Source organism: Geomonas terrae (assembly GCF_004791675.1).
In the GTDB taxonomy this organism is placed as follows: Bacteria; Desulfobacterota; Desulfuromonadia; order Geobacterales; family Geobacteraceae; genus Geomonas; species Geomonas edaphica.
On sequence record NZ_SRSC01000003.1, the window covers coordinates 344,916 to 457,496 of the forward strand.

Sequence of the window (112,581 nt, forward strand, 5' to 3'; positions counted from 1 at the left end):
AGGGATATGACCCCCATCAATGGTGTTACCTACTATCGCCCCCCCTCCGGGAGCGAGGTGAGCGGCCTGGACGGCAAGGTGGTGTTTTCGCTCGGCCCAGAGCCGGTCCCGCTTCTGGACGAGGACTACCGCGCCCTGGGGGGACAGGTGCCCGGGTACGACGCGGTGGGACGCGGCGTCTACCATGCCCTGCGCCAGGATCCCGGGTGCCGCTACTGCGAGCGTTACGCAGAGATGCTGAAGGGGTACCCCCATTACGTCTCCGAGCTCGCGAGCTACATCCTGATGCTCGGCGAGAAGGACGTCGAGGTCCCCTACCTTGAGCGCAGGGTGAAGCTTTTGCGCATCTTCTCGCTCCTCGAGCCGGAAAACGCCCACTTCCCGCTGGAGATCGGCGTCACCCTTCTGGATCAGGCGTGCCGTTTCTCGGCGCTGCACCTTTCCACCGCGGCCCTTTTCAGGGCGGAACAGTACCTGGACCGTGCCCGCGAGCTGGCCGGGGATCAGCCGCGCTGCCTGACCACCCTTGCGGAAGTCTCCTTCCTGCTCGGGAAATACGACAAGGCGGCCTCCTTGTGGCGCGCACTGCTTCCGGAGGTCGAGGAGAAGGCGAAGGCCGAGCTGAAAGCCCGGTTGGAGCGGATCGACCGGGGAGAAGTGCCGCGTGTGCCTGCCGTAGATTACCTGGAGGCGATCGCGGGCGCCATGGCGCTCAGGGAAGAGGGGGGGTACCAGGAGGCGACGGCGATCCTGAACGACGTGATGGCGGACGCCTGGTTCGCGCTGGAGTTCCCCATGGCGGAGATCCCCTACCTCCTCGCGCTTTGCTGCAAGGACCTGGGGGCCGCAGCGGACGCGCGCTTCTACCTGCGTCAGGCGCTCAGGATCAACCCGGAATTCTCCGAGGCGCAGACCGCGCTGGAACAGTTGGAACAGTAGAGACAGCCAAGGAGGCATTATGTTCGGATTCAGCGCGGCAGACTGGATATTCATCGCCGGCGTCATGGGGGTGATCTTCTTCTTCGTCGCCGTGAGCGGGATGCGTAAGCGGTAAAAATACAGCTCTAAGGGAGGTGCTCATGCAGGTTCCTGACATCAAAGAGATCTTGACCAAGTACCGCACCATCGCCGTCGTCGGGCTTTCCCCCGATAGCGGCAAGCCAAGTCACGAGGTGGCCGCCTACCTCAAACGGGCCGGCTATCGTATCATCCCGGTGAACCCCGCGGTCCCCGAGGTGTTCGGTGAGAAGAGCTATGCGAGCGTCACCGAGATCCCGGAAGCGGTGGAGATCGTCGACGTCTTCCGCCGTTCCGAGTTCGTCCCCGAGATCGTCGAGCAGGCGATTGCCAAGGGGGCGAAGGTGCTCTGGCTGCAGGAAGGGGTGGTCCATGAGGAGGCCGCCAAGCGCGCCCGCGAGGCGGGGCTCCTCGTGGTGATGGACCGCTGCATGCTGAAGGAACACGTAAAGACGATGAAACGCTGAAAACCGCGGCGGGCGGGGGGCGTCGCCTCCTGCCCGCCGCCATGCATGTCGCTCAACGACCTGCCCGTCCGCTTCGTATTTCCTGACGTCACTGCCCCCGCCTTCACCGAGCCGGAACAGGGGCTCGGACCTTGTGTAAACGTTAAGTGTGTTCAAATATTCCCCCTTGCCAGCACAGTCACATCTCTGGTAGTATGTGCGCGCTTCTTCGCGACGGCAGATGACAGAATTTACTGGCAAAGCCGGTGTTCTGTGCGGCGCCTCAATCACGCAGAATCGCTCTCAAAAGGATACGGATGTTCGAGAAGCTAAAACACGGCCTGCCCGGCTCCTTCTTTCACCCTGAAAACGGCAATCGCCCCGTCGATTTGCAGGACACCAGGGGCGTCGGGATCAGGATCGACCAACTGAACAAGTCGTTCGGCCCGAATCACGTGCTAAAGGACGTGAACCTGGAAATCCGCGCCGGCGAAACCTTCTGCATCATAGGACCTTCCGGTACCGGAAAGAGCGTCCTTTTAAAGCACATCGTCAAGCTGGAGACCCCGGACAGCGGCGAGATCTACATAGACGACCTGCCCCTGTTCGGCCCGAAGCCCGACTCGGCCGCCAGAGACTACCGCTACAGCATGGTGTTCCAGTCCTCGGCCCTCTTCAACTCCCTGACCGTAGGGGAGAACGTGGGGCTGTGGCTTAGGGAGAAGCGTGTCTGCAAGGAACAGCAGATCCGCGAGATCATCAAGCAGAAACTGGAGATGGTGGGGCTCGTCGGCAAGGAGGAGCTGCGCACCTCGGAGCTTTCCGGCGGGATGAAAAAACGCGTGGCGATCGCCCGGTCCCTCGCCATGAACCCGGACCTGATCCTCTACGACGAGCCGACCGCCGAGCTAGACCCGGTCACCACGGACGAACTCGCCAACACGATCCTGAAGCTCAAGGAAAGCACCAAGAACACCACGGTGATCGTGACGCACGACCTGAACTTCGCGCTCTACATCTCGGACCGGATCGCCATGATGCACGGCGGCTCCGTGGTCGAGATCGGCACGCCGCGCGAGATCAAGAATAGCGAAAACCCGATCGTCCGCGGTTTCATCTACACGACAACGAAGGGGATAAGGGGGGAATAGATGAACGTTCATCCGTTGCGCCGCATGAAAGTCGCGATCCTCTTGGCGCTCGTTCCCCTTCTTTCCGTTTCCTGTGCCGAACTAAAGCAAAGTAAGCCCATCCTCCCCACCCGCGAATACGAGAAGATGATCGTCGGGCGCCTGGACGCCGAGTACGTCGGTACCAGTAACTGCGTCTCCAAGTGTCACGCCCACGACAAGATCAGCGACGACTTCAGCCACAGCCTCCACGGAGAACAGATCAAGCCGGAAACCGGGCTCCCCCTGGTGAACTGCGAGTCCTGCCACGGACCGGGAAGCCTTGCCATCGCGCACCTAAGCGACGACCGCGAGGAGAACACCCGGGAAAAGAGGAAGTGCGACACCTCGAAGTTCCTCGACATCAACCATCTTCCCGCCCAGGCCCAGTCCCTCATCTGCCTCAAATGCCACGCCGCTGCCTCGATCCCCGTGCTGAGCCACTGGAAGGCGAGCGCGCACGCGCTGCACGACGTGAGCTGTTTCGACTGCCACAAGCTGCACCAGGGACCCCAGCAGAAGGTGAGCCCGCAGCAGATGTCCGAGATGTGCTTCACCTGCCATCCCGAGGTCCAGGCGGAGAACTCGCTCTTCTCGCACCACCCCATCCGCGAGAAGAAGATGTTCTGCGTCGACTGTCACGAGGTGCACGGCTCCACGCAGGACCGCCTGCTCAAGGGGAACACCCCGAAGGAGACCTGCACCAGGTGCCACATGGAGAAGCAGGGGCCCTTCGCCTTCGAGCATGGTGACGTGACCGAGAACTGCATGAACTGCCACACCCCGCACGGCTCGGTGAACAACAACCTCCTGAATGCCGCGATGCCGTTTCTCTGCCTGCAGTGCCACTCCGGGCATCTCGCTACGGATACCCCCGGCGGCGGGCTCAAAAAGCTTTACACGAACCGTTGCACCGACTGCCATTCGCAGATACACGGCAGCGACATCCCTTCCCAGGCCGTGACGGGCCGGGGCACCCTGCGGCAGTAAGCGCGAAAGGAGCCGATGGTGAAAACACCGCTTGATCTCGCATCAACCGTACTATCACCGCTGCTTTTGCTGCTCGTGGCAGCGGGGGGCGTCTCCGCGGCGGAACTGGACGCGTTGCCGTCGGGCGACCTCGAGAAGGCAGCCGTATCGGCGAAAGGGACGGAGCCTGCGAAGTCGGTGACTGCGCCCGACGCCGTCGAGCCGGCGCAAAACCCTGCGGCGGAGGAGCCGGGGGGGGATGTGACGGGAAGTACGCCGGAGGGGGCAGGCGTCTCGGCAGCCGAGCCGGCGGACGAAGCGGTTTCCCAGGCGGCCGAGGAACCGGCGTACGTGCCGGAGGACGAGCGCCAGGTGGAAGTGCTGGAAAGAAAGGGGGGCTCGCTCGGCTACAACTTCGTCTTCGGCGAGGACAACCGCGGGCGCGCCCTCGAGTACGGCTTCCTTAAATCCAGCAGAAGCGGGGGACTCTTCTACCGTCACATGGAGAAGGACACGAACCTCGAGCTGGAAGGGTTCTACCTGAACGAGAACGACTACCACGGCGATCTGCTGATGGATTACCGAGGTGACTACCGGCTGCACCTGAGGACGGAGTCGCTCTACCACAACCTGGACCGCGACATCCTCTTCTCTCCCAGCTTCCAGGGGCCCAGGACCGACGCCCCCGGGTCCGCCACCTACAGCGCCGAGCAGCAGGACCCGCAGGCGCACTACGGGGTGAGCGTGGTCCAGGACCGGGCCGACTTCCGCTACCGTCTGCACAACTTCCCGCTGCACCTGAACCTGGGCTACTGGCGCTACACGAAGGAAGGGACCATCCAGCAGCGTTTCGCCGACGCTTCCTTTGAGGGGGAGGCCAACACGGTCTACGCCCGCCCGCGCAGCATCGATCAGCAGATCCAGGAGGGGCGCCTAGGTCTCGACGCCCATCTGGGCCCGGTCGACCTCGTCTACGACTTCAAGATCCGGTACTTCGAGGACCGCCTTCCTACGCCGGTCGCCACCTACACCGCGCGTAACGACATCCACGGGAACCTCGAGCGGCTGGGCGGGGAGCAGCAGCACAACGAGAACCCCGACAGCCGTTTCTTCTCCCACACCCTGAAGCTGCACACCTCCTTGTCCGGCGGTCTTGTCGGCTCCGCTTCCTACAGCGTGGACCAGCGTGAGAACCTCTCCGACCTATCCGACGTGACCGGCGCGCGCCACATGAAGGTGTACCTGCAAAACGCGGCCGGGGACGTCACCTATACGCCGAACCGCGAGTACACCTTCGCCTTGAAGTACCGTCGCCAGGAGCTCGACAACGGCAACCGCGGCGCGCTTTTGAGCGTGAACTTCGCCGATCCGCTCCAGCAAGTCAAAGCTCCCCTTGAGACCACCCGCAATCTCGTCACCGGCACCGTCTGGTACCGGCCGCGGCACGACCTCTCCTTCGTCGGGGAATACCGCGGCGACTTCGTGAACCGTGACAACGTGAGCGATCTCCCTTCGCCTGCCACCTGGGCCCTGCCGGACCACTCCGCGACCCATACCGGCTCGCTCGCCGTCTACTACCGCCCCTTCAAGGGGCTGCGCAGCAGCGCCCAATACAGCTACGCCTCCACCGACAACCCGGCGTACGGCGCGTCGTTCAAAGAGCGCCAGGAGGGGAAGCTCCTTTTGACCTACACCGGCGGCCGTTGGGGAGTCTCCACCCACGCCCTCATCCGCCACGACCGCAACGACGAGGTGGTCCACTTCGTGCTGAATACCCTGGATCCGCTGGACTACAGCGTAATGCCGCTCACCTCGCGCCACGGCAGCAGCGAGAACGCGAACGTGGGCGCATGGTGGATGCCGCTGCCGAAACTGACCGTGGGGCTCAACTACTCCTACCTGCACAGCGAGGTGGAGCAGCCGGTGTTCTTCACCACCGTCGGCGTGGGCAGCGAGGCCGACAGCCAGTTTTCCAGCAGTTCTCACGTCTACACGGTGAACGTCTCCTACGCGCTGGGCGAGCAGTGCGATCTGTCGCTCATGGCCCAGCAGATACGCTCGAGGGCCTCCTTCTCGCCGGCCGGCTTCAGTTCCGCTGCGTACTCGGGCAGCAGCACCGCGGGGATCGGCGGGATAACGGCACAGGACACGGTGATCAGCGCACTTTCCGCCCGTGGGGAGTACCGCTTCTCGCGCGTACTGTCGACGACCCTCGAGTACACGCTCAGGGATTACGACGAGAAGAACAGCCAGAATATCAACTACCAGACGTACAACGGGATGGTGCATGCCATCGTGGCCGGCCTGGCGGCCAAGTGGTGATCGAGGGGTAGCGTATCAAAACTGTCATCCGATCCATACTCCTGCTTTTGCTGTTCTGCTCGGTTCTCCCCGCGTCTGACTCCCGCGCGGCCGGAAAACTGGTGGCGGCGCTCTTGACGTGCGACCTGCCGCGCTACCGTGATGCCCACCGGGCCTTCATGAAGGCGCTGGTGCTGAAGGGGTACGACCAGAGCAACGTGGAGGTCATCACGCAGACACCCAACCCCGATCTCATCTCCTGGTCCAACAGCATCCGCAAGTTCAACGCCATCGGAGCCGACGTCATCGTCGCCTACGGCACCTCGGCCACCCTGGCCGCCCTCAGAGAATCGCAGGACATCCCGATCGTGTACGCCGACGTGTACGGTCCGGTGGAAACCGGCGTTGCCAAAAGCATGGCCTCCAGCGGCCGCAACATCGCCGGGGTGAGCTCCAAGGTCCCGCTCGTCACTTTGATTAGGACCGCCATGGAGGTGAAGCCGATCAGGACCTTGGGGGTCATCTGCGCAAGCCGTGAAGAGGGTGCGATGGCCCAGCTGAAGGAGGCCCGCAAGATCGCCGCCCAGGCCGGCGTGGTGCTGGTAGAAACCAACGTCGCTTCTCCGGCCGGGCTCGACGCCGCGCTCGCCACGCTTTTGGCCACGAGGGTCGACTGCATCTACGTAACGGAATGCACTGCGGGGGGGCGCTTCTTCGAGAAGATCGTGCACCGCGCCCACGAGGTGAAGATCCCGGTGATATCGCAGATGCCGGGGGCAGCCCACAAAGGGGCCCTCATCTCCCTGGAGGCGGATCCCGCGGAACAGGGGCAGGTCGCGGCCGACTACGTGGCGCGCATCCTGAGCGGGAAGAAGGCGTTGCATCTCCCCGTCGTCACGCCGAAGCGGGTCGATCTCATCGTGAACCTGAAGGCCGCCCGACTGCTCGACCTGAACGTTCCCTTCCCGGTGCTCACCGCCGCGACCCGGGTGCTTAAATAGATACATAGAGGTATTGATGGGAAAGATTGTAATCGTGGATGACGATGCGGCATTCGTGGGGACGCTTAAGGACAAGATCCATGCGCTCTACCCGCTGCTCGAAGTGATAACGTGTACCGACCCCTTGCAGGCCCTGGCTGTGCTCAAGAAAGAGCAGGTGGATCTTTTGCTAGTGGATTTGGAGATGCCGACCCTGGACGGGTCAAAGATCTTCAAGTACGCCGTCTCCATCGGCATGGACAAGAACAGGATCGTCATCCTGTCCGGGCGCGACTCGGACTACCTGCACGAGCAGTTCCCCATGGGGACCTGCCTCGCGGTCCTCAACAAGTACGAGGCGAAGCAGAAGGCGGTGCTCGACATGATCTTCAGCTCGATGCACAGAAAGGCCGCGGCCAATTAGAAGAACCTTTCAGGAGCTACACAGCATGGCAAAACAGATGAGACTTACTTGTTACGGAAGGGCAAAGAGTAAACCAGAGTGGGAAGCCCCGCTTTCGGGGGTGACCTTCGACATATTTTTCGCGGAACTGGCCCAGGAACTGGAGCGCTTCGGCATAGCACTGGAGCTTGGGGACGATCCCGGGCAGGTGATCGAGGTGAACGGCTACGGCGACCTGTTGAACTCGGTGCGCATCGCCTCGCCTTCCGACGGTATCAGCAACGTTTGCGTAGGGCACGTCATCGGCCAAAGCCCGCGCCTTGACCTCCATGAGGACATAAAGCGCGCCGTGAACCGCATCGCCTTCGCGCCTGAGACCGTGCCTCCCGATGACGAGAACCGCAAGGTCTGCCACAACTGCGGCTGCGGCTGCTAAAGAGGGAAAATCTCGGCGTGCGCCGTGGCGCCATCGACCGTGACGATGGCGTAGCTGCCGGGGAGGCCCTCCTTCAGAGCCCCGGGGTTGACCAGGAGCATCCCCTGCGCCGACTCGACCGCCGCCTGGTGCGTGTGGCCGTAGAGCACGACCGAGGCACCCACCTTCGTCCCCTGGTCGATCAGCTGCTTCAGGCCGCTTTTCACCTGCTGCCGGTATCCGTGCGTCACCAGGATGCGGCACGCCCCGAATTCCAGGGTGAGCTCGGCGGGGACGCGCCGGTCCATGTCGCAGTTACCCGCCACGCGGTGCACCGGCACCGCAAGCACTTCCTCCATGAGGCGTGCGTCTTCGCATCCGTCCCCCAGATGAACGATATGATCCACCGGACCCGCCTGCTGGTGCGCCTTGAAGGCGTGGGCGTAGTTGCCGTGACTGTCTGAAATCACCAGTACTCTCATAATTCCTCTTACATCTATCGCGTCAGAGACATCGGCGCCGGCCGAGCCGCTCGACAATAAGTTTTTGCGCCGCATCCCGCTTGGTGTACAGTTGTTGGCGTTGATCGGGCCATGTCTTTGTTCTTCCTTGTTCAGATATAGGACATTGTCCCGTCAAATGACAAGCAAAATAAGCTGTAAACAGTTGACTTGATAAGGGTGATCGAGTATTGCCGATACTAACGGAGGCGTCATGAGGAAGTTGTTGTTATGGATACTCGCCCTGGTTCTTGGCTTGTCTTTGCTTTTCGCGGCCTGTGTCGCGGTGGTCAGCGCCCTCATAGGCGATGACGACACGCTGGCCGGCGGCGATGGGATCGGCGTCGTGGAGCTCAAGGGGGCCATCATCGACGGCCAGGAGGTAATACGGCAGCTGCGCAGCATGAAAAAGGACGAACACGTGAAGGCGGTGGTCTTCCGTGTCGATTCCCCGGGAGGCGTGGTCGGTCCCTCCCAGGAGATCTACGCGGCGGTGAAGGACCTCGCCAAAACGAAGAAGGTGGTGGTCTCCATGGGGAGCGTCGCCGCCTCGGGCGGGTACTACGTCTCCGCTCCCGCCACCCTCATCTATGCGAACCCGGGCACCATCACCGGTAGCATCGGCGTCTTGATGAAGTTCTCCAACATCGAGGGGCTCATGGACAAGGTCGGCATGAAGGCCTACACCATCAAGACCGGCAAGTTCAAGGATACCGGCTCCCCCGCCCGCGCCATGACCGACGAGGAGAGGGCCATGCTGCAGGGGGTGATCGACTCGACGCACGGCCAGTTCGTGAAGGCGGTGGCGCAGGGGAGAAAGCTTCCAGAGGAGACGGTGCGCGCCATCGCCGACGGCAGGATCTTCTCCGGCGAACAGGCGCTCGCCCTGAAGCTTGTGGACCGCATCGGCTCCATGCAGGACGCCATCGACGAGGCGGCGCGCTTAGGCGGCATCAAGGGAGAGCCGAGGCTCATCCGGACCCCGAAGAAGAAGGGTAAGCTTGTGGACATGCTGGTTGAAGGAGCCGCTGGCAGGCTTGGTGTCCTCACAGGCGCAGACAGCGGCGTCAGTGTGGACTACAGGATGGGGTGGTAACTAGATTTACCTTGACAAAAAAACCACCATCTCTATACTGAGAAACTTTGAAAATGAGGGAGAGCTTCCTTTGAAGATTGAGATAGAGAAGGTGAAAAAGAAGCAGCTCGACCTCTCGGAGGTGGAGCCGGCTTCGCACTTCCCGGTCCTGGTGGCAATGGAAGCGGCCGGCGAGTGTACCTTCACCGCACCGGTCAGCGCCAAGGTCACCGCGGTATGGGAATACGACCATGTGCGGGCGACCGGGCACGTTGAGAGTGCAGCACGCCTCACCTGCTCCCGCTGCCTCGCCGAGTATGACTTACCGCTCACCTCTGACTTCACCATCTTCTACACCGAGGGTGAGGATGAAGGTTCCGAGGATGAAGTAGAGCTCTCCGACGAGGAGCTGATCTCCGCCACCTATACCGGTGACGAGATCGACATGGCCCCCGAGATCGCCGAACAGGTGATGCTGGAGGTGCCGTACAAGCCACTATGCAGCGAATCGTGCAAAGGGCTCTGCCCCGAGTGCGGTGCTGACCTGAACGCCGGAGAATGCGGCTGCGATCGCGGCGGGATAAACCTGAAGATGGCCGCCCTGAAGAAGATCAAGATAGAAAAGTAAAAAGGAGAACATCATGGCTGTACCTAAGAAGAAAACCTCCAAGTCGCGCAAGAACATGAGGCGTGCACACGACTTCCTGACCGCTCCCACCGTCTCGACCTGCCCCCAGTGCAAGGCTCCGAAGCTGCCGCATTGCGTCTGCCCGTCCTGCGGTACTTACAAGGGACGCCAGGTGCTGAAGGCTGAAGAGCTCTAGGATTTCGATTTCACAGCCGTGACTGTTCGAAATCCGCTCCCTAGGGGAAATATGAGAGTTGCTGTCGATGTAATGGGGGGCGACAACGCCCCTCATGTTGAAGTTGAAGGTGCAGTAGCTGCTGCCAGAGAGTTTGGCATCCCGGTCACTCTGGTCGGTGATGTCGAAAAGGTGCAGGCCGAGCTGGCCCGCCATGACTGCAAAGGGCTGGATATCGAAGTGTGGCATGCCTCGGAAGTAGTGGGCATGCACGACTCCGCTTCCGACGCGGTACGCAAGAAGAAGGATTCCTCCATCCGCGTCGCCTTCGAGCTCGTAAAAGGTGGCGAGGCGGTGGCCGTCGTCAGCGCCGGCAACTCCGGTGCCACCATGGCGGCCGGCATGTTCGTGCTGAAGCGGATGAAGGGGATCGATCGCGCCGCGATCGCCCAGCTCTTCCCCACCGTAACCGGTAAAACCCTCGTTCTCGACGTCGGCGGCAACGTCGACTGCAAGCCGATCCATCTGGTTCAGTTCGCCGTCATGGGCGAGGTGTACGCCAGATTCGTCATGGGCGTCGACAAACCCCGCGTCGGCCTTCTCTCCAACGGTGAGGAGGACAGCAAGGGGAACGAGCTCACCCGCGAAACCAGCGCACTTCTGCGCGAAAAGCCCATCAACTACATAGGTTACGTGGAAGGCCGGGACATCTTCAACGGCTCCGTCGACGTCGTGGTCTGCGACGGCTTCGTCGGCAACGTGGCTTTGAAGCTTTCCGAGGGGTTGGCCGAGGCCGTGGGCAAGATGCTTAGGGCCGAGATCAAGGCGAGCCTTCTGTCCCAGATCGGCTACTTCCTTAGCCGTAAGGCGTTCAAGAACTTCAAGAAAACCGTAGACTATGCCGAGTACGGCGGAGCGCCTCTGCTTGGGATCAACGGCGTGGGGATGATCTGCCACGGCGGTTCGAATACCAAGGCGATCAAGAACGCGATCCGCTTTGCCCATGAATACGCGCTCAAAGGGGTCAACAGCCGCATGGCGGAAAAGCTCAACGAGAGCTTCCCCGGTGAGCCGCGCGAGCGAGCCGGCGCCCAGAACCCGGACGCCGCAACAGAAAGGGTAGCTTCATGATTAGAGCAAGAATCACCGGAACCGGCTCCGCCGTTCCGGAGAAAGTGCTGACCAACTTCGATCTTGAAAAAATGATGGACACCAGCGACGAGTGGATCGTCACGAGGACCGGTATCCGGGAACGCCGCATAGCCGCGGAGGGGGAGTACACCTCGACCTTCGCCATCGCTGCCGCGGAGAAGGCGCTTGCCGCCGCCGGGGTTAAGGCCGAGGAGATCGACCTCATCGTCGTGGGTACCCTGACCCCCGACTTCCCGTTCCCCGCCACCGCCTGCATCGTGCAACAAGCCCTCAAGGCCACCAACGCCTTCTGCTTCGATCTCTCCGCTGCCTGCTCCGGTTTCATCTACGCCCTCTCCACCGCCGACAAGTTCATCCGCTCCGGACAGGTGAAAAAGGCGCTCGTGATCGGTGCCGAGGTGCTTTCCCGCATCGTCGACTGGTCCGACCGCAACACCTGCCTGCTCTTTGGCGACGGTGCCGGCGCGGTGGTGCTCGAGGCGCAGGAGGGGGACCACGGTGTCCTCTCCACGCACATGCACTCCGACGGCAACTACTGGGAGATCCTGTACCAGAAGGGCCCGGGCAACCGCAAACCCGCCACGCACCAGAACGTGGACGACAAGCTGGTCTACCTGACCATGCAGGGTAACGAGGTGTTCAAGCTTGCGGTTCGCGCCATGGGCGAGGTCGCCCAGGAGGCCCTGGAGGCCAACGGCTTCACCCCCGACGACGTAACGCTCTTCATCCCGCACCAGGCGAACCAGAGGATCGTCGACTCCGTCGGCAAGCGTCTCGGCATCACCGGCGAGCGCGTCTTCGTGAACCTGGACCGTTACGGCAACACCTCCGCGGCGTCGATACCCATCGCGCTGGACGAGGCGGTGCGTGCTGGTCGACTCAAAGAAGGGGACTTGCTGCTGCTTGACGCCTTCGGCGGCGGTCTCACCTGGGGCTCCGCGCTGATCCGCTGGTAGGCCTGGGACCGTAGGCCACAGGCCGTGTCCACCGTAGCCTTGGCGGAGGTGCTGTCGGACTTGTCCGCCGTAGCCTTGGCGAAGGTGGATCGCCACCTTGGCCAGACGCCTGGCTCCCACTAAAAAGAAAAGAGGTCATCTATGCAATCCTATGCATTCATCTTCCCGGGACAGGGCTCCCAGCACGCCGGGATGGGGAAGGACCTGGCCGATAACTTCAAGACCGCCCGGGTCACCTTCGAGGAGGCCGACGACGCGCTCGGCTTCTCCCTCTCCAAGCTCTGCTTCGAAGGGCCCGAGGATGAGCTGAAGCTTACCGCCAACACCCAGCCCGCCATCCTGGCGGCGAGCGTCGCGGCGCTCAGGGTGCTGAGGGAGGAATCCTCGCTTGTGCCTTCCTTCCTGGCCGGTCACTCACTTGGCGAGTACTCCGCACTGGTCGCTTCCGGCGCGCTCGACTTTGCCGATGCGCTGAGGACCGTGCGTGCCCGCGGCAGCTACATGCAGGACGCAGTACCCATCGGCGTTGGCGCCATGGCTGCGATCCTCGGTGCCGAGGCCGAGGTCCTCAAGGAAATCTGCGCCGAGGCGGCGCAGGGCGAGGTCGTTTCCCCTGCCAACTTCAACTCCCCCGGCCAGATCGTGGTCGCAGGGCACACCGGTGCCGTGAACCGCGCCATCGACATCGCGAAGGCGAGGGGGTTCAGGAAGGCCATGCTTCTCCCGGTATCCGCCCCCTTCCACTGCGCCCTGATGAAGCCCGCCGCGGACCGTCTGGCCCAGACCCTCGAGGCGGTCGCCGTAGGCGCCATGACCGCCCCGGTGGTGAGCAACGTCGAGGCGAAGCCCAATGCCGACGCGGGACGCGTGAAGCAGCTTCTCGTCGAGCAGGTCTGCGCGCCGGTCCTTTGGGAGCAGATCATCCAGAATATCGTCGCCGCCGGCGTCACCAACTTCGTCGAGATCGGCCCGGGCAAAGTGCTCGCAGGTCTCGTGAAGAGGATCGACAAGGAAACCTCCTGCGCCAACGTGCAGGACGCAGCCGGGGTAAAAGCGTTGACGGAGGTGGCACAATGAGTCTTAACGGACAGGTAGCAGTGATAACCGGCGCCTCCCGCGGCATCGGTCGCGCCATCGCGATGAAACTTGCCGCAGAAGGGGCCGCAGTGGTCGTCACCGCGACCAGCGAAGCGGGCGCCGCCAAGACCGCCGAAGAGATCGTCGCCGCAGGTGGCAAGGCGCTCGCCGTCAAGGTGGACGTCTCCGTGGTCGCCGAGGTAGAGGGGCTCTTCAAGCAGGCCGTCGAGGCCTTCGGCAAGGTCGATATCCTGGTCAACAACGCAGGCATCACCAAGGACGGGCTGCTCCTCAGGATGAAGGAAGAGGACTGGGATGCGGTCCTCGACGTGAACCTGAAGGGTTGCTTCAACTGCACCCGCGAGGCCGCGAAGCTCATGTCCAAGGCGCGCTACGGCAGGATCGTCAACGTCTCCTCCGTGGTCGGCGAGATGGGTAACCCCGGCCAGGCCAACTACTGCGCCTCCAAGGCGGGCATGATCGGCCTCACCAAGTCGGTGGCGAAAGAGCTCGCAAGGAGAAACGTCACCGTCAACGCGGTCACCCCTGGTTTCATCGAGACCGACATGACCGCGGAGCTCTCCGAGAAGACCAGAGAAGCGCTCCAGGAGCAGATCCCGATGGGAAGGCTTGGCAGCTCCGATGACATAGCGGGGGCTGTACTGTTCCTCGTTTCCGACGCCGCGGCATACGTCACCGGACACGTACTTTCGGTGAACGGCGGCATGTACATGTGATGTCGCAAACGGCGTTCTTTTTTACTTTCAGCGCCAAAAATACCTTTTGCAAATTCTGCTTTTCATGCTATGAAATAGCAGTCTTTCGGCAAAGCAAAACTAAAAACGTCTGACGTTACAATCAAATGGAGGTAATTGAATGGCTTCGATCGAGAAACGCATTAAAGAGATAGTCGCTGAGCAGCTTGGTGTTGACGAGGCTCAGGTGACCAACGAGTCCTCCTTCATGGACGACCTGGGCGCCGACTCCCTGGATACCGTGGAACTGGTGATGGCACTTGAGGAAGAGTTCGAAATCGAGATCTCCGACGAGGATGCCGAGAAGATCCAGTCGGTACAGGACGCAATCGACTACATCACTGATCACACCTAGTAGAGAGGGGGGAGTTATGCTTCCCCTTTTTCATGTCGCCTTCGGGCGTGCGTGAGTCAAAAGCAACCAAGGAGAGTTCAGAGTATGAGAAGAGTTGTTGTCACGGGGGTAGGCGTGGTCTCCCCGCTGGGGACCGGTAACGGAAAGAACTGGGATGCCCTCGTGGCCGGTACGTCCGGCATTGCTCCCATCACCCGTTTTGATGCCTCCGACCTGCCGGTGAGAATCGCTGGCGAGGTCAAGGACTTCGTCGCCGAGGATTTCATCGACAAGAAAGAGATCAAGAAGATGGATCTCTTCATCCAGTACGCCCTCGCTGCGGCCCACTTCGCGATGGAAGACTCCGGTCTGCAGATCACCGAGGAGAACGCCGAGCGTGTCGGCGTCCTTGTGGGTGCGGGCCTTGGCGGTCTTCCCGCCATCGAGCGTTACCACAGCGCGCTGCTGGAAGGCGGGTACAAGAAGGTTTCCCCCTTCTTCATCCCGATGCTGATCATCAACCTGGCTCCGGGGCACATCTCCATCAAGTACGGGGCAAAAGGCCCGAACGTTTCCTCCGTTTCCGCCTGTGCGACCGGCACCCATTCCATCGGTGACGCGTACCACATGATCCAGCGCGGCGATGCCGACGCCATGATCGCGGGCGGCACCGAATCGACGGTGACACCGCTGGGTATCGGCGGGTTCTCCGTGATGAAGGCGCTCTCCACCAACAACGAGAACCCGGCCGGTGCGTCGCGTCCGTTCGACAAGGGGAGGGACGGCTTCGTCCTGTCCGAGGGCTCCGGTATCGTGGTGCTCGAGGAGTACGAGGCGGCCAAGGCGCGCGGCGCCAAGATCTACGGCGAAATCGTGGGCTATGGCCTTTCCGGCGATGCCTATCACCTGACTTCTCCCGCCCCGGGCGGTGAGGGGGCGGCGCGCTGCATGAAGATGGCGCTGCGTACTGCGGGCATCAACCCGGAGCAGGTCGACTACATCAACGCCCACGGCACCTCGACTCCCTACGGCGACCTCGGCGAGACTACGGCGATCCACACCGTTTTCGGCGATCACGCAACCAAACTGATGGTCTCTTCCACCAAATCGATGACCGGTCACCTGCTCGGTGCTGCCGGCGGCGTCGAGGCGGTCTTCTCGCTCTTGGCGATGAAGAACTCCGTCGTCCCGCCGACCATCAACTACAACGAGCCGGACCCCGAGTGCGATCTCGACTACGTGCCGAACACCGCACGCGAGGCGAAGGTGGAGTACGCGATGAGCAACTCCTTCGGCTTCGGCGGCACCAACGCCTCGCTTCTTTTCAAGAGGGTCTAACGGATGATAGTTCTTGGAAGCGATCACGGCGGCCTCGATCTGAAGAACGAGATAAAGAAACTCCTCGAAGAGCGCGGGCTTCCCTGCGAAGACCTCGGTACACATAACGGCGACTCGGTCGACTACCCCGATTTCGGGGAGGCCGTGGCGCGCCGCGTCTCCGAGGGGAGTGCCGAGAAGGGTATCCTCGTCTGCGGTACCGGCATCGGGATGTCCATCGTCGCCAACAAGTTCCCCGGCATCCGCGCGGCACTTGCCACCGACGTCTTCATGGCCACCATGGCCAAGGAGCATAACAACGCCAACATCCTGGTGCTGGGCGGCCGCGTTTTGGAAGTCGAGAAGGCGCGCGAGATGGTGGTGGCCTGGCTCGACACCGAGTACGCCGCGGGCAGGCACCAGAACCGTCTGGACAAGATCACCGCCCTGGAACGCGAACTTAAGGGATAACCGTCGGGCTCCGATAAAGGTTTTTCGGTAGGGCGGCACTGGAAAGACAAACGATTCTGAAGCAAAGAACGGGACTCCCAGAGTCCCGTTTTCCTATTTCACCAGCATTTTTTAGGAGAGATCAGACATGTCAGTACTGGAAACATTCGACCCGGCAGTGGCGGAAGTCATCAAGCACGAGACGGAGCGCCAGGAGTACAACCTCGAACTGATCGCCTCGGAGAACTTCGTTTCCCAGGCGGTGCTTGAGGCGCAGGGCTCGGTCCTCACCAACAAGTACGCCGAAGGGTATCCCGGCAAGCGTTACTACGGCGGCTGCCACGAAGTGGACAAGGTCGAGAACCTCGCCATCGAGCGCGCCAAGGAGCTCTTCGGCGCGGACCACGTCAACGTCCAGCCGCACTCCGGTTCCCAGGCCAACATGGCGGTCTACTTCTCCGTGCTGAAGCCGGGCGACACCGTGCTCGGCATGAACCTGGCCCACGGCGGGCACCTGACCCACGGCTCCCCGGTCAACTTCTCCGGCAAGCTCTTCAACATCGTCCCCTACGGCGTCTCCCAGGAGACCCAGACCATCGATTATGAAGAGTGCGAGCGTCTCGCCATTGAGCACAAGCCGAAGATGATCGTGGTCGGCGCATCCGCCTACCCGCGCATCATCGACTTCGAGGCCTTCCGTCGTATCGCCGACAAGGTGGGCGCCGTGGTCATGGTAGACATGGCCCACATCGCGGGTCTCGTTGCCGCCGGCATCCACCCGAGCCCGGTTCCCTACGCCGAGTTCGTGACCACCACCACCCACAAGACGCTGCGCGGACCGCGCGGCGGCATGATCATGTGCCGCGAGGACTGGGCGAAGACCCTGAACTCCAACATCTTCCCCGGCATCCAGGGCGGCCCGCTCATGCACGTGATCGCCGCCAAGGCGGTCGCCTTCAAAGAGGCGCTTGCCCCCGAGTTCAAGCAGTACCAGCAGCAGATCGTGAAGAACGCCCAGGCGCTCGCCGCAGGCCTCATGAGCCGCGGCTTCAAGCTCACCTCCGGCGGCACCGACAACCACCTGATGCTGGTCGACCTCTCCCAGACCGAGCTGACCGGCAAGGTTGCCGAGGAGGCGCTCGACCGCGCAGGCATCACCGTGAACAAGAACGGCATCCCCTTCGACACCCGCTCGCCGTTCATCACCTCCGGCATCCGTATCGGCACCCCGGCGGCCACGAGCCACGGTCTGAAAGAAGCCGAGATGGAGCAGGTGGCAGGGTTCATCGCCGAAGTGCTCGGCAACGTGGGTGACGAGGCGAAGCTCGCCGCTGTGAAGACCCAGGTGAACGCGCTGATGAAGCGCTTCCCGATGTACGCCGACCGTCTCGCCTAACAAGGGGCGGTATCGATAGCAGGAAAAAGGGAAGGGGGGCGACGCAAGTCGCCCCCCTTTTTTCGCAGGTTGTCGAAGAGTTTCGGGTAGGCAGGTATAGGCCTACAGCGCTCCGCCGATGAACTCACGCTCCCCCCTTTGCGAAGGGGGGACGGGGGGACGGGGGGATTTGCTTTTTGTCCGGTTCCGGCCGGTTGAATGGACTCCATAAATTTTTTATAGAATCAGCCCGCCGTTATCCGTTAAAGTGTCACGCGACCGGTAGGTTTCGGGAACCTCATCTTTCAGGCGGAGCTGCCATGTACTTCTTCCACTACGACGAGCCCCTCTTTCGGCCACCCTCCGAGGCGGGAAGCCTCATCTTCCAGATCACCATCGGCTGCTCCCAGAACCGTTGCAAGTTCTGCGGCATGTACAAGATGAAGCGCTTCCGGGTGCGTCCTCTCGACGAGATCGTGGCGGAGGTCCGCTCGATACCGCCGCGCTACCGTGACGCGGTCCGGCGCGTATTCCTCGCCGACGGCGACGCCCTCATCTACCCGCAGGAGGGGCTCGCGCTGATCCTGGAGGAGCTGAACGAGGTCTTTCCGTCCCTCACCCGTGTCGGCGCCTACGCCTCACCCAACAGCCTGAACGGCAAGAGCAAGGAAGACCTGCAGGTGCTCCGCGCGAAGAAGCTCCGCATCCTCTACTTCGGTCTGGAAAGCGGCGACCCCGAAACGCTGCACCTGGTGGACAAGGGGTTCACGCCGCAAGAGATGCTGGAGCAGTGCCGCAAGGCCATGGCCGCCGGGATGAAACTGTCGGTGACCGCGATCCTCGGGCTTGCCGGTAAGAAGCGAAGCGCGGAACACGCGGCGGCGACGGCACGATGGATCACCGCACTTTCGCCCGAGTACTTTTCCCTTCTCACCATGTTCCAGCGTCACAACGACGACTTCCTCAGACTGATCGAGCCTCTGAGTCACGGCGAGATTTTGCTCGAAACCCGGGCTCTTCTCGAGCGCCTTGAGCCGCAGGGGACCATCCTGCGCTCGAACCACGTCTCCAATTTTCTGGAGCTTGCCGGTAGCTACCCGAAAGACCGGCAGCGCCTCATCGACACAGTCGACGCCGCCCTCGCAAAAGCAAAAAGGGACCCCCGCTGGTGTGCGGAGATCCCTTCGTATCAGGAGGAGTACTACTAGAGATTATCTATCTGGCGGGGACGCCGCACAGTTTCAGCTCGCTCTCAAGCTTCTCCTGGGAGATGCCGAGCACCCTGCATGCCTTGTCGCGGTCGCTCTGGTAGCGCTCCATCACCATGAGCAAAAGGGCCTTCTTCAGCGAGATGGAGAGCTTGTCCATCACCCCTTGTCCCTGGTTCGCCGTCAGGGTGGAGACGAGCGGTTCGAGGTTCTTCTGGAACAGCGCCGCGCTTTCATTCATGCCCTGTTCGCGCTTCGTTTCGGTCCGCTTGAGGCGCACCACGTTGCCAACACACTGATCCATGTTGTCCTGCACGAAGCGTAGCGTGTCCCAGTGGCTGTCCACGGTCATGAGGCGAATGTCGTCCTCGGTCCCTTCCGGAGCACCCTTCTTCCTCAAACGAACTTCCATGATGGTATATGCGTAGGAGCCGGACCTCTCGCTTGCGCTGCGATCTCTGTATGCCATGATGTCCCCCCTTGTTGCCGTTTTCTCCTTACTTTTCAACTGGCGTACCAAAATCGCACATTCTTCCGTCTGTGTCGTAAGTGACTGTTATCCAACGGTTTTGTAGGCCTTGTTGCGGGCGCCTACGGCAATGACAAAACCGGGCCGTCTGTACTAAAGCTGCACAAGGTTTTACTGTCGGAGGGTATAAGGCATGTAATTTCAGTTGCTTATGCGGATGTCGAACTGTGAACAGCTTGAACTTGCTGAGCAGATGCCGTTGTGCAGGGGAGGGGGGATGCTATAACATTCGTTGAATTTAATCATTCCTGGGGCGCCGCGTTTATGCCCCCCAAGGGGGTGTCACCTGGAGAAACCGCTTTTGGTGCCTCTTAGCTCATTGGTGGCCGGGCTTGTTCTGGCTGACCTGCTCGACATCGCCATCCCGTCCTGGCCTGCCGTAGCCCTGCTCGCCTTAACCTTAGCCGCCTGCTTCGTCAGATCCCGTTTCCCTTTCACACTATCCATTGCCGCCTTCTTCATGGTCTGGGGTGTACTGTCCATGAAGCCCTTCCTGCGACCGGTCGACGCGCTCGCCGCCTTCATCCGGGATCGACCGGTTGTGGTGGAAGGGTACGTAGATGCGCGCGTCGAGGGAGCGGCTCATGGTGGAAGCAGGATCTACCTGAGCGTGGATAAGATCGCGGAAGACGACCGCAAGTACGCTGCGAGGGGACGACTGCTGGTTTACGTGAAATCGGGACGACCGAAACTCTTTACCGGAGACCGGGTCTGCCTTTCCACCCGCCTCAGGAAGCCGCGCAGCCTAGGGGTGCCCGGCGAGATCGACTACGCGCGGCGGCTCGCCTACCTGGGCGTCTTCGAAACCGGTTTCGTACCGGAAGCCGATGACATGGTGCTCCTGCACGCGGGAACCGGGTGGCGGTACGGCATCGACCTCCTTGCCGACAGGTTGGGGGACTTCATCATGTCGGTGGAACCTGGGACCGAGGGGGGCGTCCTGAAGGCGCTGCTGCTCGGCGACCGGGGGGATCTGTCGGAGCCGTTGCAGGAATCGTTTTCCCGCAGCGGCGTGAACCACATCCTCTCCATATCCGGCTTCCACGTCGGGGTCCTGTTTCTTACCCTGTTCAACGGACTCTACTTCCTGGCGCGTCGTTCCGAGTGGCTCGCCCTGCACGTGAGGTTGCGCCAGACCGTCCTGTTCACGTCGCTTCCCGTGGTGCTCTTTTACCTCTTTCTCTCCGGCGCCGCCCCCGCCACGCAGCGCAGCGTGCTGATGATCTTCGCCGCGGTTGCCGCACTGTACCTGAAGCGCGAACTGGACCCGGTGAACACCATCATGCTCGCTGCCTGCGCCATCCTTTTCACCGCTCCCGAGACCCTCTTCGACGTATCATTTCAGCTCTCCTTTCTGGCCATCTGGGGACTGGCAGTCCTGGCCCCGCCACTTTCCAGGTTCGTCGCCGCGAAGGGGAGGGCGCTGCGTTGGACGCTGCTTCTTTTTACCGCGTCTGCGGCCGCCATTCTCGCGACCTTCGTTCACGTGGCGTACTACTTCCGGCGCGTGTCCGTCATTGGTCTTGTAGCGAACCTTCTCGTGGTGCCGCTCATGGGGTACGGTGCCGTAGTCTTCGGTCTGTTGGGCCTTGCCGCGAGCGGGGTGGGGGAGGCGCCGGCCCGCCTGTTGCTGCACCTTGCCGCGCTGCACGTGCGCTGGGCGGACCAGATCGTTGTATATCTTTCCCGGGCACCGGTTCTGGAGGGATATGCCCCCGGGCGGCTCGACCTGCTCCTTGCGTGCCTCGCGCTCTTCGTGATCACCTTTGTCTCCTCCCTTCCGCAGCGTGTGGCCGCCGCAAGCCTCTTGCTCTTTGCACTGATCCTGCGCGCAGTGCCCGCGTCGAGCGCACCGGAGAGCGCCATGCGCATCTACTTCCTGAGCGTCGGGCAAGGGGATGCTGCGCTGGTGCATCTCCCCGCGGGGAAGTGGATGCTTGTTGACGGCGGCGGCAACGCGACGGACACCGAGGCGCGCGTCGGCCCGCGGGTACTCGTGCCGGCCCTGAGGGCACTTTCCGTGCGGCGCATCGACTACCTGGTGCTCTCACACGAGCATCCGGACCACCTGCAGGGCGTGGTGCACCTCGCCGCGTACTTCGAGATCGGTCAGTTCCTTGCGAGCCCGCTATTCTTCAGGTCACCGGATACGCAGCAACTGAAATGGATCCTGACCGCCCGTGGCGTTCCGGTCAAGCCTCTGGACCCGGAAGGAGGTCCGCTTCAGCTCGGCGGCGCCTTGCTGCGTCCTCTTTGGCCCCTCGCCGATAGCCGCGAAAGCTACACCGACGCGAACGAAGCATCCCTTGTCTTTCGCCTCTCTTATGGCCGGAGTGCCGTCCTTTTTACCGGTGACATCGGAGCCGACGCGGAGCGCGGACTCCTGGCGCGCCAAGCGGTCGAGCCCTGTTCCCTGCTTAAGGTTGCGCACCACGGCAGCAGATATTCTTCGACCGATTCCTTTCTAGCCGCAGTGCGACCCGCCGCAGCGGTCATCTCCGCCGGATACCGCAATACCTTCAGGCTCCCGGCACCGGCGACCCTACTCAGGCTGCAGCGGCAGGGTATCCGCACCTACCGCACCGATCAGGACGGCACGATAATCGCGATCTGCACGGCTGACGGCACACTTACAATTACGACCCCTTTGGGGCATTTTAATTGACACTCTAGAGCGCTATCTGCTAGTTTAGGCGGGCATTCTCACGTATACCCCGACGATCCAGGAGATCCGTAGCATGCAAAGGATTCTTTTAGTCGAAGACGATAGCTTTTTCCGAGAGGTCTATACCGACCTTCTTAAGGAGGACGGCTATAACGTCGATGTGGCCGCCTCAGGTGAAGAGGCGCTGGATATGATCGGGAGAGGCGGCTATCACCTCGTTGTCACCGACCTGGTGATGCGCGACGTGAGCGGCCTCGATATCCTCTCCGAAGTGAAACGGCTCGACCCCGCAACCGCAGTGATCATGGTCACCGGCCATGCCAACGTCGAGACCGCCATCTACGCCCTGAAAAACGGCGCCACCGATTACCTCATAAAGCCCATCAACCAGGACGAATTCCGCCACATCGTCAGCCACTGCATGGAACAGCGCAGGCTGCTCGACGAGAATCTCGAGCTTAAAGGGCTGGTTAACCTTTTCCAGGTGAGTCAGAACATCTCCAACTGTCTGGAACTGGAGCGCCTATACCAGATGCTCACCGACGCTCTGATGAAGGAAGTCGGCGTGAACCGGGCCATTGGTTATTTTGCCGAGAATGGGCAGCTGAAGCTGTGCGAGCTGAAGGGGATCGACGAGCTGAACGCGCATCTCCTGGGCCAGGCGGTCATCAGTGAAAGCGACCTGAGGGACGACGGCACCTCGCATCTGATCTACCTGCGGAACTTCCTGCCGGACGGTGCCGAATACGCGAGCGAGATCACCGAGGCGATGTGCCTCTACCTGCGCTACAAGTCGGACCTCCAGGGCGTGGTCATCCTGTTCAACGATCCCGGCGCCATGCTCCCGAGGGACATAAACCGCAAGCACATCTCCTTCCTGCTCGACCAGGGGCTGCTTGCCCTCGACAACGCCGTCCGCTACAACATCGCGAAAGACCTCCTCTACATCGACGAGCTGACCGGCCTGTACAACTACCGCTACCTCGACGTCGTACTGGAGCGCGAGCTGAAGCGCTGCGAGCGTTACGGCTCCAACCTCGGCGTGCTCTTCCTCGACATCGACCTCTTCAAATCGGTGAACGACAACTTCGGCCACCTGATCGGCAGCCGCGTACTGCGCGAGGTCGGCGCACTGGTGCGAAAGAGCGTGCGTGACGTCGATGCGGTGATCCGTTACGGCGGCGACGAGTACACTATCGTTCTCGTGGAGACCGGGATGGAAGGCGCGGCCATCGTCGCCGAACGTATCCGGAAGACCATCGAGTCGCACACCTTCGCGAAGGCCGACGGGCTCGCCATCAAGCTCACCGTGAGCCTTGGTTACGCGTGCGCGCCGGACGATGCCGGCACCAAGGCGGAGCTTCTGGAGATGGCGGACCAAGCGATGTACCGCGGCAAGAGCGCCGGGAAGAACAGGGCGTTCCACGCGGAAAGGCTGATCACGCCTCCCTGACGAAAGCGGTAGGGCGAATGGACGTGCAGCGGACCGGACAGCAGTCTATGCCGGTTTTTTTATTTTTAAGGCCTCAACGCAAAGGCGCGGAGGCGCGAAGGCGCAAAGGTAAAATCAAGGTAAAAGGTTTGCCGTTCCCCTATTTAGGTTTCTCTTAGCGGCTTTGCGGCTTTGCGTTAAAGTCTTCGTCTTAAATTTTGTGTGAGCAAGGAGAGCATCACCGTGGCAATCACCGGCATCAAGGGTTTCAATGACATCCTCCCGGGCGAGGTCGAGAAGTGGCAGCACATCGAGGCGACCGCGCGCCGGGTTTTCGAACTGTACGGACTTTCCGAGATCAGGATACCGATCATGGAGAAGACCGAGCTTTTCTGCCGCTCCATCGGCGACGCCACCGACATCGTGGAGAAGGAGATGTACTCCTTCGAGGACAAGGGCGGCAACAAGGTGACCCTGCGCCCGGAGGGGACAGCGTCGGTGATGCGCGCCTACGTGGAGCACAAGATGCACGCCCTCGACCCGGTTGCGCGCCTTTACTACATGGGGCCGATGTTCCGCTATGAGCGTCCGCAGAAAGGGCGTTACCGCCAGTTCCACCAGATCGGCGCCGAGATCACCGGTGTTGCGGCACCTACCGTCGACGCCCAGGTGCTCACCATGCTGACCCATTTCTTCCAGGAACTGGGGCTCACCGAGCCTAGCCTGCAGATCAACTCCCTTGGTTGCCCCTGCTGCCGTCCTGCCTACCGCGAGGCGCTCAAGAAGTTCCTGCTCGACCGCATCGACAAGCTCTGCGACGACTGCAAGCGCCGCTACGACACGAACCCGCTGCGCGCGCTCGACTGCAAGTCCGCCGGCTGCCAGGAGGCAACGAAGGGCGCACCCTCCATGCTCGACCACCTCTGCCCCGAGTGCGGCGACCACTTCGACAAGACGAGGAAATACCTTGAACTGGTCGGCACCCCGTACAGCATAAACCCGAGGATGGTGCGCGGCCTCGACTACTACACGAGGACCACCTTCGAGATGGTTACCACCATGCTCGGTTCCCAGAGCGCCGTTGCAGCTGGCGGCCGCTACGACGGGCTCATCTCCGAGATTGGCGGGCCGCAGATCCCCGGCATCGGCTTCGCCATGGGCGTCGAGCGCGTGGCGCTTTTGCTGGCCGAGAAGGATTTCTCGCGCCGTCCCGACCTCTTCATCGCGGCGCTTGGTGATGAGGCGCACTCCGAAGCCTTCCGCCTGATGAGCGCCTTGCAGCGCCTGGGGCTTGCGGTCGAGATCGACTACGAAGGGAAGAGCCTGAAGAGCCAGATGAGGCGCGCCGACAAGTTCAGCTCCCGCTTCACGCTGATCATCGGCGGCGACGAACTCGCCCGCGGCACCGCCCCCCTCAAGAACATGGACGTCGGCAACCAGGCCGAAGTTGCGCTGGACGCGGCCAGCATCCATGCCGCCATGAACGCCGGGGCCTAGCCTTTCCGGTCAAACACAACAGAAAAGGGGACAGGTTACTTTTTCAGGTAAAGTAGCCTGTCCCCTTTTGTCTCTGCCGCGATTGTTGTCACATCAATACTACTGTCGCTTACGGCAGTTCGAAAAGCAGTACCTCGCTTGCTTCCTTCCCGGTCAGACGCAGCACATCCTCGCTGCTGACCGCCGCCCCGTCGCCTGCTTCCAGGACATGACCGTTCACGAGCACCTTGCCGCGCGCCACCTGTACCCAGGCATGATGCTCCGCCGGAAGATGGTGGATGATCTCTTCGCCGGCTTTCAGAAGCGTCGCGTACAGCTTCGCATCCTGGTTGATGACAACCGAGCCGTTCTCCCCGTCCGGCGAGGCGATCAGGCGCAGGGCTCCCCGTTTCTCATCATCCGGAAAGAACTTCTGCTCGTAACTAGGCGTTAACCCTTCCCGCTCCGGCAGGATCCAGATCTGGAAGAAGTGCAGCGGGTCGGACTTGCTGTTGTTGAACTCGCTGTGGGTGATCCCGGTACCAGCGCTCATGCGCTGCAGCTCGCCGGGACGTATCACGGACCCGTTCCCCATGCTGTCGCGATGGGCCAGTTCCCCCTCAAGCACATACGAGATGATCTCCATGTCCCGGTGCGGGTGCGTAGGGAAGCCTATGCCCGGCTTGACCCGGTCCTCGTTGATGACCCGCAGGTTTCTGAAACCCATGTGGTGCGGGTCGTAGTAGTTTGCGAAGGAAAAGGTGTGATGGGTGTCGAGCCAGCCGTGGTCGGCGTGCCCCCTGTCTTCCGATCGTCTTACCGTGATCATGGCTTTTCTCCTCTCAGGTGATCACTCGTTTGATTTGATATGATTTGATATTGAATTATTCTGGCGATACTGTCAACGATTTATTCGCCGTCGTATGTAACCCGGCTTCAGTCGCCGCTCCTCTCAAATTATGTGAGCGCGAGGGCTACTGTGCATTGACACAGACTCCCGGTTAGTGCAGAATGTGGCGGCTATTTTCTCATCCGAACAGTGACTGGAGCCAGCAGAGCCAAGGGCTCCTTTTGTTGTTTTAATTCAGTCTTTTGTCTGTTTTTTGGTTAGGGCTTTCCTGTTATGGATTCAGCAAACTTCGTCCATCTCCATCTGCACTCCCAGTACTCCCTCCTGGACGGCGCCATCCGCATCGGCGATCTCGTCAAGAAGGCGAAGGAGTACCACATGCCTGCCGTGGCGGTCACCGACCACGGCAACATGTTCGGCTCCCTCGAGTTCTACCTCAAGGCGAAGGACAAGGGGATCAAGCCGATCCTCGGGAGCGAGGTGTACATCGCACCGGGCTCCCGCCTGGAAAAGAAGGCGCCGACCGGCGCCGAACCGGTCACGAGCTACCACCTAATCCTGCTGGCCGAGAACATGGTCGGCTTCAAGAACCTCTGCTACCTCACCTCCGCAGGCTACAAGGACGGCTTCTACCGTCGCCCCCGCATCGACAAGGAACTGCTGGAGAAACACAGGGAAGGGCTCATCTGCCTCTCCGCCTGCCTGCAGGGCGAGATCGCCTATCTCGCCGGCAGGAACAAGATGGAGGAGGCGAGAAACGCCGCGAAGTGGTACGCCGAGATGTTCCCGGGCTCCTACTACCTGGAGATCCAGGAGAACGGGCTCCCCGAGCAGACCATCGCGAACCAGAGGGTGATGGAAATCGCGCGCGAGCTGGATCTTCCGCTTGTCGCCACCAACGACTGCCATTACCTGAACAAAGAGGACGCGAAGGCGCACGAGATCCTTTTGTGCATCCAGACCGGGAAGACCATGAGCGACCCGAGCAGGATGCGCTTCACTACCGAGGCCTTCTACGTGAAGAGCCCGGAGGAGATGGCGAAGGATTTCCACTACTGCCCGGAGGCGCTCACCAACACCGTCAAGATCGCCGAGCGCTGCAACTACGAGTTCGACTTCAAGACTTATCACTTCCCGGCCTACGAGGCACCGCCGGGTGAGACCCTCGATGACCAGTTGGAGCGCGAGTCCATCGAAGGCCTCAAGCTGCGCCTCCAGAAGATCAAGATCAAGTACCCGAACCTGACCCCGGAGCAGGAGCAGTCCTACCACGACCGACTGCGCATCGAGCTTGACTGCATCAGGCAGATGGGGTTCCCGGGCTACTTCCTCATCGTTGCGGACTTCATCAACTGGGCCAAGGACCACGGCATCCCGGTCGGACCGGGCAGGGGCTCGGCGGCGGGTAGCCTCGTCGCCTTCTGCATCAGGATCACCGACATCGATCCCATGCCGTACAACCTGCTGTTCGAGCGATTCCTCAACCCGGAACGTATCTCCATGCCGGATATCGACGTCGACTTCTGCCAAGACCGCCGCGAAGAGGTGATCCAGTACATGGTCGACCGCTACGGTAGGGAGAAGGTGTGCCAGATCGCCGCCTTCGGTACCATGGCCGCCCGGGGCGTCATCCGCGACGTCGGGCGCGCGCTCGATCTAACCTTCGCCGACGTCGACAAGATCGCGAAGCTGGTTCCCGAGGTCCTCGGCATCACGCTCGAAAAGGCGCTCGAGCAGGAGCCCAAAATCAAGGAGCTGATGGCCGCCGACCCGAAGGTGAACGAGGTCATGACGGTCGCCCTGCGCCTTGAGGGGCTCGCGCGCCACATCTCGACCCACGCCGCAGGCCTCGTGGTCGCACCGAGGCAGATGGAGGATTTCTGCCCGGTCTACAAGGACCAGAAGACCGGCTCGCTGACCACGCAGTACTCGATGAAGTACGTCGAGAAGGTCGGCCTTGTGAAGTTCGACTTCCTGGGCCTCAAGAACCTCACCGTCATCGACAACGCCTGCAAGCACATCCGTAACGGCAAGGATCCGAACTTCGACATCACGCTCCTTACCGACGACGATCCCGAAACTTACAAGCTTTTGCAGGCCGGCAACACGACCGGCGTCTTCCAGCTCGAGTCGAGCGGCATGAAGGAGCTCCTGGTCAAGCTGAAGCCCTCCTGCTTCGAGGACATCATCGCGGTCTGCGCCCTCTACCGTCCGGGTCCGCTCGGCTCCGGCATGGTCGACGACTTCATCGAGCGAAAGCACGGCCGCAAGCAGACCGTCTACGATCTGCCACAGCTCGAGCCGGTCCTCAAGGACACCTACGGCGTCATCGTCTACCAGGAACAGGTCATGCAGATCTCCCGTTCCCTGGCCGGCTACTCGCTCGGCGGCGCGGACCTCCTGCGTCGCGCCATGGGTAAGAAGGACGCCGAGCAGATGGCGAAGGAGCGCCTGAAGTTCATGGAGGGGTCCGAAAAGCTCGGGCTCGATTCCAAGAAGTGCGCCGCCATCTTCGACCTCATGGCGAAGTTCGCCGAGTACGGCTTCAACAAGTCGCACTCCGCCGCCTACGCGCTCGTCGCCTACCAGACCGCGTACCTGAAGGCCCATTACCCGGTCGAGTTCATGGCCGCTCTCCTCACCGAGGACATGAGCAACACCGACAAGGTGATCAAGAGCATCGGCGACTGCCGCGAGATGGGCATCGAGGTGCTCCCGCCGGACATCAACGAGTCGCTGCGCTCTTTCCGCGTGTTGGAGAACGCCATGCGCTTCGGCCTTGGTGCCGTGAAGAACGTGGGGGAGGGGGCCATCGAGGCGATCCTCGAGGCGCGCGGGGACGAGCCGTTCAAGGACATCTTCGACTTCTGCGAACGCGTCGACCTGCGTCGCTGCAACAAGAGGGTGATCGAGGCACTGATAAAAAGCGGCGCCTTCGACTGCACCGGCGCGAAACGCGCGCAGCTGATGGCGGGACTCGACGACGCCGCCGCCCAGGGACAGCGCGTGCAGCAGGAGCGCGAGAGCGCGCAGGTCTCCTTATTCGGCATAGCCGAGATCCAGCGCGGCGCGAACGGCTCGGGGAACCGCCTTCCGGACATCCCGGAGTGGGACGAGAAATACCGGCTCGGGTGCGAGAAGGAGGCGATCGGCTTCTTCATCACCGGGCACCCCCTGGACCGCTACGTGGCTGACATGCGCCGCTTCTCTAATGTCGACTGTTCCTCGATCAACGAGGCAAAGGATAAGAGCGAGGTGAAGATCTGCGGCGTCCCCGCAAGTCTCAAGGAGATCATGACCAAGAAGGGGGACCGGATGGGGTTCATCACCCTCGAGGACCTGGTCGGCTCCCTGGAGGTCGTCGTCTTCTCCGATGTCTACGCCCGCTGCTCAGAGCACCTGAAGGGGGACGACCCCATTCACATCACCGGCACGGTCGAGCAAGGCGAGAAGGGGGCCAAGATCATGGCGAGCGACATCATGCTGTTGCGCGACCTGGTCGAGCGTGATACGCGCAGGGTGAACTTCACCATAGACGCGAAGGAAGCCGATACGGGCAAGCTCGACAGGCTGAAGGACATCATCTCGCGCTACCAGGGGATCTGTCGCAGCTTTCTGCACCTGGACATAGAGAACAGCTCGCGCGTAACCATCAAACTTTCCGACGTATACAAAGTGGCCGCTAGTGAAGAATTAACAGTGGAAGTGAGTAACCTCTTCGGCTATAATGCCGTGTCCTTCGAGTAGACTCAGGACGCATGCGGTTATTTTATTTGAGAACAAGGAGATAGAGATATATGGCATTGCAGCAGAGCTATCTGGATTTTGAGAAGCCGCTGGCGGAACTGGACAAGAAGATCCAGGAACTGCTGGCATTTTCCACTGAGGGGGTCGATCTCTCCGCGGAGGTCGCCAAACTTGAGGAGAAGGCAGAGAAGATGCGCGAAGACATGTTTGCAAATCTTTCCCGCTGGCAGACGGCCCAGGTTGCCCGCCATATCAATCGTCCTTTCACCCTCGATTATCTGAGCCTGATCTTCACCGAGTTCGTGGAACTGCACGGTGACCGCAACTTCGGCGACGACCACGCCATCGTCGGCGGCCTTGCCCGTCTTGACGGCGAGCCGGTCATGGTGATCGGTCACCAGAAGGGGCGTGACACCAAGGAGAAGGTGTTCCGCAACTTCGGCATGCCGAACCCGGAAGGGTACCGGAAGGCGCTGCGCCTGATGGAGATGGCCGAGCGCTTCAAGCTCCCCATCATCACCTTCGTCGACACCCCGGGCGCATTCCCCGGCATCGGCGCCGAGGAGCGCGGCCAGGCCGAGGCGATCGCGAGGAACCTGCGCGAGATGAGCCGTCTCACCGTCCCCATCATCGTCGTCATCACCGGCGAGGGTGGCTCCGGCGGTGCGCTTGCCATCGCCGTTGGTGACCGCGTCCTGATGCTGCAGCACTCCGTCTATGCCGTCATCTCCCCCGAGGGTTGCGCCGCGATCCTCTGGTCCGACGGCACCAAGGGAGCCCAGGCCGCCGAGGCGTTGAAGCTCACCGCCAAAGACATCAAGGATCTCGAGGTCATCGACGAGATCGTTCCCGAGCCCGCCGGCGGTGCGCACCGTGACCACGAGGCCATGGCGAAGAACCTGCACGAGGCGCTTTCCAGGAACCTGAAGGAGCTGAAGGCGATTCCGGCCGACGAGCTGATCGAGCAGCGCTACCAGAAGTTCCGCAAGATGAGCCGCTTCGCCGAGTAGTCCGCGGTGGATTCAACAGCAATAAAAAGAAGGGGGCATGGCCGCAAAGCCATGCCCCCTTCTTCTTTGGATCGTTGTGGGTGTGCATCAAGCACAACCTCCCCACGAAGCACTGCATGTGACCTGACGTCTCCCCCTTTGCGAAGGGGGGACAGGGGGGATTTGCCTTTATTGGGCCATGCAACCACGCCCGCCTGCAAACTGCGCAAGCAGATGACAGATGCTGATTAACCGTTGTGGTCTCGTTTAGAAAGAGAATTCCCGGGATTCGGTTCAATCTAGGGAACCGGCCAACAAAAAGCAAATCCCCCCCGTCCCCCCTTCGCAAAGGGGGGAGCGCCGGGGTCACGTGCGGTGTTTGGTCGGTCTGTATCCACCTTCGCGGCGGTGTCTACCCGATGACAAGCGATGCCGCGTGCAGCAAAATGCCGATCATGCCGCCGACCAAGGTTCCGTTCATCCTGATGAACTGCAGGTCCGAACCGATGCTCAGCTCGATCTCCGTGATGAACTCCTCGTTGTCCCACTCCTTCACCGTCCCGGATATGTGCTTCGCGAACCCCGTCCTCAGCCCGTCGGCGTACCTGCGCACCACCCCTTCCAGATGCTCGTTGATGGAGTCGGAAAGCTCATCGCTCTTCGAAAGGGTGCGGCCTAGCGCTACGGCGGCGTCCGCAACCTTGTGCCTGATCGCGGAATGCTCCCGCTCGAGGTCCTGCACCACCCAGGCCTTCAGGTCGCCGACCAGCCCACGGGCGTAATGCCCGAGTTGCTCGTTACTCACCAGTTCCTGCTTCAACTCCTCGACCCTTGCCCGCATCGCCGTGTCGTGCTTCAGCTTCACGATGAAATCCCCGACGGCGCTGTCGAACTCGTGGCGCAGCTCGTGGCTCGGATCGGCGTTCACCGCGTCGAGGAAGCCGCTTACCTTCCTCACGATCTTCTCCCCGGCGTTTCTGGCGAACTGGGGACGGTTCGGGATGAACTTGCTGAGCAGCGGATACTCGGCGTCCACCCAGTTGTCGAGGGCGATCGCCACCTTCTCCTGCGCTTCCGGTTTCGCGAGCCATCCCCCGAGGCGGCGCAGCAACTCGTCCAGCACCACCTGGTGCCGGCTCTCACTCCTGAGGCTTTCCAGCAGCACCCCCGCGGAAGAGGCGGCATCGAACTTCTCCACCCGGTCGCTGAGCGCCGCACTCACCACCTTGCTGACCCGCTCGTCTTCGAGGAAGTCGATCGACTCGGAGATGATCCGGGTGATCCCGGTGGCAAGCCCCTCGGCGTTTTGCCGGGAGACGAGGTAATCGCACAGGCGCCGTGCCGGGTCGAAGGCCCGCATCCTCTCGACCAGCACCTCGGTGGCCAGGAACTTCTCCTGGATGAACTGGCCTAGGTTGTCGGCGATGGTCTCCTTCTTCTCCGCAACGATGGCGGTGTGGGGGATGGGAAGCCCCATCGGATGCCTGAAGAGGGCGACTACCGCAAACCAGTCCGCGAGAGCGCCCACCATGGCGGCCTCGGCGAAGGCGGCAACCCATCCCCAGGCCCCGCTAGCGTGCTGCAGGCGTGCGACGATAAAGAGCAGGGCGGCTCCGACAAGGAGCGCACCGGCTACGGTCTTGTTCTTTTTCAAAGCTGCGGTTCTTACATCCGTCATCTGCATGTACATCTACTCCTTGCGAACATATCTCTTTACTGCGCCTGAAGCGCAGCCTGTCTTTTTAGCAGGTTCCGCACATCAAGGCAACAGCTTCGCTGATAGGTCGCACTGTTTACCGCATAACTGGTTGCTACCTGCACGGCTGCTGTGATATGACTTGATCCGCGTAAATTCACCGGCGAGAGCCCAGGTAAGGAGAGACATATGCAGGAGCGTTTGCAAAAGATACTGTCGCAGGCGGGCATCGCCTCACGACGCGAGTCCGAAACCATCATCACCTCGGGGCGAGTGGCCGTGAACGGCACGGTGGTCACCGAGCTCGGCACCAAGGCCGATCCGGAAACCGACACCATCACGGTGGACGGCAAGCCGATCGCCGTTGAGGAAAAGCGGGTCTACCTGCTCCTGTACAAGCCGGTAGGGTACATGACCACGATGAAGGACCCCGAAGGGCGCCCCATCGTCACCGATCTCCTCAAAGAGGTGAAGGAGCGGGTGTATCCCGTCGGTCGTCTGGACTACAACACGGAAGGGCTCCTGCTGCTCACCAACGACGGTGCCTTCGCCAACATGCTGATGCACCCAAGCCACGAAGTGGACAAGGGATACCTGGTCCGGGTTAGCGGACACGTCAGTACGGTCCAGATAAAGAAGCTCTCCGAGGGGGTGAAGCTGGAGGACGGCATGACCGCTCCGGCCAAGGTCGCGCAGGTAAGCGAGAGCGAGAACAACGCCTGGATCTCCATCACCATCCACGAAGGGCGCTACCGGCAGGTGCGGCGCATGTGCGAGGCGGTGGGGCTGAACGTCGTGCGCCTGAAGCGCGCGCGCTACGACTTCCTGGAGATCGGCGAGATGAAGCCGGGCGAGTTCAGGGAGTTGACCTCCGAAGAGGTGACCAAGCTGAAAAGGAAGATCGTTGCGGTCGGTACCGGTCGGGGTCCGAAAAAGACCGGTGTGGTGGCGAGAAGAAAGATCGCGCCGCTTCGTTAGCTTGTAGCGCTGCAGGAAGTGGTGCGGCCGAAGCCGGGTTTGCATGAACAACAAAAGCCGCCCCTTACAGGGCGGCTTTTTCATTTATATTGAAAGGCTGCAAAGAGGATCACATTAGGATTCAGGCGCTCATCTGCTGCTTTTGCTTCGAGCCGCGAGGCTGTTTCACCGGCTTCTTTTCCGCGCCCCCCTTGGCGGCGAGCTTCGCCGCGCGGACGGCGCGCGCCTTGGCAAGGTTGTCGGCAAGCCCCTTCTCCTGGGCCATCCGCCTGCGCGCCTCGGAGAAGTTCTTGGCGGTCAGCGCCTGATTGCTCGGGATGCCGAACTGTTTTCTGTACTCTCCGGGTTTTACTCCATGGACCTGGGCAAGGTGGCGCGCGAGGGTCTTCATGCCGGTCTTGCCGCACAACATGCAGCTTATCTGGTCCGGTTGGAACGCCTTCTTCAGGGTAAGCGACGGTCCCCTTTCGCCGCCCACCTCCATTCCCTCGCCTGTTTCCACTTCGAGTTTCTGCAGTGCGCCATGCACCTTCTGCAGTTCAAGAAGCAGATCGTCGCCTGACATCTCTGTAACCGAGGCATGTGAAGAGACAATACTGGCCGTCAACTCGAGCAGTGATGATGCCATCGTTTCGCTCCTCCTTTTAAATTCTTAGTTGTGGTACATGAGTCGCTTATTATTAAACTACACACTTGTTTAAAAGCAAGCGATAAATCACTCGTGTAAACAAAAAAGTTGACTGGCCTGACAGATTTCTGCTAGGTTTTTGCGCTGATTGCATGCCGGGTAACGGCAGCAAGACAATGAGGGATACTTAGTATGGGAAGAATTGTAATAGACGAGTTGCGCTGCAAGGGTTGCGGTATCTGCACGATTGCTTGCCCGAAGAAGCTGATCAGGCTCTGCGAGAAGGTCAATATCCAGGGGTACGCACCTGCCGAAGCTCCCAATCTGGAGCAGTGTACGGGGTGCGCTCTCTGCGCCGAAATCTGTCCTGACGTTGCCATAACCGTCTTCAAGTAAATCCTTTCGTTCAGCACTGAGAGATGTCGCAGCGGATCGACCGGTCCGTGTCGATATCGGTGTCTCTAAGTACATCCGAACGAGCAGGAACCGTGGGAGGGTCAATTGTCTAAACGGCTGTTTGTTAAAGGAAATGAAGCCGCGGCCATGGGGGCTGTAGAAGCCGGCTGCCGCTACTACTTCGGCTATCCGATCACCCCGCAAAGTGACATTCCGGAATATCTGTCGCGTGAGCTTCCGAAGCTGAACGGCGAGTTCATTCAGGCGGAGAGCGAGATCGGTGCGATCAACATGCTCCTGGGCGCCTCCGCATGCGGCGTGCGCGCCATGACCTCCTCCTCGAGCCCGGGTATTTCGCTCAAGCAGGAAGGGATCTCCTACATGGCCGGCGCGGAACTCCCCGGCGTGATCATCAACATCTCACGTTCCGGACCGGGCCTTGGCGGCATCGACGCCTCCCAGTCCGATTATTTCCAGTCCGTGAAGGGTGGCGGGCACGGTGGCTACCACATCCCCGTCCTCGCCCCGAACTCGGTGCAGGAGATGTACGACCTCACCATGCACGCCTTCGATCTCGCCGATCTGTACCGCACCCCGGTCATGCTCCTGGGGGACTCGGTGATCGGGCAGATGAAGGAGGCGCTCGTCCCGAACGCGCGTCCGGTGCGTGAGCTCCCGGAGAAGGAGTGGGCTGTGCGCGGCAAAAGCGGCGCCGAGCAGCGCGTGGTTAAATCGCTGTTCCTGGGTGACGGCGAGCTCGAGGCGCACAACTGGCGTCTGCACGCGAAGTACCAGGTGATGAAGGAGAAGGAGTGCATCAGCGAGGAGTACGAGACCGCCGACGCCCGTCTCATCGTCGCCGGCTTCGGCTCCGTCGCCAGGATCGCCCACACCGCGGTCGCCATGGCCCGTGAAGAGGGGATGAAGGTCGGTCTTTTCCGTCCGGTCACCCTGTTCCCGTTCCCGGAGAAGGCCCTCGCCGAGGCCGCCGGCCGTGCCGGCAAGGTGCTGGTCGTGGAACTCAACACCGGACAGATGGTCGAGGACGTGCGCCTCTCCGTCGGCGCCGCGGCACAGGTCTCCTTCTACGGCAGGCCGCCGGGAGCCGGTTCGCTGCCCTCACCTGAGGAACTTCTCGAGGTGATCAGGAAGCAGTACGACGACACGGCGCGCTAGGCAGGGGGGGAGATATGCAGCAGGTTTTCAAAAGACCGCAAAGTTTGAAGGACGTTCAGACCCATTTCTGTCCCGGCTGCCATCACGGCACCATCCACCGCCTGGTGGCCGACGCGATGGATCTGTACGGCGTTCAGGATAGGACCATCGGTGTGGCCTCGGTCGGCTGCTCCGTGTTCCTTTACGGCTATTTCGACATCGACGTAGTGGAGGCCCCGCACGGCAGGGCGCCCGCGGTCGCCACCGGTGTGAAGCGCGCGAAGCCCGACAACTTCGTTTTCACCTACCAGGGGGACGGCGACCTTGCCGCCATCGGCACCGCGGAGATCATCCATGCCGCGAACCGCGGCGAGGACATCACCGTCGTCTTCGTGAACAACACCACCTACGGCATGACCGGTGGCCAGATGGCCCCCACCACCCTGGTGGGCCAGAAGACCTCCACCTCGCCGTACGGCAGGGACAAGTCGAAAGACGGTTCCCCGATCCGGATGGCGGAGCTGATGGCGCAGTTGGGCGGCGTCGCCTACTCGGCGCGCGTCGCCGTCGACTCGCCCAAGCATGTTCTCGAGGCCAAGAAGGTGATGCGCGAGGCGTTCGGGTACCAGGCAGAGGGGAAAGGCTTCTCCTTCGTCGAGGTGCTTTCCTCCTGTCCGACCAACTGGGGGATGAACCCCCTCAAGGCGAACGCGAGGATAGGTGAGGAGATGATTCCGTATTTCCCGCTCGGCATCTTCAAGAAAGAAGAGGCCTAGGGAAGGCCCTTTTAACGTAGAACCTAGAACGTGGAACGTAGAACGTGTTCTGCAGTTTGAGGAGGGACGATGCGTACAGAAGTTTTGATAGCCGGGTTTGGCGGGCAGGGCGTGCTCCTGGCCGGGAACCTGCTTTCCTATGCGGCTATAGATGAAGGCAAGAACGTGAGCTACTTCCCCGCCTACGGCGTGGAAAAGCGTGGCGGCTCCGCCACCTGCACCGTCGTGATCGCTGACGGCACGGTCGGCTCCCCCGTGCTCGGGCAACCGGCGGTGCTCGTGGTCCTGAACCAGGCGTCGCTCGAGCGCTTCGGCGCCAAGGTGCGCCCCGGCGGCCTTTTGATCGTCAACTCGTCGCTCGTCGACATCACCGAGCTGAACCGCAGCGACATCACCATCATCCCGGTCCCCATGAACGATATTGCCACCGATCTGGGCGACCTGAGGATGGTGAATATGGTTGCGGTGGGTGCCTACGTCGCACTCACCGGAGCGGTGCAGATGGAGTCGCTCTCGACCGCCCTGTCCCAGGCGCTGCCGGAGCGCAACCACCGGTTCATCCCCGCCAACGTGAAGGCGATAGAAACCGGGGCGCAGGTGGCAAAGTCTAAAAAAGAAGCTTGACTTTGGTTCCACGATTCTGGTATTAATCTGGTCTCTCAACGATGGGGTATCGCCAAGCGGTAAGGCAACGGACTCTGACTCCGTCATCCAAGGTTCGAATCCTTGTACCCCAGCCATAGCTAATCCAGCTTCATTGCAAGCTGCTACATAGTCAGGTCCCATCGTCTAGTGGTTAGGACACCGGCCTTTCACGTCGGTAACAGGGGTTCAAGTCCCCTTGGGATCACCACCTTAAAAACAGCGCCAGAAGCAGGGCGCTGTTTTTTTTTGTCCAACCCCGGAATACCAGGGAGCCAGGGTTATGTCCTCTCCAAGAACCACGCGAGACTGTTGCATCCCCACTTTTGCTGATGTTTCTTCGCGAAATCCGGGGCGTGGGATTGATCTATCCACGAAGCGCTGCACGGGAACTCGCGTCCCCCCCTTTGAGAAGGGGGGACAGAGGGGATTTGCCGTTGACTTGAAATCCCCCCTTCGCAACGAAGCTACGGGGGGCAGGCTCCCCCTTCGCGAAGGGGGGGGCGTTGTGAGCTCGACCCTCCCTTTGAGGCAACATACCCCTGGGCCCCGACCGTCCCGTATCCCGTCCCTCATCGGTTTCCTGAGCCTCCTCTTCCTTCTTCTCACCACGCCGCTCCACGCTGCGGAAAACGTCTTCACCAGCGGCAAGGCCGTCGCCGAAGAGGCCGGGCGCCTTGCCGGCGAGACGAAGCTCTTCCTCAAGGGACCGGTCGATCCCTATCTCACCGAGACAGCAGTGGCCGCGACTCTCTTCGGAGTTGCCTACGTCTTCGATGAAAAGATCCGCGACGAGTTCGCCGGCCCCCACCACGGCGTGATGAAAGGGATCACCAACGTGGGGAACGCTGTAAGCGATCCGCTGCTGCACCTGGGCGTCGCCGCCGTGTTCTACGGCGCCGGGGCCGCGACCGATAATACGAAGGTGATGGGCTTGGGTGAGGAGATGGGGGAGGCGCTTTTATTGGCCGACGGTACCGTCTTCGTGCTTAAAGGCGTCATCGGGCGCGGGCGCCCGTACCAGGTAGAGAGCAGCACGAGCTACCGCCCGTTGCAGTACAAGGGGGGCTACGACTCGCTCCCCTCGATGCACACGGCGAGTACCTTCGCGCTTGCCCACGTCCTTTCTTCCAGGACCGACAGCATCGCCGGCAAACTCGCCTGGTACGGCGGAGCAGGGCTGGTCGCCTTCTCGCGCGTGTACCAGACCAAACACTGGGCGAGCGACGTGGTCCTTGCCGCGGCCATCGGCGAGCTGGCCGGTGCCACCGTCGGCAGATACCGCTCCCTCGCTCCCGGCGGCGTCACCATCGCCCCGCTCTCCATCGAGGGGACCCCGGCCGTCGCAGTTGTAGGCAAATTCTGAAAACAGCCAACTTATCTATGAGGAGCTTCCCATGCTGAACGCAGTCATCTTCGATTTCGATGGCATCATCGTGGATACCGAACCGCTGCACTACAAGGCCTTCCAGGAGCTGCTGGTCCCCCTGGGCCTTGGCTACTCCTGGGAGGAGTACATGGAGCTCTACATCGGCTTCGACGATCGCGATGCCTTTCGCGAGGCCTTCCGCGTGCACGGGCGCGCGCTCTCGGAAGACGAGCTGAAGGAGCTGATCCGCGGCAAGGCGGCGGCCTTCCTCGACATCGTTTCCGGTGGCGTGGCGGCTTACCCCGGCGTCGTCGAGCTGATCCGTTCCATCTCCGGCACCCTCCCGCTCGCCCTGTGCAGCGGCGCCCTCAAAAGCGATATCGAGCCGATCCTCAAGCAGCTGGGCCTTACCGACGCCTTCGACGTCAAGGTGACCGCGGACGAGGTAGCCACCTCCAAGCCCGATCCCGAGAGCTACCGTCTCGCGGTGCAGCGTCTGCAGGAGCGCTTTCCCGGCAAGGTCGACGCGGCGGCCTCCATCGCCGTCGAGGACACCCCGGCGGGGATCACCTCCGCCACCGGTGCGGGGCTCAAGGTCCTTGCCGTCACCAACAGCTACCCGCGGGAGAAGCTCTCCGGCGCAAGCCGCGTGGTCAACTCCTTGGTCGGGGTCGATATCGAGGGGCTGAGCCTCCTCGTATAGCGCGATGCAAAGCCGGAACGCCACCACCATCGACGGGGTCCTCCCCGAGCTGATCGCGGCCCTCACGCAAAGGAACGTTGCCGTGCTGCAGGCGCCACCCGGCGCCGGCAAGACCACCCGCGTCCCTCTTGCCCTCCTCGACGCCCCTTTCCTCGGTGACGGGAAAATCATCATGCTCGAGCCGCGCCGGCTTGCCGCGGTCAACGCCGCCCGTTACATGGCGCAGTGTCTCGGCGAGGAGGTGGGACAGCGGGTAGGCTACGCCATCCGTTTCGAACGCAAGGTCTCCCGGGCGACCCGGATCGAGGTGGTTACCGAGGGGATCCTCGCGCGCCGTCTGCAAAGCGACCCGCTCCTCGAAGGGGTCTCGGCGGTGATCTTCGACGAGTTCCACGAGCGGAGCCTCACCTGCGATCTCTCCCTTGCCTTGTGCCGCGACGTGCAGCTCGGGCTGCGCGAGGACCTGCGCCTGCTGGTCATGTCGGCGACGCTCGATGCGGAGCCGGTAGCGAAACTCCTTGGCGGTGCGCCCCTCGTCACCAGCGAAGGGCGCCAGTTCCCGGTCGACGTCCGTTATCTCAAGACCGAGCCTGCGACTAGGCTCGCCGAAACCGCCTGCGCCGGGGTCATGAAGGCGCTTGCCGAGACCGAAGGGGACGTCCTCGTCTTCCTGCCGGGCGCTGGCGACATAAGGCGCTGCGAGAACATCCTGCAGGGACAGGTAGGCTCCCGGGTGATGATCGCCGTCCTCTACGGGGACCTTCCCTTTGCGGCACAGGAACGGGCCATCCTCCCGGGGGAACGCCGCAAGGTGGTGCTCGCCACCAACATCGCCGAAACGAGCCTCACCATCGAGGGGGTGCGGGTGGTGGTGGATACCGGCTATTCCCGCCAGCTCCGTTACGATCCCTCGACCGGCCTGAACCGCCTCGACACCATGCGCATTTCGGCCGCCTCCGCGCAGCAGCGCGCCGGCCGCGCCGGCCGCGTAGCCCCCGGCGCCTGCTACCGCCTCTGGACCGAGCACACCCAGAGCGCTCTGCTTCCCTTCACTCCCCCCGAGATCAAGGTTTCCGACCTCGCTCCGCTGGCGCTGGACCTGGCGCAGTGGGGCGTGGCCGATCCCGCTTCTCTGAGCTTTCTTGACGCACCCCCGGCCGCCCATCTCGCCGAAGGTCGGGCGCTCTTGCGCGCCTTGGGCGCTCTAGATGCGCGCGGCACCCTCACCGACCTGGGGGCGAGGATGGCGGCGCTTCCCATGCACCCGCGCCTTGCCGCCATGCTGGTGGGTTCGCTCGCCGCTGGACACGCACCGCTTGCCTGTAAACTCGCCGCCATCCTCTCGGAACGTGACCTCATGCCGCGTGGCAGCGGTAGCATTTCCGATAGCGATCTGCTGGACCGTCTGGATGCGTTGGGCGAACGCCGCGACCCGCAGGGGGCGCGCACGGTTGAACGGCTCGCCGCCTACTTCCGCGGCGCCCTCGGGGTGCCGGACGCTTCCACGCATGCCGATGCGGCTACCGTGGGGCGGCTCCTCCTTATGGCCTATCCAGACCGCGTCGCGCGCGAGAGGAATCCCGGCTCCGGGCGCTACCTGATGGCCAACGGCACCGGGGCCAAACTCTCCCCGCGCAGTAACCTGAGGGCGCAGCCCTTCATCGTCGCCGTTGAGGTCGAGGGTGGGGGTGGCGAGGCGGACATACACATGGCGAGCGCTGTTTCCCTGGAGGCGGTCCGCTCCGGATGCGCGGGCGCCATCACGCGCGAGCGCAGGGTGTTCTGGGACGAGCGCGAGGGAAGGGTGGTGGCCCGGGATGAAGAGCGGCTTGGCACTGTGGTGCTTTCCGAGCGGGCCGCGGTCCCCGAGAAGGGTGAGGTGGCTGCTGCGCTTCTGCAGGGGATACTGTCGGGGGCTGGCATCGGCGGGCTCAACTGGAGCGAGCAGGCCGCGCAGTACCGGAACCGGGTGCGCTTCCTGGCACGGGTGCTCCCCGAGGAGGAACTTCCCGACCTCTCCGACCAGGCGCTTACCGAGAGCGTCGGGCAGTGGCTGCTCCCGTATCTGCAGGGGGTGCGGAGCCAGGCCCAGCTTGCCAAGGTGGATCTGCTGCAGCCTTTGAAGGCCCTTCTTGACTATCGGAAGCAGCAGTTAGTGGAGCGGGAGGCGCCCACGCACCTGCAGGTCCCCAGCGGGTCCCGCGTTTCGCTTGAGTATCCGGCAGAGGGGGAGCCGTTTCTGGCGGTGAAGCTTCAGGAGATGTTCGGCCTGGCGGAAACGCCGAGGCTCGCGCGGGGGAGGGTGCCGGTGCTGATCCACCTGTTGTCGCCTGCACGGCGTCCCATCCAGGTGACTGCCGACCTGAAGAGCTTCTGGAACGGTGCCTACCGCGAGGTGTGCAAGGAATTGAAAGGTCGCTACCCCAGGCATCCCTGGCCTGACGACCCGTGGAACGCTCCGGCAACAAGGCATGTGAAGAAGAGAATGTAATTGTGGTGCTGTGCGGCGACCCGGAGGGAGAGGGGATGAAGATTACGTTGATTGCCGGTTCAGTTGATGTTGGTAAAGACCAGTGACCCGTCCTTGTGTACGTAGCTCCTGATGCTGTCGGCAACTTCAGGAATACCTGCGCCTGTCTCCAGATAGTTACGCGTCACGTTCACGCCGTTCCTCCAGAGTTCGAAGTGCACATGCGGGCCGGTCGATCTCCCGGTCGAGCCTGACAGCGCCACGGTCTGCCCCGCCGCCACCTGGTCCCCGACCTTGACCTCCAACTGCGCGTTGTGCCCGTACATAGAGACCATGCCGTCGGCATGCCGGATGGTCACCAGGTTGCCGTACCCCCCATGCATGCCGCTTTCGACCACCGTTCCCGCCGCAATCGCCTTCACCTTAGTGCCGGTCGGCACCGCAATGTCCAGGCCGTTATGATGCCGCAGACCTCCGTCGATTGGGTCATGGCGCATGCCGTATCCGGAGGTGATTACCCCCTGGACCGGGAGGAGTCCTTCCGTGCCGGCAGGCTCGGACGATGCGGACGCCGTCTTGGCTGTGGTTCTCGCCGGCAGGTTCGGCTGTTTTGGTTTCCGCGCTTCGCGGATGATACGGACCGCGCTTTTGTTGGAAGGGGTGTTGGTGAAGACCTCGACGCCGTTTTCGTCGGTGTATCGGTAGAAGTCAGCGTAGGCACTCTGCTTCGATATTAGGCAGAATAAGGCGGGTAGCAGTGCAAGCGCTAGCCGTGAAGTTCCGTTCCACCGTCGTGTGATTGCCTGTTTCTTCACTGTTGATCCTTGGTCCGGACTTCGGGGAGCGTCTCACTCTGCTTGAGGCAGTCGTACTATATTAGTATTGTCGGCGCTTTGCAAGTGGCAGCTACTTGTATCTACGGACCGGGCGGCGCTTGTGCCAGTGACGGAGCCGATGGGTGTACGAATATTAATCATTGGGTTGCCTGGCTGGGCACTTCTCTTGCTTAATAACCGTGACTCAGGCGTGATCGACTGTAAATGCCTGGAACTCTGAAATCTTCGATAAGCATTCTGCTTATTTTTTAGACACCGCTGCATAAAAAGGAGGCTGCACCGTGGAGATGTTTGGGCAAAATGTGTTTAACCAGTCCGTAATGAGAGATAGGCTGCCGAAAAGTGTTTTCAAGAACCTCAAGAAAACCATAGACGAAGGTCTGCCGCTGGATCCCTCCATCGCAGATGTTGTCGCTTCGGCAATGAAAGAGTGGGCAGTTGAAAGAGGTGCAACACATTTTACCCATTGGTTCCAGCCGATGACCGGCATCACCGCGGAGAAGCATGACTCCTTCATTTCGCCGGCGGATGGCGGCGCTCTGCTTGAGTTCTCCGGTAAAGAGCTGGTCAAGGGCGAGCCGGATGCCTCCTCTTTCCCGAGCGGCGGCCTGAGGGCGACCTTCGAAGCGAGGGGTTATACCGCCTGGGACTGCACCTCGCCTGCCTTCCTGAGGGAAGAGGCCGACGTCGTCACCCTCTGCATCCCCACCGCCTTCTGCTCCTACACCGGTGAGGCATTGGACAAGAAGGTTCCTCTGCTTCGTTCCATTGAAGCGCTTTCCACGCAGGCCGTGCGTGTTCTTAAACTGTTCGGAAACGCCAGTGTCACCAGGGTTACCTCGACCGTCGGAGCAGAGCAGGAATACTTCCTGGTCGACAAGTCCTTCTACCTGCAAAGGCCCGACCTGATGATGGCCGGTAGAACCCTCTTCGGCGCCATGTCCTCGAAAGGGCAGGAGATGGAAGACCACTACTTCGGCAGCATCAAGGAAAGAGTGCTGGCGTACATGAAGGAAGTGAATGAAGAGCTGTGGAAGCTCGGTGTGTCCGCCAAAACCCAGCACAACGAGGTGGCACCGGGACAGTTCGAAATAGCCCCGATTTTCGAGAACACCAACATCGCCACCGACCACAACCAGATGGTCATGGAGGTTCTCAAACGTGTTGCCCTCAGGCACGACATGGTCTGCCTGCTGCACGAAAAACCGTTTGCAGGTGTCAACGGTTCCGGCAAGCACAACAACTGGTCCATGAGCTCGAACGACGGGCAGAACCTGCTCGAGCCGGGCCGCACCCCCCATGAAAATGCCCAGTTCCTCACCTTCCTCATGGCAACCATCAAGGCTGTGGACACCTTTGCCGGGCTCCTGCGCTGCTCCTGCGCCAACGCCGGCAACGAGTATCGCCTGGGCGCCAACGAAGCACCTCCGGCTATCATTTCGGTCTTCCTCGGCGAGCAGCTTGCCGACATCATCGACCAGATCGTAGCGGGCAAGACGAAATCCTCCGAGATGAGCGGTCACATGGACATCGGTGTAAGCACCCTTCCTTCGCTGCCCAAAGACGCCACCGACAGGAACAGGACCTCGCCGTTCGCCTTTACCGGCAACAAGTTCGAATTCAGGATGCTCGGTTCCTCCTTCTCCATCTCGGGCCCGAACATCATCATCAACACCATCATCGCCCAGGCCCTGAAGGAATTCGCCGACGTGCTGGAGAAATCCACCAACTTCGACGCCGACCTCGACAAACTGCTGCAGGATACCGCGAAGAAACACCAGCGCGTCATCTTCAACGGCAACAACTACTCCGACGAGTGGGTCCAGGAAGCTGCCAAGCGCGGGCTGCCGAACATCCCGAGCACTCCCGACGCGCTCAAGGAGCTGATCTCCAAGGAAGCGCAGGAGGTGTTCGCCGCTCACAGTGTCTTCAGCGACAAGGAACTGCATGCCCGTTACGAAATCATGGTCGAGCAGTACGTTAAGACCCTGAACATCGAAGCGCTGACCATGATCGACATGGCCAACCACAGCATCATCCCCACCGCCATCGAGTATGCGACCACGGTTGCAGCGTCCGTCAATGCGGTTACCGCGGTATCCAGCAAGCTGGACGTCTCCACCCAGAAGGAACTGCTGGAAGAGCTCAGCGACAAGCTTGCCGCGATGAGCGCCAACACCAAGGCGCTTGAGAAGGCCCTTGAAGAGGCGAACGGCATCGCCGATGCCGATAAGCAGGCCGCCGCATTCAGGGCAAACGTCTTCACCATGATGCTTGAACTGCGCTCCACCGGTGATGCGCTGGAGAAAATCATCGCTGCCAAGTACTGGCCGCTGCCGACCTACAGGGAAATGCTTTTCGTTCTGTAATCCCTGAATCTATTACTTGCCTGACAATAGGAGCCTCTTGACGGGGCTCCTATTTCAGCTTTGCCGCTAGGACGTGTTAATAAATAACTGGTTAATCAAGCCGTGTTCTGGCTGGCCATATTGCAGACAATAGCCTGCGTAAGTTTTAGGCAACAGTCTTGTTGCCTTGCTTGCCGGAGGCTGGACCGCCCCGGCTAAGTTCCCGGAATCAGGAAGGGGTGTTTACCTTCCAGACGATTGGCTAAAGTCTTGCAGCGGGGTCACCAAGCACCAGCCAGCGGTTTATTAAACCTTGCAATTCAATGGCAAGGTATCTATAATTCGCGGCGCACTGAACAACAAGCGGAGGATAACTGCCTTGAAAAAAGTCGAAGCAATCATAAAACCTTTTAAGCTTGATGAAGTGAAAGAAGCACTCAATGAGATCGGTATCCAGGGTATCACCATCGGTGAGGTCAAGGGTTTCGGTCGTCAAAAAGGGCACACCGAGCTTTACCGCGGCGCCGAGTACGTGGTCGATTTCATCCCCAAGATCAAGATGGAAATCATCGTGTCGGACGAAGTGGTAAGCAAGGTCGTCGATGCCATCGAGCAGGCAGCGAAAACAGGTCGCATCGGCGACGGCAAGATCTTTGTCACCCCCGTAGAAGAAGTAGTCCGGATCAGGACCGGTGAGAGGGGCGAGGACGCTCTCTAGTCGGCTGATTCTTTACTTAATTTGAAAGGAGACAGTAGATGACACCAAAACAAGTAGTGGAGTTTGCCAAAGAAAACGGCGTGCTGATGGTCGATTTCAAATTCATGGACTTCGTCGGCATCTGGCAGCACTTCACCGTGCCGATGAGCGAGTTCGGCGAGGACACCTTCGAGGAAGGGCAGGGCTTCGACGGCTCCTCCATCCGTGGGTGGCAGCCGATTCACGCTTCCGATATGATCATCCTCCCGGATCCGACCACCGCAAAGATGGACCCGTTCACCGCGGTGCCGACCCTTTCCCTGATCTGTGACATCTTCGATCCGATCACCAAAGAGAGCTACACCCGCGACCCGCGTAACATCGCGAAGAAGGCTGAGAGCTACCTGAAGTCCACAGGCCTCGCCGACACCGCTTACTTCGGACCGGAAGCCGAATTCTTCATCTTCGACGACGTCCGTTACGACTCCACCGCCAACTCCTCCTTCTACGCTGTCGACTCCGTCGAAGGCGCATGGAACTCCGGCCGCGAAGAGTTCCCGAACCTCGGCTACAAGCCGCGCCACAAGGAAGGCTACTTCCCGGTAGCGCCGACCGACTCCCAGAACGACCTCCGTAACGAGATGGTGATGGAGCTCCAGAAGGTCGGCATCCGCGTTGAGTGTCAGCACCACGAGGTCGCCACCGGCGGCCAGGCCGAGATCGACATGCGCTTCTCCTCGCTGGTCGACATGGCTGACCAGCTCCAGTGGTTCAAGTACGTCATCAAGAACGTCGCGAACCGCAACGGCAAGACGGTCACCTTCATGCCGAAGCCGCTCTACGGCGACAACGGCTCCGGTATGCACTGCCACATGTCCCTCTGGAAAGACAGCACCAACCTTTTCGCCGGCGACAAATACGGCGGGCTTTCCCCGATGGCTCTGTACTATATCGGCGGCATCATCAAGCACGCCCGTGCCCTCTGCGCCTTCACCAACCCGACCACCAACTCCTACAAGCGTCTGGTGCCGGGCTTCGAGGCTCCGGTGAACATGGCTTACTCCAGCCGTAACCGTTCCGCTTCGCTGCGCATCCCGATGTTCTCCTCCAACCCGAAGGCGAAGAGGATCGAGTACCGTACTCCAGACCCGTCCTGCAACGGCTACCTTGCCTTTGCCGCACTGCTGATGGCGGGTCTTGATGGCATCGAGAACAAGATCGATCCGGGCCAGCCGCTGGACAAGGACATCTACGGTCTTTCCCCGGAAGAGCTCTCCACCATCCCGTCCGCTCCGGGCAGCCTGGAGGAGGCGCTGAACGCCCTCAAGGAAGACAACGAGTTCCTCTACAAAGGCGACGTCTTCACCCCGGACGTCATCGACAAGTGGATCGAGTACAAAACCGAAGCCGAAGTCAACCCGGTCCGTATGCGTCCGGTACCGCTCGAGTTCGCACTGTACTTCGACATCTAGGCAGATCTGCTCATACGGGCAGCAAAAAGGCGGGGGATTATTTCCCCGCCTTTTTCGCGTCATGGGAGGAGGCCTTTCTCCTTGATGCCATTCGGAAAAACTGCTAACTTCACGCACTGCCGATTTGCCGCTGCGGCGGCAGAGTGCCGTGGCGCTAGGGGGAAGTTTGCAGCAGCATGAGAAGGTGCAAAAGCTGGTCGAGTGGTTCGTGAAGGGGGCGTTGCGGCATGCCGCGGCCATGGAGGCCATGGACGATGATGCGGCTGCCACTGAAGTCGCGGACCTGAACCGCTACTATGCGGCACTCAAGCGCGAGGGAGGAGTGGATGAACTTCTGCTTCGACTCGGCCATCCCGACCCGGCCGTTGCCGGGATGGTAGCCGTCTATGCCATGCGCGAGGCTCCAGGACGTTGCGTGGTGGCCCTTACCGCTATCGCGGCGCTGCCCGGGTTGATCGGTTTCAGGGCACAGGCCGCTCTTGAGCGCTGGGAAAACGGCGACTGGGAGAAATAGCCCCGGCTGGTCCCGATGGACTGCCGTCACTAAATGGAATCAACATAACTAAACTGGAGGTTCTTCGTGTCTGAGTTCAACAATGTAACCGTCGTCAAAGAGGCCAACATCTATTTCAACGGGGCGGTCACCAGCCGTACCGTATTCTTCCAAGACGGGTCCCGCAAGACCCTGGGCATCATGATGCCTGGCGAGTACAGCTTCAACACCGGCTCCGCCGAGGTGATGGAGATCCTGTCGGGTGAGCTGACCGTGCTGCTCCCGGGTTCCCCTGACTGGGCCACCATCAGGGGGGGGGAGGCCTTCGAGGTCCCCGAGAACGCGAGCTTCGAGCTCAAGGTGACCGCCGTCACCGACTACTGCTGCTCCTACCTCTAACATGACGCCCCTTGCCGAGGTTGCTTCTCGGCAAGGGGCACGAGCGTGACCTTGATTTCCCACTCCGAGACAAAAAGCATCGTAGGCCGTTTCGCCCCTTCCCCTACCGGACCGCTGCACGTCGGTTCACTGGTGGCGGCGCTGGGGAGTTACCTGATCGCGAAACGCGCTGGAGGCCTCTGGCTTTTGCGCATGGAGGATCTGGATCTACCGCGCGTGGTCCCGGGTATCGCCGACGACATGATGGCGACGCTTGAGAAGCTGGGCTTTAAGTGGGACGGCGAGGTGCTCTACCAGAGCCGACGCACCGAGCAGTACCGCGCCGCAGCCCGGGAGCTGCAGCAAAAGGGCCTTGCCTACGCCTGCGGCTGTACCAGAAAGGAAATCGCCGAGATCGCCTCCGCACCCCATGAAGGGGAGCTGGTCTATCCTGGGGTGTGCAGGGAAGGATTACCGCCGGAAAAGGTGGAAAGGGCGTTGCGGGTTAAGGTCTACGATGAGGTGATTTCCTTCGAGGACGGTATCGTGGGGCGCTACAGCCAGCATCTCTCCGCGTCCTGCGGCGATTTTGTCATCCATCGGGCCGATGGGCCTTATGCCTACCATCTTGCCGTGGTGGTCGACGACGCCGCCTCCGGGGTGAATCAGGTGGTGCGCGGCTGCGATCTGCTTGCCTCCACGCCGCGCCAGATCTACCTGCAGCGCATCTTCGGATTCCCGACGCCGGATTACTACCATCTGCCGCTGGTGACCGGGCCCGATGGTTCGAAACTAAGCAAGCGCGACAACGCCGTTTCCCTGGCTGCCGGTCGCGATCTCGACCGCGACGGCGGCAGCCTCCTCTGTGCCGCGCTTCGTTTTCTGGGGCAGGCCCCGCCGCCTGAACTGCAGGATGCCCCTCCCGCGGAAGTGCTCGCCTGGGGTGTCGCCCATCTCAATCTAGGTGCCGTTCCCCGCACCCCGGCCCCATTTCTTTAAAGCACTGAGAAGAATTCCGTACAGCTCTCCACGAAGCGCTGCAAGAGCCCTGACGTTCCCCCCTTTGCGAAGGGGGAGCTTGCCCCCCGTAGCGCGTCTTTGCGAAGGGGGGACAGGGGGGATTTGCCTTTGAACCCATGCGACCACATTTACCCCTGATCGAGAAACGGTGAAGCCGGCAGCGATTCCCTCTTCGCCGGAGGACCCTGTTCTCGTCTCTGCAACCCTTCCCTGATCTGGTCCAGCATCTCTCCGCTCATCCCCGGTTCCTTCATCATGTGCCGCACCATCGCCTCGTTCAGCGTCTCGCATCCCGAGAGAAAGAGAAAGCCGAGCAGCAGGAAACTTGAAGGCCTCACGCTTCCTTTCTCCTCTTCTCCACCGCGCGCCACTTCTCAAGCTCCGCCTCCGTTACCGGCTGCCACTGCGGGACCGGAGAGGGATGCCAGTTCTCGTCCACCGCCACCATGGTGAATATGCCGCTCGCCGCGAGACGCTTCTCGCCGTCGGTGACGTTCTCCGCCTCGACCTCGACCTCGACCTCCATCGACGAGCGCCCGACGTGGATGATGGTGGCCCGCGAGTAGATCACCTCGCCCACGTTGATGGGGGTGAGGAAGCTGATGCGCTGCGCGCAAGCGGTCACGACCCTCTTGCGCGCGTATCTCCAGCAGACCACACCGGCCGTCTTGTCCATGATACTCATGATGACCCCGCCGAAGATGTTGCCGTAAGAGTTCGTATCCTTCGGGAGGAGGGTCTCGATCAGTTCCGCCTTCCTGTTATCCATGAAAGCTCCTTTTCATTGCGTCCTGATACCGGCCGCGATGATTCTTTTCAGTTGTGCCGCGTTGGCGCGCTCCATCGCTTTACCCGTAATGCTGCTTATGGTGCGGTTGCGCCTCTCCTCGGTCGGGTAGACGGAGCATTCGATCTCGACGCCGTCGTCCTCGAGGTAGATGTGGGTGTAGTCCCTGATCACGCCCCCCTTCCTGATGGGGACCGTCTCGGTCTGGAAGGCCATCCCGTGCTCCGCAAGCATCTTCTCCACATCCTCGACAGCATCGGCAAAGAGGTGGATGTCGATGTCGCTGCGCTCGGTGACCGCCCCGGAGAGGACCGAGCCTACCAGGTACGGCGAAAAGGGGGCGAAGAACTCCAGGTAGGAGAGGGCGGTGAGCCTCAGGCGCAAAAGCCGTTCCGGAAGCACTTTCTCTTCCCTGGTCGCGATCAAACGGGCGAGTTCGTCGTGAATCTCCGCGTTGGTTGGGAGGTGGGAGCCGAGCGACAGTGCCTTTTCGGGGCCGAACCGTTTCGCCGCCTTGCGTTTCGCGTCGCGATACTCACGGACGCCGTCCTCGTACATGAGCCGCGCCGCCTCGCTGGCGATCATGCTGCGTATCTTGTCGTCCTTTCTCATGATGAGAGTATAGCGGATGACCCGCGATATGATACGACATTTGCGAAGGAGGGGGTATCGGATTTTTTCGTGTCATTAAAAAAAGGGGTTGACTGGGAGTCCTCGGTTTGCTATAAACAGGATCTCTTCTGAGCGGGAATAACTCAGTGGTAGAGTGCAACCTTGCCAAGGTTGAAGTCGCGGGTTCGAACCCCGTTTCCCGCTCCATTTACCTACAAGGAATCCTTACGGATTCTTCTCTTTAAGCCCCGGCTTTCGCATGAACTTTCGCATGCGGCCGGGGCTTTCGCTTATCTGCCGTTTTTGAAGTCCCTCCCGAAGTAGGCGAGGATCTTCAGACGGTCCTGCTCCAACGCTGAACTCTACCTTTTGAGATTCCAGCCCTTCGTCCGGACCGGCGCTAGCAGGACGGGACGCAGATTAGTACGCGCGATTAGCCGCGATCAATGTAAATATACTGTCCTTCACGATTAGCAGTACACGCCGGGCGGCAGTGTCTTGTCAGCGGTAAAGCAACTCTTTCAGCGATGGCAAAGGAGACCGCTTTTTACAGCATATGAGAGAAGAGGTGCGAAAACCACTCCCTTATCCTTGAGCTCCATGGCCTCTTTTCCCATTCTTCATTCTTTATTGGATCGGATTCGGCGAGGTCTTTAGTGAACATATTCTCCATTTTGGCGCCGAAATCTCCGCCTAAAATGACCGTATTTATCTCGAAATTTTGGGAAAAGCTTAAAAAGTCAAGGTTGGTAGATCCGACGGTTGCCCAGACGCCGTCGATAACTGCGGTCTTGGCGTGCAGGATGGCGTTGCGTCGTTGATAAAGTTTGACACCCGACTCCAGCAGCTCGTCATAATAATACCTTCCTGCATATAGCGCCAGATTCTGATCGCTGGTTTTCGGCAGGATGATCCTGACGTCCACCCCGTTTTGGGCGGCATCGCATAGAGCTTTTATCATCTGCCGGTCAGGAACGAAATAAGAGATCGTCAAATGAATCGATTTCTCGGCGAAGGCGACTGCGGACACATACATGATGAAGGTGGTTCTGCCCGCTTCGCCGGGACTGCTCTTTACGACCTGCACCAGGTTGTTGCCGTACTCCTTCTGTACCGGGAAGTAGTCCCTGTCATTCAGAACCGGCCCCTTCTGCATCGTCCATGCATGGAGAAATACCTTCTGTAATTCAGCCACGGCCGGACCTTCTATAAGGATGTCCGTATCGCGCCATGGAATTTTGGTCGTGTCCTCTCCTTCACCGACGAACTTGCTCGAATAGACCTGGCTGATGTTGACCCCACCGGTTATCGCTATCTTGCCGTCCACGACCAGTAGCTTTCGGTGATCCCGCAAAGCCAGCCGCCACTTCTTCGAAGCTTTCAGCGGATTTATCGGATTAAATTCGACGACGTTGACGCCTTTGTCCCGCAACCTTTTGAAAAATGAAGCGGATGTCGACATACTCCCAACGCTGTCGTACATGAGATTCACCCGGACTCCTTCCTGCCGTTTCCAGATGAGCAGATCCGCTAGCTTGTGCCCCGTTTCGTCATCCTTAAAAATGAACGTTTCCATGTTTACCGTGTGCCTTGCGCTCTTTATCGCCTTGAACATGGCAGCAAACGTGGCGGGTCCGTCGACAAGGAGCCTTACTTTGTTCCCCTTGATGAGGGGGCTTCCGCTCACCTCTTCGTTTACCGCGATCTGGCGCTCCAGAACCTCCGTCGGGCCGGCTGATGCTTTCAGACGATCCATGATGGTCCTGCTCTGTTTCGGGGACAACACTCCGGCAATCGACGATATCCGCGGGGGGGTACCGTCAGACTGGACCTTGTCTATGACTTCAGATGCTTTGGGCAGGGTTGCGCACCCGGCAGCTAATCCGAAAGAAACGATCAAAACTAACGATACTGGCAATCGCATATTGGACACCATGATTAAAACAGAACGAAGGTAACCGTTGATTTCGTGCTTTTGTTCCAACTGGTCACAACCAGGCTGACCAGCTTGACTGATACTGGTGTTTGTTGTTTTCTGCTCTTTCAAAGAGAGAGGTGGCGGCCCTCAGAGGGTCTCCGACACAAGGCTCTTCTGCCAATTGTAGGGTGTTTGCGTCAGACGTCCACCATTGTAACAGTTCCAGTGATGCAGGCTATCTCAGGGATGATCCCCGCAACGACGAGTTTGTAGAATGGGACATCGTCGAGCACGCTATCTCATATCAACAGATATGCTGATTAGGCATGACCTTTCGCTACAGACATCCACGATCCTCTTTAAGCCCCGGCTTCTCACGAAGCCGGGGCTTTCGTTTATCTACAAGTCCCACGCCGATCCGTTCATCGCCTCAGTTGCATCCCATTCTCGACGTCCACGCCATAAAAGCACACTATTGTCGCTTTCCCCCGACGAATGTTAAAATCTGAGGGACACCCCCCTCATGATTGGCTCATGACGTATGAACCTGTACTCATAGCGGTGTGGGGGGCGCCTGAAATTCTTTGACGCTGTCTCATTTTAGGTGGTATACAGTTTGCGTCCAAAAAAAACGAACTCCATGCTTCGAAAAGAGCCATGACAAACCGTTCAACCACGCAAAGTTTGGCCAAGGAATCGGCGCCGCCCGTCGCGGAGCGTCTGTCGTCCGAACCATTCGAATCGCGCTGCCTCGCTCGAAACGACCTAAGCCACATCTATTTCGAGGGCGCGGTACGTCCGGCGCGCCCCTGCGGGCGAAAGCGCCCGGTGGTTCAGCCCTCTTCCCGTGTGGGGGAGGGGCACCTTGCGCAGGTGGCTGGTAAACAGCAGGAGCTTGACCTGGAGGCGCCGCCTGATCCTTTTCTCGCATGGCTCTTAGGCCGCTTCGGCCTGGATGCGTCCGCCTACCGGTCGGCGGCACTGACGCGACGGCTGCCATCCTGCCTGCGACAGCTTCACGTGAGTACCGCTGGTGAGGCAAAAGCTGCCCTGGAGTTGCGACCGGAGCTTTTGGGCCCGGTGCTAAACACAGTTCTCATCGGGGTGACTGAATTTTTCCGTGACCGGCAGGTGTTTGAGTATCTCCGAGACGGCCTGCTCCCGCAGTTGTCGGTTTCGACGCGTGGATTGAGGGTGCTCAGCGCCGGTTGCTCCGACGGGCAGGAACTATACTCAGTTGCGATGCTCTTGGAAGGATTGGGCGCCCTGGAGGGGAGCGAGTTAGTGGGAATAGACTGCCGTGCCGCCGCGATCGACCGTGCCAGGGGCGGCTTGTTCGACGCGCGGGAAACGGCAGGCCTCGCGACGCTCTTGTCGTCGGCCCACGCGCGTGCCGGGGTCCCTCCCGCGCTCCGCGAGCGGTGCCGATGGCACGTTGGCGACCTGCTCTCCTGCGACCTGGGCAAAGGGTGGGATATCATCCTTTGTCGCAACGTCGCCATCTACTTGAACGCCGCACACGCGGAACGGCTTTGGGCGAGGTTGACCTCGGCACTTGCGCCGGGCGGTGTCCTCGTGCTCGGGAGGGTCGAAAAGCCGCCCCCCTCGCTGCCTCTGGTCCGAGTGGCAGCGAGCGTATACCGAAGGACGGGAGAGTAGCATGGGGCTAGAATCTAAAGGGACCGGGAGACCTTCTCCTGTTCTCTCTGTTGCCATCTTCCTGGTGGCCGTGGGCGTGATGGCCTACCTAAGGCTGTTCCTGTTTCGCGACACCCTCATCACGCTTACCTACGGTCTGCCTCTTCTCCCGTGTCTCTGGCACCGGGACCTGCGACTCCTCTGGTCCATGGCGGGGGCCTTCACGGTGTTGGCTGCCTTGAAGGCTTTCTGGGTGCTGCCCGACCAGAATCCTGAAGACTTCTACGAAGTGGTGCAGTGGTCTTTCCAGGTCACGAACATCGTCGCCGTCGGGGTCGCCATTCACATGATCATCCGGCTGACGGAGAGGCTCGCAAAGGCGAATCGGGACCTCGCGGCGTCCAACACCGAGCTCGAGCAGCGCGCCGAAGAGGTCGTGCGGCAGAACCGGGAGATCCACGAGCAGGCCGAAGAGTTGACTCAACAGAACGAGGAACTCACCCAGCAAACGGAAGAGTTGACCCAGCAAAGCGAGGAGCTGCAGCACCAGGAAGAGGAACTGAGGCAGCAGGCTGAGGAACTCCAGGCTCAGTCGGAAGAGCTGCGCAGCGCGAACGACGAACTGCAGCAGCGCGAGTCGATGCTTGGGACCATTCTCGCGTCGCTGCGAGGGGGAGGCCGCGGGGAGCGCCTGCTCGACCAGGTGTGCAACTCGCTCCTGTCCCTCCTGGGTGAAACAGCCGGCGGCGCTGCCATAGTGCAGGCTTCGGGGGAGAGTCTGTTGGTGCTGAGTCATGCCGGGTGGGGTGAGTTGACCGAAGCCCAATGGACTTTTGATCGATCCTTTGCGTCGGTGATCATGGAGCGGGACCAGACCGGGTACGTGGACGATCTCGCCGCGCGGCCGGACCTCATAGTCCCGTCGTCTCCCAAGAGGAAATTCCGCTCGATACTGGCAACGCCCCTGCGTGTGGACGGCCGCCCCGTCGGCGCCGTCGAAGCCTACGCGAAGGACCCCCAGCACTGGACGGAAGAGCACTTCCGGATCATCGAATGGGTTGCGGCCCAGTGCACCGTGGTCATCGAACGGACCAGGGCCGAGGAAAGCCTGAGGGATAGCGAGGCGAAGCTGAAGGCCGCCCTGCACAGCATGACCGATGCCGTACTGATCGCCGACGTCGACGGCCGTATCGTGGAGGTCAACGACGCCTTCGCCACCTTCCACCGGTTCGAGAGCAAAGAGGAATGCACGAGGAGGCTTCGGGAGTGCCCTGAGATTCTAGATGTTTTCCTGGGCGACTCACAGGACCCGGCTCCGCCGGAGCAGTTGGCTGTCCCACGTGCCCTTAGAGGTGAGCAGGCCACGAACGCCCTTTACAGCTTGCACCGCAGGGACACCGGGGATACGTGGATGGGTAGCTACAGCTTCGGCCCGATTCTGGACGCTGCCGATGCTGTTGTCGGCTCCGTGGTGGTGGCACGCGATGTAACGGAGCAGATGCGCGCCATACGGGAGAGGCAGCACCTGGAATCCCAACTCTTCCAATCCCAGAAGATGGAGTCCGTGGGGCGCCTCGCCGGAGGGGTCGCCCACGACTTCAACAACATGCTCGTCGTCATACTCGGAAACGCCGAGCTCGCGCTGTCGGATGTCGACCCCGCCAGCTCCATCAGGGAGCGTCTTCAGGAGATCGTAAGGGCCGCCGAGCGCTCCGCCGACATTACCCGCCAGCTTCTCGCCTTTGCCCGGAAGCAGACCATTGCGCCCAAGGTGCTCGACCTGAATGCAACCTTGGAGCCCATGCTCATGATGATCCGTCGGCTCATCGGCGAGGACATTGATCTCGCCTGGAAGCCGGCCCGGGGACTCTGGAGGGTAAAGATCGACCCCGGCCAGCTTGACCAGCTTCTGGCGAACCTCGCCACAAACGCTCGTGATGCTATCGGAGGTGTCGGGAAGGTGGAGATTGAGACCGGCAATGCCTCCATCGATGAAGAGTATTGCGCCGAGCACCCGGAGTTCACCTCCGGGGAGTACGTTACCCTCACGGTGAGTGACGATGGGCGGGGGATCGCCAGGGAGAAGATGTCGAGCATCTTCGAGCCGTTCTACACGACCAAGGATGTGGGGAAGGGCACGGGCCTCGGGCTTGCGACGGTCTTTGGCATCGTCAAACAAAACGGCGGCTTCATCAACGTTTATAGCGAGCCGGGGGAAGGGGCCACCTTCCGGATCTACCTCCCCCGGGCCGAGGATGATGCACCTGAGACGGAGCACAGGGTCGTGGACCCGGGCCGTGGGACTGAGACGGTGCTGATCGTAGAGGACGAGGAGGCAAACCTCCACCTGCTGGAGAACTACCTAAGGAACCTTGGCTACCGCGTACTCGCCGCGGCCACCCCGGGAGAGGCGCTTGCCCTCGCGGAGGGGGAGCCTGTCGAACTCGTCGTCACCGACGTGGTGATGCCGCAGATGAACGGCCGCGACCTGGCTAATCGACTGATCACCTCCCAGCCCGGGCTGAAGTTTATCTTCATGTCAGGTTACACTGCGGATGTCATTGCCCACAGGGGGGTGCTGGACGAGGGGGTGAACTTCGTCCAGAAACCTTATGCCTTGCGAGAACTAGGCGCGAAGATCCGCAGCGTACTGGATAACGGAGGAGACTGAGGCGTCGCCATCAAACTGCCAGACGCCAGTGGGCACGCGCTAAACCAGCATAGGTGTGGTATGACAGGCCGCTACAACACATCGCATCTCCCGGAAGACCAGTATGAGCCTGACTCTGCCCAAGTCAGATATATCCCCGCATTACTGGATGAGTTTGAGCAAAAGCAGTTAAAAACCTACACCCCGTGCAATTGCATAGAATTGGATGAAATTGCCCTTGCTCTTGCAGAAGTGCACGTTGAATTGATGCTGATACATCCTTTCAGGGAAGGGAACGGACGATTAGGGCGCATGCTAGCGACGCTCATGGCATTACAGGCGGGATTGCCAATACTGGATTTTAGTGATTGGGATGGGGAAAAACGGGAGCCTTATTTTGCAGCGGTTCGTGCCGGTTTGGATAGGGATTACATACCAATGCAGATGCTTTTTGCAGGTATTATCGAGACCCCGTCGCAGACTGCTTAGCCTGTAACTCCAGTTTTTCCTGCGACAGGGTAGAGAAAAACACTCTTTCAGCGATTGATTGAACCTACTCGTAACCCATAAAGGAATTCCGAAATGGACATCCCCCGGATCTTCAACATCACCGAAAGTGCTCACCGCATCCATAACCCGTTCACTCCCGAAAAGCTCGCAACTCTCGGTGCGGCACTGCGTATGGAAAAGGGGACTCGGGTGCTCGATCTAGGGAGCGGTTCTGGGGAAATGCTCTGCACCTGGGCCCGCGATTACGGAATCATCGGAACCGGCATCGACATGAGCCAATTATTCAGCGAGCAAGCAAAGCTCCGCGCCGAAGAACTTGGCGTCGCCGAACAAGTCCAGTTCATCCATGGTGATGCTGCCGGCTATGTCTCGGACGACAAGGTCGGTGTGGCGGCCTGTATCGGTGCCACTTGGATCGGTGGTGGAGTCGCCGGCACTATCGAGCTCCTGGCGCAGAGCCTGCGTGCCGGAGGGATCATCCTCATCGGCGAGCCTTACTGGAGACAGTTGCCTCCGACGGAGGATGTTGCCAAGGGGTGTCTTGCCAATTCGATCTCCGATTTCCTCATGCTGCCGGAACTGCTCGCTTCTTTTGGCCGCTTGGGCTATGACGTCGTTGAAATGGTGCTGGCCGATCAGGACGGCTGGGACAGATATGAGGCGGCCAAATGGCTCACCATGCGCCGATGGCTTGAAGCCAATCCAGACGATGAGTTAGCGATAGAGGTCCGTGCGCAACTGACCTCGGAGCCGCAGCGCTACGCCTCAAACACGCGCGAGTACCTGGGCTGGGGCGTATTCGCGTTGATGCCGCGGTAGCTAAAAACGGAATTGCAAAGTTAACCGATTCGGTCTACGCTCGCCCGCAAAACTCATTGCGGGAGCCTCTATGAAAACAATCTCTATCGACGACCTCTCCAGCCTTAGCAGCCAAGCTGAACAATCCCCACGCAAGCGGATGAATCGTAACCTTCATTCCGAACTGTCCGACCCCATCCAGCGCTTAGCGATAGCAATGGAGCCGGACACCTATATTCGCCCACATCGTCATCTCAATTCATGGGAGCTTTTGACCCCGCTGCGGGGACGCTTTGTCGTCTTGACCTTTGATGATGACGGCGTCGTCATCGGTCGTGCAGTGCTGGGTGAAGGCGTTTGCGTGGTCGAAACTCCGGCCGCGACATGGCATGCGGTCCTCTCTCTTGATACCGGTGGTGTCATCTTTGAAGTCAAACACGGCCCGTACGCTCCTTTCAAAGAGGAAGACTTTGCCTCCTGGTCGCCTTCTGCCGATGATGATGCGCAAAAGGAACTCATGCATTGGTTCCGTGATGCCGAAGTCGGGCATCGTTGGTCTGGTTGTGGGGTTCGATGACGGGACGTTTAAGGAGACTGCCCCCCATGAGAATCGCAACAGAGCATGACCTCGAGGCGATCGTCGCGATCTATAACTCAACGGTACCGACGCGACAATCCACTGCCGACACAGCAGAGGTGAGTGTTGCCTCCAAGATGGAATGGTTTCGGCAGCATGAGCCTCACAAGCGTCCCTTGTTGGTATGTGAAAGAGACGGCCAAATAGTTGCGTGGGTGAGTTTTCAGTCCTTTTACGGCCGCCCGGCGTATGACCACACTGCCGAGATAAGTATCTATATTTCGCCTGAACAGAGAGGCAAGGGGCTCGGACGCGAGGTGCTCGCAGAGGCACTGGAGATGACGCAGGGACTTCAGATCAAGACCGTTGTCGGGTTCATATTTTCACATAACGAACCGAGCATCCGGTTGTTCAAGTCATTCGGCTTTGAGGAGTGGGGCAAGCTGCCAAGAATCGCTGAAATGGACGGGGAGGAATACAGCCTGTCTATTTTGGGTAAACGAGTGAATCTATAACCCAGACCAAGAGAGGCGTTACGTCCCCACCTATGTGAAGATTCCGGGCCTGCCACTTAGCGGATCCTCTGCGAAGGGGAGGGAGGGCGCTGCCCGAAGTGAATCGCTGCTGCCGACGCCCTCACCCTGCCCTCTCCCAGAGGAGAGGGGGATGGTCGAAAGTCACTGATCGCTACCGACGAGTCGTTTACCGCTCTGGACGAGTCGTTGATCTCTCCGAACGAGTCGTTGATTGCTCCGAACGAGTCGTTGACAGCTCTGGACGAGTCGTTGATCTCTCCGAACGAGTCGTTGATTGCTCCGAACGAGTCGTTGACAGCTCCGGACGAGTCGTTGATTGCTCCGGACGAGTCGTTGACCGCTCTGGACGAGTCGTTGATTGCTCCGAACGAGTCGTTGACCGCTCTGGACGAGTCGTTGACCGCTCCGAACGAGTCGTTGATCGCTCCGAACGAGTCGTTGGTCGCTCTGGATGAGTCGTTGACCGAGAGATATGGTTTGAACGGGGGGGGAGATACCTGGTGGGCCAGAAAAGGTAGCTTTCCTGCTGGGAATAAACTGGGGGATGCGACCCGCATCCCCCTCAACTCACGGCCCCAAATGCCATAGGTAGAGTGGATCAGTCTTGGGTGCCGCTTTCTCCCTCTTTAGAGTCGGCATTTTCTGCCATCCGGGCTGCGGCTGCTGCCTTTACCCTGGAGCCACCTCTTCTCTCCTTGGTCATGTCGAAGCCGGAGGCGAGGAGGATCTCCGGATCGCGCACGGCAGCCATTTCCAGAAAAGATACGATCTGATCCAAAAGCGTGACGAGCTGTGCCTGGAGTATGTCCCGTTGCGAGATCACCAGTCTGCTGCCGTACTTGGCCTCGTGGTACACGGCATCATGCTTATCGGATACCGTGAAATACACTTGGATCAGCCCCAGTTTCTCCCCCCAGAATGTGTCGGGAAATCTGGTTTTGTCCGCCAAGGCGGTCCTTGTCCTCTGGTTGGCCTCGTGAAATCTTGTCGGCGCTTGGTTGCGGTAGTTTCGCTGTATTCGGGGACTTTGACTTGTCACATCGCACCTCCTTTCTTCCGTGGACGAAGATTTGACCGTGGTGGTTTTTGTTAATGTGTCTGAGCTAACAATACTGTGGGTTGCACGGAAATCAAGCGGGAGAATTTGATATGTGACGCGGAGGGGGGAAGGGTGAAGCTGTCGCATGAATAGCGGCTCGGCGAGCCTTGACGACGTGAACTGCGGCCAGAGGCGCGCCTCTGGAGAGACGCGCCCTGATCTGATGCTTCCGGAAATTACTGCAGAAAGGTTTCCTCGATGAAGTCGGCGACGGCGCTTGGGTCGTTCAGGTCCAATACCGGCACGTCGAGCGCCAAATCGGCGTCGCTTGCGACCGCCACGAGGGTGGGGTCGTGATTTTCGCCGCGGCAGAGCAGTTCCGTGCTTCTCTCCTGACGGTTCACCTCGATCTTGGGCATGCCGCTCTTCTTGAACCCTTCGGTCAGGACGATGTCCAGGTCCGCAAAGTAGGTCTCGATCAGCTCCTCGATGGGGGGGGACTGGGTGTGTTTCTTCACGATGGCAAGCTTCTCCGGCGACGAGATCAGCATGGTGTCGGCGCCAGCCGCGGTGAGGCGGTAGCTGTCCTTGCCGGGATGGTCGATGTCGAAGCGGTGTGCGTCATGCTTTATAACCCCCACCTTGTAACCGCGCTCTTTCAGGTGGGCGATGACCTTTTCCAGCAGGGTGGTCTTTCCGGTGTTCGATTTTGCCACGAAGGATACTGCCTTTACTGTCATTGGGTCTCTCCTGTCTTTTCTATGTCTTCCGGCGTGTTCAGATTGATGAAGGCGATCCCGGCAGGATCGAGTGCGGCGATCTCTTCAGGTCCCACTTCCCTGACCCTCACCTTGGGATACCAGGCGTAGGCGCAGCAATCGCCGCTTTGCAACAGCTCGTCGATCGGCTGCAGGCAGCGGCGCGAGTAAAGCGCGAAGAGCGGTTCATAGCCGTGTTCGGTTCTGGGGACGACGGCGTCGCATCCTTCCGAGAGCGAGCAGAGATGATGCAGGACCGCTCGGCTCGGGAAGGGTAGGTCGCACGACGCCACGAAAACCCACTCGGTCTGCACGGAGGCAAGCGCCGTGTAGATCCCGCCCAGCGAGCTGCCGGGGACGAGGTCGGGAAGGACGTGAACCCCGTACCCTTCAAAGCGCTCCCCCTGGTTCCCAACAAGCACGACCTGCGGAAACGACTCCCGGAAGAGATCAAGAACGCGCTCGAAGAGCGGCCTGCCGCGAAACTCCAGGAGCGCCTTGTCGCGCCCCATACGGCGACTCTTTCCGCCGACGAGGATCGCCCCCGTAATATCCAAAGCCCTGGTCTCCGGCATCGTCCTTCCCCTGCATTCCTTATCGTTCTCGTCGATCATTACCAAAGTACATCCGTTTATACCATAAGTACCCTCCGGCTCGACCACAAATTAAATCCCGTCCCGCTGCTTGCTAAAAATAAATTTATGCTAATCTTTTGCCTTGTCGCGGGCAGGGGATCCGAAATCATCCTCGCCCCATCCTACTGGCGCGGGGTGGCCTATGCACAAGTACAACCTGGTCATCGCGGTAATGGCGGGCTGTCTTACCGCCGCGTGTTCACCGCAGGTGCGGGGAGAGGGGGAGGGTAGCGGAAGCACGATGATCCGCCTCAGGGTGCAGGCGGACCCGCAGTTGAACCGCTACGAAAAGACCAGTCACGCCCTGATGCTATGCCTCTACCAATTAAGGGAGCCGGAGGGATTCAGGCTGCTCGTCCAGGCACGGGACGGCTTGCCGAGGCTACTTGAGTGCGGCCGCTTCGATGCATCGGTGGTGAGTGTGCGCCAGATCGTAGTGCAACCCGGACAGACGGTGTCCCAGACTTGCGACAAGGCGGAGGGCGCCCGCTACATCGGGCTTGCCACCGGGTATTACCAGCAGGGTAAAAAGGCGACGGAGCTGGTGCTCTTGCCGACCGAGTCAATGGGCGGGCGACTTCGCGTCGATCTGGGCGCGCAGGAGATCGCAGGAGCGAGGGTGGAATGACCATGCCACACGGACCTGTCTTCTGGCACCAGGGGATGTTCCTGCAGCCGCAGCATTTCCAGCTCGCCGAACGGAGCGCGGAACTCCGCTTCACTTCTTACCGTCAGTGGACCACGCCGCATCTCTGGGGTGTCTGCCGGGCCGACGTCGAGTTTGCCTCATCAGGCATGCGTTCGCTCTCCGTTGCAGCCGGAGAATTCCTCTTCCCTGACGGAGCTTACCTTAAATTACCGGGAAATGCGGTCATCGAGCCGCGGCTTCTTCCGGAAACCATGGAGACGGCCGGCGGTGCGCTGACTGCCTATCTCGGGCTTAGGAAGTGGCAGGAGGCGGGTGAGAACGTGACGATCGTCGCGCAGGGGGAGCCGCTTGGCCGGGTGGCGAGTCGTTTCGTGACGGGCGAGGTGGGGGCGAGCCGCCCGGACCTACACGGTGCAGGTCCGGCAGCGGAGGTCCGGCATTTGAGCCACCTTGTGAGGATCTTCTGGGAAGACGAGCTCGACCTCCTGGGCGACTACCTGCTCATCCCCTTTGCACGGCTGGAAGTGCGCAACGAAACGGTCGAGCTCTCCCGTGATTTCATCCCTCCCTCGGTAAGCATCGCGTCCTCACCGCCCCTCTTGGCGGTGGTGCGTGAAATACGGGATCTGGTTTCCGTGCGTTGCCGCGCTCTCGAGGCGGGCAAGAAGCAGCGCGGCGTTCAGGACGCCGAGTTCGGCTCCAAGGATCTCGTCTACCTCCTCGCTCTTAGAACGCTTAACCGTCACCTGGCGCAGCTCGATCACCTGTTGGCGGGGGAGGCCCACCCGTGGCTGGTCTACGGGGCGCTGGCGCAGCTAGCCGCGGAACTTTCCTCCTTTTCCGAAACCGTCTCATATGCAGGGGAAGAGCGTCTTCTGCCGGAATACCACCATCTCGACCTGGCACGATGCTTCTCCCAGGCTCACGACCTAATCCTCACGCTTCTGCGGCAGATCACCGCAGGCCCCGATTACTCCCTATCCATGACCTATGACGGCAACTATTTCTGCTCCGAGCTGGCGCCTGCTCACTTCCAGGGGCGGGTCCGCTTCTTCCTGGTTCTTTCCACGGACGAAGAGGCCGAGTCCGTGCTCGTTTCCCTGGCCGGTGTCGCGAAGTTGAGTGCCCGCGAGCGGCTTCCGCTTCTGATCTCCCAGGCGCTGCCCGGCATCCCCCTGCACCATCTCCCGACTCCTCCCCAGGAACTGCCGCGGCGCACCCGTTCCATCTACTTCGATATCGACAGCCGCAGCGAACAATGGGAACAGGTGCAGAAGTGGAACAACCTCGCGCTCTTTTGGGACCAGGCCCCTGCCGACCTCGCGGCCGAAATCATGATAGTGAGTAGACCATGAGAGTGATCGACTGCTTCATGCCTCTTATCGCCAGGATCGTCGATTTCCGCGACGCATTGCCCGCGTCCCCCCCGTATGAACAGGTGAAAGGTGAGATCCGGCAGCTCCTGGCGCAGTCGGAGACGATGAGCAGGGGAGGCGCCCTCGATCCGGAACAGTACGACGACGCCCGCTTCATCGTGTGCGCCTGGGTGGACGAGACCCTGCTCGGCTCGCAGTGGCGCGACACGCACCGGTGGCAGCATGAGCAGTTGCAGCGTCACTTCTACCAGACCACCGACGCGGGTGTGGAGGCATTCGAGCGGTTGCAGGCGCTGGGGCAGAACCAGCAGGCGCGCGAGGTCTTCTGTCTTTGCCTCGCCCTCGGCTTCAAAGGGCGCTACATCGGCCCGGAGGGAGAGCTTCAACTGGAGCAGGTCAGAAGCGCGCAACTGAAGCTACTCTTCGATGCCCCGCAAGGAGTTCCCGATACCGACGGGGTGGAGTTGTTCCCCGGCGCCCTCGTGCCGGACTGCCAGCCTCGTGCGGCGGCAAAGATGACATGGTTCCCGCTGCGACCGCTCCCCGCGATGCTGATCACATCCCCGTTCATCCTGTTTGCCGTTTTGTACCTCGTCTATCGCTACGTGCTAAGCGGGCTGGTCCTTCCGGACCCCTAGCCTGGGAGGTGCATCGTGAAGATGTACACCTTGCTCAACTGCTGCAAGTACTTGCTTTTCATAGCGGCGCTGCTGCCGATGGCGGTGATCGTCCTCGTGATGTTCCCGGTGCTTACCTGGCCATGGCGCATCGGCATCCTCATGCCGTTCATCGCCCTTTTTCTGTGGGGGATGCTCGAAGCGATCAGGAGGGTGCTGCTAAAGAAATCCGAGGAGGCCCCAAAGGAGCCGCCGCACACCCTGCCGGGCGAACTGACCCAGGCGGGGAGGGACCGCCTCTGGGAACTGCAGCAGAACTGGCGGAGCGCCATCGGTGTGCTCAAAAGCTCGAACCTCAAACAGGAGGGGAACCCGCTGCACGTTCTTCCCTGGTATCTCGTCATAGGCGAGAGCGGTTCCGGAAAGACGAGCGCAGTGCGTGGCGCGCACCTCTTCTCACCTTTCGCGGAAGCCCAGGGGGAAGAAGCCGCGACGGCGAACTGCACATGGCACTTCTACGACCAGGGGATCGTCGTCGATACGGCGGGGCGCTATGCGGTGCCGCTCGATACGGCGGACCGCGAAGAGTGGCTGGCATTTCTCGCTCTTTTGAAAAAGTACCGTCGTGCCGAGGCGGTGAACGGGGTCATCATCACCGTGGCGGCTGACAAGCTTGCGGCAGGAGCCGGCGACGACCTGGAGGACCAGGGGCGCGAGCTGCGTTGCCGCCTGGACGAGATGATCCGCCTGCTTGGTATCACCTTCCCCGTCTACCTCCTCATCACCAGGTGCGACCTCATCGACGGTATGAGCGAATTCTGCGGACAGCTCCCTGCAGCGAGCCTGCTCCAGCCGATGGGGCTTGCGAAGCTCAATCCGGGAGAAGAACCTTCGGCCTTCGCGGACCGGCTTATGGTGACGCTGGATGAACGCCTGCGTGCGTTGCGCCTGCTGCTTTTGCAGGGCGGCAGTGCGTCAGGCTGGAACGGGCGGCGGCTCCTGTTTCCGGACCGGCTGCGCGGTCTCCGTTCCGTGCTCGACATCTTCATGCGAGCTGCCTTCGCGAGCAACCATTACCAGGAAACGCCCCGCTTGCGAGGCATCTACCTGTGCAGCGCGCGGCATTGCGCAGACGGTGCCTTACCATCTGCGGCAAGCGATGCGCAGGGTGGAGACTCAGGGGGGAGGCAAGGCCTCTTCCTGCATGACTTTTTCGAGAAGGTGCTCCCGCGGGACCGCGGCCTTTGGGCGCCTAGTGCGCGGAGCGCGAAGTGGCGCCATACCTCGGATAACCTCGTCCTTGCCTGCTGCCTCTTTTTCGGCGTTTCCCTCTGTCTGCTGCTGACCGGCTCCTTCATGAAAAACCTGGCGGTGCTGCGAAGCGCCGCGCCCCTTGCCGTCACAGCGCCGCAATTACGAGGCGAGCCAGCTGCGGACAGCGCCGTCCTGGAGAGGATGCGCAGCGCCATCGTCGAGGTGGAGCAGGAGAACCGCGGGTGGTGGGTACCGCGCTTCGGTCTCACCCGCAGCCTCGACGCGGAACAGACACTCAAAAGTCTTTATTGCCGCGGCTTCCGCGATCACATCCTTAACGGCGCCGATGCGGGGCTGGTCGCCGCCGTTACGAGCCTCTCCCCGAATACCCCGGACGAGGTCGTCGGGACCTGCATCATCCATCTATGCCGGCGTTGCAACCTTCTGAAGGAGCGTCTGGAGAGCGAGGAGGACGAAACTGCCGATGTTACGTCGCAGCGCCCGCCCCTGGCATGGCCGCAGGGGGTTGCGCCGCCGGATGCCGAGAAGCTCTACCTCGCCTACGTAGCATGGCGCACCGACCAGACCGGCATTACTCATGAGCGGCAGTGGCTTCAGCAGCTGTTGAAGCAGGCGACAGCCGCGAGGAACAACGACTTCTCCTGGCTCTTGGACTACGTGAACCGGGAGGAGGCGGGGGAGGCGCTTTCCCTCAAGGAGTTCTGGCACGGATCGCGGACCACGGCAGGTGAGCCGGGTATCATGCCTGTCTTCACCCGTCGTGGGAGTGAAAGGCTCCGCCTCCTCCTGGACGAGATCTGCGCCGCGTATCCGGATGCGGGGGGGCTCGATGCGATGCGCACCGATTTCCTGCACCGTCACCGCTTGGCTTCCTTCCAGGCGTGGCAGGATTTCGCCGTTTCACTTCCGCTGGGAGAGCAGCGCCTGCTTGCCCCGGGCGAGTGGCAGAGCACCGCGGCGGTCATGGCGGGGGAGCAGGGACCGTATTTCAGTTTCATGCGCAGGGCGCTGAACGAAATCGAGCCGCTTGGCAACGAGGCGCTGCCGTCGTGGGTCACAGAGCTGTATCGATTCCAGGCACTTCGTTCGGCCGGCCCTGCCGGGGTCGCCTCCTTCCCCGGGCAGGTGAGCCGGGTGGCCGGCGCGATGGGCCGCTCCGGGGACAAGATCAGTGGCTTCTCCGGCAACAGCGAAGGGGTGAACCTCGCGAAGGAGTATCTGAACGCGGTGGCGCAGGTCGCACCGGTGGCCAAATCGCGGGCGCTCGCCCACAAGATGGCGCTGCAGGCCTTCACCGATGCTTCGGAAACGGGAAAATCACCATTATTTCAGGCAGCGGACGCGGCGCAGAAGTTAAACAGGCTGCTGATGCAGGGAGGCGACGACGACACCTTCTACCGGCTTCTTTTCGGTCCGATCACCTTCTACGGCACTTACATAAGGATGGAGACCGCCTGCGTGCTGCAGTCGCAGTGGGAGCAGACGGTGTTGAAGGAAGTGCAGGGGAGCGCGGGCGCACAGACGCTGCAGTACCTACTCGGAAAGGACGGGCCGGTGTGGAAGTATGTGGGTGATTACGCCAACCCCTTCATCGGCTGGAGCCCGGCGCGCGGCTACTATCCGAAGTCAGCCCTCGGCGGATCGATCCCGTTCCGACCCGAATTTTATTCCTTCCTCGCGAGGGGAGGGAAGGTGAAACTCGCCTCGGTCGTCCCGCCGCCGAAAGCGGTCTACCAGGTCACCATCAAGGGGCTCCCCACCGACGCGAACGCCGAGGCGCGCGTAAAACCTCAGGGGACCAGGCTGGAGCTTAACTGCGCTACCGGCTCCCAGGTCATCTCCAATATGAATTACCCCGTGAGCAAGCCCTTCATCTGGACTCCGGAAGCCTGCGGTGACGTCGTTTTCCAGATCGAGGTGGGAGACACCGTTCTCACCAGGAGGTATCCGGGAAGCGACGGTTTCGCCGCGTTTCTTCGGGACTTCCCCGGGGGCAGGCACACCTTCCGTCCATGCGACTTTCCGCACGAGAAGGCGGCGCTGGAACGGATGGGGATACGGTTCATCCGCGTGAACTACCGTTTATTCGGGGCCGACGGCATCGCACCGCCCAAGGAGGATTCGCTGCCGGCCAGGGTTCCGGCAAGGATCGCGGAATGCTGGGATTAGGGGAGGCGCCATGACACAAGGAATAGTCATCGACGAACTGCTATTGCCCATACCTGGGACGGACCCGGCTGGAACAGACCTGCGCTACACGACCTGCTACGAGGAGATCATGGAGGCGAGGCGCTGCGAGGATGCCATCTCCATGGGGGACTGGCGGCATTCCGTGAAGACCGCGAACTGGGAGAAGGCGGTTGCCCTAACCGTATCGGCGCTGAGCACGCGGAGCAAGGACCTGCAGATTGCCGTCTGGCTTGCCGAGGCCCTCACCGTGCTGCATGGCTTCCGCGGCCTTGAGCAGGGGGTACGGCTGGTTGCGGGCCTCGTGGAGCGGTTCTGGGAAGGGATCTACCCCCAGCCCGAAGGCGGCGACCTGGAGTACCGTGCCGCGCCCTTCCAGTTCCTGAACGAAAAGGTGGCGCTGCACGTCAGGCTGATCCCCCTCACCGACCCCGAGGTCACGCACGGGTATTCATGGCTCAAGTGGCAGCAGTCCCGCCAGGTCGGCAGCGAGGCGGAGACGAAGAACCGCTACGGCGAGATCGACGAGGAGAAAAAGAACAGGCGCGAGGCGCTTCTCGCCGAGGATGCCGTGAGTGCCGAGGCGTTCGACGCCGCCGCCGAGCAGTCGAAGGGGCGCTTTGCCAGGGAGACCCGCGCACAGCTCTCCGGCTGCCAAGAAAGCCTCGAGCTTTTAGTGGCGCTGCTCGAGGAGAAGTTTAGCGGCGCAGCGCCCAGCCTGTCCGATCTGATCGGGGTGATCGACGCCTGCAGTGCGCTGCTCGACCGCGTCTATGGTGGAGTTCCCGCCGCTCATGCTGACCCGCTCGCCCCGGTGCTCGATTCAGCAGTGCACCGTGAGCAGAGCGCGGCCGGAGGCACCGCGCATGCGCCGGTAGCGGCGGTATCGGAGGTTATAACTGCCGCGCCCGCCGCCGATGCGCTCTGGGACGAGGCGCTCGCCATGCTGGCAGCGGGACGCTTTCAGGAAGCCCTCGCCATGCTCCTGTATGCGGCGAATGCTGCCGGCTCGGTACGCGATAGAAACCGTATGAGGCTCAAAATGGGACTGCTTTGCCTCGAAGCCGGGCGACCGGACCTTGCGCGACCGATCGTCGAGGAACTGCACGGCATCATCGAGGAGTTGCACCTGGAGCGCTGGGAGTCGCCGCTTTGGATTGCAGAGGTGCTGGAAACCTACTACCGCTGTCTCATAGCCGGAGGTCCGCTGGAGAGGGACCTGGAACTCGCGCAACTGCTTTTACGACGCATCTGCTCGTTCGACGTGACGAAGGCAATGCAGTACCGCATCTGATCGCAACGGAAAAGGGAGGGACCATGGTCACTTCGGAAAGTCTGCAGCACAAGCTGGAGCGGGTGAGGGCGCCGCGGGTCCGCATCACCTACGACGTCGAGGTGGGGGACGGGGTCGAGGTGAAGGAAATCCCGTTCGTGGTGGGAGTCCTCGCCGACCTGTCGGGAGCGCCGTCCGCGCCCCTTCCAAGGCTGAAGGAAAGGAGGTTCGTGGAAATCGACAGGGACAATTTCAATCACGTGATGGAAGGGATGAAGCCGAGGCTCGCCTTCCGCGTCGCCAACACGCTCTGCGGTGACGGTTCTGAGTTCGGCGTCCAGCTTCGTTTTGGGGCCCTCGAAGACTTTCGTCCCGAACGTGTGGCGCAGCAGGTCGAGCCGCTGCGGAAGCTGGTGGAAGCAAGGCGCAGGCTCGCGGATCTGCTGAACCGGCTGGACGGCAACGACCGGCTGGAGGAACTGCTGCGGGATCTGCTGGAGAGTGGCGATGCCCTGAAGGCGATCTGTCACCGACCCGGTGAGGGCGAAACCGGGAGCGGGGAGGGCGCCTGACAAAGGAGGATGGCATGGAAGAACAGGAGAGAGAAACGATGCAGTGCGCCGTGCCTCGGCCTGGCGGCCCGTTGTTCGACCTGATCGTGAGCGAAGGGCGACTTGCGCGTTGCGAAGAGCAGAAGGAATACGCGCGCGAGATGCTGACCGAGCTGGTGCGGCAGGTGGTCGATGGAGAGATCACGGTCACCGGGGACACCTCCCGAATGATTCTCGCGAGGATCGCCCAGCTCGACCGGCTGATCAGCGACCAGGTGAACGAGATCATGCACCATCAGGAATTCCAGAAACTGGAAGCTTCGTGGCGCGGGCTATGGTCCCTCGTGAACCGGACCGAGACGGGGAGCAACCTTAAGGTTCGCGTCCTGAACGCTTCCAAGCGGGAGCTCGCCGGAGACATGGAGAAGGCGGCGGAGTTCGACCAGTCCGCGCTTTTCAAAAAGGTGTACGAGGAGGAATTCGGCACCTTCGGCGGCGCGTCCTATGGCTGCCTCGTGGGGGATTACGAGTTCGGCAACTCACCGCAGGATCTGACCTTGCTGGCGCGCATGTCCGAGGTGGCGGCAGCGGCGCACGCACCGCTTCTCACCTCCGCTTCATCCACCATGTTTGGGCTGGAAAGCTACACCGAAATGGACGTCCCGCGCGACCTGGCGAAGATCTTCCAGGGGGGCGAGTACACCAGGTGGCGCTCCTTCCGGATGTCCGAGGATGCCAAGTACGTGGCGCTTTGTCTGCCGCACGTGCTGATGCGGCTTCCCTACACGCCGGAAAGCGAAGCGGCGGAATCGTTCCAGTTCGAGGAGGAGACGGCCGAGCATTGCAGCTATCTCTGGGGCAATGCCGCCTACTGCCTCGCCGGGCGCGTCACCGACGCCTTTTCCCGCTACGGCTGGACCGCTGCCATACGCGGCGTCGAGGGGGGCGGAGCGGTTGCCGACCTTCCCATCCACACCTTCGACACCGGTGAGGGGGAGTTGGCCGCGAAGTGCCCGACCGAGATGGCCATCACGGATCGGCGCGAGAAGGAACTTGCCGATTTGGGCTTCGTCCCGCTGGTGCACTGCAAGGGAACCGACACAGCCGCCTTCTTCAGCGTGCAGAGCGCACACAAACCGAAGCTCTACGACACCGACCTCGCCAACGCGAACGCGAGACTCTCCGGGCAGTTACCCTACATCCTCGCGGTGTCGCGCTTTGCCCACTACCTGAAGGCGATGATGCGCGACAAAGTGGGGAGCTTCGAGACCAGGAAGAACGTTGAGGATTACCTGAACCGCTGGATCTCCCGGTACGTTCTTTTAGACGACGATGCGGGACAGGAGATGAAGTCGCGCTTTCCGCTACGCGAGGCCCGCGTTGAGGTGTACGACCAGCCGGGGCGGCCGGGATGCTACCGGGCCGTCGCCTTCCTGAAACCCCATTACCAACTCGACGAGCTCACCATATCGCTGAGGCTCGTCGCCAACCTCCCTTCGCCCCAAAACGGCTGAAGGGTAAACGCGCACAGGAGGATGCACCATGGCCTTTGATGCCTTCCTTAAGATCGAAGGGATCCCGGGAGAGAGCAGCGACGACAAACACAGGGACTGGATCGAGGTGCTCTCCTACAACTTCTCCGTCACCCAGCCCACCTCCGGCACCGCGAGCAGCGCGGGAGGTGCGTCGGCGGAGCGGGCTAGCTTTTCCGACTTCAGCGTCGTGAAGGTACTGGACAAGTCGAGCCCCAAGCTCTTCGAGGCCTGCGCCAACGGCAAACACATCCCGAGCGTGACCCTCGAGATCTGCCGCGCCGGCGGGGACAAGCTGAAATACATGGAGTACAAGCTCTCCAACGTCATCATCAGCCTCGATCGGCCAGGCGGCAGCGCCCATGCGGGCGAGGCGATCCCGGTCGAGGAGATCGCCTTCAACTTCGGCAAGATCGAGATCGCCTACACCCAGCAGATGCGCGCCGACGGCTCCGGCGGCGGACAGGTGGCGGCGGGGTGGAACCTCGAGACGAACAAGAAGGTGTAACGGAACAGGCATCCTGATCGGGAGGGGCTATGCGATACCAGCCGGAACCGGCAAGGTCGTTACTGGACAGGCTCATGGACCAGCAGCCGGAAAGCCCGGATGAGCCTGTCCAGTTTTCACGCACTGGCATAACCGCGCTGGTCACGTCGGTACTGCGCGACCTGGAGAACCTCTTCAACACCCGGTCATGCACGAGCATCACCTCGAACGGCAGACCCGCTCCGCATGCAGATAGATCCATCCTCACCTACGGCAGCCGCGATTTCAGCCTCGAAAACCCGCGATCTCAGACGGTGCGGCAGGCGATACGCCTGGAGATCGTCAGGCTCCTTTCCTCTTTCGAGCCGCGGCTTAAGGACGTGACGGTCCGCCTGGGTCCGACGCCGGGTGAGCGCACCCTGAGTTTCCGCATCGAGGCCGTGCTGCACATCGAGCCGGTGGCACTTCCCACTGCCTTCGATACACACTTCGACATCAACAGCGGTTCCTACACCATCCTCTCGTGACCTGCCATGCCCGATGACATCCTCGACTACTTCGAAAGAGAGCTGAGCTTCCTGCGCGATATGGGGAGCGACTTCGCCAGGAAATATCCGAAGATCGCGGGGAGGCTCCTGCTCGAGCCGGGCAAGTGCGAGGATCCGCACACCGAGCGCCTGATCGAGGCGTGTGCCTTTTTGTGCGCCCGCATTCAGCGTAGGATCGAGGACGGTCTGCCGGAGATCACCCAGTCGCTCTTGGAAGTTCTCTACCCGCAACTGACCGCTCCGATCCCGTCGCTGTCCGTGGTGCGCTTCGCACCGCTCTTCAGGAACGTCCCCGAGGCGGGTTATCACGTCGCAAGGGGGACGGAGCTCTTCTCCAGGCCGGTTGACGGGACTTCCTGCCGGTTCAGGACGGCCTATCCTGTTACCCTCTGGCCCATCGAGGTGACCGACGCGCGCCTGGAGACGCCGGGGAAATTGGTCAAGGGCGCGCAGCAGATGTTGAGGATCAGGTTGTCCTTTCACAACGGCCTCGACTTTTCCCGCTTCCAGGGTGATACCCTGCGATTTTATCTGAACGGCCAACCCCAGGTCGTCTTCCCGCTGTACCAGTTGCTCATGAACCACGTCTGTAACGTGGAATGTACATCTGCAGACACCCTGTCCGCCGCCTCGCTGCAACTGGCACCGAGCTGCCTGCGTCCAGTGGGCTTTGCCACGGACGAGGGGCTTTTCCCGTACCCGGAGCGCTCCTTTCCGGGCTACCGGCTGCTCCTTGAATACTTCGCATTTCCTCAGAAGTTCCTCTTCTTCGAAATTGCCGGACTGTCCGTACTTAGAAATGGCGCGTTCGGCCGCGCTCTGGATCTGATTTGCTACCTCGATACCGCTGTGCCGGAACCTCTCACTGTCGGACCGGAGACCTTCTGCCTCTACGCGACCCCTGTCGTGAATGCGTTTCAAAGGATAGCTGAGCCGATCAGGCTGGATCACCGGAAGAGTGATTACCGCGTGGTTCCGGACCTGAGACGGGAGGGGGCGATGGAGGTGCTCACCGTGGATGAGGTGACTTCCACCGCGGCCTCCTCGCCCGGTGAGGTGAAGCGCTACCGCCCGGTCTACCCCGATTGCAACCTAGAAGATGGTGAAGTTGCTGGCCTATGGCAGCTGCAGCGACGGCCGGCCTCACGCCCGCACGACGGCGGCACCGAGGTCTTCCTTTCCTTTTGCGACCCTGCTGGCGATGGAACCGCGCCGAGCGACGAAACGGTATTGGTCCGCGCCACCTGCTCCAACCGCGATCTTCCTGCGAAACTCTCCATCGGCGCTCCCGCCTGCGCATTCGAAACCGAGTCTGCGGCGCCTTTAACGGCGATCACCTGCCTCATCAAGCCGACCATGCCCTTGCGCCCCTCGCTTGATGGCGCCCGGCAGCGGCATCTGATCTCCCATCTCTCTTTGAACTACCTTTCTCTCGTTGATGGTGGAGCAGGTGCACTGAGGGAACTACTGTTGCTGTACGATTTTGCGTCGTCGCCAGCCACCCGGCAGCAGATCAGCGGCATCGTCACGGTAAGCTCGCGTCACGTCACCAGAAGGGTGGGAGGAGGCTTCTGCCGGGGGACCGAAGTGGCCGTAGTTCTTGACCAGGAAAAGTACGTAGGCAGCGGCGTTTACCTCTTCTCCTCGATTCTGGAGAGATTCCTCGGGCAGTACGTTTCGGTGAATTCCTTCGTACAGGTGGTCGCCAGGGACGCAAGCAACGACACTGTCATCAAGGTTTGGCCGCCCCGAAGCGGCGACAGGGTGCTGCTGTGAAAAGGAAAGCGCTGAAGGGCGCTCGATTTTTTCAGGTCGTCCAATTGCTGGAGCGGATGCATCCGGGCGTCGTGGGAGTCGGTGAGGCAATTTCGCCTGACACAGAGCGAATCCGCTTCAAGGCTAGGAAAGGCTTTACCTTTCCCGCAGGCGACGTCACCGGTGTGAGCTGCGGTGAGGACGGCGTCGTCCAGGTCGAAGTTGCCCACATGGGGCTCATCGGTCCATCCGGAATGCTGCCGCATTGGTATCACGAACTGGTCCTCGCGCGGGAGGCGGCGAAGGATCACGCCATGGGCGACTTCTACGACCTCTTTCAGCACCGTCTTGTTTCCCTCTTTTACCGCGCCTGGAAACGAAACGCGCTGTTGCCGCAGAAAAAGCGTGACCACAGCGATGTCTTCTCCAGCCATCTCTTCAGCTTTCTCGGACTCGGTACGAGCGGGCTGCGGGAACACCTCACCGCCTCGGAAGCGGCACTGTTGCACTTTTGCGGTGAGGCGAGCCGGCAGGGAGCGTCGGCCGAAACCATCGCGCGCATTGTCACAGCTGTTTTCGGGGTGAAGGCGGATGTCGAACCATTCGTGCCGCGCGTCGTTGCACTGGAAAAGTCAGATCTGGCAACTCTGGGACAGGCGAACTGCAGGCTCGGCGAGGATGCCGTCTGCGGCTGCGAAGCCAACGAGATCCAGTCAACGTTCCGGCTATGTCTCGGTCCCATGGGGTACCAGGACTTTATCGAACTCTCGGCACCCCGGACGCTGAAGCATTTGGTTTCGTTGGTGCGGTTTCTCGCGGGGCTCGAGTACGAGTTCGAAATAAGGCTTGTTCTGAAGCGGGATGATGTCCCCGGCACGAAGCTTGGTTCGACAAGCTTCGGTACTCCGAGCCTTGGGTTTTCCACCTGGATCAAGGCTCCGTGTCTCATCCTCGATGCCGATCCGTTCGTGACGATCCACCCGGAGGAACTCGCAAAACTTATGGCTGCTTGATCTCATCCTGTACCTATGACTGAGGAAACGATGGCATTCATCCAACAAGACCGGCTCTTGTCCATAAACACCATACTAGGTGACGACGTCCTGCTTCTTAGTGAACTGAGCGGGGAAGAAGGGATATCGTCCAGCTTCAAATTCGAGCTGTCTCTACTATCGGAACAACATGCTGTCCCAGGTGATTCCTTACTCGGAAGTAACGTGACAGTCTCGATTACGCTTTCCGACGGCCACATACGATACCTGAACGGCATTATCTCGACCTTCTCGCAGGGACGGACAGGCGACGAGGCGGGGGCGGATGCGAGATTCTCTTCATTTCACTGCACGGTGGTCCCCTGGTTCTGGTGTCTTAGCGAAAGCGCCAACATAAGGATTTTCCAGAACCTGTCCACCCCGGAGATAGTGGAACGCGTCTTCGCGGATCATGGCTTTTCCTGGTACCAACTCCAATTACGCGGGAGCTATGAGAAAAGAGAGTTCTGTGTGCAGTACAGAGAAACCGATTTAAACTTCGTGTCGCGCTTGCTCGAAGAGGAAGGCATCTTCTACTTCTTTAGGCATGAAAAGGGGCGACACACCATGGTCCTTGCCGATTCCCCGGACGCGCATCTTCCTTGCCCTTTCCAGCAGAAAGCCTCCTGTCTGATCAGTGCCAGTGGCACCCGTGAAGAAGACGTCATCACCTCTCTTGAAGTATCCCGACAGCTTCGTTCTACAAGATATTCCCTCAACGATTACAACTTCATTGTTCCTCGTACCAGTCTGAAAGTGCAAAGCAACACTCCCGGCCACTCCGGCGCTATTCGTGAGGTTTACGATGTCCCGGGCGGCTATGAGCAACTGGCGCAGGGGGAACGGCTGGCGAAGATACGAATGGAGGAAGAAGAGGCACGTTCAGTTACTGTCACAGGCGGGAGTGACTGCCGTGCCTTTGTGAGCGGCTACCGCTTCACCTTGACGGGGCACGGCAACGCGGATCTCGATGGCAAGGACCTTCTTCTCGTGTCGGTCCGCCATGATGCCGTTGAAGGCTACGGTACCGATGCGCCGTCGAGCTACCGGAACAGTTTCGACTGCATCCCTTACCTTACTCCGTACCGTCCGCCGCGTCTGACGCCAAAGCCAGTTCTGCAGGGCGTCCAGACTGCGACAGTAGTGGGACCGCCGGGCGAGGAAATCCACACGGACCAATACGGGCGGGTGAAGGTTCAGTTTCACTGGGACCGCGAGGGAAAGCGTGACGACAAAAGTTCCTGCTGGATCAGGGTGAGCCAGCTCTGGGCGGGCAGCGGCTGGGGCGCCTTGTTCCTGCCGCGGGTAGGACAGGAGGTCGTCGTGGACTTCCTGGAAGGAGACCCGGACCGCCCCATCATAGTCGGCCAGTTGCACAACGGTCAGAACCTGCCGCCGTACCAGCTGCCACTCCAGAAAACGAGGAGCTGCATCAAGTCGTGTTCGACTCCCGAAGGGGGAGGGCACAACGAACTGTGTTTCGAGGACAAGAAGGGAGAGGAGCAGTTGTACATCCACGCGCAGCGGGAGCAGGCGACCCGGGTGGAGGAGGACTCACTGGAATGGGTAGGGCAGGACCGTCACCTGATCGTGAACCGGGACCGGTTGGAGAAGGTGTCGCGCGACCAGCACCTCAATGTGCTGGGAGATTGCAATGAAAAGATCGACGGAACCCTGTCCGTTTCAGTAGGCGCCGATCTCCAACTGAAGGTGGAGGCGACATGCGCCTTGCAGGCGGGAGAACTGCTTCAGATAAAAGCTGCCAAGAACGTCGTAATTGAATCTTCAACGCAGCTGTCGCTGAAGGTGGGAGATAACTTCATCAATATAAGTGCTGCCGGGGTCACCATAGTCGGCAATATGGTTCTGATCAACAGCGGCGGCTTGCCGGCGTTTTGCACGGGGGCATCCCCGGAACAGCCGAAGCCACCCAAAGAAGCCGGAGGGACAGGTGCGGCGAGTACCGGCGCAAAACAGGTCGCCGACCTTTCACAGGCTAACCCTCAAACAAAGTCTTTTGAAAGAGCGAATGCGGTACATGCACCATTATGCGACAGATGACCATGACCGTGAATCGGCTGGTCCGGCCGACAGGATGAGGAAAATGATATTGAAAGCCTCGAAGGTCTGATCTTTTCAGGCGGGTGCCGCAGTCTGAAGGAAGCGATAGAGTTTTTTCGGACCTGTGCAATGGTACCTTACCGAAGACGGCATCCCGGGGATAGCTAGAAAGTTCTTCCTGATCGACAACGCGCTGCGCGATGACAGGATGAAAATCGCACAGCCTCACAAGAACGTTGAGGAGGCATCATGGAAATACGGACCGAACAGCTGAATGAGGCTGCACACGCTGCCTTTCTGGAGCGCCTGGATGCTGCGTTCGAGCGCGACCTTGCCGACTACCACAGGATCGAACGCGAACAGCGCCTCCAGTTTCTAACCGCCGCTGTCGAGCTGGCAGAAAACAAAGGGTTCGCCTCAGAGCAGGGGATAGCCTCCTATGTCCTGGCCCTTTGGTACCTGGACATCGACTTCGAGGGCAAGAGCGACGAACTGGCGTCGTTGCTCTTGTCGTCTCTGCCAGAGGTGCGTCGCGTCCATGCCATGAATCAATGGGTGGAGGCGCTTTTGGGAGAGCCGGACAACATTGCGGCTGCCGACGAGGCTTTGAAAAAGGCGCTGCACCTCACAGAGCCCTGGGGCAACTGACATAACGGCATACGCCCTGGCCTCTGCCGCCAACAGAAGCCGGGGCGACTGTCACCGTCCCTTAAACACTTTTGACCACCGCTTCCTCACAAGTGTTCCGCTGATCACCTCACCTAAAATTTAACTGTTGACACCAGACCACTTCTTCTTTATAAAAATGATAACAGTTTTCATTATCGCAAAATGGATTGAACCGAAGGACCGTTGTCAGTGCGGTAAGGTGTTGAGAGATTATTGGAATTCTCTGTGAGGAGCTGTGGAGGGGAGATGAAAGTTGCTGTTGCTGTGAAAGAGGATCTGTCAGCGGTGCAAGGTGTCGATGCGGCGGGTTCAATACGCGGGTCGCGGGCTTCCTGGCAGGATTTTGCCGGGCTCTACCCGACGGAAGAGGAATGTCTTGCCTCCTTCCTGGCCCTCGAGCTTGCCGAGGTGCTGCAGGGCGCGAAACCAGCCAATCTCGTCTGTCTCACCAACAAGCACCGCTCCTGCGGCAGAAACCTTTACCTCCTCTGGAAAGAACACGGCGAGGTCCTTCTCGCGGAAAGCGGCCTCAAGGTGCGGGTCCTCGACGACCGCGGTTCATCGATCCTTCTCCTGCTCTACTCGCAGCAAGCGCTTAGCGAGCTCCTTTCGCAAAAGAGCGCGTCCATAATCCTACGCAAATCCGGTTACGGCAACCCGGATGATCTCGACGCCACCCTCGATGAACTGGAAAAACGGGTGACGGGGGAGGGGTTCCCGCACGAGATCGGCGTCTTCCTCGGCTACCCGCTGAAAGATGTGGTCGGCTTCATGGGATGGGCGCCGCTGGCCTTCACCTGCCAGGGACCCTGGAAGATTTTCGGCAACCCGGAGCAGAGTCTGCGCCTCGCCGAGTGCCACCGCGAGTGCCGCGGCAGAATGTCCGAAAAGCTCGCCGCTGGCTGCAGCCCCTTGCAGTGCTTAAGAAGCGTCGCAGCGGGAGTTGCAGATTCCTACAACGCAGTACCAACCGTTTTTTTGTCAGTGTCGTGAAAATGAATGTCAAAGCCCGCAAGCCGGGCAGGAGGGCGTTATGTGTATAGCTCTGATCGGAGGGATGGATCGCTTGGGTAAGCACTACCTGGAAGAGGCGCAACGTGCGGGGATGACGCTGCAGTTCTTCAGCACCTCGGAAACCAACATCGCATCGAAACTCAAAAAGGCCGACGCCATGGTCATCTTCACCAACAAGGTGTCGCATCGTGTGAAGATCGAAGCGATGCAGGTGGCAAAGGCGAAGGACATACCGGTATTCATGCATCACGCCTGCGGCATCTGCACCTTCAGGAACTGCCTGGAGTGTCTGAAGCAGGGGCACTAGCCGTCGGCATGACGTATTTCATGTTGCACCGGACCTGTGCTACGTGTAGCCTTGTTTGACACTTCCGCCGTACAGGACCTGCATGACCGATACCAGCAACCAGACAATCAAAAGGATGATAACGACCGGGGTGGTCCTTGCCCCGGTCGTCGTCTTCTGCATCCTCTACCTCGACGTCCCCCTTGCACACTTCATCAGGGACTACCTCTACGCCAACGCCCACTGGTCCAGAACTACCTCTGACCTTCCCGATCTGCTCTTGCTCGTGGTGCTCATGTCCATGGCAGGGGCGTTCGCGATCTACCTACGTCGCTCCCGACACGCCATCTACGACCGGCTCACCCTCTTCGCCAGGGAGGTGCTTTGGGTTGCACCATCTTCCTATCTGGCGAAGGCCCTGCTGAAAATCGTCTTCGGTCGCAGCAACACGCGCTGCTGGTTGCGCGACCCAAGCATCTACGGCTTCCACTGGTTCCAGATGAAGGAGCACTGCGAGGGGTTTCCTTCGGGACACATGCTCGTGATCACCGCACTCCTCGCCGTTTTATGGCGCTTTTATCCCGGCAGCCGCATCTTGGTGACCGTCACCGGGGTACTGCTCGGGTTCGCCCTGATTGCCACGAACTACCATTTCCTGAGCGACGTCCTGACCGGCGCCTACCTCGGCGTACTGCTGGAGATCGTCCTTTTCCGCTTGCTCTTCAGGAAGCAGGCCCCTGGCGGCGCCACATCCTAAATTAGCTTTCGTATACGGCCACTTCGCCCGCAGCGCCGCGTCAGGTGCGGCTTTTCCGCCTGCTTTTTCCCTTGCATCCGAAGCCGAAATCCCTTATATTTCAACGGCACATCAAGGAAATAGTTAACGTTAAACCAACGATACGTAGCAGATGGCGGGGCAGGAAGCACCGCACTCAGATAACGCATGGAAAGGGTTTAGCCGCCTCGGTTAAGCCCTTTTTGTTTGAGCATAAAAAGGTCAGGGAGGCCCAATGGAAAGAAGAACTTTAACGGCAGGAGATATGGTTGATTCGCAGTGCACGCGTTGCAAGGCGCTCTTGAACCACACCATCGTGGCGATGGTGGGGGGACAGGTGGTGCGAGTGAAATGCAACACCTGTGGCAGCGAGCACAACCATCGTCCCGCGAAAGAACCAAAGGCCGCCGCAGTGAAAGGAGTAAAGGCTGAAAAAGTGGCGAAGACGCCGCGCACCAGGGCGGCAAAGGCCCCGGCCGTCTCGGATGAGGCGATCTGGGAAGCGATGATCGAACCGCTCGATCCGGACCTGGCTGTAACGTACAGCATGGACGGCAAGTTCAAGCCGAACACGCTGATCGCCCATCCCGTTTTCGGCACCGGCGTCGTCGCCGCCTGCCAGTCCGGCAAGGTCGAGGTCGTCTTCAAGAGCGGTCGCAAGCTCCTGAGAAGCGCCTGCTGATACGAAAAGCACGCTGTTTATCAAAATGAGAAAGGGGCTGCCGGAATGATCCGGCAGCCCCTTTTTTTATTTCCGACGAAGCGTCCATCCCCTCTCCCTTCGGGAGAGGGTGCCCGAAGGGCGGGTGAGGGCTGTGCCGCTAGCAAAGTGGTGCCGATGGCTACGCCCTCACCCCTGCCCCTCTCCCGGGGGGAGAGGAGATCTAGCCTATTTCTTAACCCTGAACCCCGCCCGCTCCCACGCGGACGCGTCGTTGGCCGGTTTCTGCTCCCTTGCCTTCGGCTGCCCCTTCGGCGGTTGCCCCTTCGGCGCCGCACCCTTTTGAGTCTTCTCCGGCTCGGCCTGTTTGATGGAGAGGGAGATGCGTTTCGTTTGCGGGTCCGCCGAGAGCACTTTCACCTTCACGATCTCGCCGACCTTAACCGCCTCGTTCGGGTCCTTGCAGTAGCGGTGCGAGAGCTGGCTTACGTGCACGAGGCCGTCCTGGTGCACCCCGATGTCGACGAAGGCGCCGAAAGCGGCCACGTTGGTCACCACCCCCTGCAGGATCATTCCCTCCTTCAGGTCGGCTATGGTGACGACGTCTTCCCTGAAGGTCGCGGTCTGGAACTGCTCGCGCGGGTCGCGCCCCGGCTTTTTAAGCTCGGCCAGGATGTCTTTGAGGGTCGGAAGGCCGATGACCTCGGTCACGTAGCGCTCGAGCTTGATCCCGGCGCAAAGCCCGGCATCAGCGGCGAGCTGCGCCAAGGTGGCCCCAAGGTCCGCCGCCATCTTCTCCACGACCGCGTAGTTCTCCGGGTGCACCGCGGTGTTGTCGAGCGGGTTGTCGCCGCCGCGGATGCGTAGAAAGCCCGCCGCCTGCTCGAACGCCTTCGGTCCGAAGCGCGGCACCTTGAGCAGCGCCTGCCTGGTCGGGAAGGCGCCGTTCTCGTCGCGGTATTTCACGATGGCGCGCCCCTGGCTCTCCGAGAGGCCCGCCACGTAGGATAAAAGCGCCCATGACGCGCTGTTCAGGTCGACGCCGACGTAGTTGACGCAGGACTCCACCACCGCGTCGAGCGCCTTCTTCAATAGCGACTGGTTCACGTCGTGCTGGTACTGCCCGACCCCGATGCTCTTCGGATCGATCTTCACCAGCTCCGCCAGCGGGTCCTGCAGCCTGCGGCCGATGGAGATTGCGCCGCGGACGGTGAGGTCTAACTCCGGGAACTCCTCGCGTGCGATCTCGGACGCCGAGTAGATCGAGGCGCCCGCCTCGTTCACCATCACCGTTTCGGCTTTCACCCCGGCCGCGCGCAGCGTCTCGCGCACGAACACCTCGGTCTCGCGCCCGCCGGTGCCGTTGCCGATGGCGATCAGGCGCAGGTCGTGACGCTCGATGAGGCGCAGGAGTTCCGCCCCGGCGATATCAGCCTTCGGGCCGCCGGTATGCGGGTAGATGGTCGAATGTTCGAGGAAGGTCCCGGTCTCGCCGACGGCGGCAAGCTTGCAGCCGGTCCGCAGACCCGGGTCGACCCCGAGGACGCGCCTTCCGCCGGCGGGGGGAAGCAGGAGAAGGTTTCTGAGGTTCTGCGCGAAGACGGCGATGGCCGCCTCGTCCGCCTTCGTCTTCGCCTCGAGCCTCAGCTCCACCTCGATGGAGGGGGCGATGAGCCTCTTGTAGGCGTCGAGTGCCACCGCTTCCAGCACTCCCTTGAAGACGCTCTCGCGTTTGACGAGTCCACCCTTCAGGCGCGCAACGATCTCCTCTTCGGGCGCCAGGAGGTTGAGACGCAGGACTTCCTCCTTCTCGCCGCGGCGCATCGCCAGCATGCGGTGCGATGGGATCGTCTTGAGAGACTCCTGGTACTCGTAGTACATCTTGAACTTGCCTTCGCGGTCCGCCCCCTCGCCCAGAAGCTGAGAAGAGAAGATCCCCTCCCCGCGGGTGAGGTCGCGCACCATGGCGCGCCGGTCGGCGTCCTCGGAAAGCTGCTCCGCGATGATGTGCGAGGCGCCTTCGAGTGCTGCGTCCGCGTCGGCCACACCGAGTTCGGCGTTCACGAAGGGTGCCGCGGCTTCGGCAGCCGTCCCGGTGGTGAGTTCCTGTGCGAGAACCAACTGGGCGAGCGGCTCCAGGCCGCGCTCGCGCGCGATGGTCGCCTTGGTGCGGCGCTTCGGCTTGTAGGGTAGGTAGAGATCCTCGAGTTCGGTCTTCTTGCGGCAGGTGGTGATGCGTGCGGAGAGCTCTGGGGTGAGCTTTCCCTGCTCCTCGATGCTTTTGAGCACCGTCGCCTTGCGCTCGGCCAGTTCGCGGTGGTAGGCGAGCAGGTCCTCGATCTCGCGGATCTGCACCTCGTCCAGCTCGCCGGTCTGCTCCTTACGGTAACGCGCGATGAAGGGGACGGTGCCCCCCTCGTTCAAAAGAGCCACCGTGGCGAGCACGCCCTTGCGCGGCAGTCCGCTTTCTTCTACAACGATTTCAAAGAGTTCCTGTATGTCTGTCGCGTGCATGGTCAAAAGTAACCCTCCCGAAAAAAGAGGTACTTCTTACACTCTTTGGGGCCTGGGGGCAAGAACTTTCCCGCCGCGCGCTAGGCGAGGAAGCCCTGCTTTTCGTAGTCGGCGAGCTTTCTGTAGAGGGTGGCGACGCCGATGTTGAGCTCCGAGGCGGTGCGCGCCTTGTTGTTGCCGGTCGCTCTCAGCGCCGCGAGAATATATTCCCGCTCCACCTCCTCGAGCGGGCGCACCGATTCGACGATACCCGCGCGCGGCAGCGCCGACCTCAGCTCCTCGGGAAGGTCCTCCAGATCCGCCCTGCTGTCCTCGCAAAGCGCCACGGCATGCTCCACGGCGTTCTGCAGTTCCCGCACGTTGCCGGGCCAGGTGTAGCGCAGGAGCTGGTCCGCCGCCTTCGGGGTGAAACCGGTGACCTTGCGTCCCGCGCGCCTCGAGGCCTGCTCCAGGAAGATGCGGGCGAGCGGTAGGATGTCCTCGTTACGCTCGCGAAGCGGGGGGACGCGCACCTCGATTACGCGCAACCTGTAGTAGAGGTCGCGCCTGAAGCTCCCCTTGGTCACCTCGTCCGAGAGGTTGCGGTTCGTGGCGGCGACGACCCGGATGTCTACCGGTCGCGAGACGTTCTCTCCCACCCGCCGCACCTCGCGCTCCTGTAACACGCGCAGAAGCTTTACCTGCATCGCCGGGGAGACCTCCCCAATCTCGTCCAGAAAGAGCGTCCCGCCGTGGGCCGCCTCGATAAGCCCCATCTTGTCGCGGTCCGCACCGGTGAAGGCCCCCCTCACGTGCCCGAAAAGCTCGCTCTCAAGGAGCGTCTCGGTGAGGGCGCCGCAGTTCACCGCGACGAAGGGGCGTCCGGTGCGTGCCGACTCCTCGTGGATGAGGCGTGCGATGCGCTCCTTCCCCGCGCCGCTCTCGCCGGTCACGATGACCGAGGAGTCGACCCTCGCGATGCGGCGCGTCAATTCGACCACGCGGCGCATGGCGTTCGAGCGCGCCGTGATGCAGCCGACTTCTTCGGTTGGCGCGCTCAGGCACGACATCTGGCGCCGCTGTTTTTTAAGGCGCTCCTCCGTTTCCCGCAGGGCCTTCGCGAGGGTCTGAAACACCTCGTCACCGCTCTCCGACTCGAAGTAGGGGAGGTGCGGCTCGAGCGCCTCGCCCCACTGTTCCCTGGTGCGCCCCTCCACGTGACAGACCGCGTCCCCCTTGCCGCAGCAGCGGTCCTCGATGAAATAGACCTTCTCTCCCGCCCAATAAGATACGTAGCCGCTTGCGAAACCGGTCAGGGTCCAGCAGACCGGCTCCTCCGAGAGCCCGAGATGCAAAAGGTGCTGCTCCACCTCGTAGGAGTCGTACCAGTAGGACTGTACCTTCGGCTCACCGTCCGTGCCGTTGCTGCGCTGGTTTTCCTCGACGCGCACCATCCCCTGTAGCATGTGCAGCTTCGGGCCGGTCCAGCTGTCGGCGAAGAGATCGGGAAATTCCATTTTGAGACTCTCCGCCGTCCTCATGCCGTGCGTGTAGCCGAACCGGGTCAGGATGCTCCTGGCCGCCGCCGTCCCGAGCGAGTCGATCAGCTCCTTGCGCAAAAGCCCGAGCGCGACGGCGTCGAAGAGGAGCGCCCTGCGCCCCATGAAGAACATCGTCCCCCCGTCGGGACGAAAGGAAAGTAACTCGCGTAAATCCAGATCCGTCGATTGCATCCCCGCCTCCTCGAACGCCTATCACAATAATAAAAGACCTTATCATAATGATAGGCAATTTCCTCGTTGTATACGTATCAATCTTGTAACGCACCGTTATTACATTTGTTTATCCGTGGCACGTTCGCTGCTATTCCCACGTAACAAGCACGTTTTCTGCCAGATCGAACGAGTTTCGGTTGGCGATGGTAAGCAACTGCCCACGAAGCGCTGAACAAGCCCTAGCGTCCCCCCCTTTGCGAAGGGGGGACAGAGGGGATTTGCCTTTGTCAGGCAGCATCGCAGGCGACACCAGGAAATGACTGAAAAACCGTGGTGGGTTCATTCAGGACGAAAGCACCCCCCTGGAATCCCGTTCAGCCGACGGAAACTGAGGAACAAAAGCAAATCCCCCCCGTCCCCCCTTCGCAAAGGGGGAGCCTGCCCCCCGTAGCCTTGGCGAAGGGGGGAGCGCGAGGTCATGTCCGGTGCTTCGTAGGCATAAATCCGCCGCCCCGGATTTGTCGGGTGAACCGTCGCAAAGGCGGGGAGGCAGCAACTTTTTCGGGAGATAGCTCCGCAACAAACACCATAGGAGGTTCAAGTGAAGAAGAAAGTTCTCGTATCCCTGTCGCTTTTGGCGGCGCTCGGCGCGTGGGGAAATCTCATGCCGGCGCAGGGGGCGACCATCAAGGGTAAGCACGCCTCGGAAGGACTCGGCTGCGCCGATTGCCACAAGACCGATAAGCCGACGGCAGCCGCGGAAGTGGCGGCATGCCTCGAATGTCATGGCGGCTACGACAAGATGGCGGCGCGCACCAAGGCGATGCACAACAACCCGCACGACTCCCACCTCGGGCGGATGGCTTGCCTTAAGTGCCACAAGGTGCATGCCCCGTCGGAGTACCTTTGCCTCGAGTGCCACAGCGACTTCGAATTCAAGGACAAGTAGCCCGGACCCTAAAGTACGCGGCAACGCCGCGTCTCACCAACCCCGCAAGCGGGGCATCTAATGGAGGAATCGATGAGAAGAGTTCGTGGTATCGCGATGGTGTTCGTCGCCGTTCTCGCCTTCGCCGCACCGGCCCTGGCTGAGAAAGAGATGAACACCGACGTAGTTGTGGTGGGCGCCGGCACTTCCGGCCTGGCGGCCGCGGTCGAAGCGCTGCAGCTGGGCGCCAAGGTGGTCGTTCTCGAGAAGCAGGCAAAAGTAGGTGGCACCGGCAGCTTCTGTGAAGGGGTCTTCGCGGCGGAGAGCAAGCCGCAAAAGCGCATCGGCATCGACGTCAACAAGGACTTCGCCTTCAAGCTGATCATGAACTACAGCCACTGGAAGGCGAACGGCGCGCTCGCCAAGAACTTCGTGGACAAGTCCTCGGAGACCATCGACTGGCTTGACGACCTCGGCGTGAAGATCGAGTACGTCGGCGTCGGCGGCTTCGGCGGCCCGCTCACCTGGCACGTGATCGCCCCCGGCCCGGACTACCCGGATAAAAACCCGAGGGACTTCCACTGCCAGAGGATGATCAACGTGTTCGAGAAGTACGTGATCGATCACGGCGGGAAGATCCTCCTCGAAACCCCGGGCACCGAGCTGATCACCGACAACGGCAAGGTGGTCGGCGTGGTGGCCAAGGAGAAGTCGGGTGAAACGCTGAAGATCAGGTCCAAGGCGGTGATCGTCGCGACCGGCGGCTTCGCCAACAACAAGGAGATGATGAAGAAGTACATCGAGTACCCGGAGGTGATCCCGGTCGGCAACATCGGCAAGGACGGCGACGGCATCCAGATGGCGCAGAAGGTCGGCGCCCAGCTCGAAGGTATGGGGACCGTCGAGGCTTACCGTCCCGGTCTTCCGGGCTTCCACCCGGCCGACCAGATGATCGCCCTCGCGGTGCAGCCCTACTTCTGGGTCACCCCGCGCGGCGAGCGCTACGTAGACGAGTCGAGCGTCGAGTTCTGGCCTTACGCCGGCAACGCCATCACCAGGATCGGCGGCACCGCCTACTCCATCTTCGACGAGACGACCAGGAAGCAGGCCGTCGAGAAGGGGATCGAGATGCCGCTGGGCGAGTGGGTCCTCCAGGGGACCAAGCTCGTGAAGTTCGACGAGTCCTTCAACAAGGAACTCGCGAGAAAGCGCGGCTTCGCCTTCAAGGCGAACACCATCGAGGACCTCGCGAAGCAGCTCAACATGGATCCCAAGATACTGAAGGCGAGCATCGAGACGATGAACAAGTCCGCCGCCGTGCGTGAGGACAGCCAGTTCAACAAGAAGGCCAAGTACCTCCGCCCCATCGCCAACGGTCCCTTCTACGCCGTCAAACTGCTGCCGCGTCACCTTGGAACGCTGGGCGGCGTGAAGGTCAGCGGCAACACCGAGGCGCTGAACGCGAAGGGTGAGCCGATCCCGGGTCTCTACGCGGTCGGCACCGACTCCGGCGGGATGTACGGCGACAGCTACGACCTCCTCCTCGGTGGGGGCACCGCAGGCTACGCCATCAACTCGGGCCGCATCGCGGCTGAGAACGCACTGAAGTACGCAGGGATGAAGAAGTAACGAGGAGAGCCTGCCGTGGCGCACGCCGCCGCGGCAGGCAGTGCAAAACGATCAACGACTACCAATCGTAAGGGGATCTGTACATGAAGAAAATGAATTTAGGCGCCATGGCACTGGCCGGCGTACTGACATGCTCCGCACCGGCACTGGCCGTCGACCTCAACGCCTACGGCAACATCAAACTCGGGACCTTCTGGACCCAGAACAACTTCTACAACGCCGCAGGCGACAAGAGGCACGACAGCGACTTCAGCCTCGACAACTTCGGCGACAGCTTCATCGGCGTGAAGGTGAAAGAAGGCGAGTACTCCGGCGTCGCCGAACTCGGTCTCTACAACCCGAAGGCGTACTCCAAGGGTGTGGAAGTTCGTCTCCTCTTCGCCGAGTGGGATTTCGGCGAGGGGAAACTGCGCATCGGTAAGACACCGAGCCCGTACGTGTTCCGCTCGCAGCAGGTCTGGGACAGCGACGGCGGCTTCAACGGCTACGGCTCGCTTTGGGACGGCCGCTACGCGAACATCAAGGTGACCATGAACAACGGCCTCTACGTCGCCGCCATGCAGCCGCGCGTCGGCAACCAGGCCAACAACACCACCAACGTTTCGCCCAACGCCGACGTGACAGCGGCCTACAGCCAGACCGGGAACAGCTACCAGACGACCTACACCGACTACGACACCATGCTCCCGAAGATGGTTGTCGGCTACGAAGGCAAACTCGACAACTGGACCTACGGCGGCGGTGTTGCCGGCAACATGTACAAGGTCACCAGCTCGGTCAACGACTCGACCCCGATCAAGCACGACATCTACTCCTACCTCGCCTTCTTCCACGGCAAGGTGGATCTCGCACCGCTCGAGTTCAGCTACAACGTCTTCGCCGGCCAGAACACCGGCGACCTCATGAGCACCGCGACCGGCAACGGCACCGGCAACACCCTCGCCAACCCCGGCCAGGCCAACGGCGCCTACTACGACGTGCTGCACGGCAAGAACTCGCACACCTACGGCGGCTTCGGGCAGTTGGGCTACCGCGTCACCGACCGTGCGACACTTTACACCGGCGCCTCCTACGTGGTCGACGACAACTCGATCGCCCACGCCGACGCCCGCATGGCCTCGTTCGTCAACGTGAACTATGCCGTCGGCAAGCACTTCAACATCGTCCCGGAGATCGACTACATCAACGACTTCAAGAACTCCCTGGGGCAGAAGGAGCCGCGTTCTCTGATCGCCGGCGCCAAGTGGCAGATGAGTTTCTAGAAGGTGAAAGGACCGCGGGGGGAGTTTCTCCCCCCGCACTTTGAGGACACGCATGGAACGGAACAGGAACAGGTTCTCCCCGCAAAACGGTTGCCTCGGCCCCCTCGACGAGTGGGACAGCCGCCACCGCAGCATCATCGGTCGCCTGAACCGGATCGCGGAAAAGGCGCGCAGGCAGCCCGGCTGCGATCTGAGCGGCGAGCTGGACCAACTGGTGAACGAGACCCTGAGGCATATCGGGCCGGAGGAGAGCTTCATGGAACTGGTCGCCTTTCCCATGGTGCGTGAGCACAGCATCCGCCACCGTTCGATCAGCATCGATACCGCGAAACTCCGTTACCAGCTGCAAAAGAGGGAGGACGCCCTGCCCGACGCGCTGGACCGGATCCGCCTCATGTGGCTGGAGCACATCGAGGTGCACGACCGCGCCTTCGAGCTCTTTCTCACCTCTCGGGGGTAAACCATGGGAGACCGCGCGCCGCTCAAGACCCTTTTCCTGGTCAACTTCGCCGTGACGCTCGGCTTCGGCATCGCCGACGCCTTTTTCCCGACCTACCTTTTCGGCCTCGGCGCCCGCGGCATCATGCTCGGGCTGCCGCTGGTCCTGTATTCCCTTTCCAAGATAATATTCAGCCCGGTGCTCGGAGCGTGTGCCGACCGGATCGGCTACCGCAGGATCGTGCTTGCGAGCCTCTTTCTCTACCTCGCGGTCTCCGTCGGCTACCTCTGCACCCACGACGTCCTTCAGCTTATCCTGCTGCGCCTCGTCCAAGGGGTGAGCTGCGCGATGTTCCGTCCGGTCATCCTCGCCATGGTCGGGAGTGCCACTGGGAAAGAGGAGCGGGGGAGGGTGATGGCAACCTTCGACATCTCCTTTTACGCGCCACTTGGGCTCGGGCCGCTGATCGGAGGGGCTTTGAAAGACGCCTGGGGCTTTACCGGCATCTTTGTCGCCGTGACACTTTTAAGCCTTGCCGCTTTCCTCTTCGCGCTGCGGCGCTTGCCGCACGCGACCGTCCGCTCGGGACGCTCCGCGGCGCCGGGGGGCGTCGTTACGCTTTGGGGATTGCAGCGCGGCAGCTACCGCGGCCTCCTCGCCTTCATCTTCGGGCGCGCCTGCGGCATCTCGCTTTCCGGTTCCTTCCTCCCCATCCTGCTCAGCAGCAAGCTGGGGCTTTCCGGACTGCGCTCGGGGCTCGTGCTCGCCTCGGGTACCGCCGCGATGACCCTTTTGTTGCGACCGATGGGGATCCTGTCCGACCGGGCGCCGCGCCCGTTGCTGGTGCTTCTCGGCGGCGGCGCGGTTTCCCTTTTGTACCTGCTCGTTCCCGCCGCAACAGGTTTCGGCTCCATGCTGGTCCTGGCGGTCGCCATCGGCGTTTTCAGCGTCGTCTCCCAGCCGGCGAGCAGCGCGCTCCTCGTCGAGGAGGGGACCCGGTACGGCATGGGGGCGACCGTGGGGACCTTCAACGCCGTGCTGAACGCCGGGTTCGTGGCGGGGCCGCTTTTGGGCGCACTTCTGCAGGGAACGCTCGGGCTCACCGCCGTCTTTCACGCGGCAGGCGCGGTGGGACTTGCCGCCGTGGCCCTCTTCGCCGCCGAGCTATGGGGGGGCATGCCGCTCACGGCCGCGGCACCGCTTGAGCACGAAGAAGTTGCCCTTGTCACGACGCGCGCCGGCGTCACATGTGAAAGCGCTCCACCATTCTCTCACGCCGCTTGACCGGGCTTCAGAAAACCGCTATTCTGGCCAAATTTCACATGAGAGGGGCTACTTATGGCACGTCCCAGCTGGGATGAATATTTCATCGAGATCACACGCCTGGTCGCCAAGCGTTCCACCTGCCTGAGAAGGCAGGTCGGCGCGGTACTGGTGAAGGACAAGAACATCCTCGCCACCGGCTACAACGGTGCGCCATCCGGGACTGCCCACTGCCTGGACATCGGCTGCCTGAGGGAACAGATGGGTATCCCGTCCGGCGAACGCCACGAGCTCTGCCGCGGCCTGCACGCCGAGCAGAACGCCATCATCCAGGCGGCGAAGCACGGCACCTCCATCGAAGGGGCCACCCTGTACTGCAACACCATGCCCTGCATCATCTGCTCTAAGATGGTGATCAACTCTGGGATCAAACGGGTGGTCTACCTTACCGGCTACCCGGACCAGTTGGCGGAGGAGATGATCCGCGAGTCCGGCGTCCTCGTCGAGAAGTACGAGGAGGCGCAGCCATGAAATGCCCCTTTTGCGGATTCAGCGACAGCAAGGTGATCGACTCCCGCCCCGACAAGGGTGGCGCCGCGATACGCCGCCGTCGCGAATGCGAGTCCTGCGCCAAGCGTTTCACCACCCACGAGCGCGTCGAGGAAGTGCTGCCGCTTGTCACCAAGCGTGACGGCAGGCGCGAGCCCTTCGACCGGATGAAGCTCGTCGCCGGCATCCAGAAGGCGTGCGAGAAGCGGCCCGTCTCGGTGGACACCATCGAGAAGCTGGTTGATCGTCTCGAAACGAAGATGCAGGAGTCCGGTGAGCGGGAGATTCCGACCACCACCCTCGGCGAATGGATCATGTCCGAGCTGCACGCCGTCGATCAGGTAGCCTACGTCCGTTTCGCTTCCGTGTACCGCTCGTTCAAGGACATCAGTGAGTTCATGGTCGAGCTGCAGGACCTGCTGAAGAAATAGAAGCACGGCATGAGCACCACGGGTTCCCACTGTGCGAAGGTCTTTAAGGACTTGAGAACGTCGAGTGCAACTGCCTACGAAGCGCCGCACGAGCTCCAGCGTCCCCCCCTTTGCGAAGGGGGGACAGGGGGGATTTGCCTTAGGCATTCGATCCCTTCGACCTGTGCAGGCTGAATGCAGATACAGGCAGCAGCTGTTTTGACGTGCCAACCAAAAAGCAAATCCCCCCCCGGCCCCCCTTCGCAAAGGGGGGAGTTTGAACAAGCGGGAAACGTGCGATCACGCACCGCGGCAAGACTGAGACAGGGAAAAACATGTCGGCAACCCACCAAAAAATGATGCGCATGGCGCTCGCCGAAGCGAGAAAAGGGGTGGGGAAAACCGCTCCCAACCCGGCGGTCGGCTGCGTCATCGTGAAGGACGGCGCCGTCGTCGGCAAGGGGTGGCACAAAAAGGCGGGCACGCCGCACGCCGAAGTTCATGCCCTGCGTGCCGCTGGTGAAAAGGCTGAAGGTTCCGATGTCTACGTGACCCTCGAGCCCTGTTCCCATTTCGGCAAGACCCCTCCCTGCGCCAAGGCGCTCATCGAAGCCCGCGTCGCGCGGGTTTTCGTAGCCATGGTCGACCCGAACCCGGTCGTTTCCGGCAACGGCATCCGCATGCTCGAAGAGGCGGGGATCGAGGTCGAGGTCGGGCTTTTGGAGGCCGAGAGCCGTGAGTTGAATCTCGGCTTCATCAAGTGGATGCAGACCAAGCGTCCCTACGTGGTGCTGAAGAGCGCCATGACCCTGGACGGGAAGACCGCCACCGCCGGAGGCGATTCAAAGTGGATCACCGCCGACGCGGCGAGGCGCGAAGTGCACCGGCTGCGCGGGAAGCTCGACGCCATCATGGTTGGAGTCGGCACCGTCATCAAGGACGATCCGCTGCTCACCTGTCGCGTCCCCGGCGGGAAGGACCCTCTGCGGGTCATCGTCGATTCGACGCTCAGGGTGCCGCTGCATGCCGCCCTTTTCAGTTTGAAGTCCGAGGCGAAGACCGTGATCGCCACCTGTAGCGGGAACCTCGCGCGGATCGACGCGGTGCGGGCGCGCGGCGCCGAAGTGCTCGTCTGTCGGCAGAAGGAAGGTCGAGTCGATCTGGAGCATCTTTTCGAGCGTCTGGGAGAGCGCGGCGTGCAGTCCGTTCTGCTCGAAGGGGGGCATCATCTGGCCGGAGGCGCGCTGAGGGCAGGGCTCATCGACCGTTGCAAGTTCTTCCTGGCCCCGAAGCTCGTCGGCGGCGCCGGCACCGGCCTTTTCGCCGGCGAAGGCGTGCCCCTCATGGCCGACGCCATCCGCCTGGAAGGGATGACCGTAAAAAAGATAGGAGCCGACCTCCTTGTAGAAGGAAGGCCGACAAAAAACAAGTTCTAGGTTCTACGTTCTAGGTTCTACGTTAAAAAACCTCCCGCGGGAGAGCATGATTATGGTTTTAACGTAGAACGTAGAACATAGAACGTAGAACGTTCTTCAGAGGTTCTATGTTCACAGGTCTAATAGAAACAATCGGCGAGCTGGTTTCCATCGAGCGTCGCGGCGCTTCGGGGAGCCTCACCGTCAAGACCGCGCTCCCGCTCGACGAGATCAGGATCGGCGACTCCATCGCCATCAACGGCGCCTGCCTCACCGTGGTCCGAAAGGGGGGCGGCGCGGTCACCTTCGACGTCTCCCCGGAGACCATCGACCGCACCGCCTTCAAGAACTTGAAAAGCGGCTCGCCGGTGAACATGGAACGCGCCATGCGCCTGTCCGACCGCCTGGACGGGCACCTCGTTTCAGGGCACATCGACTGCGTCGCCACCGTCACCGAGCGCCGCGAGGTCGCCGGCAACATCGTCTTTAACTTCCGCTTCCCGGCCGAGTTCGCCAAATACATCGCCGCCAAGGGATCGGTGGCCATCGACGGCATCAGCCTCACCGTGAACAGCGTCGGACCGGACAGCTTCAGCGTCAACATCATCCCGCACACCGCCTCGAAAACCACGCTGCTGCAAAAGCGCGCGGGGGACGAGGTGAACATAGAAACCGACCTTCTGTGCCGCTACCTGGAGCGCCTGCTCGCGGGTAGGGAGGCAAGGGAAGGCGGCGTCACCCTGGACCTGTTGGCGAAAAACGGCTTTATGTAGCCGCTTTCGCTTCCACTTTCACCGTTTTTTTGTTATGGTCAACGACCTGCAAGGTTTGTTGTCCAACCAATCGGTCCGGGATATGACAGCCGTCATGAATTCCCGGCCGACACTGAACCAAGGAGAGGGTATAGAAATGTCTGTTTCAAGCATCGAGGAAGCCATTGAGGAGATCAGGGCCGGCAGGATGGTAATCCTGGTGGACGACGAGGACCGCGAGAACGAAGGCGACCTCACCATGGCGGCCCAGTGCGTGACTCCCGAGGCGATCAACTTCATGGCGCGCTTCGGCCGCGGCCTGATCTGCCTCACCATGACCACGGAACGTTGCGACCGCCTCGACCTGCCCCCCATGGTGCAGGACAACACCTCTTCTTTCGGCACCGCCTTCACCGTCTCCATCGAGGCGAAGAAGGGTGTCACCACCGGCATCTCCGCCGCCGACCGCGCCCACACCATCCTGACCGCGGTGGCGCCCGGCGCGCAGGCCTCCGACCTTGCCCGTCCCGGCCACATCTTCCCGCTGCGCGCCAAAAACGGCGGCGTTCTGGTCAGAAGCGGCCAGACCGAAGGTTCCGTCGACCTCGCCCGTCTTGCCGGGCTCGAGCCTTCCGGCGTGATCTGCGAGATCATGAACGAGGACGGCACCATGGCGCGCATGCCGGAGCTCAAGAAGTTCGCCAAGGAGCACGGCATCAAGGTCTGCACCATCGCCGACCTGGTCGCCTACCGCCTGAAGCACGAGTCTCTCGTGCGCCGCTCCGTCGACGTTGCGCTCCCGAGCTCCTTCGGCGACTTCCGCGCCGTTGCCTTTGAAAACGACATCGACAAGCTCGAGCACCTGGCCCTCGTGAAGGGGGACATCAAGGGTGACGAGCCGGTCCTCGTGCGCGTGCACTCCGAATGCCTGACCGGTGACGTCTTCGGCTCCGTGCGCTGCGACTGCGCCGAACAGCTGCACTCCGCCATGGAGCAAATCGAGAAGGAAGGGAAGGGGATCATCCTCTACATGCGCCAGGAAGGACGCGGCATCGGGCTCACCAACAAGCTGAAGGCCTACGCGCTGCAGGACCAGGGGAAGGACACCGTCGAGGCGAACCTGGCCCTTGGCTTCAAGGCCGACCTGCGTGACTACGGCATCGGCGCACAGATCCTCGTGAACCTGGGCGTCAAGAAGATCCGCCTGATGACCAACAACCCGAAGAAGCTGGTCGGTCTGCAGGGTTACGGCATCGACATCGTTGAGCGGGTGCCCATAGAGATCAAGCCGAGCAAGAGCAACGAAAAATACCTGAAGACCAAGCGCGAGAAGATGGGGCACCTGCTGGAAAACATCTAGCCCCCTGCACCTTCACTTCGGCTGTCAGCAGAAAAATACGGGTTGCGGTCCGGTCGGTTGTTCACGACTTTGGCCGCAACCTCAACCTGTTTCTAAGGAGTTCATATCATGCCTAAATATGTAGAGGGAAAACTGACCGCAGATGGGCTCAGGTTCGGCATCGTCGTCGGCCGTTTTAACAGCTTCATCGGCGAGAGACTGCTTGAGGGTGCCCTGGACGCACTGGTGCGTCACGGCGCCGACGACCAGCAGATCACCGTGGCGCGCGTGCCGGGCGCCTTCGAGATCCCGCTCACCGCGAAGAAGATGGCCGAAACCGGCAAATACGACGCCCTTATCTGCCTGGGCGCCGTGATCCGCGGCTCCACCCCCCATTTCGATTACGTCTGCGCCGAGGTTTCCAAGGGTGTTGCCCACGTCTCCCTTGACGCCGGGATTCCCGTCGCCTTCGGCGTGCTGACCACCGACACCATCGAGCAGGCGATCGAGCGCGCCGGTACCAAGGCCGGTAACAAGGGCTTCGACGCCGCCATGACGGTCATCGAGACCGCCAATCTGTACAGGGAGATGAAATAATTGACCACGCGTAGAGAAGGCAGGGAACTCGCCCTGCAGGCGCTTTATTCCAAGGACCTGGTGTCCCAGGACCCGAACCACACGCTGAAGAGGATCATCGAGAGCTTCGGCGAAGGAGAGGAGCCGACCCTTTTGGCCAACTCCAAGGCTTACGCCTTCGCCAGCGAGATCGTGAGCGGTGTGTCCGCGCACCTGGCCGAGATCGACGCCCGCATCGCGGAGAAGTCGAAGCACTGGAGCATGACCCGCATGGCGCGCGTCGACCTGAACATCCTGCGCCTTGCCGTGTTCGAGCTTTTGTACCGTCCGGACATCCCGAAGAACGTAACGATGAACGAGGCGATCGAGGTGGCCAAGAAGTTCGGTTCCGACGATTCCGCCTCCTTCGTCAACGGCATCCTCGACGAGATCGCCTCCACCGTGACGGACAAGGAATAAATTGCAGGCTGCACCCGAGCAGCTTCCCACGAAGTGCTGCACGAGCCCGACGTCCCCCCCTTTGCGAAGGGGGAGCCTGTCCCCCGTAGCCTTTGCGAAGGGGGAACAGGGGGGATTTGATTACGTCGAACAACTGAACGCTGTGGCTACTTTGGCAAAATCCCCCCTTGCCCCCCTTCGCAAAGGGGGGTAAAGGCAGCTCGATAACATTCAATTTCCAAACCATGAAATGATCAAAGAGGGAGTATGGAAGAGATAAAAGTAGGCCTACTTGGTTTCGGCACCATCGGTGCCGGCGTCGTGAAGCTGCTCAAACAGAACTCCGCCCTCCTCACGGAGAAGACCGGCACCCGGATCTCCCTGAAGACCATCGTTGACCTCGACATCACCACCGACCGCGGCGTGGACACCGAGGGAATCATCCTCACCAGGAATGCCGACGACGTGCTCACCGACCCGGAGATCTCCGTCATCATCGAGCTGATCGGCGGCTACGAGCCGGCGCGCAGCTTCGCGCTCAAGGCGATCGCCCACGGCAAGCACCTGGTCACCGCCAACAAGGCGCTTCTCGCGGTGCACGGCGAAGAGATTTACGCCGCCGCCAAAGAGAATGGCGTCGAGGTCCTTTTCGAGGCCGCGGTAGGCGGGGGTATCCCGGTCCTCTCCGCGATCAAGGGGAACATGGCGGGCAACCGTTTCTCCACCGTGCTCGGCATCGTGAACGGTACCTGCAACTACATCCTCACCCGTATGACCCAGGAAGGGGCCGATTTCGCCGAGGTGCTGAAGAGCGCCCAAGAGATGGGTTACGCCGAAGCCGATCCCACCTTCGACATCGAAGGGGTCGACACCGCGCACAAGCTCTGCCTGCTCCTCTCCCTCTGCTTCGGCACGAGGATCGACCTGAAGGACGTCTACTCCGAGGGGATCACCTCGATCACCTCCGAAGACGTCGACTTCGCCGAGACCTTCGGCTACCGCATCAAGCTTCTGGCGATCGGCAAGATGGATGGCGGCAAGATCGAGGCGCGCGTGCACCCGACCATGATCCCGATCGACTATCCGCTAGCCGACGTGCACGGCGTCTTCAACGCGGTCCGTCTCACCGGCGACTTCGTGGGCCCGGTCATGTTCTACGGCCGCGGCGCCGGCATGGAAGCAACGGCGAGCGCCGTTGTCGGTGACATCGTCGACCTCTCCCGCAGCATGTGCGCCGGGATCACCCGTCGTTGCGCCCCGCTCGGGTACCTGGACGGCAACGTGACCACCCTCCCCATCAAGCCGATGGGCGAGATCGTCAGCAAGTACTACATCCGTTTCCAGGCCCTTGACCGTCCGGGCGTGCTGGCCCGCATCGCAGGCGCGCTCGGTGCGCGCGGCATCAGCATCGCCTCCATGCTGCAGAGCGCAAGGAGCGCCGCGGACGAAGTACCCATCGTCATCATGACCCACGAGGCCCGTGAGGACGACATGAGAAAGGCCCTGGGCGAGATCGACACCTTCGAGGTGATCCGCGCCAGAAGCACCTTCATCAGGATCGAGGACAACCTCGAATAAAAAGGGTGCAAACAGAACGCAAAAAGGGCGGGAGTCATTTGACCCCGCCCTTTTTATTTTGCTTGTTCCGGGAGCTTGGTTTAACCTGTAGCACATCAGCCACGAAGCACAATGGGGGACCCCGCGTCCCCCCCTTTGCGAAGGGGGGACAGGGGGGATTTGCTTCTCGTTTTGAACTCATAGAACATAGAACGTAGAACGTTTTTCAGCCTTCGTACTTTTCCACCACGCTCCGGTAGTGCTCCTCGAGCCCCTTGGCGGCCTTCTCCTCCGCCGCCTGGTACTTCGCCACGATCTCCGGGCGCACCCCTTCCGGGAGAACCCTTTCCGCGAGCGGGTAGAGGATGTCATCTTCCTTCCCGATGTGCTCGCGTAAAAGTTCCAGGTAACCCCTCGCGTTCGCGACGATCGCCTCTTCCTGCCCGGCCTCGCCGTTAAGCGCCCTGGTCGCTGCCTCTTCCATACCCTTCACGAAGGCCCGACCGAGATCGTGCTCCATCAGCATGGCCGCCACCGGGCTGTTCGCCCTCGGCATGCCGTTCGCTACCAGCGCCTCGAACAGGACATCCTCCTCCTTGGCGTGGTGAAAACGGTCGGCGTAGTTCCTGATGAAATCCACACCGTCCAGGTAGAACTGGTAATCCTTGAAGGTACCTTCCTCGGTGAGCCGCGCGTTTTTCTCCAAAAGGGCGAGCATACGCAGGATCAACTGGTGCTCGTCCTTGAGCCTTTGGGTGATGTCCTGTTTCATCGCTAGTTTCTCCTCTCGCCGTTGATGCCGATCACCGCGGTCTCCAGCGGGATCTCCTTGCCGGACTGCGCCAGCGCCTGACGTACCATCATATCAAGCCCGCGGCAGCAGGGAACTTCCATGATCGCCACGGTGATGCTCTTCACGTCGTTTTCGGCGAAGATCCGTGCCAGCTTCTCAACGTACGGGGTGCTGTCGTCAAGCTTCGGGCAGGCGATGGCGAGTGCTTTCCCCTTCAGGAGGTCGCTGTGGAAGCTCCCCAGGGCGAACGCCACGCAGTCAGCGGCGATCAGTATGTCGCTGTCCTGGAACCAGGGGGCGGTGGGGGGGACCAGGTGCAGCTGCACCGGCCACTGCCTCAATTCGCTCGCCTGCTTCACGGTGGTTGCCTGCTCGTTCTCTTCGTTCCTCTCGATAACCCTTGCCATGCTGCCCGGGCAGCCGCATCCTGCATGTGCCATTGTCTTTTCTCCTTAAGTTATATGTGTTGGTTCGTTGGTTGTGGCGTGTGCCGTTTATCGTCTAAGCGACCTTGAGGTCGTTATCCTTCGTTGTCAGGTACTCGTTTATTTCCTTCTCCACCGCTGCTTCCTGCTCCGGTGACAGACCGTGGATGGATACGACGTCCTTGAGGAGGCAGATGCCGACCTTGCAGGTGACGCAGCCGATCTCGTAGCGGTTCAGGATGTCCCCGATCTCCGGGTAGTTCGCAATCACGTTCTGGATCGCCGTATCTCCAAGGCCGTTTTTGAATTCCATCTGTTTTCTCCTCCTTTCGTGCGCTCTTGATGATGTGACAATAGCGCTTCGGAGCATATTTGTTTATGACATGCGTCAAAAATATGCGTTTCTCCGCATCTGTGGGAAAAATGGCAGAATTGCAGGGAAATATTGACCTTTTCCTCTTTCTGATTAAAATTGGGCCTGGCCGGACGAGCCTTGGAGGTGCCCCATGGAGCTGGACCTCAGATCACAAATCGAGCGTTTGGAGCAGTCGGAAAAAGTTTCCCCGGAGCTTAAGGCACAGTTCGAGCGCGCCTACCAGGAGATCGGGCAGTCGGTAATCAGCGAGGGAGTGCCGAAGGCGGGAGATCAGGCGCCGGACTTCACGCTACCCAACGCCGTCGGGATTCCGGTGGCGCTTGCCGATGCGCTTATGCACGGCCCGGCCGTGGTCACCTTCTATCGTGGGATCTGGTGACCTTACTGCAGCCTTCAGTTGAGGGCCTACCAGAAGATCCTTCCCGAGATACTTGCGCGCGGTGCCTCGCTCATGGCGATTTCGCCGCAGAGTCCGGACAAGTCGCAGGCGACCCTGTTGAAGAACTTTTTACAGTACGAGGTGCTCAGTGACTTGGGGAACGTGGTGGCGCGGCGTTACGGGCTCGTCTACCGGTTCCCGGGGTGGGTGCGGGAGCTGTATATATCCTTGGGGGTGAATCTTCCCGAGTACAACGCCGACGAGTCGTGGGAGCTCCCGATGGCCGGGACCTTCGTGATCGGGCAAGACGGCAGGATCGTCACCGGCTACGCTGACAGCGATCCCCGTAACCGCCTCGAGCCGAAGGCGATATTGGACGCGCTGAGAGAACAACCAAAGGCTTAACGCAGAGGCGCAAAGGCGCGGAGACGCCAAGAAAATCTTTTCAGGTTTTACCCCAAGCTCTTCTTTGCGTCTTGGCGCCTCCGCGCCTTTGCGTTACTGTTTTTGAGATTATGTTATTAGGAGGGTTTGCATGACGACGAGAATAGGAATCCTGACCGGCGGCGGCGACTGCCCGGGACTTAACGCGGTCATCCGCGGTGTGGTGAAGGCGGCGGTCGGACGCGGCTGGGAAGTGATCGGTATCGAGGACGGCTTCGACGGCTTTCTGCACCACCACAAATGCCGCCCGCTCGGCCTCGAGGAAGTGCGCGGCATCCTCCCGCGCGGCGGCACCATCCTCGGCACCTCAAACCGCGGCAACCCCTTCTCCTTCCCGATCATGCGCGAGGGAAAAGTGGAACTCGTCGACGTCTCCGAGGAGGTCCGCTCCCGCATCGACCAACTAGGCCTCACCGCCCTCGTCGTCGTAGGCGGCGACGGCTCCCTCAAAATCGCCCAGGAGATGATGCGCCGCGGCGTTCCCATTGTCGGCGTCCCGAAGACCATCGACAACGACCTCCTCGAGACCGACGTTACCTTCGGCTACAACACCGCGCTCGAAACGGCAACCGACGCCCTCGACAAGCTACACTCCACCGCGGAAAGCCACCACCGCGTCATGGTCCTCGAGGTGATGGGGCGCTACGCGGGGTGGATCGCCCTCGAATCCGGCATCGCCGGAGGCGCCGACGTCATCCTCATCCCCGAGATCCCCTACGACATCGACAAAGTGCGGGAATCGATCATAGCGCGCTGCAAACGCGGCAGACGCTTCAGCGTCGTGGTCGTTGCGGAAGGCGCCTACCCGAGCGGGGGAAACCGCGTGGTCCTCGAGGCTGCCGGCGGGAAATCGGTCGTCGAACGCCTGGGGGGCGTCGGTGAGGCGCTCTCGCGCGAACTGGGCGGTGTCCTCGAGATGGACATCAGGGTCACCGTGCTCGGACACCTGCAGCGCGGCGGCTCCCCCTCGACCTTCGACCGCTGCATCGGGAGCAGGTTCGGCGTCAAGGCGGTCGAGCTGATCGAGTCGCAATCCTTCGGCCAGATGGTGTGCCTCAAAGGGCGCCACATCACCTCCGTTCCCATCGAGGACGCGGTGCGGAGCCTGAACCTCATCGACCCGTCCGGGGAGATGGTGCGCCACGCCGAGGCGCTCGGCATCATGCTCGGGAGATAGGCAAGGATATCTTGACTTTAATTAATCTCTGAACTAGACTGCGGGTGATTTTTCCGCCCGCACCTGCCTACACCCAATGCAACGAGGTGGCTTAAACATGAATAACCCGATCGCCGGAGCTAGCAGGAGCCAACTCTACGCGCTTGCCGGCTTTTTCCTCGGGATCACCGCCCCGCTCGGCTGGATGGTCCTCCGCCTGCTGCTCTTCTCTGACGCCAACCTCCCGCTTGCCTCGCAGTTCTTCTCTGAGATGACCCACAGCGCACAGGGGATGGCCCTCTACGTTTATATGGGAGTGGGAACGGCCCTGGTGATGGCGATCTTCGGCTTCTTCATCGGGCGCGCCATCGACGAGCTGCACCAGCGCGGCGAACGGCTCGACCAACTGGTGCAGGAGGTGGACGGCCAGAAGAAGCTTTTCGAGAACCGCTACAAGGTACTCGACAACAACATAAAGAACTTCCACAAGATCAATTCCCGCATCCAGAAGGCGGTGCGCAGGGACGACGTGCTTGCCCTCTGCGTCGAAGGTCTGCACGAGGTGCTGGGATACGAGCGCGTCAACGTGCTCATGGCGGACGCGGGGAGGAAGAACCTTTTCTTCGCGGCGAGCGCCGGCAACGAGAGCAAGGTGGGGTCTGAGGTCACCATCCCGATCGACGCCCGCTCCGGCGTCATCTACAAGTCCTTCGCCGAGCGGCAGGTCTACTTCGTCGAGGGGATCTCCAAGTACCCTTCCGACTACCTGCTGCAGGCCCCGTTCGATACCATCGAGCCGCTGCGTTCCTCCACCTTCATCCTCTGTCCCATCGTGGTGAAGGGGGAGACCGTCGGCGTCTTCGGCCTCGACAACAAGAAGAGCCACCGCGCCCTGAACGACACCGACGTCGACACCATCCGCCTCTTCGCCGATCAGGCCGCCGCCGCCTTCATGCGCATCGGCCTGCTCCAGTCCATCGACCGACTCACCAACGAACTAGGCAGGACCTTCTCCGACCTTTCCACCCAGCGCGAGAACTTCTCCGCCAACCTCTACCGCCTGAGAAGCGCCGCCGAGTCGCTCTCCGGCAGCTCCATCAAGGTGGACGCCGCCGCTCATGGGGTCATGGAATCGGTGGACAGCGCGAGTGCCGCGGCCGCCGAGATCTCCGTCGCCACCGACCAGATCACGCACAACATGGACTCCCTCTCCGATTCGGTCTACAAGTCCGTCTCCGCGATGGAACAGATCACCACCACGCTGCGCCAGGTCGAAAAGAACACCGGCCATTCCCACAGCCTCTCCAGCCGCGTGAAAGAGCACGCCGAGCAGGGTGCCGGCATCGTGCGCGAGACGGTGGATGCGCTCGCCGAGATCCAGCGCTCCGTCGACCTCTCCTACGAGGGGATCAAGCGCCTGAGCGCCAACAGCGGCCGGATCGAAGGGTTCGTCAGCGTGATCAACGACATCACCAAGCGGACGAACCTCCTCGCGCTGAACGCCTCTATCATCGCAGCCCAGGCGGGCGAGTACGGCAAGAGCTTCGGCGTGGTCGCCGACGAGATCAGGAACCTCTCCCTGCAGACCGGGCTTTCCACGGGCGAGATCACCGGGATCATCGAAGAGATCATGTCCGAATCCCGTAACGCCGCCGACTACGTCACCGCCACCAAGGACCTGGTGAAAAAGGGTGTCAAGCTGGGGCAGCAGACCGGCGTGTCGCTCTCAAGCATCCTGGACAGCTCGCAGAAGGCGCTGGACATGACCGAGCAGATAAAGCTCGCCACGGAGGAGCAGGCAGCAAGCGTGCAGCTGGTGACCCGCTCCATCGAGGACGTAAGCTCCATGACCATGCAGATCTTCAAGGCGTCCAAGGAGCAGGGCGTGGCGACCAAGAGCGTCGCGCGTTCCCTTGAGGACGTGAAGGACATGAGCCACGAGATGGTGAACGCCGCGGGACGCCAGAACGTCGACACCGGCGAGATCAAGGGGAGCATCGACTACGTCACCCGCATGGCCGACGCCATCTTCGACGGCATCGAAGAGCGTCAGCAGGAGAGCGGGCAGGTGGTTAAGGAGCTCGAGCAGATCAAGGCCAGCGCGGAGTAGGGAAGAAAAGGCTGGACTTTGCCGCAACTGTTGTGGTAGCGTTCGTAACGGTGTTTGGCCCGCTATGTTTGAGTGGAGCCGGAAAGGACACCAAAGAGTAAAGACATACCGCCTGGATTCCAGATGGAACCGGTACGGGAAGCGATAAGCTGGCCAGAGCTGCGCCCGAATAGGGCCCTAATTAGCTCTTTTTTACAGCGTCTTCCCCCGAAGGCGTTTTTTTTTGTCCGAAAGCGCCCCGGAGAGCGGTCAGGTAAGTCTCACAGATTACACGCTTTATCTAGCACCACGTTCTGTTCACCTGTATACGAAAATTTCATCCATCTCACAGGAGCAGGGTAGATGCAAAAAAAGAAGACCGTTCTCGACTTTCAGAAGATGAAAGCGGACGGGGAGAAGATAGCGGTACTCACGAGCTACGACTTTCCCATGACCGGCCTCATCGACGGCGCCGGGATCGACATGATCCTCGTCGGCGATTCGTTGGGCGTCGTGGTGGCGGGGCACGACAACACGCTTCCCGTCACCATGGAAGACATGATCTACCATACGAAGGCCGTGATGCGCGCGCGTCCGAACGCCTTCGTCGTCGCCGACATGCCTTTTCTCTCCTACCAGACCGATCTGACGAGCGCGCGTCTGAACGCCGGGCTCCTGGTGAAGGACGGTGGCGCCGCCGCGGTCAAGATCGAGGGCGGCGTCAATGCCGCCGCGGCCATTGCCGCCATAACCGAGATGGACATCCCGGTCATGGGGCACATCGGCCTCACCCCGCAGTCGCTGCACCGCATGGGCGGTTACAAGGTGCAGGGCAAAGGCGACGCCCAAGCCGAGAAACTCCTCGAGGATGCCCGCGCCGTGGAGCGCGCCGGCGCCTTCGCCGTGGTTCTCGAAGGGATCCCGATGGGGCTCGCCGCGCGCATCACCGAAGAACTCACCATCCCGACCATTGGTATCGGGGCCGGCCCGCACTGCGACGGCCAGGTGCTGGTGATCCATGACATCCTGGGGCTTTGCAGCAAATACTCCCCGAAATTCGTGAAACGTTACGCGGAACTCGCGCCCATCATAGCCGAGGCCTGCGCCAACTACATAGCCGACGTAAAGGGCGGCACATTCCCGGAAGAAAGGCACTGCTTCAAATGATAGTCATCGAGTCAGTCGCGCAGATGCAGCAGTTTGCGCGCGAAAGGCGGGGCGAGATCGCCCTGGTCCCCACCATGGGTTACCTGCACGAGGGACACGCTTCCCTCATGACCGAGGCGCGCCGTCGCGCCAAGACCGTCGTGGTCAGCATCTTCGTGAACCCCACCCAGTTCGGTGTCAACGAGGACCTGGACAGCTACCCCCGCGACCTCGAGCGCGACAAGAAGGTCGCCGCCGCGGCAGGCGTCGACGTCATCTTCGCACCGAAGGCAGCCGACATGTACCCCGAGGGGTACCAGAGCTACCTGAACGTCGAAGAGCTCACCACGCATCTGTGCGGCGCAAGCCGCCCCGGCCACTTCCGCGGTGTCACCACCGTGGTCGCGAAGCTCTTCAACATCGTGATGCCGACCCTTGCCGTATTCGGCAAGAAGGACTTCCAGCAGCTCGCCGTGATCAGGCGCATGGTGAAGGACTTCAACTTCGACGTAGAGATCGTCGGGATGCCCATCGTGCGCGAGGCCGACGGCCTGGCGCTCAGCTCCAGGAACGCGCGTCTCACGCCCGAGCAGCGAATAGAGGCCCTCTGCCTCTCCCGTTCCATCGCGGCGGCCCGCGACGCCTTCGGTAAAGGCGAGCGGAGCGTTGCGGTGCTCAAGGAAAAGGCCCTTGCCGTGATCGGCGCGGAGAAGGATGCCGAAGTGGATTACCTGGAATTCAGGGATCAGGACAGCCTGCTCCCGCTGGATGAAGCGAATGAGAGAACGCTGCTCGCACTTGCCGTGCGGGTCGGCTCGGTACGGTTGATCGACAACAGCGTATTAGGGGAGGAATAGGAAATATGGACAGGAAGATGCTTAAGAGCAAGATCCACAGGGCAACGGTAACCGGTGCAGACCTGCACTACGAAGGTAGCATCACTATCGACCTTGACCTCATGGAAGCGGCCGACATCATCCCGTATGAGGCCGTCTGCATTTGGGACGTCACCAACGGCAGCCGTTTCGAGACCTACGCCATCGAAGGCGAGCGCGGTTCCGGCGTCATTTGCATCAACGGTGCCGCTGCAAGGCTCGTTGCTCCGCAGGACTTGGTGATCATCGCGAGCTTCGTGAACATGTCCAACGCCGAAGCCATTGCCCATGAGCCGAAGCTCGTTTTTGTCGACGAGAAGAACAAGATGCTCCCGACCCGCAAGGAAGAAGCCGGCCAGGCGACGCTCAAGAGCGTACACTGGAAGAACTAGGCAAACAGCAAACAGCAGCATCCGAGACGCTGACAGAAGAACATTCTGTCAGCGTTTTTTTATTTGCCAGTGAATAACAGGGAATCTAGTGGAATATTGCCATAAAGTACCGCACGCCCCCTGACGTCCCCCCCTTTGCGAAGGGGGAGCCTGCCCCCCGTAGCCTTGGCGAAGGGGGGACAGGGGGGATTTGCCTTTCTTTTATCTCCTAATGCCAGTACACCACATTGGCTTTGATTCCAATAACCTGCTAAACTTATTCCCGTTGAGCTCGTAAATCATCTATAAGTGCTTTCAGAGCACCACCGGGTCCTCTGTGACAAATATCTACTCCCCTCGAGGTCGCCGCATGAGAATCTACGCCGCCGCAAACCTGCTCCCCATTTCCTCCCCGCCCATCGCAGGCGGCGCCCTCGCCGTGGAAGACGGCCGCATCGTCGCGGTCGGCACCCTGAACGAACTCCGCGCGCAGTTTTCCGCGCCGGTAACCGACCTGCACGAATCCGTGATCATGCCCGGCCTGGTGAACGCGCACACCCATCTCGAGCTCACCCATTTCCCCGCCTGGAAGGTGCGCAAGGACCTCGACTACCTCCCCAAACGCTACGTCGAATGGATCCAGCAGGTGGTGAAAATAAAGCGCGCCTTAGAGCCGGGCGAAATCGAGCATTCCGCGAAGGAAGGGATGCGCCTTTGCCTCGAGTCCGGCACCACCGCGGTCGGAGACATCCTGTCCGATTTTTCGCTCATTCCTCTCTACCGCGACACGCCGCTGACCGGCAGGCTCTTCCTCGAGGCGATCGGGCACGACCCGATCCTTTGCGACACGCTCATTGCCAGGCTGGAAACGGCGCTGCTGGGGCTCGAGGGAGGATTACTCCCCGGCGTTTCCCCGCACACGCCCCACACCGTTTCCGCTCATCTCTTCGCGTGCCTAAACGCGCTATCCGAAAAACTCGGCATCCCGAAGGCGGTGCATCTCTCCGAGACCACGGAAGAAGTGGCGTTCATGCATGACACCACCGGGGCCTTCGCCGATATCCTCTACCCGATGGCGCACTGGGAGCAGTACCTGCCGCACCCGATGCGCACCACCTCGACCCGTTACCTGGACGATCTCGGCGTGCTCGATACCTCGACCATCGCCGTTCACGCCGTGCACGTGACCCCCAACGATGTAGCACTTCTAAAAGAACGCGGCGTGAGCGTCGTGCTTTGTCCGCGCAGCAACGACCGCCTCTTCGTCGGTTGCGCGCCGCACAAACTCCTGAAGCAATCCGGTATCGCCCTGGCACTCGGCACCGATTCCCTTGCCAGCAACGATTCGCTTTCCATGTGGGACGAGATGCGCTACCTGCAGCAGGCAGCCCCCGGAGTTTTCGAGCCGCGGGAACTGTTAACCATGGCGACCTTGGGAGGCGCGCGGGCGCTGCACATCGAAGACCGCGTCGGAACTCTTGAGCCGGGCAAGCGCGCCGACTTCCAGGTGATCGCCTGCGGTTCCGGGAACGATGCCTCTTCGATCGAGGCCGCCCTTATCGCCCGCGCAGAAGTGGAGCAGGTCTATATCGCAGGAACCCGCTATTTACAGTAACCATGATGAGATTTGATTTCTCCTTCCGGATCCGGGGGGAGAGGAGGGGAGGGCGATCATGCGGCAGATGAGCGTGCACCGTTTGGTAACCCGGTACTGCAGTCGGCTGTTGGTCCTGTCGAGCGTCCTGTTCATCGGTTGTGGCGGTGGCGGCTCCTCTTCGTCCGATGTTCCTCCCAAAAAAGAGTGGGCCCAGGCAACCTCGGTATCAAGTTCCTCGACCGTTGCCAGCGTCAGCGGGACCGCCTGGATTTCCGATTCCTATTACGCCAGCCATTGCGTCGGCTTTTCCTGCCTCACCGACACCACGCGCACCGACGATTATCCCGGCGTCGATGTCACCTATATCAACCAGACCACCGGTGCCAGCGGCACCGCGACAAGCTACTACGGGCCGGGAACCGACTGGACGCACAGATGGTTCGCCGGGGTGCCGGTAATCCCCGGAACCAACAACATCGTGATCTCGGCCTACGACCCCGGCGGCAAAGGGGCCACGATCGCCGTACAGGTCGTAGCCCCGCAACCATTGACGGTGCAGTCGACCGCCCCTGCGCCGGCCGCCACGGGAGTGCTGTTGAACGCGAGCATAGCAGCGCAGTTTAGCGGCGAGATCGACCCCTCGACGACCTATTTTGTCGCTATAAACGGTCCTGATGGAGCGGTCGCCGGTACCAAGAGCGTAGGCGGTTCGACCTTGACCTTCACCCCCGCCGCCAATCTTGCCTATAACACCACCTACACCGTCACCATCCCGACCACCCTGCGCGCCGTTTCCGGCTCCTCCTTGACCTCCGAATACACCTGGACCTTCACAACGATGGACTACCCGCTTTTCCGCGTGGTTTCAACCTACCCCGCGGCCGGAGCGACCGGCGTTTCCACGTCCGCAAGCGTTTCAGCGGACTTCAACGCCACGATCGACTACTCGACCTTCGGCCGTTCGTCCTTTTACGTGAATAAAGCGAGCGGTGAGCGGTGGGGGTACTATTACTCCGTGTTCGGCTCGGGTGGGACGATAGCCGACAGTGTCCCGATGCAGGCGAACACCACCTATACCGCCACCCTCACCACCGCCATAAAAGACAACGCCGGAAACGCCATGCCCTTCGACTACGTCTGGAGTTTCAAGACCGGCGACTAAAAAAGGCTCCGACCGGCGCATGACGCGCCAACCGGAGCCTTGGTGACTCAACTCATATCAGTCCCGTATTCTGTTACAGGCAGGGCGCCTGGTTTACGGGCGTACCGATCTCCTACAGGCGCTTGTTCAGCGCGGTGAAGTACTTCTGCTGGTATCTTACCGCCCTCGGACGGTCCGGATTGCGGTACAACAGCTTAGGTTCCCTGGTTCCCTTCATCATCTTCAAAAGGGCCGATTCCCTTTCCGCCATCTCGTAGTTCACCGTCTCTTTAACGTAATCATCGATCCGCTTCTCCACCAGCTGTGAGCGCCACTCTCCCGGCCTCAACGCGTTCCTGTTCATGACGATCTGCCACTCGTCATAGTCCTTTATCCTCGCCTCGAGATCCAGGGTGGGCTTCATGGAAAGACTGAGCGATTTGACCAGGAACTGCTGCCTGGGCGGCGTGCCGGTCTTGTTCCCGTTCGCAGCCTCCCACACCGAAGTCCACAGCTCCGCCGTCTTGGTCACCAGCTGCTTATACCTGATCGAGTCCTTGGTGTACTTGTTGATCGTGTAGATCTGGCTCACGATCTCCGACCGCTTCTGTTCCTTGTAGCCGGAAAACTCGATGACGTACTCGCTGTTCTCCTGCTTTATGAATTTCTGGAGCCTCTTCTCCATGTTTTTGCCGGTCTTGTCCCGCTGATCCAGGTTGGCCGCTTCGAAGAGGTTCTGCACCATGTCCGCGAGCTCGGTTACCATCCGGTCGTGGTCCTTGGCCTTGATTGCCGTCACCGCCCTGGTGCACTGGTTGCTGATGTTCTTCTCGGAGAAATAACCCGGCTGGATCATCAGTTTCCAGTAGTCGTGGCGCAGGGCGAACCTGCTTTTCGCGATGAAGTCGTCGTAGCGCGGCGCGATCACATCCACCATTTCCGCAGGGAGCAGGAAAAGGACGTCGTCGGCGAACCTGTCGAAGATATCCACCGGAAACTTCTCGTGAATGATGGCGCCGGTATCCTGGTCGAGCTTTATTATGATGGGCTGGGCTGTATCGGTGGGTACCAACAGATCGTCATCTTTTGAGTCGGCAAAACTGTCGGCAGCGGTAAAGAGGCTCACAAAAAGCAGGACGAGTAGCAGGAGTCTTTTCATTTAACACCCTTCTTATCGGTATCTCAAAGCGTTGTTCAGTTCTTCGTAGGTCTCACCGTATGCGGCAGCGCTGTCGATGCCGAGTTCCTCGCTGCAGTCCACCACCGCGTACCTGTAGGCGACGTTGGACGCATACCCTTCCAGTCGATATTCGGCTCTTTTGTACGCAACGCACTGGTCAAGCTCGGTGTATCTTGCCTTCCCCTTTATGTTGACGTTGTACCTGTGCTTCAGAGGGTTGTCTGCCGGATCCTGTTTGTCCTTGTCCTGGACAGGCGTCAGATCCTTGGTTTCGACGACCCTCACGCGCTTTGCACCCTTGGGGATCGTCTTCTTATCGTTCGTGTAGTGTATGCCGTTCTTGTCTTCCCACGAGTAGTAGTTCTCCGCTGAAAGGGAAGGGCTCGCCACGGCAAGTAACAGCACCAGGGCTATCAGGAGTCTCAGCGTTTCCATAAGGCAGTACCTTTCAGCTTCCACACTGTGTGAACTAGAGAGAAATCAGTTCCCGAGAACGGAATACATATATCTTAATTTGTCATAAATTGCCAGGAAATAATTAAATGTGATCAATGCCTTGCGGGAAATCCGGCGAGATAGGATGGGAAGTTCTTCAATGAGTGCAGGGGGGAAGGTTGGTTCAGGTGGACGCCTTGAAACGCGAAAGGCTCCGACCGACGCATGACGCGCCAACCGGAGCCTTGATGATCCCACTCGGTTCAGCTTTTGTTATTTAGCTGCAGGCACCGTAGAGGTTTTGATAGCATCGACATCAGCCTTGGCCTTTTCCTTGACGGCCTTTGCATCAGCTTTCGCTTTGGCTTTTGCCTCTTTTGCTTCCTTGGCCTTAGCTTCCTTGGTTTCCTTGGCTTTTGCCGCCGCATCAGCCTTGGCTTTAGCCTTGGCCTCTTTGGCCTCCTTAGCCTTGGCAGCCGCATCAGCCTTCGCTTTTGCCTTAGCCTCCTTCGCTTCCTTGGCCTTGGCAGCGGCATCGGCCTTAGCCTGCGCCTTGGCTGCTTTTGCGTCGTTCGCTTTCGCCGCAGCGGCATCCACACCTTTTTGTACGTCGCCGGCGGCGGTGGTTACCGCAGCGGGGACATAAGACGGGGTCGCAGCATCAGCAGCAAACACAACAGCGGCAAAGGAGATGGCAGCCAGGCCGGCAACCAATGCGGACAGAACTTTCTTCATGTGTAATACCTCCGGATATTTTTGGATGACATCACAATGGCGGGCCGGAGCGCATCTTCTGTCAGAGAGTGGGATCAGTCTTGGCGCGATGAAGACACTTTGGGAATTTACCGCTGGCGGGCACATCGTGATGATATTGAGGTATACCCATTTCGCTCTCAAGTCAATAGGGTGAGTTGTCCTTAAGGCACAGCCCACTCGAAACTCTGCATCCAGTTCATCCCTCCGTCACCGCCGTCGGATCCGTTGTACTTGTAGGTGAACTTGAGCGTCATGCCTTGTTCCAGAGGGAGCGGAAGCTTCACGGAAAAAGGAAAGCTTTCATCCTGTCTGACCTGGCGCGGGATGACGAAGCACGCCTTGCGCGCCCCGGCTTTGCCCGCCGCGTCGACCACCGTGATCCAGATCTCGATCCCCTCCATGAAAGCGTAGCGGACGTTCTTCCCCACGCCCTCCACGACCGATGCACCGGCCTCCTGCCTGATTTCCCAGGCGAGGTTCATGTCGAACTGCGCATAACGATAGGGTAGGTTGTTCATAGGTGCACCTTTCACATCGTTTGCTTCTTGCGAAGCTTTCCTCTTCCCGTCTAAATCACCGGCAGCCGGACCCATACCTGGAATCCTTCCGGCACATTTTTAGCCCCAACGTCCCCGTGGTGCAAGCCAATAATCTTTTTCACAATGGCAAGCCCGAGACCTGTCCCGTCGCTATGGGAAGTCGCTCCCCGGTAGAACGGCTCGAAGATGGACTGTAACTCCGCTGCGTCCAGCGGCGGAAAGGTATTGGTGAACTCGATGATGACGCCGCCGTTCTTTCTGGACGTAACATTTATCGCGCCACCGGGATCGGTGTATCTCAGAGCGTTCTCCAGGAGATTCTTGAATGCCGACCGCAGCCACTCCCTGTCGCCTGCAACCAGGACCGAGCTGTCCAGAGCCAGCGTCATGGCGATCTGCTTGGAGCGCGCAAAAGGCTTCAGAGTTCTCGCCAAGTCGTCCAGAATCTCCGCCGGCCTCACCTCGTCAGCCATCGGCAGAGGTTCCAACAGATCGACCTTGGAGAATTCGAGAATCCGTCCGATCATTTTGTCAGCCTCCTCGATGTCCTCCCACATCGTCTGCAGCATGTTGCGGGCATCCTCACTGTCCCCCCTGTCGAGCGCGTCTTTCAGGCATTCCCCCGCGATGCGGATCCGGGCCAGCGGGCTGCGCATCTCGTGGGAGACGTTTGCCATCAGTTCCTTCCCCCCCCGGACCATGGACTCCACCTTTTCGGCCATGATATTGAACGCGTTGACGAGCTCTTTGCCGACCATATGTCTCTCGCCTAGCAATTCCGCCCGGGCAGAGAGGTTTCCAGCGGCAAGGCGAAGGGCCGATTCCTCCAGACGCTCCAGCGGCTTCGTTATGTGAACGGAGCTCGGCGCGGCCATGAGCGAGAAGAACGCTCCGATGACCGCAAGCCCCGCGCCGAAAACCCGGGCGTCGGCGTTTCCGTATTTGACCACGAGGATAAACAACAGGAACACCAGCGCCATCGCCATGACGACCGCGCTTATCCAGTGCAGGATCAAAAGTCTACGCATCATGCATCCACCTCGAACATGTAACCCGAACCCCACACCGTCTTGATGCAGCGCTTCCCGCCGGACACCGCCTCCGTCTTGCTGCGCAGCTTGCTGATATGCACGTCGATACTCCGGTCGAACGCGCCGAACTCCTTGCCGCGGGCGAAGTTCAACAGCTCGTCACGGGTTAGAACCATCCCGGGGCGGGTCATCAGCGCGTCCAACAGCTTGAACTCGGTCAAGGAGAGTTCCGCCTCCGCGCCTCCAGCGGAGACTGTGCGCCTGCTGCGGTTCAACACGAAGCTTCCCGCCACGACCGTTTGCGCGAGCGCCTGCTCCCCGGCTTTCGGCAGGGACCGTCGCAGCACCGCGTTGATCCTGGCAAGAAGCTCCCGCGGGTTGAAAGGCTTCGGCAGGTAGTCGTCGGCGCCAAGCTCCAAGCCGTAGATGCGATCCTGGTCTTCGCCCTTCGCCGTCAGCATTATTACCGGAACTTCCGACACCTTGCGGATGCGTTCGAGCACCTGCAGCCCGTTCTCACCCGGCATCATGACGTCAAGAATCACCGCGGCCGGTTCATCTGCCGCAATGGATTCGCAAACCTCGCGACCGTCCCCAAACTCGCGCACCTGGAACTCGTTTTCGCTAAGGAACTTCGCCAGAAGCTTTCGCAATTTGGCGTCGTCGTCCACCAGGAAAACAAGCTTTCCGCCCCGCTGGCTCATGTACATCCTCCTCCTGCCGATATGACGGTTCTATCAGCTTTCGCCGCGACATGGCCGTTTTTTACACTTTTTTTACAACCGCCCCATATTTTTTTTACATCTTAACAGTATTGTCCCGATATCGCGAAGCTGTCGCGAAGGCAGGAATCAAAACAACGGGGAGATAAAGATGAAGATGCGGTGGAAGGGTGTTGTTGCCATAGTTGCGGTGGTGTCGGTCGGAATGCTCTCGGCATGCAAACATGGGCACCATGGGTGTGATCCGAAGATGCTGAAGGAGCACGTGGATGCCAAGCTCAAAGACATCGGGGCGAGCGGCGAACAACGGGCAAAGATCGGCGGCATCACCGACGGCATCGTTGCCGACCTACAGGAACTTCAGCAAAAGAACAAGGGGATCAGCCAGAAATTCATCGGCTGCCTCCTGCTGGACAAGCCCAACAGTCAATGGCTGCACGCGACGGTGGACGAGAAGGCGCAGGAGCTTGTCGCCTTTGCCCATCGCACCGTGGACAGGCTGATCGACGTCAGCGGCAACCTGACCCCGGAGCAGCGTGCGGAACTTAGGCAGCGTGTGGCAGAGAAAGCGAAGTAGTTATCCGAGAGCCGGAATTTTTTGGGGAGCTGTGACCACATAGCGCAGAAATGCAAAAGGAGATAGAGAATGAGTATCGAAGTGAGTGAAGAAATCATCAGCAACTTCCACCTTTTCTGGGACAACTACCCG

The 112,581-nt window shown here is 60.8% G+C and carries 109 protein-coding genes and 3 tRNA genes (2 of these 112 running past the window's edge); 88 read left to right on the plus strand and 24 right to left on the minus strand.

Annotated elements, in window-relative coordinates; genetic code table 11:
- The 8 genes from E4633_RS13300 to E4633_RS13335 all read left to right on the plus strand — a co-directional run.
- A protein-coding gene (locus E4633_RS13300) for a hypothetical protein (RefSeq protein ID WP_135870800.1) crosses the window boundary here: on the plus strand, positions 1-939 show its 3' portion. 6 nt of this gene lie to the left of the window's left edge; 939 of the gene's 945 nt are visible here — the last part of the coding sequence; the start codon falls outside the window, past its left edge; it ends in the stop codon at positions 937-939.
- Between the two features lie 140 nt (positions 940-1,079).
- Positions 1,080-1,484 carry a CoA-binding protein gene (locus E4633_RS13305; RefSeq protein WP_135870803.1) on the plus strand — a complete coding sequence of 135 codons (405 nt, stop codon included), beginning with the start codon at positions 1,080-1,082 and terminating at the stop codon, positions 1,482-1,484.
- Positions 1,485-1,780: 296 nt separating this feature from the next.
- Positions 1,781-2,614: an ABC transporter ATP-binding protein gene (locus E4633_RS13310; protein ID WP_135870805.1), complete on the plus strand. Its 834-nt coding sequence runs from the start codon at positions 1,781-1,783 to the stop codon at positions 2,612-2,614.
- Positions 2,615-3,622, plus strand: coding sequence for a DmsE family decaheme c-type cytochrome (locus E4633_RS13315; RefSeq protein WP_135870807.1), 1,008 nt, complete (start codon positions 2,615-2,617; stop codon positions 3,620-3,622).
- Positions 3,623-3,637: 15 nt separating this feature from the next.
- Positions 3,638-5,923 carry a hypothetical protein gene (locus tag E4633_RS13320; RefSeq protein WP_135870809.1) on the plus strand — a complete coding sequence of 762 codons (2,286 nt, stop codon included), beginning with the start codon at positions 3,638-3,640 and terminating at the stop codon, positions 5,921-5,923.
- A 101-nt stretch (positions 5,924-6,024) separates the two neighbouring features.
- Positions 6,025-6,903, plus strand: a complete 879-nt coding sequence (locus E4633_RS13325; RefSeq protein WP_246038114.1) for an ABC transporter substrate-binding protein — start codon at positions 6,025-6,027, stop codon at positions 6,901-6,903.
- 16 nt (positions 6,904-6,919) lie between these two features.
- Positions 6,920-7,306, plus strand: coding sequence for a response regulator transcription factor (locus E4633_RS13330; protein ID WP_135870813.1), 387 nt, complete (start codon positions 6,920-6,922; stop codon positions 7,304-7,306).
- Between the two features lie 25 nt (positions 7,307-7,331).
- Positions 7,332-7,721, plus strand: coding sequence for a hypothetical protein (locus E4633_RS13335; protein WP_135870815.1), 390 nt, complete (start codon positions 7,332-7,334; stop codon positions 7,719-7,721).
- Here the strand turns inward: E4633_RS13335 and E4633_RS13340 are convergent.
- Positions 7,718-8,182 (minus strand): metallophosphoesterase family protein, encoded by a 465-nt coding sequence (locus E4633_RS13340; RefSeq protein WP_135870817.1) that lies wholly within the window; start codon positions 8,180-8,182, stop codon positions 7,718-7,720. The two genes, E4633_RS13335 and E4633_RS13340, sit on opposite strands and share 4 nt — an antisense overlap.
- 232 nt (positions 8,183-8,414) lie before the next feature.
- On the opposite strand from E4633_RS13340, the gene sppA reads away from it, so the two are divergent.
- The 12 genes from sppA to E4633_RS13400 all read left to right on the plus strand — a co-directional run bounded on the left by sppA (position 8,415) and on the right by E4633_RS13400 (position 18,702).
- The gene (gene sppA, locus E4633_RS13345; protein ID WP_135870819.1) at positions 8,415-9,296 is read left to right on the plus strand and encodes a signal peptide peptidase SppA; all 882 of its coding nucleotides are present in this window, start codon (positions 8,415-8,417) and stop codon (positions 9,294-9,296) included.
- A gap of 70 nt (positions 9,297-9,366) precedes the next feature.
- Positions 9,367-9,903 carry a YceD family protein gene (locus E4633_RS13350; protein WP_135870821.1) on the plus strand — a complete coding sequence of 179 codons (537 nt, stop codon included), beginning with the start codon at positions 9,367-9,369 and terminating at the stop codon, positions 9,901-9,903.
- Between the two features lie 13 nt (positions 9,904-9,916).
- Positions 9,917-10,099, plus strand: a complete 183-nt coding sequence (gene rpmF, locus E4633_RS13355; protein ID WP_015721360.1) for a 50S ribosomal protein L32 — start codon at positions 9,917-9,919, stop codon at positions 10,097-10,099.
- A 51-nt stretch (positions 10,100-10,150) separates the two neighbouring features.
- Complete coding sequence (gene plsX / locus E4633_RS13360) at positions 10,151-11,209, plus strand: phosphate acyltransferase PlsX (RefSeq protein ID WP_135870823.1); 1,059 nt, start codon at positions 10,151-10,153, stop codon at positions 11,207-11,209.
- Positions 11,206-12,186, plus strand: a complete 981-nt coding sequence (locus E4633_RS13365; RefSeq protein WP_135870825.1) for a beta-ketoacyl-ACP synthase III — start codon at positions 11,206-11,208, stop codon at positions 12,184-12,186. The genes plsX and E4633_RS13365 overlap by 4 nt, the downstream gene beginning before the upstream one ends.
- Positions 12,187-12,327: 141 nt before the next feature.
- The gene (gene fabD, locus E4633_RS13370) at positions 12,328-13,263 is read left to right on the plus strand and encodes an ACP S-malonyltransferase (RefSeq protein WP_135870827.1); all 936 of its coding nucleotides are present in this window, start codon (positions 12,328-12,330) and stop codon (positions 13,261-13,263) included.
- Complete coding sequence (gene fabG / locus E4633_RS13375) at positions 13,260-14,000, plus strand: 3-oxoacyl-[acyl-carrier-protein] reductase (RefSeq protein ID WP_135870828.1); 741 nt, start codon at positions 13,260-13,262, stop codon at positions 13,998-14,000. The genes fabD and fabG overlap by 4 nt, the downstream gene beginning before the upstream one ends.
- 139 nt (positions 14,001-14,139) lie before the next feature.
- A complete protein-coding gene (gene acpP, locus E4633_RS13380; RefSeq protein WP_012531540.1) occupies positions 14,140-14,373 on the plus strand; it encodes an acyl carrier protein in 234 nt (77 codons plus the stop codon).
- A gap of 84 nt (positions 14,374-14,457) precedes the next feature.
- Positions 14,458-15,690 carry a beta-ketoacyl-ACP synthase II gene (gene fabF / locus E4633_RS13385; protein WP_135870830.1) on the plus strand — a complete coding sequence of 411 codons (1,233 nt, stop codon included), beginning with the start codon at positions 14,458-14,460 and terminating at the stop codon, positions 15,688-15,690.
- A gap of 3 nt (positions 15,691-15,693) precedes the next feature.
- A complete protein-coding gene (gene rpiB / locus E4633_RS13390; RefSeq protein WP_135870833.1) occupies positions 15,694-16,140 on the plus strand; it encodes a ribose 5-phosphate isomerase B in 447 nt (148 codons plus the stop codon).
- Between the two features lie 127 nt (positions 16,141-16,267).
- Positions 16,268-17,515, plus strand: a complete 1,248-nt coding sequence (gene glyA, locus E4633_RS13395; RefSeq protein WP_135870834.1) for a serine hydroxymethyltransferase — start codon at positions 16,268-16,270, stop codon at positions 17,513-17,515.
- A gap of 299 nt (positions 17,516-17,814) precedes the next feature.
- Complete coding sequence (locus tag E4633_RS13400) at positions 17,815-18,702, plus strand: radical SAM protein (RefSeq protein ID WP_135870837.1); 888 nt, start codon at positions 17,815-17,817, stop codon at positions 18,700-18,702.
- 7 nt (positions 18,703-18,709) lie between these two features.
- Here E4633_RS13400 and E4633_RS13405 read toward each other — a convergent pair whose 3' ends face one another.
- Positions 18,710-19,171: a hypothetical protein gene (locus E4633_RS13405; protein WP_135870839.1), complete on the minus strand. Its 462-nt coding sequence runs from the start codon at positions 19,169-19,171 to the stop codon at positions 18,710-18,712.
- A 364-nt stretch (positions 19,172-19,535) separates the two neighbouring features.
- Between E4633_RS13405 and E4633_RS13410 the strand changes: the two genes are divergently transcribed.
- The 3 genes from E4633_RS13410 (at position 19,536) to hisS (ending at position 24,825) form a co-directional block, all read left to right on the plus strand.
- On the plus strand, positions 19,536-21,896 hold the full coding sequence (locus E4633_RS13410) for a DNA internalization-related competence protein ComEC/Rec2 (RefSeq protein WP_135871596.1): 2,361 nt from the start codon (positions 19,536-19,538) through the stop codon (positions 21,894-21,896).
- Between the two features lie 73 nt (positions 21,897-21,969).
- A complete protein-coding gene (locus E4633_RS13415; protein WP_135870841.1) occupies positions 21,970-23,349 on the plus strand; it encodes a GGDEF domain-containing response regulator in 1,380 nt (459 codons plus the stop codon).
- Positions 23,350-23,571: 222 nt separating this feature from the next.
- Positions 23,572-24,825 (plus strand): histidine--tRNA ligase, encoded by a 1,254-nt coding sequence (gene hisS / locus E4633_RS13420; protein WP_135870843.1) that lies wholly within the window; start codon positions 23,572-23,574, stop codon positions 24,823-24,825.
- A gap of 109 nt (positions 24,826-24,934) precedes the next feature.
- Here the strand turns inward: hisS and E4633_RS13425 are convergent, their stop codons facing one another.
- Positions 24,935-25,633, minus strand: coding sequence for a pirin family protein (locus E4633_RS13425; RefSeq protein WP_135870845.1), 699 nt, complete (start codon positions 25,631-25,633; stop codon positions 24,935-24,937).
- Between the two features lie 294 nt (positions 25,634-25,927).
- On the opposite strand from E4633_RS13425, the gene dnaE reads away from it, so the two are divergent.
- Entirely contained in the window at positions 25,928-29,401 is a 3,474-nt protein-coding gene (dnaE, locus tag E4633_RS13430) for a DNA polymerase III subunit alpha (RefSeq protein WP_135870847.1), read from the plus strand.
- A gap of 50 nt (positions 29,402-29,451) precedes the next feature.
- On the plus strand, positions 29,452-30,411 hold the full coding sequence (locus E4633_RS13435; protein ID WP_135870848.1) for an acetyl-CoA carboxylase carboxyltransferase subunit alpha: 960 nt from the start codon (positions 29,452-29,454) through the stop codon (positions 30,409-30,411).
- Positions 30,412-30,802: 391 nt separating this feature from the next.
- Here the strand turns inward: E4633_RS13435 and E4633_RS13440 are convergent, their stop codons facing one another.
- On the minus strand, positions 30,803-32,074 hold the full coding sequence (locus tag E4633_RS13440; protein ID WP_135870849.1) for a DUF445 domain-containing protein: 1,272 nt from the start codon (positions 32,072-32,074) through the stop codon (positions 30,803-30,805).
- Between the two features lie 201 nt (positions 32,075-32,275).
- On the opposite strand from E4633_RS13440, the gene E4633_RS13445 reads away from it, so the two are divergent.
- Positions 32,276-33,064 carry a pseudouridine synthase gene (locus tag E4633_RS13445; protein WP_135870851.1) on the plus strand — a complete coding sequence of 263 codons (789 nt, stop codon included), beginning with the start codon at positions 32,276-32,278 and terminating at the stop codon, positions 33,062-33,064.
- A 121-nt stretch (positions 33,065-33,185) separates the two neighbouring features.
- Here E4633_RS13445 and E4633_RS13450 read toward each other — a convergent pair whose 3' ends face one another.
- The gene (locus E4633_RS13450) at positions 33,186-33,692 is read right to left on the minus strand and encodes a MucR family transcriptional regulator (protein ID WP_135870853.1); all 507 of its coding nucleotides are present in this window, start codon (positions 33,690-33,692) and stop codon (positions 33,186-33,188) included.
- A 192-nt stretch (positions 33,693-33,884) separates the two neighbouring features.
- Between E4633_RS13450 and E4633_RS13455 the strand changes: the two genes are divergently transcribed.
- The 9 genes from E4633_RS13455 to hrpB all read left to right on the plus strand — a co-directional run bounded on the left by E4633_RS13455 (position 33,885) and on the right by hrpB (position 41,224).
- Positions 33,885-34,088, plus strand: coding sequence for a 4Fe-4S binding protein (locus E4633_RS13455; protein WP_129126895.1), 204 nt, complete (start codon positions 33,885-33,887; stop codon positions 34,086-34,088).
- A gap of 105 nt (positions 34,089-34,193) precedes the next feature.
- The gene (locus tag E4633_RS13460) at positions 34,194-35,264 is read left to right on the plus strand and encodes a 3-methyl-2-oxobutanoate dehydrogenase subunit VorB (RefSeq protein WP_135870855.1); all 1,071 of its coding nucleotides are present in this window, start codon (positions 34,194-34,196) and stop codon (positions 35,262-35,264) included.
- A gap of 14 nt (positions 35,265-35,278) precedes the next feature.
- Positions 35,279-36,019 carry a thiamine pyrophosphate-dependent enzyme gene (locus tag E4633_RS13465; protein ID WP_135870857.1) on the plus strand — a complete coding sequence of 247 codons (741 nt, stop codon included), beginning with the start codon at positions 35,279-35,281 and terminating at the stop codon, positions 36,017-36,019.
- Between the two features lie 69 nt (positions 36,020-36,088).
- Entirely contained in the window at positions 36,089-36,643 is a 555-nt protein-coding gene (locus E4633_RS13470; protein ID WP_135870859.1) for a 2-oxoacid:acceptor oxidoreductase family protein, read from the plus strand.
- A 42-nt stretch (positions 36,644-36,685) separates the two neighbouring features.
- Positions 36,686-36,759 (plus strand) — tRNA-Gln (locus E4633_RS13475).
- A gap of 38 nt (positions 36,760-36,797) precedes the next feature.
- A tRNA-Glu gene (locus E4633_RS13480) sits at positions 36,798-36,872 on the plus strand.
- Between the two features lie 297 nt (positions 36,873-37,169).
- The gene (locus E4633_RS13485; RefSeq protein ID WP_135870861.1) at positions 37,170-38,027 is read left to right on the plus strand and encodes a phosphatase PAP2 family protein; all 858 of its coding nucleotides are present in this window, start codon (positions 37,170-37,172) and stop codon (positions 38,025-38,027) included.
- 31 nt (positions 38,028-38,058) lie between these two features.
- Positions 38,059-38,733, plus strand: a complete 675-nt coding sequence (locus E4633_RS13490; protein WP_135870863.1) for an HAD family hydrolase — start codon at positions 38,059-38,061, stop codon at positions 38,731-38,733.
- Positions 38,734-38,737: 4 nt separating this feature from the next.
- Positions 38,738-41,224 carry an ATP-dependent helicase HrpB gene (hrpB, locus tag E4633_RS13495; protein ID WP_135870865.1) on the plus strand — a complete coding sequence of 829 codons (2,487 nt, stop codon included), beginning with the start codon at positions 38,738-38,740 and terminating at the stop codon, positions 41,222-41,224.
- Between the two features lie 59 nt (positions 41,225-41,283).
- Here hrpB and E4633_RS13500 read toward each other — a convergent pair whose 3' ends face one another.
- Complete coding sequence (locus E4633_RS13500) at positions 41,284-42,018, minus strand: peptidoglycan DD-metalloendopeptidase family protein (protein WP_135870867.1); 735 nt, start codon at positions 42,016-42,018, stop codon at positions 41,284-41,286.
- Positions 42,019-42,326: 308 nt separating this feature from the next.
- On the opposite strand from E4633_RS13500, the gene E4633_RS13505 reads away from it, so the two are divergent.
- The 6 genes from E4633_RS13505 to gluQRS all read left to right on the plus strand — a co-directional run bounded on the left by E4633_RS13505 (position 42,327) and on the right by gluQRS (position 48,426).
- Positions 42,327-44,408, plus strand: a complete 2,082-nt coding sequence (locus E4633_RS13505) for a glutamine synthetase III family protein (protein ID WP_281276776.1) — start codon at positions 42,327-42,329, stop codon at positions 44,406-44,408.
- Between the two features lie 358 nt (positions 44,409-44,766).
- Complete coding sequence (locus E4633_RS13510) at positions 44,767-45,105, plus strand: P-II family nitrogen regulator (protein WP_129126904.1); 339 nt, start codon at positions 44,767-44,769, stop codon at positions 45,103-45,105.
- 38 nt (positions 45,106-45,143) lie between these two features.
- On the plus strand, positions 45,144-46,556 hold the full coding sequence (gene glnA, locus E4633_RS13515; RefSeq protein WP_135870871.1) for a type I glutamate--ammonia ligase: 1,413 nt from the start codon (positions 45,144-45,146) through the stop codon (positions 46,554-46,556).
- A 166-nt stretch (positions 46,557-46,722) separates the two neighbouring features.
- Positions 46,723-47,070, plus strand: coding sequence for a hypothetical protein (locus tag E4633_RS13520; RefSeq protein ID WP_135870873.1), 348 nt, complete (start codon positions 46,723-46,725; stop codon positions 47,068-47,070).
- A gap of 66 nt (positions 47,071-47,136) precedes the next feature.
- Entirely contained in the window at positions 47,137-47,448 is a 312-nt protein-coding gene (gene ppnP / locus E4633_RS13525; RefSeq protein ID WP_135870875.1) for a pyrimidine/purine nucleoside phosphorylase, read from the plus strand.
- Positions 47,449-47,499: 51 nt separating this feature from the next.
- On the plus strand, positions 47,500-48,426 hold the full coding sequence (gene gluQRS, locus E4633_RS13530) for a tRNA glutamyl-Q(34) synthetase GluQRS (protein WP_135871598.1): 927 nt from the start codon (positions 47,500-47,502) through the stop codon (positions 48,424-48,426).
- Positions 48,427-48,575: 149 nt separating this feature from the next.
- On the opposite strand, the gene E4633_RS13535 is transcribed toward gluQRS, so the two are convergent.
- From E4633_RS13535 to E4633_RS13545, 3 genes are read right to left on the minus strand one after another with little or no spacing between them, the layout of a single operon-like run.
- Positions 48,576-48,785 carry a hypothetical protein gene (locus E4633_RS13535; protein WP_135870877.1) on the minus strand — a complete coding sequence of 70 codons (210 nt, stop codon included), beginning with the start codon at positions 48,783-48,785 and terminating at the stop codon, positions 48,576-48,578.
- The gene (locus E4633_RS13540; RefSeq protein WP_135870879.1) at positions 48,782-49,216 is read right to left on the minus strand and encodes an acyl-CoA thioesterase; all 435 of its coding nucleotides are present in this window, start codon (positions 49,214-49,216) and stop codon (positions 48,782-48,784) included. Before E4633_RS13540 ends, E4633_RS13535 begins: the two co-directional genes overlap by 4 nt.
- 12 nt (positions 49,217-49,228) lie before the next feature.
- Positions 49,229-49,846, minus strand: coding sequence for a hypothetical protein (locus E4633_RS13545; RefSeq protein WP_135870881.1), 618 nt, complete (start codon positions 49,844-49,846; stop codon positions 49,229-49,231).
- A 132-nt stretch (positions 49,847-49,978) separates the two neighbouring features.
- Between E4633_RS13545 and E4633_RS13550 the strand changes: the two genes are divergently transcribed.
- A tRNA-Gly gene (locus E4633_RS13550) sits at positions 49,979-50,053 on the plus strand.
- 340 nt (positions 50,054-50,393) lie between these two features.
- On the opposite strand, the gene cls is transcribed toward E4633_RS13550, so the two are convergent.
- Complete coding sequence (gene cls / locus E4633_RS13555) at positions 50,394-51,602, minus strand: cardiolipin synthase (protein ID WP_246038117.1); 1,209 nt, start codon at positions 51,600-51,602, stop codon at positions 50,394-50,396.
- Positions 51,603-52,421: 819 nt separating this feature from the next.
- Between cls and E4633_RS13560 the strand changes: the two genes are divergently transcribed.
- The 6 genes from E4633_RS13560 (at position 52,422) to E4633_RS13585 (ending at position 58,452) form a co-directional block, all read left to right on the plus strand.
- Positions 52,422-53,423, plus strand: coding sequence for a CheR family methyltransferase (locus E4633_RS13560; RefSeq protein ID WP_135870883.1), 1,002 nt, complete (start codon positions 52,422-52,424; stop codon positions 53,421-53,423).
- A gap of 1 nt (position 53,424) precedes the next feature.
- The gene (locus E4633_RS13565) at positions 53,425-56,073 is read left to right on the plus strand and encodes an ATP-binding protein (protein ID WP_135870885.1); all 2,649 of its coding nucleotides are present in this window, start codon (positions 53,425-53,427) and stop codon (positions 56,071-56,073) included.
- Between the two features lie 60 nt (positions 56,074-56,133).
- The gene (locus E4633_RS13570) at positions 56,134-56,541 is read left to right on the plus strand and encodes a Fic family protein (protein WP_135870887.1); all 408 of its coding nucleotides are present in this window, start codon (positions 56,134-56,136) and stop codon (positions 56,539-56,541) included.
- A gap of 93 nt (positions 56,542-56,634) precedes the next feature.
- A complete protein-coding gene (locus tag E4633_RS13575) occupies positions 56,635-57,381 on the plus strand; it encodes an SAM-dependent methyltransferase (RefSeq protein ID WP_135870889.1) in 747 nt (248 codons plus the stop codon).
- A gap of 70 nt (positions 57,382-57,451) precedes the next feature.
- Positions 57,452-57,937 (plus strand): WbuC family cupin fold metalloprotein, encoded by a 486-nt coding sequence (locus E4633_RS13580; protein ID WP_135870891.1) that lies wholly within the window; start codon positions 57,452-57,454, stop codon positions 57,935-57,937.
- Positions 57,938-57,963: 26 nt separating this feature from the next.
- Entirely contained in the window at positions 57,964-58,452 is a 489-nt protein-coding gene (locus tag E4633_RS13585) for a GNAT family N-acetyltransferase (RefSeq protein WP_135870893.1), read from the plus strand.
- A gap of 619 nt (positions 58,453-59,071) precedes the next feature.
- Here the strand turns inward: E4633_RS13585 and E4633_RS13595 are convergent.
- The 3 genes from E4633_RS13595 to mobA all read right to left on the minus strand — a co-directional run bounded on the left by E4633_RS13595 (position 59,072) and on the right by mobA (position 60,845).
- Positions 59,072-59,362, minus strand: a complete 291-nt coding sequence (locus tag E4633_RS13595) for a hypothetical protein (protein WP_246038120.1) — start codon at positions 59,360-59,362, stop codon at positions 59,072-59,074.
- Between the two features lie 386 nt (positions 59,363-59,748).
- Entirely contained in the window at positions 59,749-60,252 is a 504-nt protein-coding gene (mobB, locus tag E4633_RS13600; RefSeq protein ID WP_135870897.1) for a molybdopterin-guanine dinucleotide biosynthesis protein B, read from the minus strand.
- Positions 60,249-60,845 carry a molybdenum cofactor guanylyltransferase gene (gene mobA / locus E4633_RS13605; RefSeq protein WP_135870899.1) on the minus strand — a complete coding sequence of 199 codons (597 nt, stop codon included), beginning with the start codon at positions 60,843-60,845 and terminating at the stop codon, positions 60,249-60,251. Before mobA ends, mobB begins: the two co-directional genes overlap by 4 nt.
- Before the next feature lie 202 nt (positions 60,846-61,047).
- Here mobA and tssJ point away from each other — a divergent pair, with 202 nt between their 5' ends.
- From tssJ to E4633_RS13690, 17 genes are all read left to right on the plus strand, one after another.
- Positions 61,048-61,533, plus strand: a complete 486-nt coding sequence (tssJ, locus tag E4633_RS13610; protein WP_135870901.1) for a type VI secretion system lipoprotein TssJ — start codon at positions 61,048-61,050, stop codon at positions 61,531-61,533.
- Between the two features lie 2 nt (positions 61,534-61,535).
- Positions 61,536-62,909, plus strand: a complete 1,374-nt coding sequence (gene tssK, locus E4633_RS13615; RefSeq protein WP_246038122.1) for a type VI secretion system baseplate subunit TssK — start codon at positions 61,536-61,538, stop codon at positions 62,907-62,909.
- Positions 62,906-63,568 (plus strand): DotU family type IV/VI secretion system protein, encoded by a 663-nt coding sequence (locus E4633_RS13620; protein WP_135870904.1) that lies wholly within the window; start codon positions 62,906-62,908, stop codon positions 63,566-63,568. Before tssK ends, E4633_RS13620 begins: the two co-directional genes overlap by 4 nt.
- A gap of 21 nt (positions 63,569-63,589) precedes the next feature.
- Positions 63,590-66,991, plus strand: coding sequence for a type VI secretion protein IcmF/TssM N-terminal domain-containing protein (locus E4633_RS13625; protein WP_135871604.1), 3,402 nt, complete (start codon positions 63,590-63,592; stop codon positions 66,989-66,991).
- 10 nt (positions 66,992-67,001) lie between these two features.
- Positions 67,002-68,303, plus strand: a complete 1,302-nt coding sequence (tssA, locus tag E4633_RS13630) for a type VI secretion system protein TssA (protein WP_135870907.1) — start codon at positions 67,002-67,004, stop codon at positions 68,301-68,303.
- Positions 68,304-68,326: 23 nt separating this feature from the next.
- A complete protein-coding gene (gene tssB, locus E4633_RS13635) occupies positions 68,327-68,854 on the plus strand; it encodes a type VI secretion system contractile sheath small subunit (RefSeq protein WP_135870909.1) in 528 nt (175 codons plus the stop codon).
- 14 nt (positions 68,855-68,868) lie between these two features.
- Positions 68,869-70,347 carry a type VI secretion system contractile sheath large subunit gene (gene tssC, locus E4633_RS13640; protein ID WP_135870911.1) on the plus strand — a complete coding sequence of 493 codons (1,479 nt, stop codon included), beginning with the start codon at positions 68,869-68,871 and terminating at the stop codon, positions 70,345-70,347.
- Between the two features lie 28 nt (positions 70,348-70,375).
- Positions 70,376-70,873 (plus strand): Hcp family type VI secretion system effector, encoded by a 498-nt coding sequence (locus E4633_RS13645; protein ID WP_135870913.1) that lies wholly within the window; start codon positions 70,376-70,378, stop codon positions 70,871-70,873.
- A 29-nt stretch (positions 70,874-70,902) separates the two neighbouring features.
- A complete protein-coding gene (gene tssE, locus E4633_RS13650) occupies positions 70,903-71,379 on the plus strand; it encodes a type VI secretion system baseplate subunit TssE (protein ID WP_135870915.1) in 477 nt (158 codons plus the stop codon).
- 6 nt (positions 71,380-71,385) lie between these two features.
- Positions 71,386-73,176, plus strand: a complete 1,791-nt coding sequence (gene tssF, locus E4633_RS13655; protein ID WP_135870916.1) for a type VI secretion system baseplate subunit TssF — start codon at positions 71,386-71,388, stop codon at positions 73,174-73,176.
- Positions 73,173-74,168 (plus strand): type VI secretion system baseplate subunit TssG, encoded by a 996-nt coding sequence (gene tssG / locus E4633_RS13660; protein ID WP_281276778.1) that lies wholly within the window; start codon positions 73,173-73,175, stop codon positions 74,166-74,168. The genes tssF and tssG overlap by 4 nt, the downstream gene beginning before the upstream one ends.
- A gap of 30 nt (positions 74,169-74,198) precedes the next feature.
- On the plus strand, positions 74,199-76,247 hold the full coding sequence (locus tag E4633_RS13665) for a type VI secretion system Vgr family protein (RefSeq protein WP_135870918.1): 2,049 nt from the start codon (positions 74,199-74,201) through the stop codon (positions 76,245-76,247).
- 249 nt (positions 76,248-76,496) lie between these two features.
- Positions 76,497-76,895: a hypothetical protein gene (locus tag E4633_RS13670; protein WP_135870920.1), complete on the plus strand. Its 399-nt coding sequence runs from the start codon at positions 76,497-76,499 to the stop codon at positions 76,893-76,895.
- A gap of 267 nt (positions 76,896-77,162) precedes the next feature.
- On the plus strand, positions 77,163-77,909 hold the full coding sequence (locus E4633_RS13675) for a DUF3793 family protein (protein ID WP_135870922.1): 747 nt from the start codon (positions 77,163-77,165) through the stop codon (positions 77,907-77,909).
- Positions 77,910-77,949: 40 nt separating this feature from the next.
- Positions 77,950-78,237 carry a DUF2325 domain-containing protein gene (locus E4633_RS13680; protein ID WP_135870924.1) on the plus strand — a complete coding sequence of 96 codons (288 nt, stop codon included), beginning with the start codon at positions 77,950-77,952 and terminating at the stop codon, positions 78,235-78,237.
- A gap of 82 nt (positions 78,238-78,319) precedes the next feature.
- Positions 78,320-78,973: a phosphatase PAP2 family protein gene (locus tag E4633_RS13685; RefSeq protein WP_135870927.1), complete on the plus strand. Its 654-nt coding sequence runs from the start codon at positions 78,320-78,322 to the stop codon at positions 78,971-78,973.
- Between the two features lie 253 nt (positions 78,974-79,226).
- On the plus strand, positions 79,227-79,673 hold the full coding sequence (locus E4633_RS13690) for a hypothetical protein (protein ID WP_135870929.1): 447 nt from the start codon (positions 79,227-79,229) through the stop codon (positions 79,671-79,673).
- A 207-nt stretch (positions 79,674-79,880) separates the two neighbouring features.
- Here the strand turns inward: E4633_RS13690 and E4633_RS13695 are convergent, their stop codons facing one another.
- Together E4633_RS13695 and E4633_RS13700 are read right to left on the minus strand one after the other, a co-directional pair.
- Positions 79,881-82,166 (minus strand): Tex family protein, encoded by a 2,286-nt coding sequence (locus tag E4633_RS13695; RefSeq protein ID WP_135870931.1) that lies wholly within the window; start codon positions 82,164-82,166, stop codon positions 79,881-79,883.
- An 80-nt stretch (positions 82,167-82,246) separates the two neighbouring features.
- A complete protein-coding gene (locus tag E4633_RS13700) occupies positions 82,247-83,878 on the minus strand; it encodes a sigma-54-dependent Fis family transcriptional regulator (protein ID WP_135870932.1) in 1,632 nt (543 codons plus the stop codon).
- A 583-nt stretch (positions 83,879-84,461) separates the two neighbouring features.
- Here E4633_RS13700 and E4633_RS13705 point away from each other — a divergent pair.
- The 13 genes from E4633_RS13705 (at position 84,462) to E4633_RS13765 (ending at position 96,438) form a co-directional block, all read left to right on the plus strand.
- Positions 84,462-84,809: a cytochrome c3 family protein gene (locus tag E4633_RS13705; protein WP_135870934.1), complete on the plus strand. Its 348-nt coding sequence runs from the start codon at positions 84,462-84,464 to the stop codon at positions 84,807-84,809.
- 72 nt (positions 84,810-84,881) lie between these two features.
- Positions 84,882-86,417, plus strand: coding sequence for an FAD-dependent oxidoreductase (locus E4633_RS13710; RefSeq protein WP_246038127.1), 1,536 nt, complete (start codon positions 84,882-84,884; stop codon positions 86,415-86,417).
- An 83-nt stretch (positions 86,418-86,500) separates the two neighbouring features.
- Positions 86,501-87,679 carry a hypothetical protein gene (locus E4633_RS13715; protein WP_135870936.1) on the plus strand — a complete coding sequence of 393 codons (1,179 nt, stop codon included), beginning with the start codon at positions 86,501-86,503 and terminating at the stop codon, positions 87,677-87,679.
- 52 nt (positions 87,680-87,731) lie between these two features.
- Positions 87,732-88,139, plus strand: coding sequence for a hemerythrin domain-containing protein (locus E4633_RS13720; protein ID WP_135870938.1), 408 nt, complete (start codon positions 87,732-87,734; stop codon positions 88,137-88,139).
- 3 nt (positions 88,140-88,142) lie between these two features.
- A complete protein-coding gene (locus tag E4633_RS13725; RefSeq protein ID WP_135870940.1) occupies positions 88,143-89,402 on the plus strand; it encodes an MFS transporter in 1,260 nt (419 codons plus the stop codon).
- Positions 89,403-89,456: 54 nt separating this feature from the next.
- Entirely contained in the window at positions 89,457-89,912 is a 456-nt protein-coding gene (locus tag E4633_RS13730; protein WP_135870942.1) for a deoxycytidylate deaminase, read from the plus strand.
- Positions 89,909-90,361, plus strand: coding sequence for a transcriptional regulator NrdR (gene nrdR / locus E4633_RS13735; RefSeq protein ID WP_135870944.1), 453 nt, complete (start codon positions 89,909-89,911; stop codon positions 90,359-90,361). Before E4633_RS13730 ends, nrdR begins: the two co-directional genes overlap by 4 nt.
- Positions 90,362-90,675: 314 nt before the next feature.
- Positions 90,676-91,776 carry a bifunctional diaminohydroxyphosphoribosylaminopyrimidine deaminase/5-amino-6-(5-phosphoribosylamino)uracil reductase RibD gene (gene ribD / locus E4633_RS13740; RefSeq protein ID WP_135870946.1) on the plus strand — a complete coding sequence of 367 codons (1,101 nt, stop codon included), beginning with the start codon at positions 90,676-90,678 and terminating at the stop codon, positions 91,774-91,776.
- A gap of 107 nt (positions 91,777-91,883) precedes the next feature.
- Positions 91,884-92,528, plus strand: a complete 645-nt coding sequence (locus E4633_RS13745; protein WP_135870948.1) for a riboflavin synthase — start codon at positions 91,884-91,886, stop codon at positions 92,526-92,528.
- 136 nt (positions 92,529-92,664) lie between these two features.
- Positions 92,665-93,867 carry a bifunctional 3,4-dihydroxy-2-butanone-4-phosphate synthase/GTP cyclohydrolase II gene (locus E4633_RS13750; RefSeq protein WP_135870950.1) on the plus strand — a complete coding sequence of 401 codons (1,203 nt, stop codon included), beginning with the start codon at positions 92,665-92,667 and terminating at the stop codon, positions 93,865-93,867.
- A 108-nt stretch (positions 93,868-93,975) separates the two neighbouring features.
- Entirely contained in the window at positions 93,976-94,443 is a 468-nt protein-coding gene (ribH, locus tag E4633_RS13755; RefSeq protein WP_135870952.1) for a 6,7-dimethyl-8-ribityllumazine synthase, read from the plus strand.
- Positions 94,444-94,881 carry a transcription antitermination factor NusB gene (gene nusB, locus E4633_RS13760; protein ID WP_135870954.1) on the plus strand — a complete coding sequence of 146 codons (438 nt, stop codon included), beginning with the start codon at positions 94,444-94,446 and terminating at the stop codon, positions 94,879-94,881.
- A 246-nt stretch (positions 94,882-95,127) separates the two neighbouring features.
- Complete coding sequence (locus E4633_RS13765; protein WP_135870955.1) at positions 95,128-96,438, plus strand: homoserine dehydrogenase; 1,311 nt, start codon at positions 95,128-95,130, stop codon at positions 96,436-96,438.
- 205 nt (positions 96,439-96,643) lie between these two features.
- Here E4633_RS13765 and E4633_RS13770 read toward each other — a convergent pair whose 3' ends face one another.
- The 3 genes from E4633_RS13770 to E4633_RS13780 form a co-directional block, all read right to left on the minus strand.
- The gene (locus E4633_RS13770; RefSeq protein ID WP_135870957.1) at positions 96,644-97,189 is read right to left on the minus strand and encodes a hemerythrin domain-containing protein; all 546 of its coding nucleotides are present in this window, start codon (positions 97,187-97,189) and stop codon (positions 96,644-96,646) included.
- A gap of 2 nt (positions 97,190-97,191) precedes the next feature.
- Positions 97,192-97,650, minus strand: a complete 459-nt coding sequence (locus E4633_RS13775; protein ID WP_135870958.1) for an iron-sulfur cluster-binding oxidoreductase — start codon at positions 97,648-97,650, stop codon at positions 97,192-97,194.
- A 61-nt stretch (positions 97,651-97,711) separates the two neighbouring features.
- Complete coding sequence (locus E4633_RS13780; RefSeq protein WP_135870960.1) at positions 97,712-97,948, minus strand: hypothetical protein; 237 nt, start codon at positions 97,946-97,948, stop codon at positions 97,712-97,714.
- A gap of 193 nt (positions 97,949-98,141) precedes the next feature.
- Here E4633_RS13780 and E4633_RS13785 point away from each other — a divergent pair, with 193 nt between their 5' ends.
- The 8 genes from E4633_RS13785 to E4633_RS13820 all read left to right on the plus strand — a co-directional run bounded on the left by E4633_RS13785 (position 98,142) and on the right by E4633_RS13820 (position 107,230).
- Positions 98,142-98,795, plus strand: a complete 654-nt coding sequence (locus E4633_RS13785) for a peroxiredoxin-like family protein (protein ID WP_135870962.1) — start codon at positions 98,142-98,144, stop codon at positions 98,793-98,795.
- A 130-nt stretch (positions 98,796-98,925) separates the two neighbouring features.
- Entirely contained in the window at positions 98,926-100,011 is a 1,086-nt protein-coding gene (locus tag E4633_RS13790; protein WP_135870964.1) for a 6-phosphofructokinase, read from the plus strand.
- Positions 100,012-100,108: 97 nt separating this feature from the next.
- Positions 100,109-102,100, plus strand: coding sequence for a methyl-accepting chemotaxis protein (locus tag E4633_RS13795; RefSeq protein WP_135870966.1), 1,992 nt, complete (start codon positions 100,109-100,111; stop codon positions 102,098-102,100).
- 342 nt (positions 102,101-102,442) lie between these two features.
- Positions 102,443-103,246, plus strand: a complete 804-nt coding sequence (gene panB, locus E4633_RS13800; RefSeq protein WP_135870968.1) for a 3-methyl-2-oxobutanoate hydroxymethyltransferase — start codon at positions 102,443-102,445, stop codon at positions 103,244-103,246.
- Positions 103,243-104,082, plus strand: a complete 840-nt coding sequence (gene panC / locus E4633_RS13805; RefSeq protein ID WP_135870970.1) for a pantoate--beta-alanine ligase — start codon at positions 103,243-103,245, stop codon at positions 104,080-104,082. The genes panB and panC overlap by 4 nt, the downstream gene beginning before the upstream one ends.
- Positions 104,083-104,087: 5 nt before the next feature.
- Entirely contained in the window at positions 104,088-104,492 is a 405-nt protein-coding gene (panD, locus tag E4633_RS13810) for an aspartate 1-decarboxylase (protein ID WP_135870972.1), read from the plus strand.
- 349 nt (positions 104,493-104,841) lie between these two features.
- Positions 104,842-106,086, plus strand: coding sequence for an amidohydrolase family protein (locus tag E4633_RS13815; protein ID WP_135870974.1), 1,245 nt, complete (start codon positions 104,842-104,844; stop codon positions 106,084-106,086).
- Positions 106,087-106,144: 58 nt separating this feature from the next.
- Positions 106,145-107,230 (plus strand): Ig-like domain-containing protein, encoded by a 1,086-nt coding sequence (locus E4633_RS13820; protein WP_135870976.1) that lies wholly within the window; start codon positions 106,145-106,147, stop codon positions 107,228-107,230.
- Between the two features lie 112 nt (positions 107,231-107,342).
- Here E4633_RS13820 and E4633_RS13825 read toward each other — a convergent pair whose 3' ends face one another.
- From E4633_RS13825 to E4633_RS13850, 6 genes are all read right to left on the minus strand, one after another.
- Positions 107,343-108,368, minus strand: a complete 1,026-nt coding sequence (locus E4633_RS13825; protein ID WP_135870978.1) for a hypothetical protein — start codon at positions 108,366-108,368, stop codon at positions 107,343-107,345.
- A 12-nt stretch (positions 108,369-108,380) separates the two neighbouring features.
- Entirely contained in the window at positions 108,381-108,824 is a 444-nt protein-coding gene (locus E4633_RS13830) for a DUF4124 domain-containing protein (RefSeq protein WP_135870980.1), read from the minus strand.
- 273 nt (positions 108,825-109,097) lie between these two features.
- Complete coding sequence (locus tag E4633_RS20610) at positions 109,098-109,559, minus strand: hypothetical protein (RefSeq protein WP_198419441.1); 462 nt, start codon at positions 109,557-109,559, stop codon at positions 109,098-109,100.
- Between the two features lie 182 nt (positions 109,560-109,741).
- Complete coding sequence (locus E4633_RS13840; RefSeq protein ID WP_135870981.1) at positions 109,742-110,098, minus strand: hypothetical protein; 357 nt, start codon at positions 110,096-110,098, stop codon at positions 109,742-109,744.
- 50 nt (positions 110,099-110,148) lie between these two features.
- Entirely contained in the window at positions 110,149-111,147 is a 999-nt protein-coding gene (locus E4633_RS13845) for a HAMP domain-containing sensor histidine kinase (protein ID WP_162604997.1), read from the minus strand.
- A complete protein-coding gene (locus E4633_RS13850) occupies positions 111,147-111,854 on the minus strand; it encodes a response regulator (RefSeq protein ID WP_135870985.1) in 708 nt (235 codons plus the stop codon). The genes E4633_RS13845 and E4633_RS13850 overlap by 1 nt, the downstream gene beginning before the upstream one ends.
- 169 nt (positions 111,855-112,023) lie before the next feature.
- Here E4633_RS13850 and E4633_RS13855 point away from each other — a divergent pair, with 169 nt between their 5' ends.
- Both E4633_RS13855 and E4633_RS13860 read left to right on the plus strand, forming a co-directional pair.
- Positions 112,024-112,449 (plus strand): hypothetical protein, encoded by a 426-nt coding sequence (locus E4633_RS13855; RefSeq protein WP_135870987.1) that lies wholly within the window; start codon positions 112,024-112,026, stop codon positions 112,447-112,449.
- A gap of 69 nt (positions 112,450-112,518) precedes the next feature.
- Positions 112,519-112,581: the beginning of a hypothetical protein gene (locus E4633_RS13860; protein WP_135870989.1), read on the plus strand. Its footprint extends 345 nt past the window's final position; only the first 63 of its 408 coding nucleotides appear in the window; its start codon is at positions 112,519-112,521; its stop codon lies off the right edge, out of view.

What these genes read in the sequence shown, in the direction of transcription:
- E4633_RS13305 (WP_135870803.1), top strand. Translation starts at nt 1,080, where the DNA reads ATGCAGGTTCCTGACATCAAAGAGATCTTGACCAAGTACCGCACCATC.
- E4633_RS13310 (WP_135870805.1), top strand. Translation starts at nt 1,781, where the DNA reads ATGTTCGAGAAGCTAAAACACGGCCTGCCCGGCTCCTTCTTTCACCCT.
- E4633_RS13315 (WP_135870807.1), top strand. Translation starts at nt 2,615, where the DNA reads ATGAACGTTCATCCGTTGCGCCGCATGAAAGTCGCGATCCTCTTGGCG.
- E4633_RS13320 (WP_135870809.1), top strand. Translation starts at nt 3,638, where the DNA reads ATGGTGAAAACACCGCTTGATCTCGCATCAACCGTACTATCACCGCTG.
- E4633_RS13330 (WP_135870813.1), top strand. Translation starts at nt 6,920, where the DNA reads ATGGGAAAGATTGTAATCGTGGATGACGATGCGGCATTCGTGGGGACG.
- E4633_RS13335 (WP_135870815.1), top strand. Translation starts at nt 7,332, where the DNA reads ATGGCAAAACAGATGAGACTTACTTGTTACGGAAGGGCAAAGAGTAAA.
- E4633_RS13340 (WP_135870817.1), bottom strand. Translation starts at nt 8,182, where the DNA reads ATGAGAGTACTGGTGATTTCAGACAGTCACGGCAACTACGCCCACGCC.
- sppA (WP_135870819.1), top strand. Translation starts at nt 8,415, where the DNA reads ATGAGGAAGTTGTTGTTATGGATACTCGCCCTGGTTCTTGGCTTGTCT.
- rpmF (WP_015721360.1), top strand. Translation starts at nt 9,917, where the DNA reads ATGGCTGTACCTAAGAAGAAAACCTCCAAGTCGCGCAAGAACATGAGG.
- plsX (WP_135870823.1), top strand. Translation starts at nt 10,151, where the DNA reads ATGAGAGTTGCTGTCGATGTAATGGGGGGCGACAACGCCCCTCATGTT.
- E4633_RS13365 (WP_135870825.1), top strand. Translation starts at nt 11,206, where the DNA reads ATGATTAGAGCAAGAATCACCGGAACCGGCTCCGCCGTTCCGGAGAAA.
- fabD (WP_135870827.1), top strand. Translation starts at nt 12,328, where the DNA reads ATGCAATCCTATGCATTCATCTTCCCGGGACAGGGCTCCCAGCACGCC.
- fabG (WP_135870828.1), top strand. Translation starts at nt 13,260, where the DNA reads ATGAGTCTTAACGGACAGGTAGCAGTGATAACCGGCGCCTCCCGCGGC.
- acpP (WP_012531540.1), top strand. Translation starts at nt 14,140, where the DNA reads ATGGCTTCGATCGAGAAACGCATTAAAGAGATAGTCGCTGAGCAGCTT.
- fabF (WP_135870830.1), top strand. Translation starts at nt 14,458, where the DNA reads ATGAGAAGAGTTGTTGTCACGGGGGTAGGCGTGGTCTCCCCGCTGGGG.
- rpiB (WP_135870833.1), top strand. Translation starts at nt 15,694, where the DNA reads ATGATAGTTCTTGGAAGCGATCACGGCGGCCTCGATCTGAAGAACGAG.
- glyA (WP_135870834.1), top strand. Translation starts at nt 16,268, where the DNA reads ATGTCAGTACTGGAAACATTCGACCCGGCAGTGGCGGAAGTCATCAAG.
- E4633_RS13400 (WP_135870837.1), top strand. Translation starts at nt 17,815, where the DNA reads ATGTACTTCTTCCACTACGACGAGCCCCTCTTTCGGCCACCCTCCGAG.
- E4633_RS13405 (WP_135870839.1), bottom strand. Translation starts at nt 19,171, where the DNA reads ATGGCATACAGAGATCGCAGCGCAAGCGAGAGGTCCGGCTCCTACGCA.
- E4633_RS13415 (WP_135870841.1), top strand. Translation starts at nt 21,970, where the DNA reads ATGCAAAGGATTCTTTTAGTCGAAGACGATAGCTTTTTCCGAGAGGTC.
- E4633_RS13425 (WP_135870845.1), bottom strand. Translation starts at nt 25,633, where the DNA reads ATGATCACGGTAAGACGATCGGAAGACAGGGGGCACGCCGACCACGGC.
- dnaE (WP_135870847.1), top strand. Translation starts at nt 25,928, where the DNA reads ATGGATTCAGCAAACTTCGTCCATCTCCATCTGCACTCCCAGTACTCC.
- E4633_RS13435 (WP_135870848.1), top strand. Translation starts at nt 29,452, where the DNA reads ATGGCATTGCAGCAGAGCTATCTGGATTTTGAGAAGCCGCTGGCGGAA.
- E4633_RS13440 (WP_135870849.1), bottom strand. Translation starts at nt 32,074, where the DNA reads ATGCAGATGACGGATGTAAGAACCGCAGCTTTGAAAAAGAACAAGACC.
- E4633_RS13445 (WP_135870851.1), top strand. Translation starts at nt 32,276, where the DNA reads ATGCAGGAGCGTTTGCAAAAGATACTGTCGCAGGCGGGCATCGCCTCA.
- E4633_RS13450 (WP_135870853.1), bottom strand. Translation starts at nt 33,692, where the DNA reads ATGGCATCATCACTGCTCGAGTTGACGGCCAGTATTGTCTCTTCACAT.
- E4633_RS13455 (WP_129126895.1), top strand. Translation starts at nt 33,885, where the DNA reads ATGGGAAGAATTGTAATAGACGAGTTGCGCTGCAAGGGTTGCGGTATC.
- E4633_RS13465 (WP_135870857.1), top strand. Translation starts at nt 35,279, where the DNA reads ATGCAGCAGGTTTTCAAAAGACCGCAAAGTTTGAAGGACGTTCAGACC.
- E4633_RS13470 (WP_135870859.1), top strand. Translation starts at nt 36,089, where the DNA reads ATGCGTACAGAAGTTTTGATAGCCGGGTTTGGCGGGCAGGGCGTGCTC.
- E4633_RS13490 (WP_135870863.1), top strand. Translation starts at nt 38,059, where the DNA reads ATGCTGAACGCAGTCATCTTCGATTTCGATGGCATCATCGTGGATACC.
- hrpB (WP_135870865.1), top strand. Translation starts at nt 38,738, where the DNA reads ATGCAAAGCCGGAACGCCACCACCATCGACGGGGTCCTCCCCGAGCTG.
- E4633_RS13505 (WP_281276776.1), top strand. Translation starts at nt 42,327, where the DNA reads ATGTTTGGGCAAAATGTGTTTAACCAGTCCGTAATGAGAGATAGGCTG.
- glnA (WP_135870871.1), top strand. Translation starts at nt 45,144, where the DNA reads ATGACACCAAAACAAGTAGTGGAGTTTGCCAAAGAAAACGGCGTGCTG.
- E4633_RS13540 (WP_135870879.1), bottom strand. Translation starts at nt 49,216, where the DNA reads ATGGATAACAGGAAGGCGGAACTGATCGAGACCCTCCTCCCGAAGGAT.
- E4633_RS13545 (WP_135870881.1), bottom strand. Translation starts at nt 49,846, where the DNA reads ATGAGAAAGGACGACAAGATACGCAGCATGATCGCCAGCGAGGCGGCG.
- cls (WP_246038117.1), bottom strand. Translation starts at nt 51,602, where the DNA reads ATGGATCGTCTGAAAGCATCAGCCGGCCCGACGGAGGTTCTGGAGCGC.
- E4633_RS13560 (WP_135870883.1), top strand. Translation starts at nt 52,422, where the DNA reads ATGACAAACCGTTCAACCACGCAAAGTTTGGCCAAGGAATCGGCGCCG.
- E4633_RS13565 (WP_135870885.1), top strand. Translation starts at nt 53,425, where the DNA reads ATGGGGCTAGAATCTAAAGGGACCGGGAGACCTTCTCCTGTTCTCTCT.
- E4633_RS13570 (WP_135870887.1), top strand. Translation starts at nt 56,134, where the DNA reads ATGACAGGCCGCTACAACACATCGCATCTCCCGGAAGACCAGTATGAG.
- E4633_RS13575 (WP_135870889.1), top strand. Translation starts at nt 56,635, where the DNA reads ATGGACATCCCCCGGATCTTCAACATCACCGAAAGTGCTCACCGCATC.
- E4633_RS13580 (WP_135870891.1), top strand. Translation starts at nt 57,452, where the DNA reads ATGAAAACAATCTCTATCGACGACCTCTCCAGCCTTAGCAGCCAAGCT.
- E4633_RS13585 (WP_135870893.1), top strand. Translation starts at nt 57,964, where the DNA reads ATGAGAATCGCAACAGAGCATGACCTCGAGGCGATCGTCGCGATCTAT.
- mobB (WP_135870897.1), bottom strand. Translation starts at nt 60,252, where the DNA reads ATGACAGTAAAGGCAGTATCCTTCGTGGCAAAATCGAACACCGGAAAG.
- mobA (WP_135870899.1), bottom strand. Translation starts at nt 60,845, where the DNA reads ATGCCGGAGACCAGGGCTTTGGATATTACGGGGGCGATCCTCGTCGGC.
- tssJ (WP_135870901.1), top strand. Translation starts at nt 61,048, where the DNA reads ATGCACAAGTACAACCTGGTCATCGCGGTAATGGCGGGCTGTCTTACC.
- tssK (WP_246038122.1), top strand. Translation starts at nt 61,536, where the DNA reads ATGCCACACGGACCTGTCTTCTGGCACCAGGGGATGTTCCTGCAGCCG.
- E4633_RS13620 (WP_135870904.1), top strand. Translation starts at nt 62,906, where the DNA reads ATGAGAGTGATCGACTGCTTCATGCCTCTTATCGCCAGGATCGTCGAT.
- E4633_RS13625 (WP_135871604.1), top strand. Translation starts at nt 63,590, where the DNA reads ATGTACACCTTGCTCAACTGCTGCAAGTACTTGCTTTTCATAGCGGCG.
- tssA (WP_135870907.1), top strand. Translation starts at nt 67,002, where the DNA reads ATGACACAAGGAATAGTCATCGACGAACTGCTATTGCCCATACCTGGG.
- tssB (WP_135870909.1), top strand. Translation starts at nt 68,327, where the DNA reads ATGGTCACTTCGGAAAGTCTGCAGCACAAGCTGGAGCGGGTGAGGGCG.
- tssC (WP_135870911.1), top strand. Translation starts at nt 68,869, where the DNA reads ATGGAAGAACAGGAGAGAGAAACGATGCAGTGCGCCGTGCCTCGGCCT.
- E4633_RS13645 (WP_135870913.1), top strand. Translation starts at nt 70,376, where the DNA reads ATGGCCTTTGATGCCTTCCTTAAGATCGAAGGGATCCCGGGAGAGAGC.
- tssE (WP_135870915.1), top strand. Translation starts at nt 70,903, where the DNA reads ATGCGATACCAGCCGGAACCGGCAAGGTCGTTACTGGACAGGCTCATG.
- tssF (WP_135870916.1), top strand. Translation starts at nt 71,386, where the DNA reads ATGCCCGATGACATCCTCGACTACTTCGAAAGAGAGCTGAGCTTCCTG.
- E4633_RS13665 (WP_135870918.1), top strand. Translation starts at nt 74,199, where the DNA reads ATGGCATTCATCCAACAAGACCGGCTCTTGTCCATAAACACCATACTA.
- E4633_RS13670 (WP_135870920.1), top strand. Translation starts at nt 76,497, where the DNA reads ATGGAAATACGGACCGAACAGCTGAATGAGGCTGCACACGCTGCCTTT.
- E4633_RS13675 (WP_135870922.1), top strand. Translation starts at nt 77,163, where the DNA reads ATGAAAGTTGCTGTTGCTGTGAAAGAGGATCTGTCAGCGGTGCAAGGT.
- E4633_RS13680 (WP_135870924.1), top strand. Translation starts at nt 77,950, where the DNA reads ATGTGTATAGCTCTGATCGGAGGGATGGATCGCTTGGGTAAGCACTAC.
- E4633_RS13685 (WP_135870927.1), top strand. Translation starts at nt 78,320, where the DNA reads ATGACCGATACCAGCAACCAGACAATCAAAAGGATGATAACGACCGGG.
- E4633_RS13690 (WP_135870929.1), top strand. Translation starts at nt 79,227, where the DNA reads ATGGAAAGAAGAACTTTAACGGCAGGAGATATGGTTGATTCGCAGTGC.
- E4633_RS13695 (WP_135870931.1), bottom strand. Translation starts at nt 82,166, where the DNA reads ATGCACGCGACAGACATACAGGAACTCTTTGAAATCGTTGTAGAAGAA.
- E4633_RS13700 (WP_135870932.1), bottom strand. Translation starts at nt 83,878, where the DNA reads ATGCAATCGACGGATCTGGATTTACGCGAGTTACTTTCCTTTCGTCCC.
- E4633_RS13710 (WP_246038127.1), top strand. Translation starts at nt 84,882, where the DNA reads ATGAGAAGAGTTCGTGGTATCGCGATGGTGTTCGTCGCCGTTCTCGCC.
- E4633_RS13715 (WP_135870936.1), top strand. Translation starts at nt 86,501, where the DNA reads ATGAAGAAAATGAATTTAGGCGCCATGGCACTGGCCGGCGTACTGACA.
- E4633_RS13720 (WP_135870938.1), top strand. Translation starts at nt 87,732, where the DNA reads ATGGAACGGAACAGGAACAGGTTCTCCCCGCAAAACGGTTGCCTCGGC.
- E4633_RS13725 (WP_135870940.1), top strand. Translation starts at nt 88,143, where the DNA reads ATGGGAGACCGCGCGCCGCTCAAGACCCTTTTCCTGGTCAACTTCGCC.
- E4633_RS13730 (WP_135870942.1), top strand. Translation starts at nt 89,457, where the DNA reads ATGGCACGTCCCAGCTGGGATGAATATTTCATCGAGATCACACGCCTG.
- nrdR (WP_135870944.1), top strand. Translation starts at nt 89,909, where the DNA reads ATGAAATGCCCCTTTTGCGGATTCAGCGACAGCAAGGTGATCGACTCC.
- ribD (WP_135870946.1), top strand. Translation starts at nt 90,676, where the DNA reads ATGTCGGCAACCCACCAAAAAATGATGCGCATGGCGCTCGCCGAAGCG.
- E4633_RS13745 (WP_135870948.1), top strand. Translation starts at nt 91,884, where the DNA reads ATGTTCACAGGTCTAATAGAAACAATCGGCGAGCTGGTTTCCATCGAG.
- E4633_RS13750 (WP_135870950.1), top strand. Translation starts at nt 92,665, where the DNA reads ATGTCTGTTTCAAGCATCGAGGAAGCCATTGAGGAGATCAGGGCCGGC.
- ribH (WP_135870952.1), top strand. Translation starts at nt 93,976, where the DNA reads ATGCCTAAATATGTAGAGGGAAAACTGACCGCAGATGGGCTCAGGTTC.
- E4633_RS13765 (WP_135870955.1), top strand. Translation starts at nt 95,128, where the DNA reads ATGGAAGAGATAAAAGTAGGCCTACTTGGTTTCGGCACCATCGGTGCC.
- E4633_RS13770 (WP_135870957.1), bottom strand. Translation starts at nt 97,189, where the DNA reads ATGAAACAGGACATCACCCAAAGGCTCAAGGACGAGCACCAGTTGATC.
- E4633_RS13775 (WP_135870958.1), bottom strand. Translation starts at nt 97,650, where the DNA reads ATGGCACATGCAGGATGCGGCTGCCCGGGCAGCATGGCAAGGGTTATC.
- E4633_RS13780 (WP_135870960.1), bottom strand. Translation starts at nt 97,948, where the DNA reads ATGGAATTCAAAAACGGCCTTGGAGATACGGCGATCCAGAACGTGATT.
- E4633_RS13790 (WP_135870964.1), top strand. Translation starts at nt 98,926, where the DNA reads ATGACGACGAGAATAGGAATCCTGACCGGCGGCGGCGACTGCCCGGGA.
- E4633_RS13795 (WP_135870966.1), top strand. Translation starts at nt 100,109, where the DNA reads ATGAATAACCCGATCGCCGGAGCTAGCAGGAGCCAACTCTACGCGCTT.
- panB (WP_135870968.1), top strand. Translation starts at nt 102,443, where the DNA reads ATGCAAAAAAAGAAGACCGTTCTCGACTTTCAGAAGATGAAAGCGGAC.
- panC (WP_135870970.1), top strand. Translation starts at nt 103,243, where the DNA reads ATGATAGTCATCGAGTCAGTCGCGCAGATGCAGCAGTTTGCGCGCGAA.
- panD (WP_135870972.1), top strand. Translation starts at nt 104,088, where the DNA reads ATGGACAGGAAGATGCTTAAGAGCAAGATCCACAGGGCAACGGTAACC.
- E4633_RS13815 (WP_135870974.1), top strand. Translation starts at nt 104,842, where the DNA reads ATGAGAATCTACGCCGCCGCAAACCTGCTCCCCATTTCCTCCCCGCCC.
- E4633_RS13820 (WP_135870976.1), top strand. Translation starts at nt 106,145, where the DNA reads ATGCGGCAGATGAGCGTGCACCGTTTGGTAACCCGGTACTGCAGTCGG.
- E4633_RS13825 (WP_135870978.1), bottom strand. Translation starts at nt 108,368, where the DNA reads ATGAAAAGACTCCTGCTACTCGTCCTGCTTTTTGTGAGCCTCTTTACC.
- E4633_RS13830 (WP_135870980.1), bottom strand. Translation starts at nt 108,824, where the DNA reads ATGGAAACGCTGAGACTCCTGATAGCCCTGGTGCTGTTACTTGCCGTG.
- E4633_RS20610 (WP_198419441.1), bottom strand. Translation starts at nt 109,559, where the DNA reads ATGAAGAAAGTTCTGTCCGCATTGGTTGCCGGCCTGGCTGCCATCTCC.
- E4633_RS13840 (WP_135870981.1), bottom strand. Translation starts at nt 110,098, where the DNA reads ATGAACAACCTACCCTATCGTTATGCGCAGTTCGACATGAACCTCGCC.
- E4633_RS13845 (WP_162604997.1), bottom strand. Translation starts at nt 111,147, where the DNA reads ATGCGTAGACTTTTGATCCTGCACTGGATAAGCGCGGTCGTCATGGCG.
- E4633_RS13850 (WP_135870985.1), bottom strand. Translation starts at nt 111,854, where the DNA reads ATGAGCCAGCGGGGCGGAAAGCTTGTTTTCCTGGTGGACGACGACGCC.
- E4633_RS13855 (WP_135870987.1), top strand. Translation starts at nt 112,024, where the DNA reads ATGAAGATGCGGTGGAAGGGTGTTGTTGCCATAGTTGCGGTGGTGTCG.